This window comes from Priestia sp. MDV22-iso46 (assembly GCF_058629175.1).
On the sequence record NZ_JBZVWT010000002.1, the window covers coordinates 692,057 to 805,719 of the forward strand.

Below are 113,663 nucleotides of genomic sequence, written 5' to 3' on the forward strand. Positions count from 1 at the left end.
TCTTTTTTTTTATGTGTTAAATAACGAGAGCGAATAAGTAAAAAGTAAAGAACTTGTACCGCTCCAACTCCGATAGTTTTATATGATAATTACCCGCTCCTTTTTTAAAAGATATTACGGAATCCATACTTCTATCGTGAGCAGAATTAAATAGAATAAGGTGAATTGATAATGTCCATTTATTTCCATCAATAAATTCAGTGAAATTTTAAGAGGGTTATATCAAGCAGTACAATAAGGATAAAATCAACAGCTGGAAAGAGTTATTTTTTGATGAGTAAAATATTTATGAAAGCAGTAAAGTACGCGGTTATTAGAATAATTATTCATATTTATGAATGGTGGTTTATGAAACCACGATATTCTCATGGTTTTTTATATAGCTGAAAAATATTAATCTGAAAATTTTTAATATATTGTATATTTTGAGTGTTACCGTTCTCAATGCATGGTAAAATAAGTATGGTAGTTAGAATCATTCTAATATAATTTATTTACGGCAGGTAAATCTATGAAGCTATCGACAAAGATCATTATCGCGCTAATTGCTGGTGCTGTTGTAGGAGTGTTGATTAATGCTTTTGCTCCAAGTGCTTTTGCTCCGCTGGACAAGTACTTGTTTACACCGCTTGGCCAAATCTTCTTAAGCTTAATTAAAATGCTTGTTGTACCAATTGTGTTTTTCTCTATCACGTTAGGCGTAGCAGGTTTAGGAGATCCTAAAAAACTAGGAAGAATCGGGGCTAAAACAGTTTCCTACTTCCTAGTTACAACAACCATTGCTATTATTATTGGTTTAATTTTAGCGTATGCAATTAAACCGGGTACGTTTGGATCTTTTGATACAAAAAACGCTTCTTTTGAAGCCGAAAAAGCACCGCCGGTTGGAGAGACATTCTTAAATATGATTCCAGTCAACCCAATTCAAGCGATGGCTGAAGGGAATATGCTTCAACTTATCGTTTTCTCTATCTTTATCGGTTTTGGTATTACGATGCTTGGAAGTAAAACAAAAGGGCTTTACAATTTACTCGAGCAAGGCAATGAATTGATGATGTATCTTGTAAATCTAGTGATGAAGTTTGCTCCTTACGGAACATTTGGGCTTCTTGCAACCGCGGTTGGAAGTCAAGGCTGGGAGGCAATTAAAGCGATGGGGCTGTACATGATTGTAGTCGTGCTCGCGCTGTTTATCCATTCGATCGTAACATATGGGGGATCAGTCGCGCTTATGGCCAGACGTAACCCTATTGAATTTTTTAAAGGTTTTGCTCCTGCGATGACAGTTGGATTCAGTACATCAAGCAGTAATGCAACGCTTCCGATTTCAATGAATGTGGCTCAAAAAAATCTTCGTGTCCCGGAGTCCATCAGCAGTTTTGTTCAGCCGTTAGGTGCTACCATTAACATGGATGGAACGGCAATTATGCAAGGTGTAGCGACTATTTTTATTGCACAAGTATACGGCGTTGACCTGTCGCTAGGTGCTCTTGTGACGGTTGTATTGACAGCGGTGCTTGCTAGTATTGGTACAGCAGGTGTGCCGGGAGTTGGTCTCATTATGCTAGCAATGGTACTGAGTTCGGTTGGACTGCCTGTAGCAGGTATCGGATTAATTATTGGAATTGATCGCTTGCTTGATATGCTTCGTACATCTGTAAATATTACGGGAGACGCTGCGTGTGCCGTTATTGTGGCTGAGTCAGAAGCAAAGCGTATCGATAAATCTGTAACGCAATCAGCTTAATAAGCGCAAAAGCTCTAGCTATATGCTAGGGCTTTTTTTATTGGCAAGAAACTCTTCGTTTCAGCATACAGTTTAATAAGAGTGTATGTTTGAAAGGAGAGTGCGGAAATGAATAAAACTCATGTAATAAAGCCGCTGCTCGACGATGACTACCCAGTTATTTCATATGGAAAAGGAATTTATTTGTACGACCAAGATGGAAAAAGGTACATAGATGCTTCGTCGGGGGCAGTTACAGCAAGTATCGGACACGGCGTAAAAGAAATTATTGATGCGATGACCGATCAGGCACAGAAAGTTGCGTTTGTATATCGGTCGCAGTTTACAAGTGACTCAACAGAAGCCTTAGCTAAGAAACTATGTGAATTAAGCAGCAATCATTTCCAGTGGAGTTTTTTTGTTAACAGCGGGACAGAAGCGACTGAAACGGCTATGAAAACGGCAATTCAGCATTTTCAAGAGCAAGGAAAGCCAACCAAAACAAAGGTTTTGTCACGGTGGATGAGCTATCACGGTATTACAATAGGAGCTCTGTCTATGTCAGGGCACGTTGGAAGACGAAAACGCTTCTCATCTTTGCTTGAAGATTATCCTTCGGTTTCACCTCCTTATTGCTATCGATGTCCGTTTCATCAAACCTATCCATCCTGTAATCTTGCTTGTGCACACGAATTGGAAACAGTTATCAAACGAACTGGCCCTGAACATATTGCTGGTTTTATTACAGAGCCCATTGTAGGAGCAGCCGGAGCAGCGCTTACACCTCCTCCCGGTTATTATGAAGTGATAAGAGAAATTTGTGATAAATATGATGTGTTATGGATTGCGGATGAAGTCATGACTGGGGTTGGGCGTACAGGCGTGATGTTTGCGTATGAGCACTGGGGAGTTAAACCAGACATCATGACGCTTGGAAAAGGAGTGGGAGCAGGATATACACCAATAGCCGTTACGTTGGCTAGCAGCAAAACGATTGAACCTATTATGAACGGATCCAAATTAATTATGAGCGGACATACGCTAAGCGCTAATCCGCTGTCATCGGCTGTAGGGCTAGCTGTTTTAACCTATATTGAAAAGCATGATCTCGTTCAAGAAGCAGCGCTGAAAGGAGACTACTTAGTAGAAAAATTGAAGAAGCTTCAGCTTCTTTATCCTATCATTGGTGATATACGCGGCAAAGGCTTACTAATTGGTCTTGAGCTTGTGCAAAATCCAAAAACGAAGGAGCCTTTTTCATCCTCGGAAAATATGACGGCACGCCTAATAAGTAAAGCCCAAAAAAATGGTCTTCTTCTTTATCCTTCACAAGCAGGAACAGACGGAGTCGAAGGAGACGGCATTATTATTGCCCCACCATTTACAATTACTCATCGTCAGCTTGATGAAACGGTCGATCTGCTTTCAAAAACATTGCATGAAGTACAAAATGAAAAACAGAGAAATGAGGTGAAATAAGTGACAAAGGTCGAAAACTCATTTCAAAAGATTACAACTGTGGAACAAGCGATTGGATATGTCGATCATGCTGCTACGCTAATGATAGGAGGGTTTGGAGGAGTAGGCAGCCCGCCTTCTCTCATTGACGGTCTGATTGAAAGCGGAAAATCAAATTTTACATTGATATGTAATGATTCAGGCTTTCCTCATATTGGCGCGGGAAAATTGGTAAGCCAAGGAAAAATTCAAAAGCTGATCGCTTCTCATATTGGGTCGAACCCAGTGGCTGGGACGCTCATGACAGAAGAAAAGCTAAAAGTTGAGTTTTCTCCTCAAGGAACGCTTGCTGAACGTATTCGAGCGGGAGGAGTTGGACTTGGAGGAATACTGGTTGATGTAGGAATAGAAAATGACATTATTCAATTTGGAAAAGAAAAAGTAGAAGTAGACGGCAAGACATTTTTAGTGGAAAAGCCGCTCACAGCCGACGTTGCTTTTGTGTATGCAAAAAAAGCCGATCCATTCGGCAACTTGCTTTATGATAAAAGCGCTCGAAACACTAATCCGTTAATGGCAATGGCAGGTCGTATAACTATCGCTGAAGTGGATGAAATTGTTCCTCTTGGCGACATTGACCCAGAGAACGTGATGACGTCAGGTGTATTTGTGGATTATATTGTTCCTTCAAAAGGAGTGAATTGGAAATGGGTTTGGGAATAGATATGCGTCATCGTATTGCAAAACGTGCTGCGGCTGAAATCAAAAACAGCATGATTGTTAATTTAGGGATTGGCATTCCCTCTCTTATTCCTAATTATGTACCAAGTACTGTTCATGTGATGTTTCATGCTGAAAACGGAATTTTAGGGTTAGGATCTTCGCCTCCTTTAGGTGAAGAAGATGAGAATGTCTGCAATGCAGCAGGCTATCCAACAACTACCGTTCAAGGGGCTTCATACTGTGACAGTGCTACAGCCTTCGCGATGATTCGAAAAGGGTACGTCGATATGACCATTCTTGGTGCGTTAGAAGTGAGTGAAAAAGGGGATTTAGCTAATTGGATTGTGCCAGGTAAGCGAGTTCCTGGGATGGGAGGAGCGATGGAATTAGCTCAAAAAGCGAAAAAAGTCATTGTGCTAATGAATCATACGAGCAAGACAGGAGAACCGAAGCTGGTTAAGACGTGCTCTTTACCTCTGACTGCTTCGGGCTGCGTGGGATTAGTTATTACAGATCGGGCGGTTTTTAAAGTGGAAAAAGATGCGCTTCTTCTAACAGAGTTAATGTCTCCTTATACCGTAGAGGATATTTTGAGTTCAACAGAAGCGACAGTTCGCCTGAGTGATCAATTGATTACGATACCATAAGGAGGACCATTACATGAACATACAGCAATCTATTCATAACTGGATGACAGAGCATCGTCAAAGTGCAGTGCGTTTACTCAAGCGTTTCGTAGAAGAAGCAAGCGTACAAGGTTCTGAAAAGCATGCGCAGGCAATTGTCATTGAACGCCTTCGACAGTTGCAGTTAGATATTGATATATGGGAACCGGACGAAAAAATACTTCGTAGCCATGAAGCTTTTGCCTCCAACCGTTCTACTTTTCGAGACAGTCCGAATGTGGTAGGCGTGTTAAAAGGGAAAGGCGGAGGGAAATCCATCATTTTGAATGGGCACATTGATGTAGTGCCACCCGGAGATCTTTCACAGTGGACGGAAGACCCTTATACGGCTGTTGTAAAAGATGGAAACTTATATGGGCGCGGAGCAACGGATATGAAAGGAGGAAATGTGTCGTTACTTTTAGCTATTCAAGCGTTGAAAGAGCTAGATATTTCACTAAAAGGAGATGTTATTTTTCAAAGCGTAGTAGAAGAGGAAAGCGGAGGTGCAGGAACACTTTCCTGCGTACTTAGAGGGTATAAAGCAGATGGTGCCATTATTCCGGAACCAACCAACATGAAGATCTTTCCTAAGCAGCAAGGCTCCATGTGGTTTCGAGTGACCGTGCATGGAGTAGCAGCACATGGAGGGACTCGGTATGAAGGCGTGAGTGCGATTGAAAAAGCGGCTGTTGTGCTTAAACATATTGAGGGTCTTGAAAAAGAGAGAAACAGTCGAATTACAGATCCGCTCTATAATAAAATTCCCATTCCCGTGCCGATTAATATCGGAAATATACAAGGAGGAACGTGGCCTTCTTCAGTCGCTGATCAAGTAATATTAGAAGGCAGGATAGGAGTTGCTCCGCATGAAAAAATGAAAAATGTCAGAGCAGAAATGAAAGCCTGGCTTGAACTTTTGCCTCAGTGTGATGAGTGGTTTGCTGAGCATCCTGTCGACCTGGAATGGTTTGGGGCCCACTGGCTTCCCGGTGAAATTGAATTGGAGCATCCGCTTATGACCTCTCTTTCGTCCTCTTTTTATCAAGTGAAACAGAAACAGCCGATCATTGAAGCATCTCCTTGGGGAACGGACGGAGGGATACTGTCACAAGTAGGGGATATTCCAACAGTTGTTTTTGGACCGGGAGTAACAGAAGTGGCCCACTTTCCGAATGAGTATATTTGTATTCAAACGATGCTTGACGCAGCAGAAATTATTGCTCTCACGGTAGCAGACTGGTGCAGTATTGCGGACTAAGCTAAAAAGGGAGAGGATACAAACAAATGGCGAAACAAGAAAATATTTGTCAACCAACCTTTGCTATGACTCTTTTTTTAGATGAATGTAACAAGCGTCTGAGAATAGATGATTACCGGGGAAATATGAACGATATTTACAGCTATATATATAAAGAAGTTGATAAGGCAACGTACGAAAAGTGGATTATAAAAGCACGTGCTGAACATCTGTTGGACTGGATGAGCTTGGGATTTTCTTTAGAAGCAACTGTTCCCTACTATTTTAACGGAAGCGACGCGTATCTTTTATGCTACTATACGTCTCAATCCCGCCGAGACAGCGGGGAGACGTTAAAAGAAACAGAGCTGCTTCAAGATGTTTTGAATTTGCCGACATCTGATTATTCTCCTTTATCAAATCAACTGATCATGCGCCGAGCCATTTCATCTGACGCTAAACAACTTTCTCAGCTCTATCGTCAAATCTTCACAGTGTATCCTACTCCCCTTTACGAAGAAGAGTATCTCTCTAGTTTGCTTCAAGAAGATAGTTTGTTTTATATCATAGTTGACAAGAACGATATCGTTAGCGCTGCTTCTGCTGAAATTGACTATGTTTATCATAATGCTGAACTAACGGATTGTGCGACTCTCCCTGCTTACCGAAAGTATGGATTCATGAAGCATTTATTAAGCGCACTAGAGGCGGAGCTAAAACAGCGGCATATTTTTTGTGCATACACAATAGCGAGAGCGCTTTCATTTGGAATGAATGCCGCTTTTCATCAGCTTGGGTATATCTATACGGGACGATTAACAAATAATTGCTACATTTATAAATCGTTAGAAGATATGAACGTATGGGGGAAGGATCTGTCAAAAAGTAAAGGGTGAGAAATAATTAACCAATTTATGGGCTGTAACATATAACAATAGTAAATCTTCATAAAGGAGCGATTGTATGTTATATGATTTATATAAGCCGTCCCGACATTGGAAAGATATTGAGTTATGGAAAGATGTTCCTGAAGAAAAATGGAATGACTGGATTTGGCAATTAACAAACACAATTCGAACGTTAGATGATTTAAAAAAGGTTATTAACTTAACTCCTGAAGAAGAAGAAGGAGTACGCATTTCAACCAAAACAATTCCGCTCAATATTACGCCTTACTATGCATCTTTAATGAATCCAGATGATCCTCGCTGCCCCGTCCGTATGCAGTCTGTTCCGGTTGGCAAAGAACTTCATAAAACAAAATACGATCTAGAAGATCCCCTAGATGAAGACGAAGATTCTCCCGTGCCAGGGTTGACTCATCGCTATCCTGATCGCGTTTTGTTCTTAGTTACCAATCAATGCTCCATGTACTGCAGATACTGTACTCGAAGAAGGTTTTCAGGACAAATCGGAATGGGCGTTCCAAAAAAGCAGTTAGATGCTGCGATTGCTTATATCGCCAAAACACCCGAAGTACGAGATGTACTCATTTCAGGCGGTGATGGCTTGCTGATTAATGACAACATTTTAGAATATATTTTGAAGAATTTACGAGCTATTCCCCATGTGGAAATTATTCGAATTGGAACAAGAGCACCCGTTGTGTTTCCGCAGCGAATAACGGAAAATTTATGTGCCATTTTAAGAAAATATCATCCAGTATGGTTAAATACTCACTTTAATACATCCATTGAAATTACGGAAGAGACAAAAAAAGCATGTGAAATGCTTGTCGATGCAGGCGTTCCAGTTGGCAATCAAGCCGTTATTTTAGCTGGGATTAATGACAGCGTAGCTATCATGAAAAAGCTTATGCACGACTTAGTGAAAATACGCGTTCGTCCTTACTATATTTATCAATGTGATTTATCAGAAGGAATTGGGCATTTCCGTGCACCTGTTTCCAAAGGGCTTGAAATTATGGAAGGGCTGCGAGGTCATACGTCTGGCTATGCTGTTCCAACGTTTGTTATTGATGCGCCAGGAGGAGGAGGAAAGATTGCGGTTCAGCCAAACTATATTATTAGTCAAAGCGCAAGTAAAGTTGTTCTGCGAAACTTTGAAGGAGTGATTACGACGTATCCGGAGCCAGAAAGCTATGTGCCTGGGCGTGCAGATGATTATTTTCGAGCTGTTTATCCAGCATCGGATACTAAAGATTCTTCCATCGGCATCTCGGGTCTTATGAATGATGCTCAATTCAACCTTGTACCGGAAGGGTTAGGGAGAGTAAAAAGACGTAAAACATATGAAAGTGACAGTGCTCACGAAAGCCTAAAAGACAAACGTGAAAAAAGAGATGAATTAAAAGATAAAAAGTTTAAAGCACAATTGAAAAAAGACGGTAAAAGCGACGATGCTCCATCATCTTAAGGAGGTCCTGTAATATGACTGTTCAATGCGCATGGTGCGAAGAAGAAAAAGCGGTAGAAACAACCAATACCGCATACTGGGAATTGCCAGACGGAACGAGAAGTATTGAAATTACTCATATGCCATGTATCAGCTGTTCAGGTTGCGGGATGTCATATCAAGAAGAAGAGATCATAGAAGAAGTGGAAACACAGCTGCTTCTTGTCGATACAAAAAAACTTGATGAATCCATTCGGTATGATGAGCTATTGAAAGTGCCAAGATTATTAAAGCGCAACTACTTTAAATTCTAAAAAGCCGCCCCTTATTTTGTAAGGGGCGGCTTTGCTTATTGATAAGCCTTTGTTCCAGCAGTGCGCAGGCTGTAGGCGTGTTTTAAAGCCACTGTAACAGGACGGAAAGTTGGAAGTTCGACTTCGTCTATTTTTGAAACGGGCAAGAGACCAACAGATGTGCTCGTAATAAAAACTTCATCAGCGTCTTTTAAAAAGGAAGGAGTCATATTTTGTTCTCGAATTTGAATGGCTTGTTCCTGCGCACATTCGAGTACGTTAGCGCGCGTAATACCGGATAGAATTTTTCTTGTGGCAGGAGTCGTGAACAAGACGTTGTCTTTTATCGCAAATACATTGCTGCTCGACCCTTCGGTTATGTATCCGTCTTTTACTAAAATAGCTTCTTTACATCCTTTAGAAGCCGCAGCTTGTTTGGCCAGAAGGTTAGGAAGTAAGTTCAATGATTTGATATAGCAATTAGCCCATCGCTCGTCTTCCAAAAGAAGCGTAGAAATGCCTTTTTCATAGGCTTCTTCAGGTGTTTGGCGAGGGTGGCGTATTGTGAGTGCTAATTGTGCAGGTACATCGGGAAATAAATGATTTCGAGGAGCAATCCCGCGCGTAACTTGAATATAAATATCAGCGTCTTTTAACGTTGATTTTTCCATTGCTTGGTGAATGATGTCCTTTAGCTCTTGTCTTGAAACCGGCAGTTCGATAAAGATTGCCTTTGCACTTCTTTCTAAGCGGTCTAAGTGACGTTCAATCGAAAACGGAACTCCTTTGTATACGCGAATAAATTCATAAACACCGTCTCCGAACTGGTGACCGCGTTCATCAATTGGAATAACAGCCTCATTAATATCTCTAAACTCTCCAGCATAATATGCTAATTCCATCTTGAAAAACTCCCTTCCTTTAGATATTAAAACGTTAACATAAAATTCAGCAAAATGAAATTATTTACTTGGTTTCTTCGAAGAAAATGAAAAAAGTCATACTCCTTTAGGAGTATGACTTTTATGAAAACGTACGTTTGAATGCTAGTGAAAATTTCTGAATGGCTTTTTTAGGTGTAACAAACTGAACAATGAGCTTGGTACCGGTGATGAACCAATCGACAATACGGCTGCCGAGAAGCATCGTTACTAAAATGGACAGGGCGATTAAGACGATAATACCCCATGATGTTGGCTCTAGACTTTTTGAGAAGTCAGTTGTAAAGAACCATTTTAAAATGAAGCCGTGCAATAAATACACGTATAGGGATCGCTGTCCAATGCTTGTTAAAGCAAAACCGCGCGTTGGAATTAAAGCCATAAAGGCAAAAGATACAAGAAAAGCAATTCCATAGTGAGAAACGCGCATTAAAAATTCGGCCACATTGTCGTACGTGTTCGTTCCATACAGCATATCTGTGTAAGCCGTGTCGTCTAAGAAAGAATAGCTTCCGATTAATGTCACTAGTAATACGATGGATGCAATGATTCGATTTCGCGCTGTCAAAAGATTTGTAAAAGGCTCTTGTCGCTGTGACAAATAGTAGCCTAAAAGGAAAAACGGGAAGAAGACAAACATTCGGCTAATGCTTAGAATTTTATCAAATCCGTCAATATCAATGAAGCCCATTGCAAGTCCAAGCGAAATAGAGACAGTTAAGCTAATCCACATCGGGAATTTCGCAAAGAAAGGAAGCATTAATTTCCAAAAAATTAAGCTCAGTAGAAACCACATTGCCCATCTAGGAACCAAATATTGAAGCGTGTACGTTTCATCTGTATAAAGCACACTATAATAAAGGGTATAGATAGTTTGGAAAGCTAAGTAAGGAAGAGCCACCTTTGTAAATATTTTTTTGTAATAGCCTTTTTTATGAAAATTTTTTGAGAAATAACCTGCTAGTAAAATAAAGACAGGCATATGGAAAATAAAGATAAAGTGATAAATGGACAGCATTCCGCTGCTATCTGTTCGGTACGGAGAAATCATGTGTCCAAATACAACTAAAAAAATTAATACAAATTTAGCATTATCAAAGTAAGCATTTCGAGTATTCATAGTATTATTTTTCCTCAACATATGCTGATGTAAACCTCCCACCAACAAGATTTATTTAAATGGCGATTATTGTTAGAATAACCTTTCACTACGGAATTAAAACATGAATTCTTCTTTTTTGCAATTACATAAAGGCTTGAGAAACCTGTCGAATCAACGCTTTTGTTATAAAAACGATGTGTTTTTGTTACAAATGTCTTTTTGAAAAAAGAAAAATATTGATATAACAATATTTATTCGTTACGCTAATAGTGAAATTTGTTTTGCAACTGTAACATGAATTTAATATTTTTTGTCCGGTAAACCACTTATATTGCAGTGTTCGACATCTACATATCACAGAAGAAAGTTGTAGATTTCTTGAAAAAATGATAGAAAAGATACACATACCGCTGGAGGGGGAGTACGATGAAATCCTTTTATCACTATATAATGAAATTCCGATCAAATAAAAAACATGATCGAATGGGAGAGTTTGCGCGAAGTGCTTATGATGATCACAGCTTCCCGAAATCTTCAACAGATTATGACGAACTGAGTTCTTATTTAGAGCTCAACGGACATTATTTATCAAGTATGACCGTATTTGATGAAGCATGGGAGCTTTATCAAAATAATGCGTGAGAAATAAAAAAGCAGGCTGATGGATATCCATCAGCCTGCTTTTTTATTTTCTTTAGCTCATGCAATAAGCAGGGGTAAAAATGATAGAGGGCAATAGATAATAAAGGCTTGGTTCTAAAGATGTTATACTTCCCCTTTTTTAGTTACTGCATATAATATTGTAACTTTTCAGTAGGTGTATGTTTACTAAGGAGGTGCGACGATGGCAGGGAAGAAAAAACCTAAATACGGAATTGGTGAAACAGTCGTTGTAACAATATACGGGACCGTTGGCACTATTACCGATATAAAAGTAATGGATGGGATTTTTGTATACGAAATCAACCATAGTGAAGGTCTTTTTTTAGAAGATACAATTGAGCTTCTAGAAGAATATGAAGGTCAAATATTAGTACAGGAAAGAGTAGAGCTTGAATATAAATTTTTCTTCGGCGATATCGTCCAGGTTTTTAATTATGGAAAAGAGTTATTTAAAATCATTGGTATTCGAACAGAAATATGGCGTTATAAAGAGGATTCATGGGAAGATATTGTCTATGAATTGTCACGTGTAACAGATGGAGAATGGCTTGAGGCTAGTGAAGAAGAACTCATTCTCGTAACTCCTCATGAGGAAACAGAAAATTATGCTCAAAGTGTTGATATGTTGTATTTAGGTAAAGAAATTAAAAAGACGGAGTTGCTACCAAAGATGAAAAAACAAAACGGTTCTGAAAAAGAAGAAGTGAGGTTAACTAAAGAAAAGCATGAGATTATAAACGGTCTTTTAGATGTGTACAATGATTATAAATTTTTGTATGAGCTTTTTGAAGATGAAGAATACGCTGAAGTCATGAACTTAGTGCTGAAACATTTAAAAAAGATAGCAAAATCCGAACAAGGAAAATAGCAGGTAGATGCCTAATAAATAAAAGATAGCCGAGATAGATCATCACATCTCTCTTAGCTATCTTTTATTGTGTATACGGCGATGGTAATGAAAAAAGAATGGGGATAATTACCTTTCTATTTAAACTGCTGAAATTTTAGACATACTATTGCTGAATTGTTCATAAATGTGTATAAGGTAAAACTTCAAGCAGAAGATGGAGTGAACCTATTTTTAAGAAAAATAAGGTACGCTAATCCGTTCAAACGGGATAAGGAGTGATATTGTGAAAGAAATCGAAGTGGTCATTGATACGGAAGAAATTGCGGAGTTCTTTTACAATGAACTAGTCAAGCGAGGCTATGTTCCCGCTGAAGAAGAGCTAGGCGAATTAGCGGATATAACTTTTGATTATCTCATTGATAAATGTATTATTGATGAGCAAGATGAAGAATAAAAAGATAGATACATCTGTAACGACGGGGAAACTCGTCGTTTTGTTTATGAGACAGCGGCTATGAAAAAGGGTTAGCAGCTTTAATAGCGGATTGCACTTTTATATGATGCTGAATGGGAATTTTTTTAACTGAAGAAGCGGGAATAGACTCAAGGAGAGAAAATATGCTTTCGTCTTCAAACCACTCTTCTTTTCTTAAAAAAAGGTGTACGCGGTCTCCCCAGCTCATATTTAAAGTCGGGCTATACAGCTTTTTGGAATGAGTTCGATTCTTTGTAAATATATCCGTATTATAATCGCTTCGAGACCCTGTGTGGGGGTGTTTAAGGCTAAATGTATAGATAGAATCATGCAAGTTTGAATAAAAAAGAAGAACGTATAAAGTTTTTCCCACTTCAATCCGTTTTAAGACAGACTCGAAATGATACACTTTTGTTCCACATAAATCAATGTTATTACCTGAATAATAGGGAAAGACGATTTGAGTCATACCGAGAAAGTTTTGAGTGTGAAACTGCCAAGAGTGAAGAACATCCCGCTGAAACTCTTTTTTAAAGAGAACATTTTTTTCGATATGATACTGTTCGTTCACAATCAGGGCTATTGATAAGAGCGTTTTGTTTCTATGCTGCCAAAAGTCATTCCAAACAGTTTTCATAAAAAAAGATATGTGAAAAGCGGGTAGTAAATGAAACAGATTGCTGTTTTGCTCTTTGCTTTTTTCATAGAGTAACAGCTGAGCGTAAGCATCATGAAAAATGGCGGAATTGGAATGTTCTAAAAACAAGAAGTACGCGTGCTGTTTTTCTGGAGAAAGCAGGGATTTTATTAAGGTAGTGGAGAGATCTGTCATGTAATAGCCGCCGTTCCGTGAAACCAAGTGTGCTAAAAAAGCCCAGTGAATTTCGGGGTGTTTTTGATAATAGTCTAAATAAGCTTGGGTACGTGTAACATTGTTTTGATTAGCTTTTTTTACTCTTTTTCGAATCTCTTGAATCAATTTTACGTCTTCTCCGATAAAAGACAGCGGGAGGGTAGCAGGAGGTTTGAGCTGCATCATCTGCTGCAGGCGAAGAACATCCTCCAATTTAATGAGAGAATTTGTGTTAGTAGAAGTCATGTTAAGCCTCCTTTGAAACGTTTAACTATATAAAAAAAGGGTAAGGGATTTTTTGAAACCTTTATAACATTTCGTACGTATAAAGGGTAACAAATGTTAAGAAAAGAGGTTTTCTTTATGTTCAGAAAAATTTTTGAATCATTAACTGGATCTAAACATCGACGCTACAGCAGCAGCGATCGACACTATCGACGTCCTCGTCACTACAGCAGCAGTGATCAGCATTACAGACGTCCTCGTCACCATAGCAGCAGTAGCGATTATAAACGAAGCAAATATTATGACAGCCACAGTCATTCAAAATATGGCCACCACCACTACAAGCGCAAACGTAAAAGTGGAAGCTTCTTCTCAAGCTTTTTCTCAAGTTGATTTATGATGAAAAATCGAATGTTCAAACACCTTCATCGCTGGTTAGTTGACCGCCCTTTTAAAAAAGGAAAAGTCATTTGCGGGCGCTATGAAATCATAAATGTACTGGGAATGGGAAGCTATGGTATAACATATGTTGCTAACGATATTGTGCAACAAAAAGAGGTAGTAGTAAAACAGCTCCGTAAAACAAAGCAGCGCACGTCTCAGGGGCTGAAGTCTTATCATTATGAAGCGAAACTGCTGTCTCAATTAAATCATCCTCAAATTCCTTCACTGTATGAAGCTATCGAAACAGATGAAGGCTGTTTCTTAGTGATGGAATTGATTCAAGGGAAAACGTTTGAAGGTTTAATTTTTGAAGAGAAGTGCGTGTATACGGAAGAACAAGCGCTTGACATTTTACTTAATATTCTAGACGTAGTTTCTGCTATTCATGAGCAAGGAATCATTCACCGTGATCTTCGTATTCCAAATATTATTGATGTTAACGGAACCATCTATGTTATTGACTTTGGTCTTGCTAGATTTTTAGGGGACCATGAAGAAACAAGCACCCTTATAGAAGAACAGCAGTTTATGAGACAAACATCCGCTGCAAGCGATATCTATGCACTTGGTCATTTTCTTTTATTTTTATTATACTCTGGTTATGAGCCGACGGAAAAACAAGAAAGAAGCTGGGAACAAGAGCTAAGTTTGTCGACACCTATTAAGATCATCATTCAAAAAATGCTGAGAGCAGATGAATCGTATGAAAGCATTAAAAGTTTACAAAAAGATATTTATGACTATATAAATAGTAAGAACTCAGGGAGGGGAAAGTATGGCGCTATTTAATAAAGCGTTAGCCCGCATTGGAATTGGTGCAGCGCGAGTGGACGCTAAGCTTGTCAATGATGAATTTCGTGCTGGTGAAAAGATTGAAGGGATTGTTGAAGTGTACGGAGGCAATGTTGAGCAGAAAATTGACAGCATCTATCTGCGTCTATTCACAACTTATGTAAAAGAAAGAGACGATAAAAAATACAAGCAGGATATTGAGCTCAATACGTTTAAGATTAACGACCCGTTCACGATTCAACCAGCTGAAACGAAATCTATTCCTTTTACCTTTCAGCTGCCTGATGATACGCCTGTTACATTAGGGAGAACCCGGGTTTGGGTGGCGACGAGCCTCGATATTAAAGATGCCGTTGATCCGTCAGATATTGATCATGTAAAAGTGCTTCCTAACCTTATGGTAACAAGCGCAATTGAAGCTATGGAACAGCTTGGCTTTCGCTTGCGCCAAGTCGAGTGCGAAGAAGCCCCTCGCCGGATGAGAAAAAGACTTCCTTTTGTTCAAGAATTTGAATTTGTTCCAAGCGGTGGATTGTACGCTGGGAAAGTAGATGAAATTGAAATCATCGTACAGCCGAGCGGCTTACATGACTACGATTTATTTATAGAAGTAGATCGACGTGCCAGAGGGTTTGGCGGCTTTCTATCTGAAATGCTGGATGCAGATGAGTCGCTCGTTCATGTTCATGTTTCTGAAAAAGAAATTCCTCAGTTAAAAAATATATTAACCAATATTATTTCACGCTATAGCTAACGTGCATAGCTCTCCTTTATTTTTCGTATATTAAAGACAGTAAAAAGAAAGGAGAGAGGTATATGCCGCAATCAAAGCAAACGAAAAAAATAAATGCAAAAGAGGAATTTTCGGCTGAATTTGTCGTTCATCAAGCTCCTAAGCCGGAAGACTATATTCAGCTAAAACGTGTGAATAAGTAAAGCATGTAGAACGCTACATGCTTTTTCTTTTAATAGGTTGGAGGAAATAAAAAATGGTAAATCGCACTACAAAATATTCTCTATTTATTGTATCGCTTTTAGCTTTCTTTTTACTCATTTTATTTACGTTTAATACACCTTGGGTGAAACAGCTTGACTTTAATGTACTTCATACCATTGAAGGATGGAGGACGGACACGTTAACACCCATCATCATATTTATAACAACCGTAGGATCTTGGTATGTCACTGCGCCAATATGGTTTGCAATTATAGTATTTCTTCTTTATAAACGAAAAGGGTTGCTCGCTTTATATATCACGCTCGTTTTTTGGGGAGTTCGCGCTTTAAATTGGGGATTGAAGGAGATTTTTGCAAGACCAAGACCTGATTGGAGTCAAGTCGTTCCCGCCTCTCACTATAGTTTTCCGAGCGGACATGCCATGAACTCAATGGCGTTTTACAGCGGAGTACTTTTGTTAATATGGATGTATACAAGAAGCAGGGCTGTTAAAACGGCAGCTGCATGCGTAATAGCTATTGTTATTTTATTAATTGGATTTAGCCGTTTGTATTTAGGCGTACACTTTTTAACGGATATACTAGCAGGATATTGTTTAGGACTTGCTTGGTCCTTAGGAGTCTATCTCCTTTCTAAACGCCTATATAACCAAAAATAGGAGCAATGGTTACATTTTTTTCGTTAATATTTCATTTTGTTTAAGTAGGCCTATTGATTCATCCATTCAAAAACAACTAATGATAAAATGGGAAACAAATATTTTATGTACATGTTTAATAAGAAAAAACTAGTAATTTCGACAAAAAACGTTTTAATTCGATAAAGGATTTTCGGATTTTATCACTAATTATATAAGAATACATGACGTAAAAGAGTAAATACTTGCTTTTGGGTGGAGGGAAGAATGTTGAGTGTGTGGACCACAATAAAAAAACAATTTAATATTAGCACAGAATATGATGTAACCATTATGCAAACAGAAGAAAAAGGCGAAAAGCGCGGATATAAGCCTGTCCATCGTCTAACGATTACAGCATTCGATCATCAAGACGCAGCAACACAAGTATTTCAAATGTTTAATATTGCTGATAATTTGCCAAAAGATTGTGATGCGAGGTTTATCAGCACAGGCGATATTTTGTTAATTGATGAAGGTACTCGAGGAAAGTATTACTACAAGCTATGGACAGACGGCTGGCAAAAAGTGAACCGCCTGCACGTACGCTAAACATAAGGTAAAAGCGACCTATCTGGCCGCTTTTTATTTATATGTTGACCCTTAGTAATCACGAGTATGATGGCCAGGGCCATTTTTTCGGTTTGTTGCTGAATATTCATCTCCATGGGCTTCATGTTCTGCTATAATTGCTTCTTTTGGAATATGATTATTCTTTTTAGGCGAATTAATTCGATTGCGATGTTTTTTCCCCATACATATCACCTCAGCTAACGTTAGTAAATCCCTTGCGCTATTAGCGTACCCTTATATAAAAAGACATACTACGCCATTTTTTGGGCTGTATGTCTTTTTATTTTTGACGCATAATGTTAGAAGTAAATAGACAAGCAAGGGATACAATATGGTATAGTGAAAGCGTAAGATTTTTTACATATAGGAGGTACGAAATGAGCGTACATATTGGGGCAAAACAAGGTGATATTGCAGAAACGATTTTACTTCCAGGTGATCCACTTCGTGCAAAATACATTGCAGAAACGTTTTTAGAAGATGTAACTTGCTATAACGAAGTGCGCGGTATGCTTGGATTCACAGGAACATATAAAGGAAAGCGCGTTTCTGTTCAAGGAACAGGAATGGGTGTACCATCAATTGCTATTTATGTAAATGAACTAATGAATGAATATGGTGTTCAAAACCTAATTCGCGTTGGTACATGCGGAGCAATTCAAAAAGATGTAAAAGTACGTGACGTTATTTTAGCCATGTCTTCGTCAAGTGATTCACAAATGAACCGCGTTAAATTTGGTCCTATTGACTATGCACCGACAGCTAACTTTGATTTATTAAAGCGCGCTTACGATGCAGGTGTTGAAAAAGGCCTTCAGTTAAAAGTAGGAAGTGTATTTACATCTGATCAATTTTACAATGAAGACGGCCAGCTAGAAAAATTGGCAGCTCACGGCGTATTGGCAGTTGAAATGGAAACAACGGCTTTGTATACCCTAGCCGCTAAATACGGCCGTAATGCTTTATCGGTTTTAACAGTAAGTGATCACATTTTTACTGGTGAAGAAACAACGTCAGAAGAGCGTCAAACGACGTTTAACGATATGATTGTTGTTGCGCTTGAAGCAGCAATTAATGAATGAACATAATTTCATTTCGTTTATTTGCTGAATGGCAGCGAAATGCTGCGGCGTAACAAATAAAAAGGCGAGAAGCAATCAAGCTTCTCGCCTTTTTATTTGTGAAAATTAATTGTTTCCAAACGGGAAATTGTATGGTACGATTTGATACGTTAAAAACGGCTTTGATTTTCGTGAAAGTCGAAAATCGTATAAAAAATTCATAAGAGGTGATCAACCATCATGATGGCAAGTATTAAACAGCAGTGGTTTTCAAACGTTCGAGCAGATATTTTGTCTGGGATGACAGTTGCTCTTGCGCTTATTCCAGAAGCCCTTGCTTTTTCCATTATCGCCGGTGTCGATCCCATGGTTGGCCTGTATGCATCTTTTTGTATGGCAATTGTGATTGCTTTTACAGGCGGAAGACCAGCTATGATTTCAGCTGCAACAGGAGCAATGTCTTTATTGATGATTGACTTAGTCAAAGATCACGGCATTGAGTATTTATTTGCAGCTACTGTTTTAACCGGAATTATTCAAATTTTACTTGGTGTTTTGAAAGTAGGAAGGTTTTTATCATTTCTTCCTCAAACAGTTATGATTGGATTTGTAAATGCGCTAGGTATTTTAATTTTTACAGCACAGCTTCCCCATTTTCAAGGAGCAAATTGGATGATGTACGCAATGGTAGCCGGAACGCTGCTCATCGTCTATTTGTTTCCGCTCATGACCAAAGCAATACCATCTCCGCTTGTTGCCATTGTCTTGATGACGATTGTAGCGATTGTCTTTCATTTAGATTTAAAAACGGTAGGAGATATGGGGAATATTACGCGTTCGCTTCCGGTTCTTCACTTTCCAAAGGTTGATTTATCAGTGGAGACACTGCTTATCATTTTACCTTATTCGCTTCCTTTAGCGATTGTAGGCCTACTTGAATCTATGCTAACGGCAACGGTGCTGGACGAAATTACAGATACGCCTTCGAATAAAAATAAAGAAGCGCGCGGTCAAGGCATCGCTAATATTGTAACAGGTTTCTTTGGAGGAATGGCTGGCTGTGCCATGATTGGACAATCTATGATTAATGTAAAATCAGGGGGACGTGGAAGGCTATCTACCTTAGTGGCCGGAGTCTTTTTATTGTTCTTAATTATGGTGCTTGGCGATGTTGTTAAACAGATTCCAATGGCTGCTCTTGTAGGCGTTATGTTTATGGTAGCTGCCGGTACATTTGATTGGCAGTCCCTTAAAGACTTAACGAAATATCCACTATCGGATGCCATTGTAATGGTTGTTACGGTGGTTATCGTATTGTTTGCACATAACTTAGCATTAGGAGTAATGGTAGGTATTGTTTTAAGTACGATTGTATTTGGCTGGAAGATGGCTAAAATCAAAACAACTTCACAAACAGAAGGCAATATGAAGCAATACAGGGTTTCAGGGCAATTATTTTTTGCTACTATCAGCTTCTTCATGGATGAATTTCAGTATGAAACAGACCCGGATACCATCATTATTGATTTTAGTTCTTCTCATATATGGGATCAATCGGCCGTGATCGGCATCTCAAAAATTATCGATAAATATGAGCGATTGAATAAAAAGGTTATTGTAAAAGGATTAAATGAAGACAGTAAAAAAATTGTAAGGCAAATTGGCATAACGTCGCTGTCGAACAAATAAAAGGTGTGCAGTAGCACACCTTTTTTACTTGTTTCGTTTTAGTAGCTGTATGAGCCAGGTGGAAAAAGAAGTTGTAGATGAGGGTACGGATGTCTGTTTTAACAAAATAGCATAGGCTTTGCGCCGATATTGGTAATCAAGCATGCATATCCACTCCTTTTAAAACAGGATTTGGAAACGTTTTCTTCGTTGTAGCATGCTTAATAGGGAGATAAAAGAAAAAAGAGAGACCATCGTCTCTCTTTAATCATTTCCAAACATATAGCGTTTATGATGCCATGAGATTCCAAACATCAGACCCATTGCAAACATGTTCCCCATCAGTGAACTACCTCCATATGAAATAAAAGGAAGTGGAATTCCGGTAATAGGCAAGACTTGAATGGTCATACCGATATTTTGAAATACGTGGAACGTAAGCATTGAAATAACGCCTACACATAAGTAAGAATTGAATTCATTTTTTGTTTCAAGGCCTAGCTTGATCAAGTAATAAACGAGTACGAAGAAAAGACTAATAACAATGCTGGCGCCTATAAAGCCAAACTCTTCTCCAATAACCGCAAAAATAAAGTCGGTCTGTCCCTCTGGCAAATAGACAACTCCATTTCCGATTCCTTTACCGTTTACCATTCCTGATCCAATTGCATCTAACGATTTCTTTAAATGATAGCCCTCTCCCGAACTATATGACTCAGGATCAAGCCAAGAATAAATACGTCCAAATTGGTATTGCTTAACCCCTAGATACTTTTCTAATAGGTTAGGTGCATAAACAACAAGTCCCAAAATGACAGAACCAACCGCCGTAATACCTAAAAATGCAGGCGCGATGATTTTCCAGCTTACGCCTGAAACAAATACAAGTCCGATCGTGATTGCTAAGAACACAAGAGCGGTACCTAAGTCAGGCTGCTGCATAATTAATAATAAAGGTAAAGCAAGTACAGCACCCAGTTTACCAAGCAGTAAAAAGTCTTCTCTTACTGTCCGGATACGATATTTTTCATTGTGTTTAACAATGACCGTACTCAGTGTGATAATCAAAAACACTTTCATAAACTCTGATGGCTGTAACGAAAAGCCGGGAAGTGTGAACCAACTTTTTGCCCCGTTAATTTCTCTGGCAATGCTTGACGGAGCCACTAGTAAAAGAAGTAATAAAAAGTTCCCAAATCCATAAAAAACCCACGTTAGCTTTTGAAGCTGATCGGAGTCAAAACGCATGATAAACCCTATAATCACCATTCCGATTATATAAAACACAACTTGTTGCGCTACGAAGTTCTTATCATACTGCCCAATTTTTTCAGCACTATGGATTGCCACAACGCTTACGCAAAACAATAGGAAGATTAGGAAAGCCAAGTTCCAGTCAAATCTACTAACATTTCTTTGATTTTCACCCATATTATTCACCTGTCACTATTAAATCTCATTCTTTCTTTATGATAAAAGAAAAATGCTGGTTTTTAATGCAAAGTCGATTAATGAAGAGTCGCACTAACCCCACTTTGCAGTTTTTGCTTTGAATATAGACTTGCTAAAAGTAAGAAAAGATATGTCGCAAGCTGCGTTACCATACAGCCTTTTATTATACATGAATTATTCTATAACATAAATAGGAGAAATGATAACAATTTCTTTTTTTCTAAAAACTCTATTTGCAGGGATTTATTCAATTCATCTTCTTTATCTCCTTAAAGGTTAATATGAAAACATATTATAGGAATTCATCTTTTTTTGCACGTGAAAAGATAAAGAAACGTGTATATATATAACGAAAGAAAGGGCAAATAGTTTCATATGAACGACTGAAAAATTCTAAACTGCGAGGACTAAATCTAGCAAGCTATACATATGAATAATAGTAAAGATAAGAGAAAGTGCTCTATACTATCTTTTTCTACATGCAGACATTCAACTTCTTAGCACTCCCACGAGTAAACAGTTGAGACAAGAATACAGTTATATTCTACTTTCTTGCTGATGAACGAATGTATAGAAGGTATACGGATAGATTAACGAATAAGAGACACAGGATATTAGGAAAATAATAGATAGAGATTAATAGAATCATAACGTAGAGAGGTGTGTTTATGATTATAGGGGCAAGTGTGATAGCATTTTTATTATTATGGTGGACAATTTTTTATAGCGGGCGCTACTATCATTATGTTTCAGAGCCTGTTGGCAAAAGAATTTCCCTTCACGTAGGAATACATGTCACCTTAGTGGTGGGAGTGAATGCATGTCTCTGGCTTGAGCAGCCGCTGCTTTTTTCTAGCATTTTAGCAGGGTGTGCAGGACTAGGAGCTGGATGGTTTGTAGGGATTCCTTTTTCGGTAAAAAGTATTTTAAGCGGAATAATGGGGGGCATAGGAACAGGTGTTAGTTTTTATATCTCTATGAGCATGTGGATGGATCAATTTAACTGGCTATCTTTTTTATTGATAGGAACGAGCGTTATTTTTAGCGGAAGCTCGTTATTTCAAGTGTTAAAATCGATTCCGTCATTTGAAAAGGTACTGGTAAAAATGTGGGTTCAACATCCTTTTCTAATAGCTCCTATTTTGATTACCGTATTTTGGCTGTATAATTTTATTGAAAAATATTTCCCGCAAGCAGATCCAACACGCAAGTAGTTTCCGTGTTGGATTTATTATTTCCTCCGGTAAGGCTCCCCTTTGAGCTCATCAAGTTTGACACGTACAATTAGTCTATAGAAGGTAAAAGTAGACATTCACCTATCTTCATTATGATGCATATTGTAACGTAGCAAGCATTATAAAGGGGGAGTGCGTATGTATCCATATCAATACGATCCACGTTTTCAAAATTTGTTTCCACCTGGAGGAGGTCAAGGGTTTCCATCGTTTCCACCTGGAGGAGGCCAAGGATTTCCGCCACCGCCACCTGGAGGAGGAGGTCAAGGGTTTCCACCGCCACCACCTGGAGGAGGGGGCCAAGGGTTTCCCCCGCAGGGAGGAGCGCAGCCGCCTTCAAGTCCACCGCCAGCTTTTACACCTACACCAAAGCTAGGTTCAGGAGGTCCATCGCTTTATGCTGTTGATCCAGGCGCTATTTCAGGATGCTTATACCGATATACCTATATATGGCCGAGAAATGGTCGACCTTACTGGTTTTACCCAACCTTTGTAGGCAGACGCTCAGTTGCAGGATATCGCTGGACAGGATCTTTCTGGGTGTATGCTGGGGTAGATGTAAATCAAATTCGAGAATTTCAATGTGTATAAAACTCCGCTTGCGGAGTTTTTTTGTGCGAAAAGGTTGACGCATAAAAAATGGCGTTATATAATAAATCTCGAATTAAAGATAATTTGTTTAGTAATATCTCGAACTAATGATAATAGACACTTTTTAGGAGATGACATTTATGGCAAATGTATTATATGTAAAAGTAAATCCGCAGGTTGATGAAGCATCATTTTCAACTCGTTTAGCACAGGTTTTCTTAGATGAGTATAAAACAGCAAACCCGACTGATACAGTGACAACGCTTGATCTGTATAAAGAAACAGTTCCATTCATTGATGGAGATGTTTTAGCGGCATGGGGAAAAGCTGGAGCTGGTGAAGAATTATCAACCGTTGAATTAGAAAAAGTAACGCGTATGGGTGAATTAGTAGAGCAGTTTTTACAAGCTGACAAAGTTATTTTCTCAGCTCCAATGTGGAACTTAAGCTTCCCTCCACTAATGAAAGCATATATTGATAACATTTTAATTGCAGGAAAAACGTTTAAATATACTGAAAATGGTCCAGTAGGATTAGCTTCAGATAAAAAAGTAGTATTACTAGAAGCTCGTGGAGGAGTGTATTCAGAAGGCCCTGCGGCAGAGCTAGAATTTACTCAAAGCTATTTACGTACAGTGATGAGCTTTATTGGTGTTCAAGATTTCCAACTGGTTGTTGCAGAAGGCATGGCTTACACACCAGCAGAAGCAGACAATATTCTAGCAAAAGCATCTGAAAAAGCAAAAGAAGTTGCATCAACGTTCTAATGTCAAAAGCCCTTTAAAAGGGCTTTTTTTAGGTTTAAAATTCAATATCCCGCCTTCGGAAAATATGTAAAGGGTTACATAAAATGCAGCGTAGAGAACGTACTTCTTATAAAAACGATTATACATTTTTATTTACAAGACAAAAAAAGCATGGTTAAATAATGACCATGTTAACGTAACATCGGGATAGGGGAAGTTTTTCTGCAGAATCATTGGGGTATGCTACAAGTACAATCTAAAAAAGGGTGATTGAGATGTTTAAAAAATTATTTGGTAATAAGACAAAATCAAAAGAAACAACCGTTCTAGCTCCGCTTTCAGGTAATATCCTGCCAATAAGCGAAGTGCCAGATCCAGTGTTCGCACAGAAGATGATGGGAGACGGTTTTGCAATCGAACCTTCAGAAGGACAAGTTGTTTCACCTGTTGCTGGGGAAGTCGTTCAGCTTTTCCATACAAAACACGCGGTAGGCTTAAAAACAGAAGCCGGTACGGAAGTATTAATACATATCGGCCTTGAAACAGTGGCGATGGAAGGCGAAGGATTCGAAGCTCACGTGGCACAAGGTGACAAAGTAAGTGTAGGAACACCTCTTATCACATTTGATTTAGCGCTTATTCAAGAAAAAGCGAAAAGCATTATCACACCAATCGTTATTACAAACAGTGATGCAAGTGAAAGTTTCGAAATTTTGGCTCAAGGGACGGTTCAAAAAGGCGAAACGGCTTGTGCAAAAGTAACGATGAAGTAATAAGCAAGGCCTTTTCCTTTAAGAAAGGAGAGCGCATTTGAAGATTTTAAAAGTGTTAAATAACAACGCCGTTGTCTTTAAGGAAGGCGGAGTTGAAAAAATTGCGATGGGTCCCGGTATTGCTTTTCAAAAAGGTAAAAATGATCTTATTAATGCTGCAAAAGTGGAGAAAGTCTTTGTCATGAAAGAAGAACAGGAAAAGTTTCAGGAACTATTAAAAAACCTTCCTGAAGAGCATATTCAAGTGGCGGAAGAAATCATTTCTTATGCTGAGCAGCAGCTTTCTGCTACGTTAAGTCATCATGTGCATATTGCTTTGAGCGATCATTTATCTTTTGCTGTTGAAAGGATAGCCCGCGGTATTTCCATCCAAAATAAATTGCTTAATGAAATTAAATCTCTCTATCAGCCTGAGTATGCAATAGGAGTATGGGCTCTTCAGCATATCAAAAAGAGATTAGATATCACGATGCCGGTTGACGAAGCGGGATATATTGCGCTTCATATTCATACGGCGAAACTGAATTCACCGGGAATGCAGCAGCTCATGATGAATACAACGATTATTAATGAAATGGTTACGATTATAAAAAAAGAGCTGAATACGGAGATTGATGAAAACAGCATGTCCTATCAGCGGCTGCTGACTCACTTGCGCTTTGCGTTAAACCGTTTAGCGCAAAATGAACCTTTTCATGAAATGGATGAAGAGATGCTCGACGTATTAAAAGTCAAATATAAAAAATCGTATCAGTGTGCTGAAACGATAAAGCAATTTGTCAAAGATGAGTACGAAATTAATTTTCCAGAAGCGGAGCTAGGATACATTACGCTTCACATTTGCCGAATAGAGCAAAGAATATAGAAAAAAACATTGACGAATATTGTTGCTTTGAGTACAATGAAAGCGTATTAATTGAATAATCGGGATTGTGACTGGTAAAGCAGGCAAGACCTAGAATGCGCATGAAGGACAAGTGTGTCTTTTATAAGCGTGTTTTAGGTCTTGCTTTTTTTATGACATACAAAAAGGAGGAAGTAAGATGGACGTAAAAGAAATTGCTAAAAAACTTGTTCCGCTTTTAGGAGGAAAAGAAAATATTGCTAGTGCGCAGCACTGTGCTACGCGTTTGCGCCTAGTTATTCGAGATGAAAGCAAAATCGATCAAAACGGTTTAGATGAAATAGAAGATGTAAAAGGGGCTTTTTCAAATTCAGGACAGTTTCAAATCATTTTTGGAACCGGTCTCGTTAATAAAATCCACGCTGCTTTTGTGAAAGAATTAGGTGCTGACGAGGCTGCTGCCCCAGTGGATCATCAAGAAGAAATGAAAAAGAAAATGAACCCATTTGCCCGTTTTGCCCGCATGCTTTCCAATATTTTTGTTCCGATTATTCCAGCCATTGTAGCCAGTGGTTTACTAATGGGACTGCTCGGGATGATGAAAGCGTTCCACTGGGTCTCAAAAGATAGCGCGTTGTTTGTGTTGTTGGATATGTTCTCAGGCGCAGCATTTATCATTTTACCGATTTTAATCGGGTTTTCAGCTGCAAAAGAATTTGGTTCAAATCCTTATCTGGGAGCGGTTATCGGCGGGATCTTAACGCATCCGATGTTATTAAATCCGTGGACATTAGCAGATGCTAAGCCAGAATATATGGATTTGTTTGGCTTAAGTATTCCGCTGATTGGCTATCAAGGTACGGTCGTTCCGATTTTATTGGCTATCTACGTCATGAGCAAAATTGAAAAGGGACTCCGGAAAATTGTGCCGAATTCGGTTGATTTACTTGTTACGCCTTTTTTAACTGTTATTATCACAGGCTTTGTGTCACTTGTGTTTATTGGTCCTTTCGGTCGCTATATTGGAGATTTAATTTCGATCAGCCTTCAGTCTCTATACGATGTAGCCGGAGTGTTTGCAGGAATTTTGTTTGGTGGCTTATATTCCACCATTGTATTGACAGGCTTGCAGCACAGTTTTCATGCTATTGAAGCAGGACTGCTTGCTAATCCGAAGATTGGCGTTAACTTCTTACTTCCTATTTGGGCCTGCGCGAATGTGGCGCAAGGAGGAGCAGGGCTGGCTGTTTACTTTAAGACGAAAAATGCCAAAACGAAAAAAATTGCGATTCCAGCGGCTATTTCTTCCTTCTTAGGAATTACAGAACCGATTATTTTCGGCGTCAACTTAAGACTTCGCAAGCCATTTATTGCGGCGGCTATAGGCGGAGCAGCCGGAGGAGGCTATGTTGTACTTATGCACGTAGTAGCCAATGCCTACGGACTCACAGGTATTCCAATGATGGCCATTGCTGCACCGCTTGGTATGAGCAATTTAATTCACTATATAATCGGCATGATTATTTCTGTAGGTGTAGCATTCGGCGTTACGTGGTTCATGAAACTAAAAGAAGACTGAGAAGCAGCGGTAAGCATACGAGAATAAAGAATGGTATTAGATTTGCTCATCATATTTTATGGTGAGCAAATTTTGTGTCGTAAATATGAAACTTTTTAAAAAGTAATACGTAGAACAGCCAAAGAGATAAGTTGATGTTGTGTAACAGGAACGTAAATGCTACACTACATATATTGGATTGTACTATTATAGTCAGAAAGAGAGCTGGCACATGGAATTTTATCACGATCTTTTTCTATATGCGCCGTATTTATCTGCTTTCGTTTTATACATCCTTTGTTATTATATGCTTCGTGAAGCTAGGTTTACGGCTTTTCATGCGGAACCTGTCACCGACCATGTGAATGCAGGGATTGACCCTTCAGTATTAACAATATGGAAAAGACGAAATGTATTTATACATGTGTATAGAAAAACACCAGTTAAAGAGAAGAATAATGATGAAGAAGATCCTTTCCTTCTGAAAAACACTTCATACATTTAGTCATTATTAGGAGGAAAGAATATGAAAAGAAATAAAAAATTATTATTGCTTGGTTTAATGGGAGCGCTTCTTTTAGCTCTAGCCGGCTGTAGCAGTACAAAAACACCGGTCACGGCTACAAGCGGCGGATTCTGGGATCATTATTTTGTTTACCCTTTATCTATGGCATTAACGAAAATTGCTGAGTGGGCAGGCGGAAGCTATGGTCTGTCTATTATTATTGCGACAGTTATCATTCGTTTAGTTCTATTGCCACTTATTTTAAAACAGCAAAAGAGCACGATGGCTATGCAAGCACTTCGTCCAGAGATGGAAAAGATTCAAAAGAAATATGCTGGTAAAAAAGATCCTGAAACACAGCAAAAGCAGCAAAAAGAAATGATGCAGCTTTACCAAACGCATAAAATTAATCCGGTTGGCGGATGTTTGCCAATCTTTATTCAAATGCCTATTATTATCGCATTTTATAATGCCATTGCACGAACGCATGAAATTGCGCAGCATTCATTCTTATGGGTAAGTTTAGGAAAGCCAGATCCTTACTTCATTTTACCGGTAGTTGCAGCGATTACGACATTCTTACAAATTCGTGTAAGTATGACGGATGAAATTCAACCTCCAATGAAAATGATGATGAACATTATGCCAATCTTCATCTTAGTAGCGGGAATTTCACTTCCATCTGCTCTTGCATTATATTGGGTAATTGGTAACTTATTCGGAATTGGACAAGGTTACTACTTGAAAAAACGTATGAGTTTATTAAAAGAAAAAGATGCGGCTAATAATACAGCACAAGCTAAAACAAAGCCATCACCAAAATCTAAGTCAAAATCATAATATACAAAAAGCGCAGCTATTCGCTGCGCTTTTTTATTTTTTTAAAAGAGGCTGGGACAAAAGTAGTTTAGCCGAAGTGAAAAACGAACCATTAATCAAAATATTTGATTAGTGGTTTGTTTTTTTTGTTATGGTGAACGGAGATTTCATCTATTTCGTTGCTTCTAGCAGTTGACTGGAGGGCTAGACGAAGTCTTGCACGGAAATCAACTGCGGTGTCACAAGAGGTTCAGCTCATGTATCCCATTTGTTCGTCTTTCGATTAAATTCATTTCGTTATGTCTCAACCTCTTTTATTTTTTCAAAAATGTGATGAGATGAGGAGATTTGTGTAACGCTATAAAAAAAGACAGGAGTGAACATGGTGAAAAAAATAGCGTTATGTCTGCTTTTTCTTATGTTGTTCCCTATGCAAATAAATGCTGCCAATACAGTGAAAGTCAGTTTTATACGGCAAGGAAACCTATGGGTATATGATAACGGTACCGAAAGGCAGTTATCCTATGCCCGTCATGCCTCTATGCCTCAATGGTCATCACATGGAGATATAGTTGCTTATGCAGAAAATGATTCTTTAATGATTGCACCGTTAAAAGGAAAGCCGTTACTTGTTGAACATGATGTGACTCATTATCAATGGTCACCGGTTGCTGAGGAACTTGCGTATATTTCGAATGGAATCTTAGTATATTACAACGTTAAAACGCATGAAAAGAAGCGTGTAGCCGTAGGAGTTGATCAGTTTTCATGGTTTCCAGAAGGAGATCGATTTTTAATTACGTCAGCTGCTGCGCTGGCGCCGACTGGATGGGGACCGGTAAAGCTATATACAGTGAGCAAATATGCAGGGTTAGACGTAAAAAAAGTGGAGGCTTTTACGACGCTGCCAGCAGAAAATGATTCATTTTTTGCCTATACAACAAGCAGCTTCAAATGGTCTCCTAACGGTCAATGGATTAGTTTTATTGCTATTCCAACGGCTTCGATGTCTGCAGATGCAAATAAGCTGTGCATCATTACAAAAGAAGGGAAAGCTTTTCAAGTAGTGGGAGATATGCTTAATGTACCCAATTGGTTTAAGTGGAGTAATGAAGAGTCAGTACTGGCATTTATTAATGGGGAAGGAAGGTTTGCCACTGAAAATAAAAAGTTCACTTTAAAAGAGATGCCGGTTTTTAAAGAACATGTGTTTACTCCAAAAGGCTTCGCAGATTGGGATTTTACTTGGACAGAAAAAGATAACATCATCATTTCACGTGTGCCCGAAGCAGGGTGGTCGAATGATGAAAAAAAGAGGCCACTGCCTTTTTTGTATAGCATGAACGTAAAGACCAATAAGCAAAGTCAGTTCACATTTCCACAAAAAGGCTTAGGAGATTATGCGCCTGTTTATCATAAAGCAACGAATCAAACGATGTGGATTCGCACAAATCGAAAACAAGCAAATCTTTTAACACGCGTAAAAGACACGAAAAATGATAAGGTACTTATTTCAGGCTTAGACCTGCCGGAAAATTATTATGAGCTGTATCGGTGGAATGAAGTATTTAGCGTGTACAACCCTTAATAGCTAATTAAAACATAAGAAACTAAGGTGAAAAAATGAATATACGATTGTTGGTAAAAGAAGACGCTGACGCGTACTTTGAACTCCGTCTTCGTGCTTTAAAAGATCATCCCGAAAGTTTTATTTTAAGTTATGAAGAAGAATATGAAAAAGAAATTGCTGACATCCGAAATTATTTTCCAAGCAGTCAATCAGAATTTGTAGTAGGAGCTTTTATAGAAAAACAGCTTGTGGGGATCGTAGGGTTTCAGCAGCAAAAGCCTTTAAAAGTTCAGCATAAAGGAGATATTTGGGGGATGTACGTAGCCCCTGAAGCAAGGGGGAAAGGTCTTGGAAAGAAGCTGTTAAAAACCGCTGTTGAACAAGCTTTTTCAAAAACAAATGTTTTGCAAATCTACCTGGTCGTCGCTGCTAAAAATGAAGGAGCAAAAGTCCTATACAAAAGCCTCGGTTTTACTTCTTATGCGTATGAAAAAAGAGCTCTTCAAGTAGATGGTGAATTTATCGATGAAGAGCATATGGTATTGTGTATGAAAAGCCTTTGATCATATCAAAGGCTTTTTTGTGCGGGAAAAATTTAGCTGAAACGTATAGAGATGGAAGCACATTTCCCATAAATATGCTATGATTTAACATATAGGATTATGGAGAGGCGAGGCAGCAGATGGAAAAACTGATTGAATTAAAAAATGTTGCAAAAGTATACAAAAAACATACCGTATTAGAAAACATTCACACGACCCTTTATAAAGGAGAGACTGTCGCGATTGTTGGAAAAAACGGTGCGGGAAAAAGTACGTTTTTAAAGCTAATTGGCGGATTATCTAAACCGACTAAAGGGACAATTCACCTTCATAAAGAAACCGGTACGCCTGGATTTGTGGTGGAACAATTTCCTCAGGAGCTGCGTTTTACGCTAGCAGGTTATCTGCAGCACATGGGGCGAATTCAAGGATTATCTAAGAAAAAGCGCAGCTCTAGAATTGAAGAACTGCTCGAAACTTTCGAAATGGTAGAGTTTAGACATGAAGAAATCATTTCTTTTTCAAAAGGAATGAAGCAAAAAGTCAACATGATGCAAGCACTGCTGAGTTCTTCTAAGCTGCTATTGCTTGATGAACCTCTATCAGGATTAGATGCTCGTGCTCAGCTAGAAGTAGAACGGATTTTTACAAAGCTCAAAGAACGAGGGATGACCATTGTATTTACGTGTCATGAAGAAAGGCTCATTCATGCTGTAGCCGATCGTGTTATCACCATTGGCTCACAGCGCATTTTAAAAAATGAGCGCGTTCAACTCATTGAGCATTTAACGGTTATTGAGGCAAATGTCATTCTCAATAAGCCGCTTCGTTTATTAAAAGAAAAGTGCACAAAAATTGAACAGCACGGAAACTACTGGATTTTTTATATAGATAAAAAATATGTAAATGAGTTTCTTGCAGAATTGCTTGCTGTTCAAGCTGAAGTTGTAAAGCTATATCATATGGAAAGGGAAGAAATTTAAGATGGGTGCATTGATTCGCTATCATTTTATTACATACATTAAATCGTATCGATATATTCCGCCGCTTGCACTTTATATTATTTCGCTGTGTATGAACTATACATATAGACCGAACCCGGTGCTTGATAGCTTTTTTAATACGGCACTTTTCCTCTTTTTTCTAACCACTTGGTTTACGATGTCGCTGTTTCACGCAGAAGATTCCAGTCAAGAAGTTATTACAAAACTTCATGTAGGGAAAAAGAACAAGTACTTTATGAGCAAGCTTATTACCTGTATGCTGCTGTTTACGTTTTTATCAGCGGTTTCTATTGCTTATCCCGTGCTGCTTGATATGTTTGAAGTGGATATATCCACTAAGCAAATGGTGTTTGGGTTTATTATTCACTGGACGTTTAGTTTGCTTGGTATGAGCATAGGTCTTGTTTTTACAAGAGATGTTGTAAGAGAAGGCAGCTTATCATGGTTTGGACCTCTATTTATTTTAATCGTTACGCTTGCCGCGGCAGGCGTCTCATTTCCGTATCAAGGAGGCGGACTGCTGCTGTATGTATTGCCCCCCGTATCTGCAATCATTCAATTTATTAACGAAGGATTAAACAAATTTTTGGTGTTTGGCTGGGCTTTGCTTTATGCCATAGCATTAATTAGCCTGTACTTGTGGAGAGCGAATAGAAGAGATGTATAAAGAATAAACACTTGCCGCGGCAAGTGTTTATTTATTATGAAGCACGTTATAAAGACGATCCGGGTAATTAGTAAACATACCGGTTACGCCCCACTCGATAAGCGTTCTCATTTGTTTTTCGTCATTTACTGTATAAGGATGAACGTCTAAATCGTACGAGCGAGCTTTTTGTACATATGGTTTTGTCAGCGTGTTTGCGTTCGGACCGATGCCGTTCGCGTACGTTTTGATTTGTCTGAACTGCTGATCTGTTAACATATTGGTTTGCTTAGAACGAATCAGTTGAATTAGTTTCATAGTAGGTCGGTATCGATGGACGGTTTTTAAGCTTTCAGGACTAAATGATTGTACAATGACGTGATTGGTATGAATGTTGTACTTAGCCATCAACGTCAACAATTCCTTTTCCATACCTGGATATTCATGAGGAGATTTTGTTTCAATATAATAGTTTGTTCGATTGCCAAACGTACGGAATATTTCTTCTAAAGTTGGAATGACGGCTTTTTTATTACCTTTTCCTGCGTTCAAACGCTGAAGCTGCTTCACTGTATATTGTTTTACATATCCTGTTCCATTTGTTGTTCGGTCAACTTTGTAGTCATGAATTGCTACAAGCTGCTGATCTTTAGACATGTGAAGATCAAGTTCAATGTAATCCGCTTTTTGCTGGACGGCCGCGAGATAAGATTGCATCGTATGCTCTGGCTCATACCCTGATGCGCCTCGATGAGCAATAATGGCTACTTTTTCTGCTTGAATAGAAGCTGCCTGCGTATGTATAAACATAAAAATGCCGCATAAACAAAGAGTGAGTGAGCTTACAAACCACCATTTTCGTCTCATATCAAAACTCCTTTTTATTGAGGGGTCATGCATTAGTTTACTAGTGAGATGTTGTGTTCATATTAAGGCTGTGTAAATATTTAAATAAAACGAACCAGTATATAATTAAAAGTAATAAACGCCGATGTTTAGTGAGAAACATCGGCTGTTTTTTCCGGGCGAAGGCTTGTATAAATAACGAGCCTTCGCTCATGAGTTTTCTGTTTATGATCAAACGTTCCCGTACAGGTGATTAAATTAAGCTGGTGTTGAAAAGTTGGACCGAAAATCTCTCTGATAGGAGCAGAATCTCGGGGATAAGAAGCTTTATTGGTAACAACAAAGGTCAGCTGATCCCCTTGCTGATCGGTTACAAAAATTTCATCTCCTTTTGTGAGCTTGTCGAGATGATAGAAGATAGCGGGTCCTTTTTGATCATCAACATGTCCTGCAATGACCGCATTTCCTTCTTCTCCGGGTCTTGCTCCAAGCTTAAACCAAGCTACATCATGACCATTATCAGGAACGCTCATTTCACCTTGGTTAGTAAGGCCCATTCCTTTTATGAAAGCCTTAATATGAAGCTTCGGAATAATAAGCTGAGATGGAAGAGGCGTAGAAGCATTTCCTGAAGATGTCAAGGATTGAGCCGATTTTGTTTCAGCCATCTTCACAACAAAATCCGTCGAGCCGTTTGCAATTGCTGGTTGGGCAAACCAGCTGCTCATGAATAGTATAAAAGAAAAGGTGAAAACCCCTCCTATCCATTTCATTCGCTTTCGTATCCTCTGTGACGACGAACAACAAATATAGCGACCGCTCCAATTCCTAATAAAGTAAGAACTGGCACAATTGAATTATAATTATCCTGTGAAGCACCGCCCATACCTGTTTTTGGCATTTCGGAAGGCATAGCCGTATTATCTTTTAATAAAAGCGTTTCAAGACTGTCGGCTTTGTTAATAGCGAGCACTGTGTAGACCGTGTTAGCTTCTAAATTAAGGTTTGGAATGTCCAGTACTTTTTTATTGTCTTGACTAGTTGCGATGGTTAAATCATAGGTTCCGGCATCTACTTCAGAATAATTTGTCATTTGTTTAAAGGTAGTGTCTTTAAACAAAGTAGGGCCGTGATTAATACCTACATTAACAGCGGGAGCATCTGGAGAAAAGTGAGCAATTCGAATTTTACTCTTTCCTTTAGCTACGTTCATATCATCTTGAGCTACTTTTAATTCTAAGTGTGCAACTTGGTTAATAGCAGCAAGAGTATAGGCCTTGTTTGCTTCGACGGTTACATTAGTGGAAATGACAGGTTTTTCTTTTCCTTTTGTACCTATGGCGTATACCTCTATTTTATGAGACCCCGCAGGTACTTTAAGGTAATCTGTCACATCTTTAAACGATGCGCCGACTACGATGCTTTGATTGTCCACATATATATCTACTTCAGGTGCATCAGGTGACGCATGCACAACTCGTATCATCGCCTCCTGCACAGCTGCAGAAGTGAAATTATCTGAAAAAGCTAGCAATAAAACTGCGAGTAAAGAAGCAGCAATAATCTTTACACGGTTCATAACGTTTTACTCTCCTTTTAATCTAAGTTTGTCCTGTTAGTCCCGTATGAAAAGTGGTGGGCATGCATTCACTTTTGAACATGATCGGGCATTTATTCACTTGTTATCATCTACAATTTTATCCAATATATGCATAATTTATTTCATTAGATGAAATTTTGTAAAAGAGCAGGTAAATAGTTTGAATTTTGTGATAATATTAAAAGAGAGGGTTTGGTTAGTAGTTGATGTCTCTATCATAAAAGGAGGGGAAGTTATGTGCTGCAAACGGATCATGAAATAAAAAAGGTTGTTCATCGTTCGCTATCAGCTAAAATGATTGTAAAGCGCATGCTGTTTATTTTAGTGGGAGCCCTTTTAATGGCCGTCGGGCTAGAATTTTTTCTTGTCCCTAATGAGGTTATTGACGGTGGAATTGTAGGTATATCTATTATTTTATCCCACTTAACCGATGTTCAAATCGGCTTTTATATCTTCGTATTAAATCTTCCATTCTTTTTTATTGGCTACAAGCAAATTGGAAAAACATTTGCGCTATCTACGCTTTTAGGTGTTATCATTCTATCCATTGCTACCTCTATTTTTCACGACTTACCGGTCTTAACAGGTGATCCTCTTTTAGCCACTGTGTTTGGCGGAATTGTTCTCGGTGTGGGAGTAGGAATTGTTATTCGGTACGGAGGTTCGCTAGACGGCACCGAGATATTAGCTATTTTATTTAATAAGCGTACGCCTTTCTCTGTAGGTGAGACGATTATGTTTTTTAATTTATTTATTTTGGGAAGTGCCGGTTTTGTATTTGGCTGGGATCGCGCTATGTATTCTTTAATGGCTTACTTCATTGCTTTTAAAACGATTGATATTGTGATTCAAGGGTTAGATGAGTCTAAGTCAGCTTGGATTATCAGTGAACAATATGAACAAATTGGCGAAGCAATTCTTGCTCGTTTAGGGAGAGGCGTCACGTATTTAAATGGGGAAGGGGCGTATACGGGAGATGATAAAAAAGTAATTTTTTGTGTTATTACCAGGCTTGAAGAAGCAAAGCTAAAAGCGATTATCGATGAGATAGATCCATCTGCTTTTTTTGCTGTAGCAGCTATTGCTGAAGTTAGAGGAGGGAGGTTTAAGAAACGAGATATTCATTAGTGAAGGTTGTCTGCTAATGAGGCTGTCCCGTTATTACATGCAGCAGCCTTTTAAATTTTCTCTCTTTGTTTCTTCGAGTATATGGAATGGTTTATGCCACTTCTGCTGCGTCCTGCTTTGGGCATATCGAACCTCTCTTTTTTCTTGTATATCTTTAAAACAAACATGTAAAATGTCTAAAAGATATAAAAAGAGTACATAGTAAAAAAACAGAAAGAGGGAGTGACATGAAAAAAACGTTAAAAACATTAGGAGTCGGTCTTGCTGTTCTTGTTGCAGTAACCGTGGCTTTTTTTGTCATATGGTCAGGTTTTGATTATGAACCTTCAAAGCAGCTTCACTCACTAGTAGATGAGAAAAAAGTAGTGAAGAAAGACGATTATTACGTATTCAAGCCTCAAACGAACAAAGAGATAAAAGCCGGCTATATTATTTATCAAGGTGCTAAAGTAGAGCCGTTAGCATATGGCTATTATGCTCAGCAAATTGCAAATGAAGGATATCTTGTTGCTGTTGTAGATTCTCCGTTTAATATGAGTTTTTTTAGTCAAAACAAAGCAACGGATATTGTGAAGAGCTACCCGAAGATTTCCGCATGGTTTATCGGAGGGCATTCCCTTGGAGGAGTGAGTGCAGCCTCTTATGCGTATGATCATCAAGATTCAATAAAAGGCTTAGTTCTTTTAGCATCGTATCCGATGAATAAAAATAATTTTTCAACTTCCACTTATCCTATTTTGTCTTTAACCGGTGAGAAAGATGGTTTGTCGACGCCTGGAAAAATTAAAGAAACCAAGCATTTACTTTCAAAAAATACGGAGCTGGTCCAAGTAAAAGGAGCTAATCACGCACAGTTTGGAATGTACGGGAAACAAAAAGGCGACAACAAAGCCAGTATTTCCACTAAAGAGCAGCAGGATGAGCTAGTAAAAAGAACGGTCAAGTGGTTAAACAGTCAAATGAAAAAGTCCGTCAGTAACTAACTGACGGACTTTTTTTCTTTTTTTTGGAAATAACGCTTGAAAAAATAACCAGTCAGTTATATAGTTAGTTACATGAGTAATGAACCACTTAAGTGAGGTAGTCAAAATGAAACAATCACTAGATCATCAGCGACCAATTTTCCAACAAATCAAAGAAACCATCGAAGAGAATATTTTGAATGATGCTTTTCCAGAAGAAGAAAGAGTACCGTCTACGAATGAATTTGCCAAAATGTATCGCATTAACCCTGCAACGGCAGCTAAAGGAATTAATCAGCTAGTTGACCACGGAATATTGTATAAAAAGAGAGGGATAGGGATGTTTGTATGTGCGGGCGCCAAAGAAGTATTGCTTACACAAAGAAAAGAAGAATTTTATAACCGTTTTATCGTTCCCCTGAAAAAAGAAGCACAGCATTTGGGGATTACGGTAAACGAGCTAAAAGAGCTGTTAGACAAGGGGGAAATAAAATGAATATAGAAGCGCAGCTGTTAAATAAATGCTATGGGTCTAAACAAGTGTTAAAAGACATTTCACTTACGCTAGCACAAAATAAAATATACGGGTTGCTAGGTAGAAACGGAGCCGGCAAAACGACTCTGATGCAAATTGTAGCAGGACATATTCCAGTTACGACAGGAGAGGTAAAAGTGGGAAATCAATCTCCATTTGAAAACCGCTCTGTTTTGCAAAACATCTGCTTAATTAATGAAAGCGGAAATTTCAAAAAAACATTAAAAGTCAAAGACGTGCTAAAAATTGCGTCACTTTTTTATCCTTACTGGAGTGAAGAAGCTGCTGAGAGGCTTATGGAAGAGTTCGATTTAGATTGTAATATGAAAGTGAAAGCATTATCTAAAGGTATGGAATCAGCATTAGGAATTATTGTTGGGCTATCTTCTCGAACGAGCATCACAATCTTTGATGAACCTTATATTGGACTTGATGCTGCGATGCGAGCGCGTTTTTATGAGCTTTTATTGGATGAATATGAAGAATATCCACGCACGTTCATTATTTCAACGCATTTAATTGATGAGGTAAGTAATTTATTTGAAGAAGTACTCATTATGCAAAAAGGAAAGCTGATTCTTCAGGATACGGCAGAAAATTTGCAGCAGCGCTGCGTAAGTGTGAAAGGACCTAAAAGTCAAATTGAAGAATATGAAAAAGGAAAGCAAGTAATCCATGAACAAGTATTCGGAGGAGAGAAAAAAATAGTGCTCTTTAATGAAGATATTTATGCTGAAGAGCTTGTCGACAGTTCATTTCATGTAGAAGCTGTTCACGTACAGGATATTATGATTTATCTTACAGCAAATCGTGGAGGTGTAGCATAATGAAAGGACAGTTTGCCGCCATTAGTTATTCGCTCTACGTTGAACTAAAGTATTTAATGATTCGCTTTTGGACGATTCTGTTAGCTTTTGTTGTAGTAGATATTTTAGTGTTCAGTCAGGTGAATGAGCATCTTCTATTAGTAACAAGTATGCCGCAGTACATCTTTTCAGGTATTGTAAGTTTTATTATCATTCGAAAAAGTTTCTCCTTTTGCTTAAAGTTAGGAGCTACTCGTAAAGCATATCTTTTAACGATGACCTGTGTTTTTGCTTTATTTGCAATTGTAATGTCCCTTATCAATGTTGTCATCATGAGCATTTCAATAAAGGTGATTAATAGTTTCAATTTAATGAATGTTCAGCTTTATTATGCGAGCGATTTTATCTTTCATGACCCTACTGTCGCTGTTCACTTTTTAACGGACGCTGTATTTATTTTTTTTATTACAGCAGCATCGTGTTTGCTCGGCAGTATCGTTTACAAATTCGGGCAAACAGGAGGGATGATCACCGGTGCTGTTTTAATTTTACTGTTTACGATTCCAGTGACAAAAGAACCGGTTATTCATTTTATAAAAAGCCTTTCGAACGGGTCGCTGTTACTTACATTCGGAACAATGGTTATCGTAAGCTTCTTATTCTTTCTTATCAACTGGCTGTTTTTAAAAAAAGCGTCTCCTGTCCATCAAGCCTAATAAAAAAGCAATCATTCCTTTACTGAATGATTGCTTTTTTTATTGTACTTTTTTAGAGCAAGCTGCATCAATATCTAGAATCCAGTCGTGAAACTTTTGCTGAAGAAGTTGAAGAGAAGACTGATTGTTCGATACAATGTCCAGTCCGCGCTCGTCGTATAGGTGGAAGATGGTTTCTTTATTCAAATTCACAATATAACACTCTTCTTCAATAGCCGGATGAATATGAAGATCGCGGTTGGCAATTGATTGCAAAAGAAGCTTTTCTTTCACATCATTTGTTTTACAGGCAATAATATACTCAGCGTTATTTAATAATGCTACGGATTGAACTTCTTGTTTCTTCAGGCGAGAGCGAATGAATTTTTTAATAGCTGTTTCTTTTTTCTTTTTTAAAAGTAAATCATCCTGTGCAGCATTCGCTTTGAAAACAAGTAACAGCTCATCATTTTTTTCATGGAGTGTCTCAAAAATTTCATAAGCGCGTGCGTACACATTTTTCATGTATTCTCGTTCCCATACGCCTTTTTGATTGGTAAGGGTAAAGCGGATACCTGCGGGCGCGTTATAAAAAAGAGGTCTTTTCATTTGAACATTTGGAAACATTGTTGTTAAGTATGATTGAAGCCGCATTGTAGTCATACGCAACACCTCATTTAGTTTAGTCCTGACTTAATATGTTGAGTTTAGTCTATCACGTGATTAGCTAAATTTGTAAAGAAGTAATGTTATTTAATCAAAAGGTAACCAAACTGTTATATTTTGTTGATTTTGCATTATTTCTTTACACAACCTTTGCGGATGAACAGGTTTTTTCATACGCCTGTCGTATTACTTAACGTAGTAAAGACGTGAAGAAAGGATGATATACGGTGAAAAAACAGCTTGTTCTTATTTCAATTATTACAGCTGCTTTCTTTGTGCTCATTTTTCACAAAACGATCTTTCAAGAAGGTAATCCTCTCCCCATTGCATGGAGTATTGTAAAATTAAAATCTTCGGGTGAAGATGTTGTTCAAATATCCGATAAGCCTAAAAGGTATCTCATTCATTCAAATGACTACTTAACGTTTATTAAACAAATGAAAAAGAAGAAAGTGAATTTTCAATATCAAGATAATAAAAAATTTTATTTTAATAACGACAATGAACGCCAGCTGTTCGTCAGCAAAAACTATACCGATAAGTTCACGATTATGGAACTAAAGAAAAAAGAGCTCACTGAAGCTGGCGTTGAGTAATAAGAGCTAATCTCTGCCCTGTGTCCCAAAATCTTTAATTTGAACCTGAACATAATAGTCGATGGTCGACTGGCTAAAAATTTCATCCCATTCATGCTGATGTTTTTTCCAAAAATGAGGATGATGAATTCGCACGTAATCATGCAGGTCAATCACATCAGCTTTGTAGTTGTTTTGCAATAAGCGGAGTGTTTTTTCTGCGTCTTTTCGAATGATTTTTTCTATTTTTTTTTCGGTGTTCTTTACATTAGAGGCGGCAAGAGCCTGTTTTGAAGTCTCCCAATCTTCTGATAGCCTGCCGCTTGTTTGAACGTTGATGTCAAAATGAACGGAGTGATTTGAATCAATGCGGGTCTTCACATCTTGCTGAACATCTCCAATTTCATAGGAAAATGGGTATGATCTGTGTTTGCCATAAATAATTCCGCCTTTAATATTCCCCGTTAACCACGTTAAACCCTCCACTTGGTGCTGAGTTAAGGTGAATTTTGCTTTTTTATCTTTTATGATTGCCGCGCCGTCTATTTCAACGCTATTTTTTATTTTAGAAAGCCGCTGTATTAAAAAGCTTTGATCGGTTTTTAACTTAGCCGATAGCTCTCCCATTGTTAGGGGATTTAGAATTTTATTCGTTTTGAATTTATTGTAAACAAGTTCGTAAATTAAGTTTACAGGCGGTACAGACATTCCTTGAATCGTTAAAACGTTTTTAGCATCGCCTTTTGTAACAAACGCAAGGCTGCTGCGCCGTATTTCATTGTCACGGACAAACTGATTGATAAGCGCATCAAGAGGGATGGTCTTGCTCGCTTTTTCTCCTATTAAAAGTGCTCGCTGATGCTGGCTGTATATAGGATCAGATTTCAGCGAAATATTTCGCGTAATTTCATGAATTGTAGGACCAGCTGTTGTAATGTTTTTGTATGGAATGGAAGAAGACATATTTCCGGATTCCGTTTCGGTTAACGTTTGATGAGTCAGCACAAGCTGGTTTTTTCCTGTTTTTGGTTCGATTTTCGATGTAATATCCATTGCCACTCCTATAACAAGAGCAAGTTGTTCAATGTTTCGATGATTTGTGCAGCCGCACAATAAAAAAATGGCCATTATGACAGGAAGACATTTTTTCGTCATTTGAACACAACCTTTTTTATTTTCATTAACATGCTGAAAAAAAGAGGGATAACTAAAAATGTCACTAAAAATGCCCAGCCTAGAACAGTTGAATAATTCGACACGTCGCTTGCTGTTTTGGGCGCTAAAGAGCTCATAAATAGAACGGGCACAAGAAAGATAATATTAGTAGTTGATCGGTTTTTGAAAATCTTTTTAAATCCTGAAACAGCTAAAAAGAAATACATTACAAAGGTTAAAAAAAACTGAAGAAGCCAGACAATAAGTAAAAATAATTCAAGCCTCTCAAAGAAAATTCCTTTTACTTCATGCGTCTGAACAAATTCAATGGTAGGCCAAACGGTTGTTTTTACTTCCGGGACGGATAACGCGCCGACAACTAATACGTAAGTGATAATATATAAAAGTAAAGGAATGGAAAATCCGATGATAGAAACTTTTCGTAAATGATTTTTGTTTTTCATATGCTTTGGAAGAAATACAATCGTTTCAATCCCTAAAAAGGAGACAGAGACGGTTGTAAAAGCAGAAAGAAGCGGACTGAAGCCATCAGCTAACACAGGCTGCAAGTTTTTTAAATCGACCATTCCAATACTAAGAAGATATAAGATAAGAAGAATAATGACCGTTACAGGGAAACATAGCGTCATTATTTTTCCGATAGAATCAATGCCGCCAGTGATTAAATAGACGCCTGTCAAAATAAACGAAAGGATAATTAACTCAATGGGCATCGTTTCCAGTAAATAAAAATGAATCATTTCTGCCATAGCTCTTACTTCAAAACTTGCTACAGATGTGAAATAAACGACTATAGCAAAATTGAATATATTTCCAATCAACTTGCCGGTTACTTCTTGCGAGAAATCAAACATACAGCTAATCGTAAAATACTTAACCATCCAGACTAAAAAAAGAACAATTCCAATAAACAAAAGGCCGTCCATAATAAGTACAATCCATCCATCTGCATTATTTGTCTGGTTTGTAATGCTGCTTGGCAGTGTTAATAAACCGACGCCCAGCATGGTTGAAGAAATAATTGAAATGGCATAAAAGTCTGAAAGAAGCTTGCTTGATTGTGACTGTGATTGTTCCATATGGTCCTCCTTGTGTCAGTTTTATTCCGATTTATTTTTAGACTGTTTTAGACTTTTGTTTGGCAGACGAATATAAGAGTCTTTCCAGGCTTTTTTATTTAACGCAAAAAACGGTTTGAAGTAAGCCATACCAAAACTTTCGAGCTTGGTTAGATGAATGACGAGAACAAGAAAAAACATGGTAACGCCATATAACCCAAAGATTGCTGCAATCATCATAGATACGAAACGCAAAATTCGAAACGAAAGGCCAATTCCGTACTGAGGAACGGTAAAGGACGCAATTGCCGATACAGATACAACAATAATCATAACGGAGCTAACGATATGGGCTTCCACCGCTGCTTGACCAATCACAACCCCGCCTACAAGTCCAACTGTTTGTCCAACAGGAGTAGGGAGACGCAGCCCGGCTTCGCGCAATAATTCAAGCGTCACTTCCATGACCACTGCTTCGATAAAAGGAGAAAAAGGAACGTTTTCTCGTGTGGCCGCAATCGTAATAGCTAGCTCAGTCGGAAGCAGGCCTTGGTTAAACGAAACGAGTGAAATATAAATAGCTGAAAAGAATAGGGTAATAAAAATAGACAAGTACCTTAGTAATCTTAGCAATGAACCGGCTATCCATCTTTCGTAATAATCATCGGGTGATTTCATAATCATATCGAAAGTTGTAGGCACTAAAAGAGCAAAAGGAGAGCCATCTACTAAAATGGCTACTCGCCCTTCATTCACCGCAGCGAGAACACGATCCGGTCTTTCTGTATTTTGTACTTGAGGGAACGGTGAGTAAGGTGCTTCTTCTAAAAATTCTTCAATCATTCCTGAGTCTTGAATGTTATCTAAAGGAATGTCTAATAATTTCTCTCGGACTTGATTCACGATGTGAGTTTGACAGTGTTTATTATGAAAAACGATACTTGTTCGATGTTCCTTTGTATTTCCAATATAAATGTCTTCAATAACCATTTCTTCCTCGGTAGAACGCTGCCTTAAAAGACCAAGGTTTTCATCTAAGTTTTCGATAAGAGCAATTTTAGGGCCACGCACTACTTTTTCTGTTGTAGGTTCACTTAAAGAGCGCTGTTTGGTCATAGACATATTTAATGAGTATGCCGTGGTGCTTTCGCTAATAAACAGCAGGGGCTGACCTTTAAAAAAACACGAGATCGCTTGCTTGTATGTATAAACTTCTTTGTCTTTAATGACAGAAATAAACGAATCGATGTCATCGAGTGTTTGCGTTTCACTTTTTGCTTTTGTCTCAACAACATGCTGAGTAAGATTATCAAGTTTTTCTCCGTCGACTAATCCTTGGAGATAAATAATGCATATATATTTTGTGGGAGACAGCCATAATTTTTTGGAACCAACATCTGTATTTTGACCCACCAAATTTAGAAACGTTTGAACGGTGTAGTCTGCATTGGGCTGAAATTTTGAATCGAGCATAAATAAACTCACCGCCTGTTGTATTAATGAGCTTAGTGTTTACGATGTAAAAACGAGTTATGCGAAAAATGTGGAAGAATAGAAAAGATATGTTATGGTAAAGAAAAGAGGTGATGATATGCTACATTCATTTACGTTAAAAACGAATAAGCGTGACGAAATGATCGACGTTACGAGTCAGGTGCAGGCAGTACTAAGAACAGAAGGGTTAAAAGAAGGGGCTGTAGTTGTTTACTGTCCTCATACAACCGCTGGTATAACAATTAATGAAAATGCGGATCCGGATGTAAAAACCGATATGATCCGACGCTTCGATGAAGTATATCCTTGGGAACATAAGTTAGATCTTCATATGGAAGGAAATACGGCGGCGCACCTCAAAGCGAGCACGGTCGGCTCCTCTCAGCATATAATCGTTCACGATGGGCAGCTGCTGCTAGGAACGTGGCAAGGAATTTATTTTTGTGAGTTTGATGGACCGAGGACTCGTACATATTATGTGAAAATTTTATCGGCACAATAACTTTTTTTCATACGTCATTGTCCAACTTTTTTCTGAAAATTGTTATAAAACAAAGTTAATTTAATATAAATGTTATATAACAGTTAAAGGGAGAGATTGAACAATGGAAAAGATAGGTGCAGAACAAGAAACAGTAAAAAAAGAAAATGAAAAAACAAATTTTACATGGGTGGAAGAATACCCAACCATTTTAGACATTGTCAATGAGTATTACAGTACGTGTCGATAAAATGGGGAAGGCCGGAACAAAAGTATTTCAGTTGAAAGAGGATCCGAACGATGAATCGTTCGGATTTTTTTCATTGTGATGGTGAACGCAGGTTTACTGCATGTAGCTATGTCTCAATATTTTTTTATAAAAAAAGATATAATAGTAGCAATTTTCTTAAAAGGTTTAATATAATAAATATTAGGGTACTGAATTGTATGAAATAAAGATAAAACGCATCGTTTCATACTATTTCCTTTTTTACCGCTAGTACAGCCTTGAAGAAAAAGTTTCATTTGATATACTAACTATACGCTTAGTCTTTAAGATAAAGATGAAGATTCATTGTTATTGTTACACGCAGTGAATGAGCTGCCTTTGCTTGGCGAAAACGTCGTACAAACAAAGACAGATAGCGAATTGTTTTGGGTGCGTTCATTTAGTTCAAAACAGGGAGGCGATTAGTCTATGTTACTTGTACGTATGGCCATGATTGGTTTCTTTTCATTAACAGCCATATCATTGTTCTCTTTTCAGTCCGTTGAAATTATCCATGCCATTATGGACTTTTTCTCATCAGCTGATAAGTACTAAAAAACTATATCTTTTTTAAATAAAAAGAGGATAGCCCTTAGGGGGCTATCCGTCAAAAACCGCCTTTTGGGCGGTTTTTTTATGCTTATAGCTGTGCTAACAAACGCACTGCATTCATTCTCTGATGACAAAGTCCACGTGTTTTTTTAAGCTCAACATTCGTTGAAATAAGTATTTACGTACTGTTCAAACTGAAGCCAATCGTCCACGCGAGGGACCTTTACTTCTTCGTTATACGGGTAGCTCATGGCAACAGCATGGCGACCTGTAGCTTGAAAAGCCTTCAAATTATGCGGTGCATCATCAAATAGCAAGTCTCCGTATATTTTATCTTTTTGGTGTGTAAACACGATATTGTATTTTCCGATAAACGGAAGGTGTTTTTCAACCCACTGCTCTTTTTCTGTATAAGCATAGGTACGGCTGCTTGTGACAATTAAAATGGCAAACCTTTCATAAAGTCGTTTAAGAACCTCAACAGCATGAGGCAGAGGTTTTAAATGTAAAAAAAGCCCCGGCTGATCGAGGTAGTCATAAATTTTTGTGCCGCATTCCGGCTTTACATACTTTTCTGATTCCCAGCATTTTAACTTTTCAACCGATAAGCTGTCGCAATAATCTTTGTTATATTGGTTATGCCAATCCGTCATAAGATCACAAATGACAGAATCCATGTCAATTAAAAGGGTGTGCATTTATTCAACTTCCTTTACAGTATTCATCTACACGCTTGGTTTTGCAATGTAATGTGCTGCTTCTACTATACCAAATCTTTTACATGCAGAAAAAGAGCAAGCCGCATCAAAATCGCACAGCTTGCCCTTTTTATAGAAACTACATTCTTTTAGCACCTAAATAGCGTTTGCTCCAATAGCTCTCTTTCAGAGAAGAGATGCTCACACCTTTAGATGAAGAGCAGTGAAGAAACTGGTTATTTCCTAAATAAATTCCTGCATGAGAAGGCCCTTTTGTATAGGTTTGAAAGAACACAATATCTCCAGCTTTTGGACTTGAGACGCGCGTTCCTTTTTGATAAATTTGAGCTACTGTTCGAGGAAGTTGAACCCCGCCGCCATGTTTGAACGCATAGCCAATAAAACCGCTGCAGTCAAAGCCGCTTGGCGTTGTTCCACCCCAGCGATATCGAACGCCCATATACTGTTTTCCTTTGTTAATCACTGCGTTAGGGTTATAGCGCGCTGAGCTAGAAGAAGATTTACCCTTTGCTGAAACGCCTAGTTTAGCATACGTTCCTTTTCCAACAATACCATCTGCTGCTAGTCCATTTTTGCGCTGAAATGATTTTACAGCAGAAGTTGTAACAGTCCCAAAGTATGTAGTCGTATTCCCTTTAAAATAACCTTTATTTTTCAACGTTTGTTGTAGTTGTTTAACATCTTGATGATTCATGCCTTGGCGAAGCGTTTGGTCGCCTAGAGCCGCTTGGCTGACAATCGGGCTAGTAGAAACAATAACGCCAGCAAGCGTAAGAGCTGCTATTACTTTTTTCATAAAACTAGTACCCCCTGAAAATTTTCCCTGATTTGAGTAAATTCATCATATCATCTTTCGACAGTGTTCTACGTTACAATTTCATTACATATATGAAAAAAATGAAATATAAAGGTGAATATAGTCTTATAAAAGCTGTAACTAAAAGGGTTCTTTAGATGTGCAATATTGCTAGAAAAACTTTGAATATTTGACGGTAAATAACTAAAAGATATGAAAAAGTATGTACATTTAAAATTTAACAAAGAAATATGTTGTGAATTACTACACAAAAAGTTCGAACTCAGGTAAAATGTAGAACTATAATATAGTAGTCATGTATGTGACTTTGATGAGGTGAAAGTAATGAAAAGAATAGGTGTATTAACAAGCGGCGGAGATTCTCCAGGTATGAATCCTGCGGTTCGTGCTGTTGTGCGTAAAGCAATTCATGAAGGTATGGAAGTTTACGGTATCTATCAAGGATATCAAGGGTTAATAGAAGGAAATATTAAAAAGCTAGAAGTTGGAGATGTTGGTGACATCATTCAACGCGGTGGAACTATGCTTTATTCTGCAAGATGTCCAGAATTCAAAACAGAAGAAGGGCGTTTAAAAGGTATTGAAAACCTTAAGAAGCACGGTATTGAAGGCTTAGTAGTTATTGGTGGAGACGGATCATATATGGGAGCTGTAAAACTAACAGAGCTTGGTTTCCCTTGTATCGGTATCCCAGGAACAATTGATAACGACATTCCAGGAACAGATTTTACATTAGGATTTGATACGGCTCTTCATACGGTTATCGATGCAATTGATAAAATCCGTGACACGGCGACTTCTCATGAACGTACGTTTATTATTGAAGTTATGGGTCGTAATGCAGGAGACATTGCTCTTTGGTCAGGTCTTGCTGGCGGTGCGGAAACAATCCTTATCCCAGAAGCAAAAGATGAGTTCCAAGAAATGGTTGATCGTTTGAGAAAAGGCCAAGAGCGCGGTAAAAAGCACAGCATTATTGTAGTAGCTGAAGGTGTAGCCAATGGTAATGAAGTGGCGAAGCAGCTTCATGAAGCTGCAGGTATTGAAACGCGTGTAACAGTATTAGGACACATTCAGCGCGGTGGTTCCCCAACTGCTCAAGATCGTGTGCTAGGAAGCCGTTTCGGCGGTCGTGCAGTCGAGCTTCTGCTAGAAGGTAAAGGCGGCCGTGCAATCGGTATCCGTAAAAATGAAATTGTAGATTATGATATTATGGAAATTTTAGGTGAACCTCACCATATCAATGCTGATATGTACCGTTTATCTAAAGAGCTTTCAATCTAATCACAGTGTTGCTGAGGCGAAACTTCTTATATTGAAGGAGTTTCGTCTTTTTTTGATTGCATCCCTGTCCCTTCGCAGTGTTTACATGTTTTCATGTAACCGATACCAGGAATAACGGCTAGCTTTCCGAGCCCTTTGCAAAAAGTGCAAATTAATTCAAAACCAAACATCGTTCCATCCCCTCTGTACACGTTTTCTTTCAGTTTATCATAAAAGTAGACAAATAATTTTAAAAATTATAGAAATAATTAAAAAAATGATTACATTTGAACAGCGAGTGATATAGTAAAGAGAGAAGACCATTTTACAAAAGAGGAGAGGAAGCGTGATGTTTAAACGAATTTTACTTGCCTCAGATGGCTCAGAGCATGCAGCTAAAGCAACAGAAAAAGCCGTTCAGCTGGCTCAGCTGACGGAAAACAGTTTTATTCAAGTTATTTATGCAGTAGAGGGTGATTCAAGATTAAAATCACTTAGCCGCGACGAGGAACGGGAAAGTCGGATACATACAACAGATGAAATTTTAAAGCAAGGAAACGTGGAGTATGAGATTACGTTTATGCATGGAGACGCTGCTAAAACAGTGATTCAATTTGCTAATCAAAATTCATTTGACCTTGTAGTAATAGGAAGCAGAGGGTTAAATCCTGTAAAAGGCATGCTGCTTGGAAGCGTGAGTTCTAAAATTGCACAGCAAGTAACGATTCCTGTGCTAATTGTTAAATAGGAGAGAAATGCAATGTCAAAACAGTACAAAGAATTAAAACAGCTCATTGATGATGCTAAACACATTTGTTTTTTTACGGGAGCAGGAATGAGCACAGAGTCAGGCATACCGGACTTTCGCTCTCAAAATGGCTTATATCGCCAAAACAAAAGCTTTGTGGACATAGTAGCTGCTGACTTCTATGAACAGTATCCTCATGAGTTTTGGCCGCTGTTTAAAGAGATTTTTCATATTAAAATGCTGCATCAGTATAAAGCAAATACGGGCCATCGCTTTATTGCTGAACTAGAAGAAGCCAAAACCGTGCATGTGATTACGCAAAATATTGATGGCTTGCACCAAGATGCAGGAAGCACGAACGTTTTTGAGATTCATGGATCCATTAAGAGAGCTCATTGTCCAAGCTGTAAAGAAGAGTATGGCTTAGCGTATTTAAATCAGTCGGCTCTCCCACAATGTACAGCGTGTGAGCGCCTTTTAAAGCCAAATGTTGTTCTCTTTGGAGATGCCATTCATCAGTTCGATGAAGCAGTTACAGCAGCGCTGTCATCTGATTTATTCATCGTGCTTGGTTCATCGCTTGAAGTAGCACCGATTAATCAGATTCCGCTGCTTGTGAGCCGGTACAATCGTACAAACATGGTGATGATTAATAAAGAACCTACCCATTACGATTATTTGTTTGATTTGGTTATCTATGATTCCATTGGACAAGTGGTCGCAAATTTATAAGCGTCTATGCATGGACATAGCGCTTTTTTAGCATTTAGTGATAAAGTGTAGGGATGTATCATATGGTGTAGTACATCATCCATTCGCTAATGGATAGAAGGGATGTTTTCGCATATGAGTGTAGGCTTGAGAGTTTGTCTCTTCATTGTTGGTATTGCACTCAAAGTGACAGCTGTTTTGACTTTGATTTTTGAAATGAATCTTGTCCCTATTCACGGAAGGAGTCTCACTTATTATGCTGAAGCGATAGGTGTGAAACTCCCCATTATCTGTTTTGTCCTTGGTTTTTTTTGTGTAGCAGCAAGCTTTTATTTACCTGCTAAAAATCGCCGCACCAGTAAATAGCAAGGGCAGGAGACTAACTAAAACGTTTGACTGCAAAGTTTTTAACATTTAAAATAAAGTCAATAAGTTTAAAAAGAAATAGGATAATTATTCCTTATTCTTTTTAGATATACGGAAATAGAGGTGATTGGATGGGGCAGTGTACCACGTTGGCGAAGTAGCATTATATGCACCAGTGTCAAAGCGTACAATACAGTATTATATAAACCTACATTTGCTTCACGCATATCGCTCTTTATCACATAATCGCTCTTTTAAGACGTTAACAGACTTTAACTTTATAAAGGTTGTAAACTACTAAATTTTTTATAAATGAATGGAAGAGAGAATCAGCGCTGAAGCAACATCATGAAATGAAGCGATGTGAGCCATTGCTTCACATCTAGAACAGCTGAATAAAGAATGACCTGCTACACTAACGAGTGAAACGTGAGATAAGGAAGAAAGACTGGCAGTTTTGCTCCATATAAAAATGTTTATACATTTATCATGTGATTCCTCCTTATATGCACTTTTCCAAGTGATCAGTACAGGGATAGAGTTCTTTATCCAAATTTTTTATTTTTTAGGAGGTGAGTCCTTACTCGTTTTTAAACGAGCTAAGGAACTTGATTGGACATATTTAACTTGATTTTACTAGCGGTACTGATTGCATTAACTGCTTTTTTCGTTGCTACCGAGTTTGCGATTATTCGCGTGAGGAGTTCCAAAGTGGATCAGCTTATAGCAGAAGGGAGCAGCAATGCAAAAGCTGCGAAGCAAGTTATTTCAAATTTAGATGAATACTTATCTGCGTGTCAGCTTGGTATTACAATTACTGCGCTGGGAATTGGTTGGTTAGGAGAGCCTACACTTTCGCATCTCCTCTCACCATTACTTGATCAACTAGGGATAAGCGGAGCTTTAACAAAAGTACTATCTGTTGCGATTTCTTTTGCGGTTGTTACATTTATAAACGTTGTGGTCGGAGAGCTTGCTCCGAAAACATTTGCAATTCAAAAAGCAGAGAAAGTCACTTTATTATTTGTTCGTCCGCTTATACTCTTTTATAAAGTAACCTATCCTTTCATTTGGCTATTAAACAGTTCTTCTCGTTTAATAACAGGGTTATTTGGTCTAAAGCCTGCTTCAGAAAATGAGCTTGCACACAGTGAAGAAGAGCTTCGCATCTTGTTATCAGAAAGCTATAAAAGCGGTGAAATCAATCAATCGGAGTTTAAATATGTAAGTAAAATTTTTGACTTTGATGATCGCGTTGCCAAGGAGATTATGGTGCCGCGTACGGAAGTCGTTTCGATTGACCAGGAAGATACAGTCGAATACATCCTTGAGATGGTCCAAGAAGAGCGGTTTACCCGCTATCCGGTCATCGATGGAGATAAAGATCATATTATTGGAATGGTCAATATGAAAGAGATTTTAACCGAGATTGTCATGAACAACAGTAAGGAAAAAATAGATTTAAAACAGTATATCCGTCCTGTTATTGAAGTAATTGAATCGATTCCTATTCATGATTTATTGCTTAAGATGCAGCGTGAACGCATCCATATGGCTATTTTAATTGATGAATACGGTGGAACAGCAGGGATTGTAACAGTAGAGGATATTTTAGAGGAAATTGTCGGTGAAATTCGTGATGAATTTGATGCGGATGAACTTCCATTAATTCAGAAAGTCAAACCCGATCATTATATTGTAGATGGAAAGTTATTAGTAAGTGAGCTTAACGAGCTGCTTGGCACAACAATTGATGATACGGATGTTGATACAATTGGAGGCTGGGTCTTGACGGAAAAATATGACGTCAAGCAAGGAGAAAGCCTTAGCTTTGATCAGTATGACTTTACCGTTACGAAAATGGAAGGCCATCACATTCAATATATTGATGTGATCAAAAAACGTCAGGTGCATCAAAGCACGGATGAAGCGGTTAATGTGTCGGACATGAACCAGTCACAGGCTTTATCTTCGTAACAAAAAGGCGCATTGCAAAAGAGCAGTGCGCCTTTCTTATGAAAAAAGCGTGCTGAGAAGATGATAAAGTCATATGATGGAACTAAGGGATAATATTACCGCTATGAATCTTGAAATCAATTTGCTTTAATAAAAGTATGAAAACTCTATCAAAACTTTTATTAGTAACACTGTTGTCTGTCACTCTAGCTTTTGGTCTTAATAACACTGCGCAAGCAGCAACCGTACATACCGTTCAATCGGGAGATACGATGTGGAAAATAGCAGTAAAATATCAGGTTGGCGTTTCCGAGCTGATTGAAGCGAATTCTGCTATTAAAAATCCTAATTCGATCTATCCGGGACAGAAAATTACTATTCCAACCGATAAAGCAGGAAGTTCATACGAAGAGCAAGTGGTTCAGCTAGTGAATCAAGAACGTGCTAAAGTAGGACTTAAGCCTTTAAAGTCTAATTGGGAAGTAGCTCGCGTTGCTCGCTATAAATCGCAGGATATGATTGATAAAAATTATTTTAGTCATACATCGCCTACATATGGAAGTCCGTTCGACATGATGAAAAACTTTGGTATTACATACAGTACAGCAGGTGAAAATATCGCTGCTGGACAAGCAACTCCAAAAGAAGTGGTTAACGCATGGATGAATAGCGAAGGTCACCGTAAAAACATACTATCGAGTCAATTTACCGAAATCGGAGTAGGTTACGCTAAAGGTGGAAGCTACGGCCATTACTGGACTCAAATGTTCATTTCAAACTAAAAAAGAAAGGAAAAAAAGCTGACTTAGTAGTCAGCTTTTTTTAGCTTCGAGCACTTTCTAGAAATTCTTTTGGATTGCCAGAAAGCTTTCCGTCCTGCTCAACGATGAGTGTGCGCGTAGGGAAAGCAAATTCTACGCCTTCTTCTTCAAGAATGTCCATAATTTCGAAGTTTATATTTTCTTTTACATCTAAATAATCAGCAAAAACGGTTGTATTTGTAAAGAAATACAGATAGATATTTAGACTAGATTCATAGAAGCCGTCAAAATTTACAAGAATCGTTTCATTGTGAATTTCTTCGTGCTCCGTCAGCATCTTTTTAATTCTTGTCACTACGGTTTCTAACTTTTCTTTTGGTGTATTATAATTCAAGTTTAAATGAAAGGCAATTTGACGTTTTCCCATCTTAGCCCAGTTGATAATAGGCTCATTAGAAAGAGTAGCATTTGGAACCGTTACGACTGCTTGAGCGAACGTTCGAACTTTGGTGCTTCGAAACGTAATATCTTCTACAACGCCTTCAACACTCGGTGTTTTAATCCAATCTCCAATAGTAAAAGGCTTTTCGGTAATAATCACAATTCCGCCGAATAAATTACTAACGGTGTCTTTTGCGGCTAGGGCAAAAGCAAGACCACCTAACCCAAGACCCGCTACAAAGCCGTTTACGTTAAAACCCCATTCTTCTGCGATGATGGATATAGAAAGCATAACAACAACGATGCGGATGAACTTTTCAATAAAAGGAATAATGATTCGATCCACTTGGATATCAAAGCTTTTGGCAAACGTTGCAAAAAATAAATTGGTAGAAGCAGCTAAATTATACAAGCCCCATCCTGCAAGGCCAACAGAAGCTGAACGAACTAAATGTCTTTCCGTGTCGGCTGTTAAAACATCAAAGGGAAGATAGGGAAGAGCAAGCTTGAAACCAATAATCACAAAAATCCAGCGCAGCGGCTTTTCAAAAGCTTCTAAAACGCTCGTAATTAAATTGATTTTTTTATTTTTGACAAAACCAATAATAAACTTAAACAAATAAGTCGTGAACAGCTTGCGAAGAATTAAAAAGATCAGAAAGATCCCAATCGCAATCACGATTTTTTTCCAATCATCTAAAGATGACAGAGACTTCAAAAAATCCATACAATCCTCCTAGTTACCAAAACTGTGCTACAGTTCATTTATATCCGTCAATTAAAGCATTTCTATGTAGAGTGTACGGTACCCTAAATTCATGCTTTTTAAAAGCTTCTTCCCTATTAAAATAGCATAAAAATACCCGTAAATCTATTTAAGTGATAATTATGAATATATCTCTTTTTAGTAAAAGAGACAGACAATAGTCTGAAAATAAGTTGTATAATAAATAGGTGATATTATAAACATTAATTTATCTTATTATTTATTTAAAACGTTCGTTGGAGGGAGAAGCTTTGTTAAGTCAATTAAATAGAATGCTAGAAAAATTGATGCCCTTTATTACGCCGGTCAGCTTACTCATAGGAGTGCTTATCGGTTCGTCACTGAGTCAGTATACCTTTTTAATTCCATGGCTTTTTGCATTAATGACGTTTGCTGGAAGTTTAAACTCAAATTTTCAGCAGTTAAACGCCACCATACACCGTCCATTTCCAATCGTTATGGCCCTGTTTGTTTTACATATTTTTATGCCAGCGTGGGCTTGGAGCGTTGGCCAGGTGATTTTTCCGCATGATGTATTTACAAGCACGGGCCTTTTACTAGCAGCGATTATTCCAACCGGAGTGACTAGTTTTATATGGGTCTCTATTTACAAAGGAAGCATTCCTCTTGCGCTGTCCATTATTTTAATTGATACTCTTTTAGCGCCGCTTATCGTTCCTTATACGCTTTTATTGGTGGTTGGAGACACCGTGCATTTGGAAGCGCTAAAGCTAGTCAAAGATTTATGTTTTATGATTGTCTTTCCATCTCTGTTAGGCATGTGCTTAAATCAATATACAAAAGGAACAATTAAGCAGACATTAGGACCAAAGCTGGCACCTGTTTCAAAAATAGGGTTAAGTGTGATGGTCATGGTAAACGGGGGAGTGATTGCCCCTTATTTAAAACATATCGATAAAAAACTGCTGTTTATCATCGTGATCGTCTTTTTAATGAGTTCAGCTGGTTATTTCTTTAGCTGGATGATTGGTAAATGGCTAAGGTGGGACCGAGCAAAAGTTGTGACGCTTACGTTTTGCGGGGGCATGAGAAATATTAGTGCCGGAGCCGTATTAGCGGTATCTTATTTTCCAGCTCCCGTTGCTGTACCCGTCGTACTAGGGATGTTATTCCAGCAGGTATTAGCCGCTTTATCAGGGCGTTTAGTTCAAAACTATTACCAGAAAAAAGACGCTGAATTTGTTTCATTAAAATAAATGGAAGAAGCAAGGGACGAACCACAGTAATCATAAAGTAAGCACTCTGTTTTAATGATGAAAGATAAGGTGCTTTTACGCTTGCTGCGTTCAAGATAAAGAGATGATTAGAAAAAGAAACGGTGTGGCATACTAGAAAGAAAAAGGTCGGATATTCTTGCTTATCAATATAGCGCTGGCGTTTGTTTTACCTTGGATTTTTGGCACACTTTATTTACATCCTAAAAATCGTCGTTTAATGCCTTTAGTAGGAACTGCTTTTTGCATTTTAGCAATCATTGTCAATGAATTAGGGAGTTATTATGGCTTTTGGAAACTCCGCACTTCTTTAGAAAATGAAGCATTAGAGGCGCTGCCTTTTAATTTAGGCGTCTATCCTGTATTGGCCAGCTATATGATTTTTTTAATCCAGCGAATCGGAAAACCTTATTTTTTTATTTTTCTTATTGCGCTGTTTACAACATTTTTAGAAGGAACGTATGTGCATATGGAAAGAGTTATATACGGAAACGGGTGGAATCTCGGCTGGACATTTTTTTCCTACTGGATTCCGTACAGCGTGATTTATTTATACTATAGGTATTTGGTTAGTCTTAGACTGCTTCACTAGAAGAAAGAAAAAGAAGTAAATATGCACAATAAAAAAAGCCGTGAATATTCACGGCTTTTTTTGTTAGATCGCTTTTTTCGAGCTGGATTTATCTTTTGAATGATCCCACGCATCAATATTATCAAGTCCAGAAATGCTGTCTTGATAGAAGACAGGGTCTTTTCCAGCTTTCTTTTGGGCAAGATAATCTTTGAGTGCGGCAAAGGCAACTTTTGACAGCAGGAGAATTGCGATTAAGTTGACTACTACCATAAAGCCCATAAACAGATCTGCTAAATCCCATACAAGCTGAATTTGAGAAATAGAACCGAACACAATCATTGCAAGTACAGCAACACGATAAGTCATCAGCCAAGCTTTATTTGTGTTCAAGAACTCAATATTTGTTTCTCCATAGTAGTAGTTACCAATTAATGTACTAAAAGCAAATAGGAAAATCATAATCGCAAGAGCGCCTGCTGCCCAAGAACCAATGTGAGTGCTTAAAGCAGCCTGTGTTAACTCAATACCGCTTAAATTTTTATTTGTGTAAGCACCTGAAAGTAAAATGATAAAGGCAGTACTGCTACAAATAATAAGCGTATCCGTTAATACACCAAAGGCTTGAATCAATCCCTGTTTTACCGGGTGGCTTGTTGTTGCAGCAGCTGCAGCGTTTGGCGCGCTACCCATACCCGCTTCGTTTGAGAATAATCCGCGTTTAATTCCTTGCATAAGAGCTGCTCCAAGAGAACCTCCGGCAATTTGCTCAAAACCAAATGCATTTTTTACGATTAACGCAATAAGAGAAGGCATCTCTTGAATGTTCATAATAATAATAAAGAGTGCTACGCCAATGTAGGCAACAGCCAGTACCACCACAATATATTCTGACATTTTTGCAATACGCTTAACTCCGCCAAAAATAATGGCAGCGAAAGCCACTGTCATAATAATTCCTAACACTAAACGATTTGTTCCGAACGCATTTTCAAAAGCAAGAGTAATCGTGTTCGATTGTACAGCATTAAAAATTAAGCCGAATGATAAAGTGATTAAGACAGCAAACAGTCCGCCCATCCAGCGCTTTTTTAAACCTTTTTCCATATAGTAAGCCGGTCCGCCTCGGAAGCCGCCGTCTTTGTCTTTTACTTTGTATATTTGTGCTAATGTACTTTCGATAAATGCTGAAGCTGAACCAATAACGGCAAGCACCCACATCCAAAAGACAGCACCAGGTCCCCCTAAAGCGATCGCAATCGCAATACCTGTAATGTTCCCCGTACCAACGCGGGCTGCCATACTGATGCAAAACGCTTGGAATGGCGAAATTCCGTCTTTAGAAGAGCTATCCGCACCTTCTTTTAATACACGAATCATTTCTTTTAATAATCGAATTTGTAAAAACTTTGACCTAAAAGTAAAAAACAAACCAAATGCAATCAGCATCGCAATCAGTAAGTAGGACCAAAGAAATTCGTTGATTGAACTAACAAAACCTTGAACTACTTCTTGCATAGTTTCACCTCTTCATAAATTATAGTAGAATAATAATAAAAAACGTGAATTTATAGAATTTTCCCTCTATTTAGATAGATCTCCCTATTTCCCCGCTGTTTTTCTTCATTATCCTTGTCGAATCTTGTGGCTAAATCTGAACCTTATATATATATAAAATAATAATTTTGGTCTTTTGTCAACTAACCTCACATGGAAAAATAGGGTGATATGACAAATGAAGCAGGTATGAAAAGGCAATAACAGCAGGGATGAAAGAAATTTCATTTTGTTTCACTTAATTGTTGCTAGAAAATAAAAGTTTTAGGCCAAGTACGCCAAAAACCGTTCCTTTTACATATTTTAATGTGTGCTGAAAGATGCGGCTTTTTTTGACTTTTTTCCCAAGGCCAGAAGCAAATAGCGCAATAAGTGAAAAGATGATGAGCGTTTCGGCGATAAAGATGATACCGAACAAAATCATCTGCAAACTTATATGTCCAAGAGACGAATTAACAAACTGCGGTAAGAACGTGATGAAGAAAATAGCTACTTTTGGATTGGTTAAGTTGCTAACAAATCCTTTTCTAAAGTGATGGTGCTGCTGAACGTTTTCTGTTAATTCCAATGGACCGCTTTTTTCGCGAAACGATTGGTATGCTAAAAACAGCAGGTACAGAACGCCTACAACCTTTAGAATCGTAAAGGCTATAATTGATTTTTGAAAGATAATAGATAGCCCCACTGCGGCTAAAAGAGTATGTACAAAGGTTCCCGTAATAGATCCCAATACGGTTTTGATGCCTGCTTTGACGCCTGAAGCAATACTTTGTGTCATTACAAAAATCATGTCTTGTCCTGGTATTAAGACAATGATAAGTGACACGGCTATGTAAGGTATAAGCCAAGAAAATGTCATGATGATTCCCTCCCAACAGAATTTTAACCATTTCGACAAAAAGTTCTCAAGAGTGTGTGCTAATGAATTAATAGATTAATGGAGTAAAGTTTAGAAGGCACAAAAGCATAAAAAGAGGTTATTTCTCCTAATAAAAATCAATAAAAGATGTAGGAAAAAAATAGGTGATGTTGTATAATAATTCGATATACTTAATTTTTATAGAAAGAGGGTAAAATTTATGAAGTACTGTTTAGCACAGCCAGAGGATGCCGCTATAGTTCACGATCTTATGCTGCAAGCCTTCTCCGTCTATCGCGATTCTGTCCCACCGTCCAGTGCTCTTGATGAAACGATAGAATCTATTATGCAATCGTTAAAGCACGGAAAAGAAGCTGTCATTTTATACGTCGAAAATAAGCCGGTAGCGATGGCGCGTTTTACGCTAGAAGAAACGAGCTTATATTTTTACCGCCTGTCTGTTATTCCTACTTTTCAAGGAAAAGGAATGGCTAAACAGCTTATTCAATGGTTAGAAACATACGCCAAAGAGTGTGGCAAGGAAAGTTTATCATGCAAGGTGCGAATGAGTGTTTCTCGTAATATAGCTTTGTATGAATCAATCGGCTTTTACATAGAGGAAAAAGAAATTGTACATAGAGACGGAGTGGATATTCCCGTAGTAAATATGAAAAAAGAGATTCTAAAAGGAGTAATGGCATGAATAAATCAACTCTTCCTTTACCGCCTCCTGTCTTTCTTTTAATCGGTGTAGTAGCCGTTTCTTTTTCTTCTATTTTAATTAAATGGTCGGAGGCGCCTGCTTCTATTTTAGGAATGTATAGACTGCTGTTTACGGTCCTTTTATTTTTACCGTTTTTACCATGGAGGGAAATGAAAATTCTTTTTAAAAACAGCACGTTAAAAGAATGGCTAATGCTAGCTGTATCAGGCGTGTTTTTAGGGCTTCACTTTCTGTTTTGGATGGAGTCTTTTTCACATACAACAGTTGCTAGCGCTATGATTTTGACTGCGCTTGAGCCGGTTTTCGTAGTGATAGGAGCTTATTTTTTATTTAAAGAAAAAACAAGCAAAGTAGGAATCATCAGCATTTTAATTGCTGTTAGCGGCTCAGTGATTATCGCATCGGGAGATATCGGAGTATCCAAAACGGCTCTTTACGGAGACTTACTTTCTGTCTTAGGTACAGTAGCTGTTTCTGTTCATATGCTGGCGGGGCAAGAATTATGCAGGAAAATGCCTTCAATCATCTATAGCTTCGCCGTTTTTTTAATCGGTGGCCTGGTTCTATTTGTCTACAATATTTGTACAAACGTATCGCTGATTCAATATGACATAAAAGATTGGTGGATCTTTTTGCTTTTAGCACTTATTCCTAATATTTTTGGTCATGCCTTATTTAACTGGCTGTTAAAGTACGTAGATGCTACAACGATTTCAATGGCTATTTTGGGCGAGCCAATTGGTGCCATCATTCTCGCTTATTTCTTGCTTGGAGAAATGACAACTGTTTCTCAGTTAGTGGGAGGAATGATTGTGATGATTAGTGTGATGATCTTCTTAAAGTACAAAGCAGCAGAGCTAGAAAAAGTCATGGCTCTTCAAGAAAAGTCCAATATCAGCTAATTGGATAGGCAAGCAGCACCGAGTATGATACAGTTTATTTATCATTATTTACCATTTGGCGAAAAGGCTTTTATTAAACTATATAAAGCGGGTGTAAATATGCTGAAAAAACTAACGGATTACGTTTATTACTTTCCTCATTCTGAAGAAACGGATCGGCCGGTGCTCGGGCTTATCTGCGGGGAGAAGTATAGTTTCATCGTAGATGCCGGGAATTCTCCTGCGCATGCATCATCATTTTTAGAAGAAGTGGAAAAAATGGGCGTCCCTCCAATCAAAGGAGTAGCTATTACGCATTGGCACTGGGATCATACATTTGGCATTCATGCAATGAATAAGTATACAATCAGCCATCATTTAACAAAGAAAAAGCTGGCCTATTTAAAGACACTGCGCTGGGACGATGATTCCTTGGATAAACGCGTCCAGGAGGGGGAGGAAATTGAATTTTGCCGGGATATGATCAAGAAAGAAATGCCGAGTCGAGAGGCGTTAATTTTACAGGAGCCAGACGTAACGTTTCATCATCATATGAAAGTTGACCTAGGTGGAATCACTTGTTGTATTCAGCATATTGGAGGAGTACACGCGCAGGACTCGTCTATTGTCTACATACCCCAAGAAAAAGTCCTGTTTTTAGGTGATTGTCTATGTCCAGATTTTTATAGCGGTGACTGGAGTTATGATAAAGAAGACTTTGAGCGGATTCAGAGAGAGCTTAAAAAATATGATGCGCAGTATTATCTCTCATCTCATTTTGACCCTGAAACTCCTGAGGAACTTTGGCGAGATTTAAACCAATTGAGTGCGATTGGAGAAATTGTAGGAAATGAAGTCGATTTAGAAAAAGCATGTTTTCAGTTTGAATGTGAAACGTATAAAAAGCCGACAAATGAGCAAAAAGAGAGAATACAGTATTTTGTTAATGGAAATATTAAACGCAAAAGCAGAGAACTGTTTTGATAGTTTATACATAATGATAAATAAGCCCGACTGTTCATACTATGTTATGAGCAGCCGGGCTTATTCAATTGGTTGCGCAGTGATATAAGCTTTAAGTTATGATAGTAAAATAAATAACTTGACGAAATAAAGTTATAAAAATATAATAAGTTACATAAAGTAAGTTGATTAAAAAATGATATATTCAAAAGGAGAAATAATCATGAATTTTCACCGTGCACCTCATGTATTTGTTGGGAAAGTAAATTTAAAAGTAGAAAATTTAGAGCGCTCACTTGCTTTTTATCAGCAAATAATCGGGTTTAAACTTTTAGGGAGAAAAGAGAACAAAGCTCTGTTAACAGCTGATGGACGCACCGCGCTGTTATCGATTGAACAGCCGGAAAACGTTACAGCAAAACAGCCTCGTACAACAGGCTTATATCATTTTGCTCTATTGTTGCCGACTCGTTCTGATTTAGGAAGTATACTGCAGCATTTGTTAAATAGCGGTTATCCGCTTCAAGGGGCGTCTGATCATCTAGTGAGCGAAGCGCTGTACTTGGCAGATCCAGATGGAAACGGCATAGAGATTTATCGAGATCGTCCGTCAAGTACATGGGAATGGAATGACAGTGAAGTAGTAATGGCTACAAAACCTTTAGATGCAGAAGCGATATTAGCTGAAGGAAACGGTAAACCATGGACAGGATTACCTTCAGCTACCTTAATGGGACATATTCATCTTCACGTTTCTGAATTAGGACAAACGGAAAACTTTTATCGAAATGGATTAGGTTTTGAGGTTGTGAGCAATTACCATAATCAAGCATTGTTTATTTCAACTGGGCGCTATCATCATCACATCGGACTAAACGTTTGGAATGGAATTGGAGCGCCTAGTCCTCTTGAAAGCAGCGTTGGTTTAGAGTCATTTACACTTGTTTTTCCAGTTGAAGAAGCAAGGGAGCAGGCAATAAATCAGCTTCGTGAAATTGGAGCAGCTGTGTCTAAAGAAAACCAAGATTTCATCACAAAAGATCCATCAGGCAATATAATTAGATTAGTCCTTTAAAATAAAAGCTGCCGTAATTGGCAGCTTTTATTTATCGCAATGTTCGTCAAAATAGGAAAGAAATGTACACGTTTTTCTCAAATAGTAAGATGATAATGGCGAAAACGGTGTTATTTTCAGGGAAATAAACGAAGAGTCTTATGTTTAAAAAAGTTTGTAAATAAGCGGGCGTGGGAATAAAATACATATCAAGCATCATTTCTTATCGTTATTGAACCTTTATATAAAGTCTTTTCATATAAAACCTTGAAGGAAGGGAGCGGAAACCTGTGAGATATAAAGTGAAACATTGGCTTAGATTAACTTCAGACGAGCGCTATCTTGTATTGTTTGCTACTGCTGCTTTGCAAAAAGAAAAGCGATAAAAGAGTTGTTAATAGTAAGGAAAGTAGCTTTATATGCTAACGAAAAGGTAATAAAAGGCCTGAAAATAATATATTATTTTCAGGCCTTTTATTGTTTTTAAACCTTTTTTAAGTCAACTGTTGAGAGATAGCTTCAGCCGTTTGTTTACCGTTTGTTATACACGCTGCAATGCCTACTCCATAGTAAGAACAGCCGGCTAATGTAATAGCGGGGTGCTTGTCATGCAATTTTTGAGTCAAGCTGCGTACGAGTTCACCGTGTTTAAGGTGATAGGTAGGCATCAATTTATCCCAATTGGTTACGTCGCTTTCAATGGGCTTCTCTTTGATCCCTAAGCTGTTTTCAATGTCCTTTTGTGCCACTGCTAGCAGCTCTGCTTTTGACATCGGCCGCAGGCTGTCAAAGTAGTGACTCGTGCTTTTATAAAATAAGCGAACTAACAAATTCCCTCGCTTAGAGGTGTGAGCCCATTTTTTGCTCGTCCATGTGCAGGCATTGGCGATTAAGTTGCTTGATTGAGAGGCAATAAACCCGGTGCCTTCAGCGGGAAGGTATTCGTCTGGAACGTCATAGCCGATGTACACGCTAATCAGAGAAGAATCTTTTAACTGCTCAAAGTCTTCGTTTAATTCGGGATCGTTCAACAGGTGCTGAGCAGCCGTGTGCGGTGTAGCTAACACCACGTAATCCGCTGAATGGGCTTGCCCCGGCGTACTGATTTGGTAACGTTCACCCTTCCGTTTTATGCTGGTGGTTGGCGTATCTTTTAAGATCGTTACATCAGAAAGCTCTTCTTCTAAGCGGTGAATAATCGTTGATAAACCTTGTTTAAACGAAATGAATTTTTTATTTCCTGCCGTTTTAAATTTTTTTTCATTGGCTCCCATTCCTTTGATGATGCTGCCGTACGTGTTTTTATAGTCGAGCAGATACGGGAGAGTCGAAGAAATCGTGAGTTTGTCTAAATCGCCAGAGTAGACGCCCGATAAAATAGGTGCAATTTGCTTTTCTACTAGCTCTTCTCCTAAAAAATGTTTTAAAAAGAGTCCAATTGAGCTGTCTTTCGTAAACGTTGTATTTTTAGTAATTAAGTCTTTTAAAGCTGTAATTTTAGCTTTTGAAGAAATCAGCTCGCTTTTAAAAAGAGATTCTACGCTTGTTGGAATACCGAACATGGTATCTTCAGGAATTGGAAGCAGCTCATTAGCAGAGTAAATAAACGATTTGCCCGTTTCGTTATAGACTAAATCTTTTGTTAAGTACAGCTCTTCTAGCAGGGGCATAACATTTTCTTTTCGAGCTACAATAGAATCCGCCCCTGTTTCCATGATAAATTCCCCAGCTTCACGCGTATTGATTTTCCCTCCTAAATGGGAATGTTTCTCTAGTAATAATAATTTAAGCGGGAGATTACGTTCTCGTTTTAGTTTCTGCAAATAGTACAGAGTGGTTAAGCCCGTAATTCCTCCTCCAATAACAGCGACCGTTTTCAAAATATTCACTCCTACATTTTCAGCAATTAGTCTGTAATATACGAAAATCATACCACTATGACTAGGAAAAGTGTAATGAATTGATTGTGAACATAGTGTGTGCAAACACGAAAAGAAATATTGAAACTATACGATTAGATATTTTGAAATTACATAAAATAAAAGCTCATACACGTAGAGAAAATGACTGAGACGCAGCAGTGAAGAAAGGAGGAAGCATCATGCTCGGCGGTTTTATGGAAACGCTGAAAAAAGACTGGCTCGCTTTAGTATTAATAAGTGTTCTTATATGCGGTATTACCTTAAACGTACGAGCCGAAGAGAAGAGCGGACGAAGCGGATACATCGAACCAAAGCTAGTTTTTCCTGTGATCAGTGATGTTCATATTAAGGAAACAGGAACGCTTGATTTGCGTACTTTTCAACATGCATTAACGCAATTAAATGAGCAGGCACCGAAACAAGATGCATTTGTAGTAGTAGGAGATTTGGCTGATACCGGCGCGTTAAAAGAATACGACCGCTTTTTTTCTATTTATAATCAAAATAAACAGCCGCAGGCCGTATCTCTTTTTACAATTGGTAATCATGAATACCGGGACAGCGTAACTAATCAGCAAGCGCAGCAGCGTTTTTTATCTAAAACCAAAATGAAAGCTCTTTATTTTCATCAAGTGATAAAAGGGTATCATTTTATCATGCTTGGAACAGAAAGCCGTCTGACCGCCGGTGATTATTCAATCAAACAAATTAATTGGCTTGGAGAACAGCTGAAGATAGCAAAGCGAGACGATCCTAAAAAACCGATTTTTGTCTTTATTCATCAGCCTATTAACAATACACTGTACGGGAAAAACAGATGGGGGATAGAAGTGAATGAACAGCTTCTTTACAATACGTTAAAACCTTATCCGCAAGTCATTACATTTTCTGGTCATACCCACCATCCGTTGGACGATCCTCGTACTATTTTTCAAAGAGATTTTACATCTCTTGCAACGTCTTCTGTTCGGTATATATGGCCTGGTGCTGGATATTTACAAGGTGAACTTCCTCCTGGCTACCGAGATGTGAGTCAAGGTCTTCTTGTAGAGGTTTATAATCGAAAAGTAGTAGTTAAAAGGCGAGATTTTCACGCAAATAAGTGGACAGGAGAAGCGTGGAAAATTGACATACCTGCAGATTCAAAAAAATTTCACTACACGAATGAACGAGATTTAGTAAAACCGATTTTTCTTCCAAGCTCTACTATTTCTGTTATACAAGAAAAAGCTTCATCGAATCAGCTTTATATCCAGTTTACGCAAGCGGTGGATAATCTGATGGTTCATTCTTATCGCATTACCGTCAAAAATAAAAAAACTGGAGAAGTGGTCAAAACATATAATGCATTTTCTCAATATTACAGCGATCCTGTTCCGGATGTTCTAAGTCTCCCGTTATCAGGTTTGCAGCCTCATACTGCGTATCAAATAGAAGTAGCGGCAGTGGATGCGTTTGACAATCAAAGCGACCAAAAATTAATCATTGAAGGCTCTACTAAATAGCTAAAAGAATCCTGATTTTTATTGATTCTTTTAACTTTTTTTCATCTGTTTTTAATGTTATTTTCATTAGATTTTTAAGTGGAGTTGCTACACTGAAACTGTATTTAAAGTAATAATATGTAATTTTCATGAAAGTATCAAAATCAAAAGGAGTTTGTATGAAAGGATCTTTTGTACGTTTTTTAGTAGTAGGGCTGGTCAATACAGGAGTAGGTCTCTCCATTATGTATGTGCTGCTTCATATCTTTCATCATTACTGGGCAGCAACGTTTGTGGGCAACGCAGCGGGGGCAGTCGTTAGCTACGTATTAAATCGAATATTTACGTTTAAAAGCGGAGTTCATTTATCTAAAAGCATACTGCGTTTTATTTTGGTTATTGGCGTTTGCTACGGTTTATCTTACTATATTGGACTGCAGTTCTCCAGCTGGTTATTGCACCAACTTCCTGCTGCTGTGCGTCCGTTCAAAAAAGACGTCGGTATATTGATTGGAACAGGTCTGTATACGCTTTTAAATTATACGGGTCAAAAATACTTTGTATTTAATGCAAAAAAAGAAGCAGCCGTCATACACGAGTAGCTTCTAGTAATTATGAAATGGAAATAGGTGTTAACAGATGAAGAAAGAAACAGCTATGAATAAAGAAAAAACATTGCTTATTATCGCTTTCCTTTTGCTGCTTGCGTATGTATCCCCTATGTTTTTGCTTGGGGAAAATTCACATATACGCGTGCACGATAATTTAGACTCAAATATTACGTGGTATAAAGTTCTGCATCGAAGCGGAGAGCTGTTTGGCTCCAGTCATGCCGTATTACCTCAAATTATTAACGGATTGCCGAGGAATACGTTTGGAACAGAATTTAGCGGTATTCAGTGGCTGTATGGTTTATTCCCGACCATGCTTGCATACAGCCTGAGTCAAACGATCACGCGCGTATTTGCTTTAATTGGAATGTACTTATTATTAAAAAAGCATTTTATCAAAAGCAAGGATGCTTATGCGATTCGAGTGCTTGTATCACTTGCTTTTGCACTTACTCCTTTTTGGCCTTCGGGGATGCTGAGTACATTAGGACAGCCGCTGGCGCTGTGGGCGTTTTTAACCATTCGAAACCGCGAAGGAACGTGGAAGGAATGGCTTACTCTTTTATTGCTTCCGTTTTACGCGAGCTTTGTGCTAGGGTTTTTCTTCTTTTTAGCAGCGATGGGGCTGCTATGGCTAAGAGATGCAGTAAAAAAACGAGCGTGGAATATGCCTTTTTTAAGCAGTATTGCAGCGATGACCGCTGTCTTTCTGCTCATTGAATACCGGCTTGTTGATTCTCTTTTGTTTCCGGAGGCCCCGACGAGTCGAAATGAATTTTTAAGCTCTACTCTAAGTTTCGGACATTCCATTCGCCTTACTTTGAAGAACTATACGCTTGGGCATACACATGTAATGACGCTTCATACCTTTGTCATTTTACCGCTTTCTTTTATTGTACTGTGGATTGTCGCTCGCAATCAGAAAGGAAAGCTTGAAAAAACGTTTTTGCAGTTATTTGTTCTTAATCTACTACTGTCGATTTGGTATGCGTTTTGGTTTTATAAAGGATGGGAGCCGCTAAAAGAAAAATTTCAGCTTTTAAATACGTTTAACTTTGCTAGATTTCATTTTTTACGCCCGCTCATTATTTATTTGATGTTTGCCGTTGGCGGCTATGTTTTATGGAAGCGGGGCAAAGCGTGGAAAAAGTTTGTGTGGGTGTGTTTGGTTTTACAGTTGCTTGTGTTATTTATAGCGAACCCTGAGCTTTATTATCGCTACAATCACGAGCCGTCAGTCAAAGAATTTTATGCTGTCCATCAATTCGATGAAATCAGCAGATATATAGGGAAACCTAAATCATCTTATCGGGTAGCAAGCATTGGGCTTCATCCATCAATTGCTCAGTATAACGGCTTTTATACGCTAGATACGTATAACAACTTCTATCCGTTAACTTATAAACATGAGTTTCGCAAAATCATTGCCAAAGAGCTTGATAAAAATAAAAAGTTAGAAAGCTACTATGATCACTGGGGCAACCGCTGCTATGTGTTTGTTAGCGAGCTAGGGAAAAAATATGATTACCGAAAAGACTCAACGAAAAAAATCCGTCATTTGCAGCTTAATATCAGCCAATTTAAGAAAATGGGCGGTCGCTATATCTTTTCAGCTGTTCCAATCGAAAATGCTGAAAGTGACGGTTTGCACTTTTTAAAAGCATTTAACGATAAACAGTCCGCTTGGAAAGTGTATGTATATGAAGCAAAGTAAGGGGGCAATAACATGAACAGACCTATTTTAACGATTGTTGTTCCATGTTACAACGAAGAAGAAGTATTCACAGAGACATCTTTTCAATTAACTACTGTAATAAAAGAACTGATAAATGAACGTCTTGTATCGAGTGAAAGCACCATTTTATTTGTCGACGATGGAAGCAAAGACAGCACGTGGTCGCTTATTGAAAAAGAAAGCTGCAGCAATTTATTTGTAAAAGGGTTAAAGCTAGCGCGAAATGTAGGACATCAAAATGCTTTGCTCGCAGGACTAGAAGCAGCCCATAAGCAATCTGATTGCGTCATTTCCATTGACGCAGATTTGCAAGATGATATTAGCGTCATTCGTACCTTTGTGGAGAAATATTGGCTCGGGTATGAAGTCGTATATGGCGTTCGAGACAGCAGAGAAACCGATACATTTTTTAAACGAACCACGGCAGTAGGGTTTTACCATTTTATGAATAAGCTAGGAATTCAGCTCGTTCAAAATCACGCTGATTTTCGTCTCATGAGCAAACGTGCTCTTGGCGAACTCATGAAATATAAAGAAGGAAACGTCTTTTTACGAGGCCTTGTACCATTAGTAGGATTTCGCTCCACGGAAGTCACATATGACCGAAAAGAACGGACGGCGGGCGAATCAAAATATCCGTTAAAGAAAATGCTTGCTTTTGCATTCGATGGGATTACATCTTTTAGCGTAGCGCCGATACGCTTATTGACGCTGCTTGGAGGAGCTTCTTTTCTCTTTAGTATTGCGTTTGGTATTTATGCGCTGATTCAAAAATATTTAGATCATACGCAAATCGGCTGGACGTCTCTTATTTTATCCATTTGGCTTGTAGGCGGCCTGCAGCTAATGGGAATGGGTCTTGTCGGAGAATACATTGGCAAGATTTTTAACGAAGTGAAACAGCGTCCTAAATATGCGATTGAAAGAGATTTATATACAAAACACTCATTAGACAAACAAAAAGATTTGCTTATGCATTAATTTAAGAAGCTTCTCCTAAATGGAGAGGCTTTTTTTTGTTAAAGCGTTTATCATAATTTTTAAGTGAACAGGAAATGCTACTACTAAAATTTCTAAGGAGATCAAAATCTATGAAAAGACTATTTTATACAGTCAGCACTTTTTGTTTTGTCTGGCTTGCTTTTGCAGCCATTCATGTCAGCGCTCTTTCGATTGAGAAGCTTCCAATGAAGAAATCATCTGAACAATGGTCGGTTGAACTGACAAAAGCGAGCATGACGGGAGATAATCAGCTAAAGTGGAAAAATAACGTCTATCATACATATGGATTAACCGTTGAAAACATTGGGAAAGACGTAGAGCGCGTGCAGGTCCAAGCTTTTCGGCACGAAGGAAAAAATAAGGCGAAATACAGCTTGTTTTCTCCTATTGAAAGGTCTAACTTAAGCAAAAGCGGTCAGCGTTTTCGCTATGCGAATTTTGCTGTTCCTGGAAAAGCGGCAAGCTTAGACATCATGATCAACTGGACGGACGAACAAGGTAATCATCAAGAGCATTTTGAATTTAAATAAAAGTCTTCGCCTAGGCGAAGACTTTTATTTTGCAGGAATTTATCCTCGCATGTAGAAAACGAACACGAAAGGAGAGATCGATAATGATTGCAAAAGCTACTGAAGAAGAATTACAGGAAATTCGGACGAAATCTGCTGATGCGCTGTTTGAAGGAACAATGAAGCAGTTTCATCCGTCAGCTGAACGCGTAAATGAACTAGTTGGTAGCGCCTTTGAAAAAGGCTGTTATTATTTAGTTTCAAGACAAGAAAATAAACTCGCAGGCTGGGTTCTTATCGGCCCATCTACCGACTTCTTTTCAAAAGAAGAAATTGGCTTTATCTACGAATTATATGTTGTACCGGAATACCGCGGGCAAGGTTTAGCCAAGCCGTTAATACAAAAAGCAATTGATGAATTGTCTATCAAAGGATACCCTGAAATCAGACTCAGCGTTCATGCTGGGAATTTTGCACAGCATGTGTATCGTGACCTTGGATTTGTAGATAAACAAATATCAATGACCTTACAGGTGGTAAAACGTCCGTAACGTTGGTGAATATCAGCGAGTCCATAAAACATAAGATGTTATACACGCGATGAGGTTTGGCAGTGAAAGTAAAAGTAAATAAGTAGCCCAAACGGCTCCTTTATCTAGTACTTCAACGGCTCCTCCACCTGTATTATCTGAGGAAGGGGGATCTTCAAGCGCGTTCATAACTAAAGCTGCCGCAGCTAAAATAATTCCTCCGATGCTTCCCGTTGTTTTGACAATTGCAATATGGAAAGTAGATGAAAAAGCAATAGTAAGAAGCAGCAGCAAGCTTCCCAAAAAAGCAGATAACATATATCGTTTCATGTGCTCACCATCCTTTATGAAATCATACCATATTTTACTTCTTTTTTCTTTTTATTGAAAAGCTATTGACGTAACCTATAAAACATATTAGAATAGCCAGAAATAATTTAAAAACGAAATATTCTTATCTAGAGAGGTGGAGGGACTGGCCCTTTGAAGCCTCAGCAACCACAATTATTGAATGGTGCTAATTCCAGCATAGCCTAGCTCTGACAGATAAGAAGAGGAATCTTTTTCTATGATGAAATCCTCTTCTTAGGAAGAAACATTTCGTATAGAAAAGGTGAGGACATTGAACAGTAGACAAACAGCGTTAAGCACTGATGATTATTTAGATCTATACTTATTAGCCAAAGAAATAAAAGACGAAACGTGGCAGCAGGAAACTTTAGCTGCGCTAAAAACGCAGCAAAATCGTTCATTTGAAGAAAAACAATCCGCCCTAGTTCAAGAGATATGGGAAGATTTTAAACAGTTAAATGAAGATATTTCTTTTACGTATCGCTTGATTCAAAAAGAGCCAACTAACGAACAATTTCAGACTAAATTAAGGCACTTGAGAGAACGGCGGATCACGCTGAGCCGTGAGTTATATTTAGCTAAAAAACAGTATGTTGAACACACGCAATAAAAAGATCCGCTTGATAAACAAGCGGTTTTTTTGCGTGAAAATGTTAGAATCGTTATATTTCGGGTAGTAAATAGATAAGACAAGCAAAGGAGGGATAACAGTGGCCCAAGGTGTATTATGTGAAGTGAATGAGTGCATGTATTGGAAATCCGGAAATAAATGCAGTGCAGAGTCCATTTACGTTGTGAGTCCTGAAAGTAGTCACCATGTTTCTGAAACGGAAGAACCTGGCTGTAAAACTTTTGAACCCGCGAGATAAATGCTAGTTTTTATAAAAAAGCATAAAATGAACGATGCGCTGACGGAGTTGAGTCGGCGTTTTTCTATTTTTTTAAAATACTATTGCTTAAGTGCAATAATAAATACATATTAAAATAGCAGGGCCTATGTCTAATTGTGCGTTTAAACAAAATGATAAGATAATTTTTTTGTTTTTCGACAAAAGAAAAGTGAGAGAAAGGTGATAGAATACAAATATACAGCCTAGCTGTCTTTTAGCACAAACTTATATGAAAGCGCTAACAAAAAAGGCTGTGTTCATCTCGTTTTGACAGATTGGAAAAAGGGGAGACGTTTATGCAGGGGAAAACTCAGGGGAAAGAATTGAAACGCGGGTTAGAAGAAAGACATGTGACGCTGATGTCCTTAGGAGCAGCCATAGGGGTAGGACTGTTTCTTGGATCTGCATCTGCTATTAAATTAGCAGGACCGGGAATATTATTGGCGTACGGATTTAGCGGAATGATTATGTTTTTTATTATGAGAGCACTTGGAGAAATGGCGATTCAAAAACCTGTTGCAGGTTCATTCAGTAAGTACGCACGCGACTACTTAGGGCCGCTTGCCGGTTATTTAACAGGTTGGAACTACTGGTTTTTATGGGTTGTAACATGTATGGCTGAAATTACAGCCGTTGGTATTTATATGGGGTATTGGTATCCGGATGTACCAAACTGGATTTGGGCGTTATCGGCGCTTGTTATCATGACAACGGTTAACTTCTTAGCTGTTAAGGCATATGGTGAACTGGAATTTTGGTTTGCACTTATTAAAATTTTAGCGATTGTATTAATGATTGCCGTTGGATTATTAATGATTGTGTTTGGAATCGGCAACGGCGGCGTTGCGACTGGTATCAAAAACTTGTGGGACAACGGCGGACTGTTCCCGAACGGATTTAAAGGCATTTTGCTGTCGCTGCAAATGGTCATGTTTGCATATTTAGGAATTGAAATGATCGGCGTTACCGCGGGAGAAGTGAAAAATCCGGAAAAATCTCTAGCAAGAGCGATTGATTCTGTCTTTTGGCGTATTCTTATTTTCTACGTTGGTGCATTATTTGTCATTATGTCGATTTATCCGTGGCAAGAAATCGGTTCACAGGGAAGCCCTTTTGTATTAACATTTGAAAAAATCGGCATTCCAGCGGCGGCTGGTATTATTAACTTTGTCGTGCTAACAGCAGCTCTTTCTTCTTGTAACAGCGGTATTTTTAGTACAGGCCGTATGCTGTTTAACTTAGCAGAGCACGGAGAAGCACCAAAAGGATACGGCCAGCTTACAAAAGGCGGCGTACCGGGAAAAGCTGTTTTAGCATCAGCGGGTGCTTTATTAGTGGGAGTAGCGTTAAACTACATTGTGCCTGCCAAAGTATTTACGTGGGTAACAAGCATTGCAACATTCGGTGCGATTTGGACATGGGGAATTATTTTGCTTTCTCAAATTAAGTATCGCAAAACGTTAAAAACAGGTGAAGAGGCAAAGCTGAAATATAAAATGCCTTTATTTCCGTTAACATCTTATGTGTCACTTGCGTTCCTAGCGCTGGTGGTGGTTCTCATGGCATATAATCCAGATACTAGAATTGCAGTTGTCATCGGACCATTATGGTTTATCGGTCTTATTATCGCGTACTATGCAAAAGGATTCCACAAACGAAGTCAAGGTTCAGCTGCAGCTGAGCAAAAGCTAGTGAAATAAAAGAAAAGACCTCTTTCTTGGAAAGAGGTCTTTTTTCATTAATTTATGTGCGAATGATTAGTTTGTTTTAAGGGATCATTGGTACGTATGAATAATGTAGAAAATATTCTATTTATTCTGTACTATTTAGTTAGAGAATTCGTTAATGATTAAGTGGTAATTGAAAGTGGATAAGTATGTTAGTTTTACGCTTTTTAACGCCGTACAGTGCATCGAAAAGTTGGGAGGAAATAGGCAGAAATGATAGAAAGATTTAGTGAAAAAGACATAAAGGATTTGCTAGTGCTATCTAAGTTGGAAAAATGGGATTATAGCGAAGCGGATTTACATACGATTTTTTCATCTGGAGACGTATTTGGTCATAGAAATGAGAAAGGTAACATTGTATCAAGCGTAGCAGTAATTTTGTATAAAAATCAGTCAGCTTTTATAGGAATGGTAATTGTGAGAAAAGATTACCGAAAACAAGGGTTAGCCGGGCAGCTCATGAAGCACTGTTTGCAAACTCTTTCCCCTGAGGTGAATGCCTACTTAATTGCGACAAAAGAAGGTGAGCACTTATATAAAAAAGCAGGGTTTAAAACCGTGGACTATGTAAGTAAATATATAAGCAGTGAATACATACCAAGAGCATTTAAAGCTTCAGGGGTTTATACACGATCCTTAACGAGAAGGGACTTCAAAGAGGTTGTAAAGCTTGATGAAGCAGCATTTGGAGATAATAGAAAGCTATTTTTAAAAAGTAGAATTCAGCAAGCTGAAAAAGCAGTTGTCTTACAAAACGAACAAAATAAAATGACGGGTTATGGTTTAGCGGTTCGTACCCCAAGCAATATCGTGATTGGTCCTGTAGTTGCTCCAAACGCTGAAGCAGCAATGCTAGTCATTGATGAACTAGCGAAGAATTACAAAGAAAAGCTGAGAATTGACCTGTCTTCTCATGAGGAAACGTTAAAGAAACTTATGGAAAATCACGGATTTCAGCTTCAAAATGAGCCTCCTGTTATGGCGTATGGTGTCAATCCCCTACCTGCTAGACAGGGCAATCTTTTTGCTATAGCAGCTCAGGCGTTTGGATAAAAAGAAAGGAGAAGCTCCTTTCTTCGCGTCTACCGAATTCTATCAATTTTAAATCCGTTATCAATTTGATGAAAGCCGACTTTTGGATAGTAGTTCATAGCAGAAGGAGCGGAAAGTAAAATCAGCGCGATTTCTTCGCCGATTTCTGATTGAACGTGTTTGATTAGCTGTGTACCGATTCCTTGATTTTGATAATCTTTTACAACAGCTAAATCCGATAAATAGCAGCAATAGCTAAAATCTGTTAACGCTCTGGCTATGCCAATGAGTTCGCTGTCGTTCCAAGCGGTGATAGTAAGAGAAGCATGATCAAGCATTCTTTGAATTCGATCAAGGTCTTGTGCAGGACGTTTAATACCGGAATGTACAAATACTTCAGCAGCTTGTTCCGCACGGATTGAGACGTTGGTTTTATAAGTGATAGTCATTGCGTCATCTCCTTGATTTATAAGATATAGTCCAGTATATGAAGAACCTGAACTGAGAGTAAGTGTCAGAAACAGCGAATTTAATAGTATCAGTTAGAAAGGAAAGAACACTATGTTAGAGTTAATGCCTTTGCTTGATAAAAGAAAAGCAGATCCCTTATACATGCAGCTTTATATCTACATAAAGAAACAAATTCAAAAAGGTACCATTCCGCCTCTTGAAAAACTGCCTTCTAAACGAAAGCTAGCTCTTCATTTAAGCATTAGCCAAAATACGGTTGAAGCAGCTTATGTACAGTTAGAAGCAGAGGGCTATATAGAGATACTAGCCAGGAAAGGGGCATTTGTAAAAGAGATAAAAAATGAAGTTGTGCTTCAAGAACTGCCTCCCGCCTATGTCTCTTTACCGCAAGAAGAACGGAAATCAACTGTCATTGACTTTAGCCATGGAAAGGTAGACGTAGAAAAATTTCCGTATAACACGTGGAAAAAGCTAACGGTTCAAACTATTTATCATGATGAAAGCCAGCTTTTTTACAGCGGACATCCACAGGGCGAACTGCTTCTTCGCCAAGAAATTGCAGCGTATCTTTATCATTCAAGAGGAGTGCGCTGCACAGCGGAGCAAATTGTGATAGGTGCAGGTACGCAGTATCTTATGTGGCTGCTTTCTGTCACGTTGGGGAAAGAAAAAATAATTGGGTTTGAAAATCCGGGTTTTCACCGAACGAGGCACGTTTTTCAAGAACAAGGCATGTCAGTTATCCCTATTTCTCTCGATAATTCTGGCTTGAAAGTGAAGGAACTGAAAGAAAGCGGAGCGGATGCGGTGTACATTACGCCGTCTCATCAATTTCCTATTGGGATGGTCATGCCGATAGCAAGAAGACTTGAACTACTAGAGTGGGCGGCAGAAACGAACAGCTATATTATAGAAGATGACTATGATGGAGAATTTCGCTATAAAGGAAAACCGATTCCGGCCCTTCAAGGATTAGATCAAGACGATCGCGTTATTTATACGGGTACGTTTTCAAAATCGTTGATGCCTTCTCTTCGAATAAGTTATGCCGTGCTGCCACACCGGCTTCGTACAAGCTATGTGAAGCACTGTGGACTTTTTAAACAGCCTGTTTCAAGGCTTCATCAGCATACGCTCTTTCTGTTTATGAAAGAAGGGCACTGGGAACGCCACTTGAATAAAATGAGAACAACGTACCGTAAAAAACAAGCGCTGCTGCTAGATTGCTTGACTACTATTATGGGAGAACGTGTAGATGTTATTGGAGAACATTCAGGCTTGCATATTCTTCTTGAGGTAAAAAATGGAATGAGTGAGCAGAAACTAATAGAAGCAGCTGCCAAGCAAGGGGTAACGATTTATCCAACGTCTATTTATTATCATAGTGCCGGTGACAACAACACGCCCTATGTATTGCTTGGATTTGCGGGACTGTCTGACGAAGAGATAAAAACGGGCATAGATTCGCTGTTTAAAGCTTGGTTCGTCCAATAAGAAGTGAAATTAAAGAGTTCTTTAAACAAAAAGACTTTAAACGGTCTATTTTAGCGAGAGAAATAGATAAGAACCAGCGCGTTTGATTACACAGACTGCGCCGGTTTTTTGTCTGAAAATCGAGAGTTTGTGAAAATTAGTGAATCTGTAGGTAAAGGAAAGTTTGATAGGAAGAAGATGCTTCTTGTAAGGAAGATACAAATGTATGAAAAAGCGGCGTTACATTCATACGGTTATTTCTCGACCAGTCGTGGTTTACGAAAAATGATTTTCTTAGTTCGGCTGTGAGTTCAAGCTGTACTCCGGCTTTTAGCAGATTATCGTTTACAATATTTTGCTCGCTTGTTCCGGCTATATCAGAAGGGGCGTCACGGACTGTAAAGCCGTGTTTGCGCAGCGATTGCTTTACCAGCTCTTTATAAAGCTGATTTTTTCCGCCTACATATACGATAGGCTGACTGCCGCTGTAGCCGTGAATCGTCAAAACGGACATGCTTTGCTGAGTCATTCCTCTAGCAGTGGGTTCGTCAAAGTTTTCTGAGGTTATGTGCAGAACTCCGTTGTTAGTTGATTTGATGCCTTCGAATAAATAGTAAGAAGCGGAAAAATGATCGGCGAGTTCTTTGGCGACTTCTGATGTACCCGGTTCAATTCCTCCGCCGTGAATGGCCATAATGGATAGGTAGCTAAAGCGCTGCTCGTAGCGAATATCGTAGTCTTGGTGAAGAATTTCGTGCTGCTGCAGTTCGGCATAAGAGGAGTAATAGTCACCGCTTGCATAAGAGGGAGGGAGAATCAAAAAGCAGCACATGAAAGGCAACAAAATGCTTGTACTCCATTTGAATAAACGATTCATCAATAATCACCTCTATTTATCCTATGATAAATAGAGGTGATTATTAGTATTTCCGTCCGATATAGAGTAAATGAGAAGAAAGTCCAAGGTGATAAGAACTTGATGCTTGTTGAATAAGCAGTTGAACGATGCTGTCCATTTCTTCAGGGGACTTTTCTTTCCAATAAGTCCATTCCTCAGAATTAACGGACGAAGCAACGTTAGAGGCAATCAGCTCGATGTATTGAAATCCATGCTTCTTTAAAAAAGGAATAATATCCTCAATATTAGCGTAATAAGCATGAGTAAACCGGCCTTCTTCGGCATGATCAAAGCAGCCTGATTCATAAAAATCATGCAGCGCTTTTGCCGTGTTGTTTGGTTTTAAACGCTCCGGGGATGTTAAAGAAGAAATGACGTGCTGGACGCGCGGCATAAACGAAATAAAGACAGTTCCGCCTGGTTTCGTGACTCGATACAGCTCTCGAACTGCTTGAATACGATCTTGTTTCTTCTGCAAATGATACATTGGTCCAAGCATTAATGCCGCATGAAATTGTTCATCGAAACAACATTGAAGATTCCTGGCATCCGCCACGTGAAAATCATGAAATGCATCATATACCTGCCGTTCTAAAGTTTTTTCTTTGGCTTTCTCAACTAATTGCGGCGTCAAGTCAGTTAAAGTTAATTCGTAGCCGCTTTCCGCTAGTTTCAAAGCATATCTTCCCGGTCCGGCACCGTTATCTAAAATATGTCCGCTGGGAGGAAGGTGCTTTTTGATAAAATGCCAGTTTACTTGAAACTCAATAGGCTCGCGTTCTAATCTTCCCCACTCATCGAATCTGCTGTAATAATTGATGATTTTATCCAATTTGATTAGCCTCCACTTCAAAAATTAGTTATAGTAAATTATAACAAAAATAGAAATAGTTAATAGGTGCGTTTGTGAAAAAATGAAGATGAAGAGAAAGGAGGGGGAAAAATGACCGCAGCTTTTATTAGTCGTCTAGCTCTATCGGGTCTGTTAGGAGCTTTGGTTGGATTAGAAAGAGAATTTAGAGCAAAAGAAGCGGGCTTTCGCACTCATTTTTTAGTTGCTGTCGGTAGCACGCTAATTATGCTAATTTCGAAATACGGCTTTTCGGATGTGCTTCATCAAGATCATATGGCCCTTGATCCGAGCCGGGTTGCCGCACAAGTAGTAAGCGGTATTGGTTTTTTAGGAGCAGGTATGATTATTATTCAAAAGCAGCATATTAGAGGGCTCACAACAGCCGCAGGCGTATGGGCAACGTCAGGAATTGGTTTAACCATTGGGGCGGGTATGTATACAGTCGGCATTAGTGCAACTATACTGGTGCTGATTGGCTTAGAAATATTGAACGTAATGTTTACATCTCTTTCTACGCATTCCATTTTAATTAAGTTTCGTGCAGCGAATCAAGAGGATATTTATGAGCTTCTTGATAAGATTGAAAGGGAAAATATTATGATTTCATCCTATGAAATTCACCGAGATCATCATCAAGGTGAACTGCTCTATTTTGTTGAAATAAAAGGAAAAGCAAAAAAGAAAGGGAATAAAGTAGAATTGATTAAATCGATTCATTCTATGGCTCATGTGTTATTTATTGAAATTGAATAAGTACTTATTTATTTTTTGTCAAAGAGATTAAGACATAACTAAATTAATCTAAAGTCGAACAAATGGATAAAGGGGCCAGTATGGATCGTTTAGTACACCGCAGTTGATTTCCATGCAAGGCTTAGCTTTCCGCGGGCGGCCGGTGAGCCTCCTCGCCGCTTGCGCTCCTACGGGGTCTCACCTGTTCCGCTTTTCCCGCAGGAGTCTTTGCCTTGCCCTCCAATCAACCGCTAGAAGTACCTACATATATAAAACCTACGTTCGGATCTTCCTTCAACTAGAATACTTTTGCTCCAGTCTCTTTATTTGTTCTCTATCTTGCTTAAACTGTTTCGCCGTGTTTTAGCAAAGCAAAAAAAGGCTATTACCTAAATATAGAGAATTTTACTGGAGGTTATAAAATGAAAATTGGAGTGGTAGGCGCTACAGGAAAAGCAGGAAGTTTTATCGTGAAAGAGGCTTTAAATCGCGGGCATGACGTAACAGCAATTGTACGTGATGCGGGCAAAGTAGAAGAAAAGGATGTTCGTACATTGGAAAAAGATATCTTTGATATTACGGCAAACGATATTGAAAGTTTCGACGCAGTAGTGAATGCGTTTGGAGCTCCTGAAGGAAAAGAACATCTGCATGTAGAAGCGGGGCAGTCGTTAATTCATGTATTTAAACAAGCTCCGGACGTTCGTCTTCTTGTTGTAGGAGGAGCAGGCAGTTTGTTTGTCGATGAAGAGAAGACGACGCGTTTAGCAGATACGCCTGATTTTCCAAAAGAGTATAAAGCGACAGCTGACAACCAAGCTCAAAATTTAAAAGACTTAGAAAGTACAAGCGATATTAATTGGACGTTTATTAGCCCAGCAGCATTTTTTAATCCTTCAGGAAAACGAACGGATGCTTATAAAACAGGAAAAGATCATGTTATTTTAAACTCAGAAGGAAACAGCCATGTCAGCTATGCTGATTATGCTATTGCTGTCATTGATGAAATTGAGCGAGGAGAGCATGTAAACGAACGCTTTACCGTTGTATCCGACGCTAGATAAAGGAAAAGCCGCTTTATGCGGCTTTTTTTTGTGAGTGATATACTATGAAAAAAGAAAAGGAGTACAGCAGAAAATGAAGAATACAAAAAACGTAACGCTAGCGTGTTATAGTGAAGCGTACGACTCGTCTATACATAGCTATACGCTGCCTGAAGAGCAGCTTATTTATACGGCACTTCCCGCTGAAGCCTTAGCTAATTGTGAGCAGGAAAAGGACAGAACGCCCGTTTTGATTTTGGCAGAAAACAAAGTAGCCGGCTTTTTCGTGCTCGACGCAGGGGAAGCCGTTAAAGAATATACCGAGAGCTCCGGCGCGCTTTTAATACGGTCGTATTCCATTCATCCTGATTATCAAGGAAAGGGAGTTGGCAAAAAGTCATTGAAACTTCTTCCTTCTTTTATCAACCATCACTTTCCGACTAAAAATGAAGTGGTGCTAGGCGTGAACTATAAAAACACGGCCGCGCAGCATCTGTACAAAAGAAGCGGCTTTGTCGATACAGGCCGGCATATTTTTGGAAGCCAAGGAAAGCAGTTTGTTTATCAGATGGACATAAAAAAAGCTTGAACAAGAGTTCAAGCTTTTTTCTTATATAACAAGGAGGAAGCTAGAGAAAATAGGCAGCGCTACAAGGGAAGTTTTTAATACGGGAGCAGGTACGCGATTTGTAAACTTTGCTCCAATATATGAACCGACCATTGTGCCGACTACTACTTGGATCAACAGCGGAATATCTAAAAAGCCCTGCTGATAATAGCCCATTCCTCCGCCGATGGCAATCGGAATAATAACGAGCATAGTCGTTCCGGCCGACTGACGAATAGACAAGCCTAACACCATCATAAGGCCAAGCTGGATAAATGGAGTTGATCCAATTCCAAACATTCCTGACAGAGCGCCTGTGATTAAGCCGATCAGTAAAGAGTAGACGACAAATTTAGCTCCTGTTGGAATCGTACGTTCTTTTTGCTGGCGGGAAAATAAAAACATTCGCAGCCAAAGTAAAACGCCAGATAATAAAAGCATACCGGCTGTTAGCCATTTTAGCTCGCCTTCTGGGATAAAGGATGAAAGGTTAGACCCAATCCAAGCGCCTAATGCACCGAGGATACCAACAGAGATACCGGATTTTAAAGATACGTTACCTTCGCGGTAATGACTGACTGCGCCAGATAAAGAAGAGAAAATCATTGCGGTAAGAGCCGTTGCAAGTGCAACGTGAACAGATACGCCGTACAGCAGCGTTAAAATTGAAATAATAAAACCTGATCCGCCTGCTCCGACAAATCCTAAGATCAGTCCGACGGCTAACATTGTTAAAACAATTGAAACATCCATAAACTAATTCCTTCTTTCAACACTTATTCTATGCAGACACATAACATTTTTAGCAAGTGCTACGTTCTTCATTTAAACATGAATTTTTTATGACGTCCAATGTATAATTTATATGAAATTGATAGTATTATGTAATAAGTAAAGGATGTGAAAAAATGGAATGGCAGCAGCTCGAATATTTTAATGTTGTAGCTCAAACGGAACATTTCACAAAGGCCGCAGAAAAATTATCAATCGCGCAGCCTACGCTCAGCCGCTCAATTTCTAAATTAGAATCAGAGCTTGGCGTGCCGCTATTTGAACGAAAAGGAAGACAAGTCATTTTAAATCGATATGGCCGGCTTTTTTATGAACGAACGGCTAAAGTATTAAACGAAATGGAAGAAGCTAAACGTGAGCTTTCAGATTTAATCCACCCTCACCGCGGCAGTATTTCGTTTGCTTTTTTAAAATCATTAGGCGCTTCGTCGGTCCCAAAACTAGTTCATGCTTTTTTACAAGAGTATCCGAACGTTCAATTTCAAATTTTTGAGAACGCCACGAACATCATGCTCGATCAGCTTCAAACGGGGGAAATTGATTTTTGTATGTCTTCCGTAACGGAATCTAGGGCAGGAATTCAGTGGGAATATTTATGGAAAGACGAGCTGTACGCGTATGTCCCTGATACGCATTCTTTTGCCTCAAAACAAGTGCTTTCGATTTCAGAGTTGGCTCATGAATCGTTTATCGCGTTAAAAAAAGGATACGGAAGCCGAACAATTTTTGATCAGCTGTTTGACGAAGCCGAGATTGTCCCAAATATTACGTTTGAAGGAGAAGAATTTTTGACGGTAATTGGTTTTGTAGCGGCTCATTTAGGGATTGCCTTGCTTCCTGAAATAAAGGGAGTGGACTTGCGAGGCATTAAAAAAATAAAGCTCAAAGAAGACACAGCTTCAAGGGTAATTGGGATTGCGTGGAACAAGGATAAATATTTAACTCCTGTTGCGAAAAAGTTCCAGGAATTTTTAATTCAGTATTTCAAAGACCATCATACAGGAGGAAAACGATGAAGAAAATTGCTTGCCTGCACGCTCATCATTCGAACATCTCTTATATAGAAAAAGCGCTGCCGTTTGCGAACTGTATGCATTTCGTAGACCCTGGACTTGTACATCGGGTAACAACCGACCCTAAGTTTGCAGCGGAGTCAGCAGCTGCAAAAGTAGAAAAGCAGTTAAAGTGGATGGAAGAATGTTCAGCGAATGCTATTTTACTTACGTGTACGAATTACATTGCTCTTTTACCAGAAGCATTTACAAGCGATATTCCAATTATTAAAATTGATGAGCCTTATTTTCACCGAATATGTGAAATAGAAGAACCGCAGCTTATCGTGTTTACAAATCCGGAGACCGTAGAAGGAACAATGAAGCGTCTAGACGAATTTGCATTTTATCAAAATGTAAAGATAAAGGTTCGCCCTGTTGTGATAGAAGGTGCTTTTGAACTAGTAATGACTGGAAACCTAAAGAAGTATAAACAGAAGGTAAAACATGTCTTACATGAGCTAATAAAAGAGCATAACACTGTTGTTTCAGTGGCACAGCTCTCAATGGTAGAAGCAGCGGAGGAGGTAAGCGACCGTATTATTACGCCTCTTCAACCGTTAGCGGAAGAAGTAAGAAAAACAATTATTAGGTCATAAGAAATGAAAGGAAGAAAAAATAAATGGTAAAATATTCACTTTATTTTGACAAAAATTTCATTTCCTTATATGATAAGTAGTGTTATAGAAACCACTTATTATAATAGGGGAGGCATCGTTTTGTGAAGAAAGCAAATGCACGCGATAAGATTTTAGAAACAGCATCGCGGCTTTTTCAGCTGCAAGGCTATCATGCAACAGGATTAAATCAAATTATTAAAGAGAGTGGGTCGCCAAAAGGGTCTCTTTATTATTATTTTCCAAAAGGGAAAGAAGAACTGGCGATTCACGCTGTTCAATATACGAATAAATACGTACAAGTTCAAATTAAAGAAAGTCTAAATAAATCTTCTGACGCAGCGCAGGCTATTCAGTATTTTATTGAAGAATTGTCCAAGCAGTTTGAACACGAAGAAAGTATTGCTGGTATGCCTGTTGGACTGCTGGCTGGAGAAACGGCTCTTATTAATGAACCGCTGCGCGAAGTCTGCTACGCAGCGTTTCAAGATTGGGAAAAACTTTTTAGAGAAAAAATGATAGAGAGCGGATTTCAAGAGAAGCAGGCAGGAGAGCTTGCAGTTGTGATTAACTGTATGATCGAAGGAGGAATCTTGCGTTCGTTAACAGAGAAAACAAGCGCTCCTTTGCAGCAGATTCAGCAGCAGATTCCAGTGCTTGTTCGTAAATAAAAAGTGAGGCTGGGACATCACAAAATGAATCTAATCTAAAGACTAACAATCGGGATACATGAGCTGAACTGCTTGTGACATCGCTGTTGATTTCCGTGCAAGGCTTCGCTTTCCCCGCAGGAGTCTTCGCCTTGTCCTATAATCAACAGCTAGAAGTAGTTACCTACATGAAACCTACGTTCACTATAATCATAAAAAAACACGAACTATTCATCCTTTTTGATAGATAGTTCGTGTTTCACTTTAACTAAACTATTATGTCCTCGATTCTTTTTTATAGATTGACGGAATTTGGCATATATTGATAAAATTTAAAGATATATTTTCTGAAAATTCTATTTCTTACAAAGAGAAAGAAAGGAGTAGCTTGTGATTTTTACTATTATTCAAGCTGATGATACGTGGGCACTATGGGGAATTTTAGCAATTTGGGCTTCTGTTAGTATTTTTCTCGAACAAAAGTATAAGTGGGCTTCTTTTCTGTCAGGAGCTATTATTGCGCTAGCAGGAGCGCTTATCCTATCAAATTTAAAAATCATTCCAACAGAGTCGCCGGTTTATGATGCGGTTTGGGCGTATCTAGTACCGCTTGCCATTCCATTATTGTTATTTCAAGTCAATATGAAAGAATTATTTCAAGAAAGCCGGAAACTGCTTTTTATTTTCTTAATCTGTGCAGTAGGAACGGTCATAGGGAGCACGGTAGGCTTCTTGTTATTAAAAGATTATATTCCTGAACTAGCAAAAATTGCAGCTGCTATCGGCGCTTCTTATGTAGGTGGAGGGGTTAACTTTGCTACCGTTACGGCCAAATTTGAACCATCAAGTCAAATGGTTTCGGCGACGGTGGTTGCTGATAATATGGTCATGGCTTTGCTGTTTGCCGTGTATATGTTTGTTCCTTCTATGAAGTTTTTTAGGAAACATTTTAAGACACCTCATATTCAAGAAGTAGAGGCTGGGCAATATGGAGAAAATGATCGTCATACGCTTGCAGAAAAATATTGGGCGAAAAAAGAAATTTCGTTAAAAGACGTGGCGGCTTCAATTGGTACATCATTTTTTCTAGTGGTTGCATCGTTTAAATTAGCCGAATGGTTTGGAACAATCATTCCAACTGGTCCAAATGTTTCGGTAGTTCAAACGTTATTACATACTATTTTGAGCGAAAAATATTTATTGCTTTCCACACTTACGTTTCTTGTCATTTATCTGTTTCCTTCTTATTTTAAAAACATTAGCGGAAGCCAAGAAATCGGCACGTACTTCATTTATATTTTCTTTGTTGTCATTGGAGTGCCGGCGTCCATTCCATTAATTGTTGAAAAAGCACCGCTTTTGATTCTATTTGTGCTCATTGTGGGAATGAGTAATTTAATTGTGGGGCTGCTTTTAGGAAAAGTATTTAAAATTGATTTAGAACATATTTTACTGGCGAGCAATGCAACGGTAGGGGGACCTACGACAGCAAGTGCAATGGCGATTGCTAAAGGATGGGGAAGTTTGGTTGGTCCTATCTTGGTAGTAGGAACGCTTGGCTATATTATTGGTAACTATATCGGCTTTGCACTTGGCTATTGGTACTTAACATTTTAAATAAAAAAACGCCGCCTCTGATGACTCAAAGGAGGCGTTTTTTTATTTAGCGTGCTTGACTGCTGATGATCGATAAAAGCGGCCTTTAAAGATATACGTAGCTGTAATAAATAAATAGATAGCCAGTGTAATAGTCGTAATAACAACGGAGGTTGTGCAGATAACACCAATTAAAATAGCGCTTAGTGCAATTAGGGCAGCCCACGTCGTATAAGGAAACCATTTAACAGAGTAGCTGCTCGATGCTTCTGGCTGAACTTTGCGGGACTTTAAGTGTGCGATCGCAATAATCAACCAAATAAACAACACGGTATATCCTAAGGATCCCATCAAATAATCAAATGTTTTACTTCCTGCAAATAAGGAAATCAACACGCCCACATAAAGGGATGATGTACACATTAAGATTGCATAGACAGGAACTTTGTTAACAGAAAGTTTCGAAAATATCTTCGGCACTCGACCGTCTACTGCTTGCGTATATAAAATACGTGATGAACCGTAAAGTCCTGAGTTCATTGAAGAAATAACGGCTAACAAGATCACGGCATTCATAATATGATCTGCTCCGGGAATTCCAATCATGTTAAATACCATCACAAAAGGACTTTGAGAAACGCCGTTCACTTCATTCCAAGGAATCAAGCTCACGATGATAAAAAATGGGAACAGATAAAAAGCAATGATGCGCGTTAATGTGCTGCGCACAGCTTTTGGTACTACTTTTTCAGGGTTTTTTGTTTCAGCTAGCGTCACCCCGATGATTTCAGTTCCACCGTAAGAGTAGATGACAACTAGCATCGCTGTAATTAACCCAGTTGGTCCTTTAGGGAAGAAACCGCCGTGATCACTTAAATTCGAAAAACCCGCTGCGGTATGGTGACCAAATGATACAAATAGTAATAGAAGTCCAGCGATGATAAAGATCACAATGACCGTAATTTTAATTAAGGCTAACCAGTATTCCGTTTCAGCAAATGCTTTAACCGAAAGCAAGTTAATAACTGTGACAATAACGGATACGCCTAAAGCAAGCATCCAAATTGGATAATCAGGAAGCCAGTACTGAATAAAAATAGCTGCTACAACGGCTTCAGCTGCAATGTTTAACACCCACATTTTCCAGTAAATCCAGTCTAAAAAATAAGCGGGGTAGCTTCCTAAAATCGACTGAACTAAATCACGAAACGTTCGTGCGTCACTGTTTCGAACCGCCATTTCAGCAAGACCTTGCATAATGAATAGTAAAATAATTCCGCCAATTAAATAAGCAATGATAACTGATGGTCCTGCCATATCAATAGCTGAGCTGCTTCCTTTAAATAAACCAGCGCCAATTGCTCCACCTAGCGCCATCATCATAATGTGACGTGAAGTCATTGTTCGCTGTAAACCTTGGTTGTCCTTCTTCATGACTTTTCCCTCCACTTTTTTATAAAATAAAAAAAGCTTATCGTCTCCTACCTCATTATCAAATGAGAGAAGAGACGATAAGCTTTAGCTAACCGCGGTACCACTCTTGTTGGCTCTTAAAGAACCCTGCTTAAAACCTGATAACGAAGGTTAGACGTTAAAACTTAGAGAATACTTCTGCATTCTTTCTGAATTACCACTCCTGGGCGAGTTCAAAGTATTATTGGACTACGTTGCACCAACCCGTAGCTCTCTTGACCGAATAATAAGCTTCTACTACTCCCAATCGCTGTGTTTTTGATTAAAATCTGAAAGTTCTTGATGAATAACCATTACTATACGTGCTTCTTTTTTCTTTGTCAACAGCTATTTTTTAAAAAATAAAATGATGGAACTTTGGTTTTTTTAGAACTCAGGACTGGTTATTTTGGTAAAAAAATCAGTCGTTTCACCTAATTTTCACCAACTCTGCTTACATTAAGAAATATGAAAAAGAGGTTGTTTTGACAAATACATAGGTGAGGAGAATGAATAGAGTGAAAAAGATGATGTATGTCCGGTTTGGACTGGATCTTTTAATGGCCGTTACGTTTGTTTTATTTTTTAACAAACAAGTATTGGGAGGGTTAACGTTTCATGAAATTGCGGGGCTAGCGATTGCCGTCGCGTTTTTTACCCACGTGCTGCTAAACTGGCAGTGGGTAAAGAGAGTTACGGTTAAATTATTTGACCGCAAGCTTCCGCGCAGAACAAAGTTCGGTTATTTTTTTAATATCATGCTGTTGATTACGATGTCATTTATTATGATTAGCGGTATTTTTATTTCAAGAGTAGTATTTCCGAATATTAATATTGGTAATGAACAGTGGTTTAAGGTTTCGCATATTTCAGTATCATTTTTAGTGTTAATTTTAGTAGCCGCTCACATAGGCCTTCATTGGCAATGGGTTATAAATGTATGTAAAAATATGACGAAATTCCAAAAGTCAAAGAAAAGCTTGAACATAGCAGCTAAGCTCGCAACCGTTGCACTGTTAGTCGTTGGCATATACGAAATAAATGAGACGGGTTTTCTTGGAAAGCTTGGAGGAGTAACGAGAGTGCTGAATTTAAGTTCCTCAGATATGCCGCAAAAAGGCGGTGGGAAGCCGGATTTTGATCGCCATTCATTTAGCGAGAACAAATCTTCTGCGATGGCATCTGCTGGTCACGAACGTCCGAACTTTGATCACGATGGCGGAGGTTTGGAAAGAGGGATGAAAGGAAAAGAAGGCGGTTTTGAAAGTCCGAATCCTTTTGTTGTAATCGGTACTTATTTTGCTATTATGTCGGTTTTTATTATTGTTATTTATTATATTGAAAAAATATTAGCAGGAGTAAAAAGACGCAAAAAAATGGCGGGTCCGGCTGCGGAAATTTAAAATAAAAAAGCTTTCTATTTCACTGTTTTTTCATCGTACAGAAGTAAAATTATTTATGTAAAAGCGAATGCTTTGCAAAATTAATATGAGATAAACTTAGGTGGTGGAAATGGTGAAACAACACACACAGCCTGAAACGGAACATAAGAAAAATTGGTTTATTAATGCGCTATTGAATTTTGGTATTTATAAAAAAGGAAATCGGCATCTATACGAACTGACACTTCAAGAGTTAGAAGCTCAATATGTAAAAGTAAAAGCATTTATGTATAATCAAGAACCTCTTTCGCAATGATAAAAAGGCACTCAGTGTATGAGTGCTTTTTTATATGAGAAAGTCTTATTCTTTGACAGGCAAAACTGTACAGCTTAAAATAACAGTATATTTTAAAGTTACAGTTTTAAATGACACATATTAGTAGGAAAGAAAACAGTTTCTACCTATAATATGCCAATATTTTTGACCGTATCATTTTTGGAGGGAAATAAAATGACAAATAAAAAGTATGAGCCGCTTTTACAGCCATTTACTTTTTCAAATGGCATCAAATTAGATAACCGCGTTATTCTTGCACCTATGACAAATTTTTCATCAAATGAAGATGGAACAGTATCAAATGCAGAAGTAGACTATTATGTACGACGTTCAAACGGTGTTAGTATGGTCATTACAGCATGTACATACGGAACGCCGAACGGCAAAGGATTTCACGGAGAGTTTGCTGCAGACAGCGATGAAATGATTCCTAGCCTGCGCCGTTTAGCAACAGCAATTAAAGATCAAGGAGCAAAAGCAGTTCTTCAAATTTTCCACGGAGGCCGCATGTGTCCGCCTGAGCTTGTTCCAAATGGAGAGGTTGTTAGCGCAAGTGCTGTTGCTGCAGAACAAGAAGGAGCACCGGTGCCTCGAGAGTTAACAAATGCAGAAATTGAAGGCATTATTCATGATTTTGGTGAGATGACGCGCCGTGCTATTGAAGCAGGATTTGACGGAGTTGAAATCCACGGAGCAAATAACTATTTAATTCAGCAGTTCTTTTCTCCGCATTCTAATCGCCGCGAAGATAAATGGGGTGGCAGCGTGGAAAAACGCTTAACATTCCCGCTAGCAATCGTAGACGAAGTAAAGCAAGCCGTTTCTAAACATGCAAAAGAGCCATTTTTAGTAGGCTATCGCTTCTCGCCAGAAGAGCCTGAAACGCCCGGAATCACAATGGCTGATACGTTGAAGTTAGTTGATGCACTAGCAGAAAAAGACCTTAATTACCTTCACGTATCCCTAATGGAATTCTGGTCAAAACCGCGCCGAGGCGTGGAAGATACTCGTTCACGTATTGAAATTATTCAAGAGCGAGTAGGAAGTCGCGTGCCTGTGATGGGCGTAGGTTCTATTCATACAGCAGACGAAGCAGCAGCAGCTCTTGAAACGGGTATTCCACTGCTTGCGATTGGCCGTGAATTAATTATAGATCCAGACTGGGTTCAAAAAGTCAAAGAAGGCCGCGAAAATGAAATTGTGACAACATTAAGTAAAAAAGATCAGGAAAAGCTTGTCATTCCTGATCCACTGTGGCAAGCCGTTATCAACACGCCAGGCTGGTTCCCGGTTGAAGATTAAAAGAAAGACAGAAAAGCGCAAAGACGATGGGACTGCCCCCGTGTCTTTGCGCTTTTTGCTTCTTCATGGAATAGCGCTTTTGAACCATTAATTTACAAATGGGCTTCTTTATGTTTGAATAATAATAGTTTTCTGAAAGTGAGGTAGAAAAATGAAAGCAGGCCCAATGGTAAAAATGATGGTTTCAATGAGTATTTTTGGTTCAATTGGCTTTTTCTCCACACAAACTGGACTGCCTTCTTTTGATTTAGTATTTGTTCGCTGTATTTGTGCAACGCTTTTTCTCGGAATGTGCTGGTTTGTAACTGGTGAATATAAAAGGGAGAAATGGAATGCCAAAGAAATAAAGCAGATTTTACTGTGCGGAATATTTCTTGTGTTTAACTGGGTATTTCTATTTAAAGCATTTGAAATGATGTCCGTTACGGTAGCTATTTCTGTTTATCAACTTGCGCCCATCTTAGTATTGCTTCTGGGAAGCTGTATCTTTAAGGAGAAATTAACGGTTCTTGGCGTTATGTCTATTTTTATTTGTTTTGTGGGAACAATTCTGATTATTGGGGTGAAGGAACTTACGATTGATGGCTTCATGTCGTCAGGAATACTGTGGGCGCTTTTAGCCGCTTTGTTTTATGCATGCACGACGCTGCTTGGCAAAGGAATTATTCATACGAGTGCTTACGCTGTTACATTTCTTCAGACTTTTTTAGGAATTTTTTTATTATTGCCGTTTGTTCACTTTAATGATTTTCATCTCCTCACAACGGCCAATTGGACAGCGATTTTAGTAACAGGCTTTGTACATACTGGTTTAGTGTATTATTTGTTTTTCGACAGCCTGCGCTACTTAAAAACTCAGGTAATTTCAGTTCTGGTATTTTTAGATCCAGCCGTTGCTATTTTATTAGATACAGCATTCACGGGATTTCGCCCGACGCTTTTTCAGCTTGCAGGCATTGTTTTGATCTTTTTAGGAATGCTTTTTACTTTGAAGCCAAAACCTTCATCTCAAAAAAGTATTTCCAATAGCAAGATTAAAAAGATCACATAGAATTTCTATTTAATCTGCAGGTGCTCATTTATTAGAAAAAGGGGAGCTAGTCATGAAAGTCAGTAAGCAAAACGCAGAACACTATGTGTGGGGAGGAAAATGCGATGGGTGGCACCTAGTGAAAAATAAAGACGTAAGTATTATTCATGAGCGCATGCCCCCTCATACGAAAGAGGTAAGGCATTATCACACGAGAGCACAGCAATTTTTCTTTGTATTAAAAGGAACAGCTGCTCTAGAAGTAGACGGAATTATTTATGATGTAAAAGCACATGAAGGAGTAGAAGTACTTCCATTCATTCTTCATCAAATGATGAATCGTTCGAGCGAGGAGATTGAGTTTCTTGTTATTTCACAGCCTTTTGCACAAGGAGACCGCGTAGCTGTTTATGAAGAGGAAGACTAAGCATAGATAAGTCTATTTTTACTAGTCCTAACAGTAAGCGAAGAATACCGTCCAGTACAATAGTACCTTTTCATTAAGTAAGTGAAATATTATGCCTAATAAATATAAAAATACTTTTATTGCAGAGTAGAAATGTGGTAAATTAATATGTATGCAATATAGGGAGAACAAAATTTACAAATTAACAATTGTGTAATATTAACATCACGATAAAAAATAAGAGATTACAAGTTAATTTGTAAATTTTGTAGATGACTAAAAAAAGAGATGAAGATGATATTGTTTGACAAATTGAATCATTTTCGGGTAATCTTTTGCAGGACGTAACCGTTACGATTTGATGTAGGGGACTTTCCTGAGATTAGCTGAACATGAAATCTCTACTTTTTAGTGAAAGGAATTTGAAAATGAAAAAACTATTTTCAAAGCCGTTGTTTTACTTTTTTATAGCGGTTTTATTCATGTGGATCAAGTCTTACATGTCTTACAAAGTGGAGTTCAACTTAGATATAAGTGACTCAATGCAAAAAACGTTATTGTTTATTAATCCAATTAGTTCAACCCTGATCTTCTTAGGATTAGCATTGTTTGCAAAAGGAAAAAGATCCATCGTTTGGACGCTTATTCTTAGTACAATCATGACGGTCATTTTGTACAGCAATATTTTATATTATCGATTCTTCAATGACTTTGTGACATTGCCTACTTTAACGCAAACAAGCAATGTGGGTCATATGGGAGGCAGTATCGCTGATTTAGTAAAAGCTCACGATATTTTTTACTTTGTAGATATCATTTTACTGATTGTGCTATTGTTTGTTAGAAAAATCGAATGGCCAAAAGCACGTCTTAAATTCCGCTATACGTTCATGGTACTAGCGGCAGGAGCTATCGCTTTTGCAATTAACTTGCACTATGCTGAAAAAGATCGCCCTGAATTATTAACAAGAACATTTGATCGCAACTACCTAGTGAAATATTTAGGAGCATACAACTACACGGTGTATGATGCAGTTCAAACGTTTAAAAACTCAAAGCAGCGAGCATTCGCAAGCAGTGATGACTTAACAACAGTGAAAAACTTCAGTACAAGTCACTATGCAGCTCCAAATATTGAGTATGCCGGTAAAGCAAAAGGGAAAAACATTATTAAAATTCATCTAGAATCATTTCAGTCATTCCTGATTAACTACAAGTTAAACGGGCAAGAAGTAACGCCGTTTTTAAATTCATTAGCAAATGGAAATGAATTTATGTATTTTGATAACTTCTTCCATCAAACAGGACAAGGTAAAACAGCTGATGCAGAGCTTATGATGGATACGTCATTATATGGCTTGCCTCAAGGATCAGCATTTAGCTTAAAAGGCCGCAACACGTACCAAGCAGCACCAGCGATCTTAGATCAAGAGGGTGGCTATACGAGTGCCGTTTTACACGGAGACTATAAAACGTTCTGGAACCGTAATGAAATTTATAAGCAGTTCGGTGTGGATAAATTCTTTGACGCAAGTTATTACAATATGACTGGTGATAACAAAGTAAACTATGGATTAAAAGATAAGCCATTCTTCAAAGAATCTATGCCAATGCTACAGTCATTGAAGCAGCCGTTCTATGCGCATATGATTACATTAACAAACCATTTCCCATTTGTCCTTGATAAAGGCGATGCTAGCATTGAGCCGGCAAACACAGGAGATGGAACGGTAGACCGTTATTTCCAAACGGCTCGTTATTTGGATGAATCACTGCAAGAATTCTTTACAGAGCTAAAAGCTTCAGGCTTATATGACAACTCAGTTATTATGATTTACGGTGACCACTACGGTATTTCTGAAAATCATAACAAAGCAATGGAAAAAGTTCTTGGTGAGAAAATTACGCCATATAAAAACGCTCAGCTTCAACGCGTACCGTTCTTCCTTCACGTACCAGGTGTAAAAGGTGGAGTGAACCATACGTACGGCGGTGAAATTGACGTAGTACCTACGCTTCTTCACTTAGTGGGAATTGATAGTAAAGAGTATGTTCAATTCGGTACAGATTTATTATCAAAAGACCATGATCAGGTAGTAGCATTTAGAAACGGTGATTATGTTTCTCCGAAATACACGTCAATTGACGGCAAGTATTACGATACAAACACAGGAGAAAGAATCACAGCAACAGACGAAGCGAAAGCTTATAAAAAGAAAGTTGGAAGAGAGCTAGAACTTTCTGATAAAGTGTTATACGGTGATTTATTACGATTTAATAAATTAGATGACTTTAAACCGGTCGATCCATCAAAATATATGTATGGAAAAGACCAAGAAACAGAAAAGTAATGTAAGCTTTCACACCATACAATCCAAACAAGCAAGTAGAGGAGCTTTTTAAAAGCTTAGCTACTTGCTTGTTTTATGAGAACTTCATTGAAAAAGAAAGCTGGTGACAGAAACGTGGAGCGAACAAGACGCAAAAGAAGAAGAAGAGTTCGATGGGGCAGAGTGTTCTTTGCTTTGTTGTTTCTTTTTATTATCGTTGGAGGCATATACAGCTATTTCCAATATAAGCAAGGGCTATCGATGGCAAGCGATGGTAAATTTGCGGATGACGGCACGACATTTGAACAGTTTCAAGGCAGTCTCCCAAATAACGGAGAAGTAAATATGCTGCTGTTAGGAAGTGACTCGCGCGGGGAAAAGCATTCTCGTACAGACTCTATTTTAATTGCTCACTACGATTCTAAAAGCAAACACCCGAAAATTGTTTCCCTTATGAGGGATATGTATGTGGATATTCCAGGACACGGCAAGCAAAAGCTGAATGCTGCTTACGCGTTCGGAGGTCCTGAGCTGCTGCGTCAAACGATCAAACAAAATTTTGATATCGATATTAACTATTATGCAGTTGTGGACTTCGAAGGGTTTTCAAAAATTGTAGATACGATTGCACCTGATGGCATTGAAGTAACCGTGCCTCACGATATGTCTTCGGGAATTGGTATGACACTTCACAAAGGTACCCAAGTTTTACACGGTGAACAACTGCTTGGCTACGTACGTTTTCGCCATGATAACATGAGTGATTTTGGACGCGTTCAGCGCCAGCAAGAAGTCGTTTTAAAGCTTAAAGATGAAGCAGCAAGCCTAAACAGCGTGTTTAAAATACCGAAGCTTCTCGGCGTAATGGATCCTTACATCGATACAAATTTAGATACAAAAAGCATGATGCTTCTAGCTAAAGATGTGGTAACAGGAAACATGAAAGATGTTCAAAGCCTGCGACTGCCGTTAGACGGATCATTTGAAAACAAAACGTATAGCGGTGTTGGTATGGTGCTTGATATTGATTTAGATAAAAATAAAGAAGCGCTGCAAGAATTCTTAAATGACAAATAAAGAAAAGCCTCGAGACGCATGTCTCGAGGCTTTTTCCTTATACATAGACGATGATGCGTTTGAATGACGTAATTAAACTGGTCACTATACCAGAGCATACAACAATGAATAATGAATAAATAGCTGTATCGTTTTGAAGCAGTAAAATACCTGAAATAATAATAGATGCGTCAATCACTAAAATGATGATGCCGGGGTTTAAAGATAACCATTTCGCAAGTATCAGAGAAAATAAGTCGACCCCGCCTTGACTTGCGTGCTGCCGGAGCATGATGCCGGTTCCGATTCCGTTAAAAACACCTCCAAGGCAAGCGCTTAAGATAATGGGAAGGTGAAAAATCCCGTGAAGCGGAAACAGCAAATCAATCATAACGGCTGAGAGAACCATGCCATAGATAGCATTTAAAAAATAAGAGCGGTTAAAACCCAGGGCGAGAAGGTAAATCGGCAAGTTTAAGCAAAAAATCATCACACCTACTTTATAGCCAAGTAAATAATTAATGATTAAGCTAATTCCGGTAATGCCTCCTGTTACAAGCTGAAGCGGAAGAATAAAAACGTTAATTCCGATACTAACAAACACACTGCCAATTCCAATTGCAATCAATTTTTTATACATGCTGTCTCATCCTTGTCTATGAATCTCTTTATATGTATATGAAGACAAGCAGAGTTTCAGCACAAAGACCGCTTTAGAAACCATAATGAACGGATTAAATATATGCAAAGGAAGCTGTTTTAAGATGCAAATGTGTTGCATAAACATGGTTCACCATAGACAATAAGAATTAACGAAGAAGGTAAATGGAGGAGAAAAAATTGATCGTTCGAAAAGCTAGAGAAGAAGAAACATCATCTATTGAAACAGTGACGCTTGCTGCTTATGAGCAATATGCAGCTGTAAAATTAGAAGCACACTGGAAAAGATATCGAAAGGGAATTTTACATACCCTGAGTGAAGAAAAGAAATTTGAGTGCATTGTAGCTGAAATCGATGGAGAAATGGCAGGAAGCGTTTTGTTTTATCCCCCAAATACGGATGTATATGGAGGATTGTTAAAACCATTTCCATGGGCTGAAATTCGTCTGCTGGCAGTTGCTCCGTCTCATCGCCGAAAAGGAGTCGCCAATGCGCTTCTTGAAGCGTGTGAAAAAAAATCTCGGGAGCTAGGGTGTTCTTATTTAGGTTTACATACAGATCATTCAATGGAACATGCCATTAAGCTGTACACTAAAAGAGGTTACGTTCGCTTTCCTGATAACGACTTTTATCCGGTAAAAGATTTGCACGTTATGGCATTTAGAAAATCAGTTTAATAAAAAAAGCCTTTGAAATCAATGATTTCAAAGGCTTTTTTGAGATTCTGAATTTAAAATGACAAAAGCGAGAAAAAGAATAGCAGAAGCTAGCCAAACTGCTTTTGTCCCTAGGGTGAAAGTAGAAATAGAACCTAACAATGCGCCGCTCAAAAAAGAGAGGATAATGGCGTTAAAACGAAGGCACTGATAAGCAGCGTTTTCATCGCGTTTGAATATAGCATAGTATGCTGCTTGAGAAGCAGTACGAAGGTTTCCGGTTGTCATGGTTGTATTATATGACCATTTTATCAAAGTTCTAAATGAAGAAACTTGAAGAGCAGCAACAAATGAAATTGTTACTGTAACCAACATATTAGGAACACTAGACGGTAAAAAACCAACGATAATGAGTACGACAATTTCTAAAAGCAATACGATACGAGAAGTATCAGGGAGTACAGATACAAATCGCGGTTGCTTAAATGTTTCGGTTACAGCAACGCCTAGGATAAAGGCTACAATAGGGGGAATATGAAGAAAAGCTTCTGTCCATTGACCTTGCGCTGCCTTTACACCTAATAAGACGATATTTCCACTTTGTGCATTTGCGAATACTCCGTTTCTGCTTATATACGTATAAGCATCAAGAAAACCTCCCACAATAGCTAACAAAATTCCAAGAATAACTGAATTTGCCGTTGCAGCTTTTTTGAATCGTTTCGTTAATTGTAAAAAGTAAGATGATTTGTTTGTGAGCATGTCTTCCTTCTGCCTCCTGAAAATCTAAGATGCATTATCTAGTATAAGCAAAAGAGAAGCTTTTCTTCAATTACTGCGATTTCATATAAAAAAGATAGGGTAGGTCCCTATCTTTTTTGTAATTTATATAACGTGACGATTCCAGTGGCGGTGAGCTGAAATAGCTTCAATAAATTCATCTGTAAAGCGTGTAGTTTCTCCAGTTACGACGCCGGGACTACTATCTAATCCAGCAGCTTGCAGCCACTTAACACCTTCATCCGTCGCGCCAATTGGTTTAAAATGCTTGAATGCTTCTTGAGCAAACGTCAGTGCTTCTTTACGAAACTTCTCATCAACTGACGAACTTCCGACAACATAAACCGCATCGAATAAGACAGAGTCACTTGTTAAGAAGGTGTGCTGTACTTCAAGCTCTGACCCGTCTGTTCCTTTTACGTTTTGGAGGGTTGTGCTTACAATTTCAGGCTGAATGCCCTGTTGTTTTAAACTGTTTAACACCTGTGATAGGTCACTGCTAAAGTCATTAGCTACAATGACAGCTACTTTACGCGTATTCGGCTTTTTAATCGTTTGCTCCTGACTAAGAGCCGGAGATGACTTGGTCACTGGCGCGTCTTCTCCAGATGGAGGCGTTGCACCAATCGCTTGTGCTACTTGTTTAGCTAGCACTGTACTGACGTTGGCAAACATATCAACGACCTGCTGCTGAACAGACTTGCTTTTTACTTTTCCAAGTTCAAAGCTAAAAGCACTGATAATATGCTCTTTTTCAGGGGCGCTCATGCTATTCCAAAATAGCGTTGCCTGTGAAAAGTGGTCTTTAAAACTTTCGCTGCGGCTTCGAACTTTTCTTCCTTCCACTTTTTCTTGATAGTGAGCATAACCGCCTTCTGATTCAGGTACAGGAGCCGGCGTGTTGGTTGCAAGAGAGTTTCTGTGATAGCTGACAGGTCCTTTGTTAATCGTTTGACGTCCGTAACCGTCTCGTTGGTTGTTATGAAACGGGCATACTGGACGGTTGATTGGAAGTTCGTGAAAATTCGGACCGCCAAGACGAATAAGCTGGGTATCTGTGTATGAAAACAATCTTCCTTGTAAGAGAGGATCGTTAGAAAAATCAATTCCCGGTACTACATGCCCCGGATGGAATGCGACTTGTTCCGTTTCGGCAAATACGTTGTCCACATTTCGATTTAAGGTCATTTTTCCAACTAGTTTGACGGGAATGTCTTCTTCAGGCCAAAGCTTAGTTGGATCGAGAATGTCAAAGTCGAATTTAAATTCATCTTCCTCATCTATGATTTGAATGCCTAGCTCATATTCAGGATAGTCTCCGTTTTCAATCGATTCCCATAAATCGCGACGATGAAAATCCGGGTCTTTCCCAGAAATGGTTTGAGCCTCGTCCCAAACGAGGGAATGCGTTCCGAGCACAGGCTTCCAGTGGAATTTGACAAAATGAGCTTTTCCTTCTGCATTAACTAAGCGAAAAGTATGTACGCCGAAGCCCTCCATCATACGCAAACTGCGTGGAATTGCACGGTCTGACATTGACCACATGACCATGTGAGCAGACTCTTGGTTATTGGCGACAAAATCCCAAAACGTATCATGTGCTGAAGCCGCCTGCGGCATTTCGTTGTGTGGCTCAGGCTTAACAGCGTGAATTAAATCCGGAAATTTAATCGCATCTTGGATAAAGAACACGGGAATGTTATTTCCAACTAAGTCATAGTTTCCTTCTTCTGTATAAAATTTTGTTGCAAAACCACGGGCGTCGCGCACCGTTTCAGCTGAACCTTTAGAACCTGCTACAGTAGAAAAACGGACAAATACAGGTGTTTTTACAGACGGATTCTGTAAAAATTTAGCTTTTGTATATTCACTGAGAGAGTCATACAGTTCAAATTCTCCGTGAGCAGCGAAGCCTCGTGCATGAACGATGCGTTCAGGAATGCGCTCGTGGTCAAAATGCGTCATTTTTTCACGGAAATGAAAGTCTTCCATAAGGGTTGGACCACGTTCACCCGCTTTTAAAGAAAATTCATCTTCGGAAAGCTTTAACCCTTGATTGGTTGTGAGCGCTTGGTTTCGATCATCTGTTTTAAACTGCTCGAGCTGTTCTTGCTTGCTTTTTTCATTTACAGGGTGCTTTTTTGTCATACCTGTCTTCCTCCTTGATCTTCAGTTAATAATCATTACAAAATGTGTACCCTATCAAAAGTTGAAGCAAACAGAAATGTTGGAATTTTTTCGTAGGAAATCCGTTATTTTCTTGTTATGATTATGAATAAGTATTCATAAATACAAAAATAAAAGGAGAGGGGATACATAGATGAAAACACGGGTAACAGATTTATTAGGGATTCAATATCCAATTGTACAAGGAGGTCTTGCGTATTTAGCGTACGCAGAACTTGCCGCTGCTGTCTCAAATGCAGGCGGGCTTGGACAAATCACAGCTATGACGCTCCGAAAACCTGAGAAACTACGAGCTGAAATTAAGAAAGTACGTTCTTTAACTGAGCGTCCTTTTGGCGTTAATTTTGCTGTGGGAGGTCAAACAGAAGGTTCTTATAAAGAACTTCTCGACGTAGCAGTAGAAGAAGGCGTGCCGGTTGTTTCCATAACAGGAGCAAATCCCGCACCTATTTTTGAGAGATTAAAAGGAACGGGAATTAAAACGCTCGTACTGGTAGCCAACGTGCGTCAAGCTCAAAAAGCCGAGAAGCTAGGAGCAGATGCTGTCATGGCAGTGGGGCAAGAAGCAGGAGGACATATCGGACGTGAGGATCTGGGTACAATGGTATTAATTCCTCGAGTAGCTGCGGCTGTGTCAATTCCGGTTTTGGCAAGCGGAGGGATTGGAAACGGACAAGGATTATTAGCAGCGTTATCATTAGGCGCTGAAGGGATAGAAATGGGAACACGTTTTATCGCGACAAAAGAATGTGTAGATGCCCATGATGCATATAAACAAGCTATTGTAGAAGCCAAAGAAACCGATACTGTGGTTATTAAACGTTCGTTCGGGGCACCTGGACGCGTATTGAAGTCCCACTACACTCTTGACATTATCGAGCGTGAGCAGCAAGGAGAGAGGTACGAAGAGTTAAAAGACGTCATTAGCGGAGGGGCAAACTGCCGGTATATTTATGAAAATAAAATCGATGAAGGCTATGGATGGGCAGGCCAAGTCGTTGGACTGATTGATAATATTCCAACGGTGCAAGAGCTTTTTGCCAGTATGATAGAAGAAGTAGAAGCTGGTTCTAAACGACTGCTGAGTATATTGGAAAAGAAGTAGAGATACAAGCCGTCATACCGCAGCAATTATTCGCATATTTATAATCTATATCTCTAAATGAGGTGAGAGAATGAAAAGGATGCGAGCATTTGCTATTATGACGTTTTTAGTAGTAGGTTCAGGGTATGCAGTTTTTACTAAAAAAGAAGAAGTTTTCAAGACTCAGCAAGCACAAGTGTACGAAGAAGCAAAGCCTGTTATTAAACAAATGGACAAACTGGATATTTGGCATAAAATCAGCAGCGGTTTAACTGAAGCGGGCTATGAATCAAGGGGCGTGAATTCTTCCCTTTACTCAAAAGACAGAGTAGAGCTGGATGTGTATATGGAGCCTTCCGTTTCAGCTGATGCCAAAACGCAAGAAACGATTAAACAAATGGTATATAAAATACTCGAAGAAAATAAGTTTCAGCAAAAGGCCTTTCATGTAACAATTAAATTCCTGCCCGAAAAACAAGCAAAATAGACTTGTCTCGGCCAGGAAATTTTTTTGTTAAAATGCTTTTTCATTGGCTGCTGGAATACTCTCTGGGAGAGAAATTTCAGCATTTTTGGGCTGATACGCAATTTTTCCGTCCAGCACATCATTTGCTTTTTGTAGATCTAATAAATTTTCCCATCGTGCGATAATAAAAGCAGCTACCGCATAACCAATAATATTAACTGTAGTCCGGTAATTACCCATAAAGCGATCAGGAGCGAGCATCAGAGAAACGGCTGCTACCGGAATGGATCCGGTTGCTGCTGCGGTAGCAGAGAGAGCAACAAAAGCTGATCCTGGAATACCAGCCATTCCTTTAGACGTAAGAAGAAGAACACCAAGCATTAAAAGCTGATCAGTGAGGCTCAAATCCACGCCCGTTGCTTGTGCTAAAAAGACGAGGGCAAGAGACAAGTAAATGGAAGCACCGTCTAGATTAAACGAATAGCCCGTAGGTACAACAAGGCCGACGACTGCTTTGTTGCATCCTGCTTGTTCGAATTTATCCATGAGCTGCGGCATAACGGCTTCAGTGGAACCCGTAGCAAATGCCAGCATAATTTCTTCTCGTATATATAGAATGACTTTCCACAAACTTAATTTTAAATAGATTCGTAAAATAACAGCTAAAACAAGAACAAATGCTAGACAAGCAATTGTCATAGCGATAAACAGCTTTCCGAATGCAGCAAGTGTTCCAAGACCGTACTGACTAACTGCAAATGCCATGGCACTAAACGTGGCAAGAGCCGTTAATTTCATAATGTATCCCATAATTTTAAACAATACATCATTTACTTTCTCCAATACATTTAAAAGTGTCTCTGCTGTTTTTCCACTTATATGGACAAGCGCGATGCCAAACAAACAAGAAATTAAAAGCACTTGAAGCATGGAGTTGCTTGAAAAAGCACCAACTGCACTGTCTGGAATCATATTAAGAAAAAAATCACCTTCACTCGGAAGTTCGGAGCCGTTAGTTTTCGCGTCCACTTCGCTTGTGCTTAAGCTTGAAGGATCAACATTCATACCGGTGCCGGGATTCATTACGTTTGCTACTAATAGACCGATTAATAGAGCGAATGTTGTGACAATTTCGAAGTAAAGAATGGTTTTTCCGCCGATACGCCCAACTGTTTTAATGTTTCCAACCTTGGCAATTCCAACAACGACTACTCCAAAAATAAGAGGAGCAATCAGCATTTTGATAAGCTTAATAAAACCGTCTCCAATCGGTTTCACAGCATTCCCGAAGCTTGGCCACAGATATCCTACGGCTATGCCAAGTACAATCGCCATCATAATTTGAAAGAAAAGACCTTTATAAAAAGGTTTTTGCTTACTTTTTGCCGCTGTTTGTGTCATGTGTTCTCCCTTCGTCGTACAATTTTTTAGATATCACAATAGATGTTATGTTTTTTTACATTTTAACGTAAGGTTGTTTGAGGTGTCATTGGTCTCTTTGACTAAAATTCAATAAAAATATTAGTTGAAGTGTATAAGAAGGGAAGGGAGTGGTTTAAAACATTATTATTTTTAATATAGATCTTTAAAAAAACTAATAAAAAGCACATGCAAAGGCATGTGCTTTTATTTGTTAAATTAATTTAATTCCGCTAATTAGAATGATGGTTGCCATAATGGCTTGAAGCGGTCTTGAAGGCACTTTCGTTGATAAACGGCTTCCGATTAACACACCTGGAATAGATCCAGTTAATAGGTTAGCAGTCAACATGTAATCCACGCTTCCGAAGCTTGCATTTAAAATACCAGCCACCGTAACGAGAAGAAACGCATGTGCAATATCAGTTCCAACTAGCTCAGATGTTTTTAGCTTAAATAAGTACAGCATCGCAATCGCAAATAATGAGCCCGAACCAATCGATGTTAGTCCGACAATGAATCCAAAGACTACACCAATTCCGATTGTTAATCCTTTTTTCTGATTTAAGTCCATTTCTTGAAAACGATTTGGGCGAATGAATTTATCAAAAAAGACGCGAAAGATAATTGAAATGGCAACCAGTGTCATGACATATCCAAGAGCGTGCTTAATAATCGTTTCTTGATGCTCGTGAAAAGATGGAAATGCATGAAGTGTGACAATGGCAAGAACAGCGCTCGGAATACTTCCGAAGGCTAAATATTTTGCTAATTTAAAGTTAATGGTTCGCTGTTTATAGTGCTGAGCGACTCCAAATAATTTTGTGATAGAATTGTAGACAAGATCTGTTCCTACGGCAATGGAAGGGTTAATGCCGAGTACAATCAGTAAAGGTGTTAATAAAGCGGCGCCTCCAACTCCCGTTAAGCCTACTAGGGTTCCGACGAATAATCCCATTAAGGTAATTGATAGTTCCATGTTTCTTCCTCCTACTCTCAAAACCAAGTACATTGATCTGATTATAGAGCATTGTAGCTCATATGTAAATAAAATTCTGAATATTTTTAGTGGAGTTGAAAAGGTTTTCTTTGCCTTCACTATTTTGGGGAACGGACGATAAAGTCATAGGAAGTTATAAAAAAGTAAATAGAATACGTTTATTTGTCTATGATTACGCTCTAATTTGTGTTACAAATGTAAATGCAATAAAAGAGTTTATTTTTATCTCATTTGAAAGACCGGTGAATACATGAGTTTTGTCACGAAAGATTTGTTAATTAATTTTTTATTTATTTTATTGGCGCTGTTTTTAGTGCAGATGTTTTATTTAATCAAGTATGCTAAAAAAATTCATTGGTGGAAAGATCGTTATATCGCGGTATTTCCGATTTTAGCTATTATCTTTTGCCTTTTGTTTCCGGTTAACGGAGCTTATGTCCCCGATGATTATCGAATGGATTTACGAAGAATTCCTTATATTTTAGGAACGCTATATGGAGGCTGGCCGCTAGGAAGCTTGCTTTTTGTCTTTATTTTACTGCTGCGCTTGCTAATTGGCGGGTACGATGTAGGGTTTTTATCAACACTAATTGCTCTTCCGATTTTATCCATTCCTTTATTTTTCATAACAAAATACTTTTTACATTTCTCATTAAAAAATAGAATTATCGTGAGCACCTGTCTTAGTGTAATCGGTTCTTTATTAGCTATGCTTGTATCTATTTTTGTCTTGCACGTAACAAGCATTCCTATTAGCGTGTGGGTTCAATTCGCGATTTTAGATGTAGCAGGCATGTTTGTCATTACCATACTGTGGGAAGCGATACGGGCAAATTTACTAGTGCTGCAGCGCCTGATGAAAGCAGAGAAACTAGAAATTGTCAGTCATTTAGCTGCCAGCATCTCTCATGAGGTGCGAAATCCTCTAACGGCAAGCAGAGGATTTATGCAAATGCTGCAAGAAGATGAAAAAGAACCTGCTAAAAAACGCTACATTTCCATTGCGATTAATGAACTAGATCGTGCAAAAGAAATCATTGATGATTACTTGCTGTTTGCCAATTCTGCTCCGGAACGAAATGAAAAAATGAATATTTCAGAAGAGATTCATCATGTCACCCATATTATGACGCCTCTTGCCAATATGAATGGAGTCGCTATTGATTTTACATTTGATGAAGAAGTGAAGTTCTTCGTAATGGGAGAAAGAAGAAAGCTTCAGCAGTGCCTAATCAATTTATTTAAAAATAGTATTGAAGCCATGCAAAATGGAGGCACGTTAACCGTTAAAGTAACAAAAGAAGGCGGAGCTGTTATTGTGGATATTATCGATACAGGCTGCGGCATGACGCAAGAACAAATCAACCGGCTAGGCGAACCGTATTTTACAACAAAAGAAAAAGGTACGGGGCTTGGAACGATGGTATCTTTCAGCATTATTCATTATATGAAGGGAAAAGTGAGTGTGTCTAGCATAAAAGGAAAAGAAACGTGCTTTTCACTTCAATTTCCACTTTGTGAATAAAGAGACTGGAACAAAAGTTATTTAGTTGAAGGAAGATCCGAATGAGTTTGATTCTTGAGCGAGAATCAAACTCATTCGGATTTTTTCATTGGTAGGGTAAATGTAGGTTTCATCTATTTAGTTGCTTCTAGCGGTTGATGAAAGGGCAAAGCGAAGACTCCTGCGGGAAAAGCGGCACAGGTGAGAGCCCGCAGGAGCGTACGCGATGAGGAGGCCCACCGGCCGCCCGCGGAAAGCGAAGTCTTGCACGGAAATCAACAGCGATGTCTCAAGCGGTTCAGCTCATGTATCCCATTTATTCGACTTTAAATTGGAATGATTTAGTTATGTCTTAATCTTTTTTAATGAAGTTCACTCACATACTGATCAATCATCGTTTGCAGTTCCTCTAGGGGCGTTTTACTGTTGTTAACAGACAGCTGCTTTAACGATTGAAGGGCACTATCCACAACAAACTTGCGGGGATTTGATTGTTTAAACAGCTCTTCTTCAATAAAACTAATAAGCTCTGTGCATTTTTGACGCTCAAATTCATCAGTAAATTGTTTGTGAACCTGTTTTTTTAAATCGATAAGTGCTGCAGAAATGTCCTGTTCTATTTGATTTTTAGTATTCGGGCAAGATGGAAGCCATTCTTTAATCGTTTGCGGATCGAGCAAAATGTCTCCTGCATTTGCTACTTCGTCTACAAGAGGAAGCAGGCGCTTGACACTGTAGCTTATGATCTCATGCGGGTCAGTATTTGTGCCGTTAACCATAAAATTATAGTGAAAGTTGCGATGAAGCATGCCAAGAAACATAATTGCACAATCTAGCAGGTACGGTTTCTTTTCTTGTCCAAATAAATCAATGAACCGCTTGTAAACCCAGTTTACTTCAATAAACTGGGTTTTTTTTATGTATGCTTTTAAATCAGGATCATTGGAAACAAATACTTCTTCAAGTAATGTAAAAAATTTATGTTTATGATGGTTTTTCATCTGTGCATCAATCTGTTTAACAAATACATCTACATCGGTCAGGCTTTTACCAACCAGCAGCTGGTTTCGCTCTTGATCAATTGTTGTATGAAGCCAGGTGAAAACAGCGATTAATAATTCATTTTTTGAAGAAAAATAGTTGTAGAATGTTCCTTTTGAAATGCCGCTATAATCAATGATGTCTTGAATAGACGTAGCTTGAAATCCTTTTTCAACGAAGAGATGGTGTGCATTTTTTACAACTTGCTGTTTTCGGTTATTCATTATTATCACCTAAATATAAAATTAGACTCATGGTCCAACTTTATGATACATGATTTAAAGCGTTTACACAAATGTTCTTTTTTAAAGAAATGGACGATATCACGACAACATATTGATATAAAAGGGTTATAGGAGTAAAAAAGTCGATAAAATAAAGGACATGAACGCAAGATTTTTCGCTTGCATAAATTGAACTCACAGTATAATATACTCTATGTAGAACATGTGTCTAAAAAAATGAACTTGAAGTATAAGGAGGTACAATAATGAGTCAATCGATAAATCAAATGGAAAAGCCGCCTTATGGCATAATTGCTATTTTGTTAATAGGCGCTTTTATCTCATTGTTGAATGAAACGTTATTAAACGTGGCGCTGCCATCTATTATGAAAGACTTAGATGTGACAACGTCAACTGTCCAGTGGCTTTCTACTGGTTATATGTTAGTGAATGGTATTATGATTCCAACTACCGCTTTTTTAATTCAGCGCTATTCTGTCAGAGGCTTATTTTTAACGGCTATGACTTTATTTACAGCAGGAACCATACTTGCCGGCGCTTCGCCCGTATTTTCGGTCTTGTTAACCGCTCGTATTATTCAAGCATCAGGCGCAGCCATTATGATGCCGCTTTTAATGAACGTATTGCTCACAAGTTTTCCATTAGAAAAACGAGGAGCTGCTATGGGGATTTTCGGTTTAGTTATGATTTTTGCTCCGGCAATTGGTCCTACATTATCAGGGTGGCTAATTGAACACTATGAGTGGAGAATGCTGTTCCACCTTGTTACGCCAATCGCGGCAATTGTATTAATAGGCTCTTTCTTCCTATTAAAAGACAAAAAAGAAAAAGTGGAAATCAATTTGGATTTCCTATCACTTGTGTTATCTACGATTGGATTTGGAGGACTTCTATACGGATTTAGCTCAGCAGGGGATAAAGGCTGGGATTCTGTGGAAGTATACGGCACCATTATCGTAGGAGCTGTGGCGCTGATTTTATTTATTACGCGTCAGTTCAAGCTGAAAACACCTATGCTTGAATTCCGCATTTTTAAATATCCAATGTTTGCTTTATCATCAACGATTTCAATGGTGATCACAATGGCATTATTCTCAGCCATGCTGCTAATGCCAATTTATGTTCAAACGGTACGAGGCATTTCTCCGCTTCATTCAGGATTACTAATGCTTCCGGGTGCGCTGCTAATGGGTGTGATGTCACCGATTACCGGAAAATTATTTGATAAATTCGGAGCGCGTGCACTGGCTGTAACGGGTCTAACGATTACAGCCGTTACGACGTATTTCTTCAGTAACTTAGAGCTTGATACGACGTATACAACGCTCATTACGCTTTACACGCTTCGCATGTTCGGAATGTCTATGGTGATGATGCCGGTTATGACAAACGGGTTAAATCAGCTGCCGCAACGCTTTAATCCGCATGGTACTGCGATGAATAACACGCTTCAACAAGTATCGGGAGCTATTGGTTCGGCTCTTTTAGTAACGGTGATGTCAAACCGTACAGCTACGCATGCAAAAGAGCTCGCTCAAGATGCAATGAGCGGAGCAGGAGCAGCGAATGCAACGGCAGCCGGGGCAGCTCAAATGAAAGAACAGATTGGGATGCAGGCAATGGTACAAGGAATTAACGATGCGTTTGCCGTCTCAGTAGTACTAGTGGTGGTTGCCTTAATTCTTTCATTGTTTATGAAACGCGCCACGCCGGCAAGTGAAGATGAAGTGATAAAGGAAAAAGCAGGACGCGAGCAGTTTGCTAAATAAAAAAGAAATCCCCGCTGAGACAGCGGGGATTTCTTTTAGCTTGTATATCTAAAGCTTAAGCCCATTTTCTTTAATAATTTCCGGTAGCCGATGGACGTTTGATCAGCCATAATATGCGCTTCCATCTGCAGGTCTAAAGGCAAGTCTTCAGGTTTTTGGTTTTCAACCATTTCACGGTCTTCGTCAAAGACGCGAAGGTTAAAGTCATACACACCTTCAACGGGAGAATCTTTGTCAAAGTTTCGAGCGATTGGTGCGAATAAACGTGTTTCGCGGGCTGAAATAGGAGAGACTGCATTCATAATCCACAGCTCTGCGCCTTCTGGGAAGTATACTTTTAGCGTAGCTGTAAACGGCGGATAAACATCAAAGACGCGAAGCCATTTAAAATCAGGTGGATTTAAATGCTGCTGTTCTTTGGAATAATTGCTCACGGTGCTGGTATATTCTACATGAAGCCCATAGTCTGTATCGCTTACTTTATATTTAGGCACAAAGGCGTTGTTTCGATCACCAAATGTGTCCGTGTGCACCCAAGCAAAATGAGCTACGTCTAAAAAGCCTTCCATTTGACGACCGGCCGAACCCATGATATCAAAGCTCGGACAAACAATTTGCTGAAAATCAGGGTCCTCCCAAGCATCGAAGTAAGGCAGGTTATCTTGTTCTCCTGTCAGGGAAGTCCATACTAATCCAAATCGTTCAATAACTGGATAGACGGCCATACACAGGCGGGGAGAAATGTTGGCATCAGGGTGAGCTGGAATCGACGTGCATGCGCCGTCCGTTGCATAGCGGAAGCCGTGGTAAGGACAGACAATTTCATCATCTTCCACCCAGCCCATGCTAAGCGGGGTGCCTCGGTGAACGCATAAATCACGAGCCGCTACTACTTTGTTTGTCGTGCGGTATAGAACTAGATTTACATCTAGTAGTTTTACGGACGTTGGTTTCTCTGTTACATCACTGCAGCGTGCGACCGGGTACCAATACTTGGCGAGCGTCGTCCAATCTTCCAGGCTGAACGTGCAGTCTCTTGGGTAGGGAGTTGCCGTTTTTGATTTGGTCATGGTTGGTTGTTGTTCCATCTATTTTCTTCCCTTCTTTTGTAAGCTCTTTTACTAAGGGTAATATAAAAAAAGAAAATTCACACAATTTATGTAAGGAGTTCTAACATAAAATATGGAACTTTGTAGAAAGTGCGAATTTCAGAAGACGCAAATTAGAGAATATACCAATAAAAAAATTTAAAAAAGCGCTTCCTAAATAAATTTAAACGTGATATAATTTTCCAAGACGCTGGTGTAGCTCAGTAGGTAGAGCACTTGCATGGTAAGCAAGAGGTCGCAGGTTCGATCCCTGTCGCTAGCATACTAAAAAAACCTTCTTTCTTGTTGAAAGAAGGTTTTTTTATTTGTGTTGACTTTAAAATTCTTCTCCGAATTATTCTTCCCCGCCTTGTGAAAACTTTAACAGTTTGATAGCCTTATTAGGAGGCTATGAGAAAACATGTGTATCTTTTCCACTATGTCTTATGAATCATATTTAGAAATATTCTTAAAAGAATGTTTATTGCCTCTAAGTATTGGGTACACGAAACTAGGGGTTAAATTTCAACAGGGAGTGTGAACGATAATTTGATTACGTTTAAGAATGTGTCAAAGCAATATCCAGACGGTACGACCGCCGTGAAAAATATTAATCTAGAAATTAAAGAAGGGGAGTTTTTCGTTTTAATTGGTCCGAGTGGGTGTGGGAAGACAACCACCTTAAAAATGATTAACCGTCTTCATGATATTACCGAAGGAGAACTATACATAAAAGATAAGCTCGTATCGGCCCACAACATACATAAGTTACGCTGGAACATTGGCTATGTCCTGCAGCAGATTGCTCTTTTTCCTCATATGACCATTGCTGAAAATATAGCCATTGTACCCGAGATGAAGCATTGGAAGAAAAACAAAATCAAAACGCGCATTGATGAACTGCTTACCTTGGTAGGACTAGACCCAAAGCAATATAGAAACCGAAAGCCGTCTGAGCTCTCAGGTGGCCAGCAGCAACGTGTAGGTGTAGCACGTGCCCTCGCAGCCGATCCCCCCGTTATTTTAATGGACGAACCCTTTAGTGCCCTCGATCCGTTAAGCCGCGAACAGCTTCAGCAAGATATTATTAGCTTAAAAGAAAAAATCAAAAAAACATTTGTGTTTGTTACGCATGATATGAGCGAAGCGATGACGCTTGGAGATCGTATCTGCCTGATGAAAGATGGGGAAATTGTTCAAGTTGGAACCCCGGAGGAATTCATTCAAAAGCCTAAAAATGAATTTGTAAAAACATTTATTGGAAATCAAGGCAATGCTTTATTTGAGACATTGGATATGTTTGTCAAAGAAAGTGAACAGCCAGACGTAGAGCCTACTGAAGAGCTAGCTTCAACCGCCACTGTTCAGCAGGCAATGGACGCCCTTTACGACCATGAAGCAATAGCCGTGAAAAAAGGGAGCAAACGCATTGGCGTTGTAACGCGCAAAAACCTATTAGCGTTTCTTTCTGATAAAACGAAAGAAGGAGGAACGCTGTAATGAATGCACTAAGCACATTATTAGATCAACGAGGAGATGCACTGTTTCAAGCTCTTCTTGAACACATTCAAATTTCCGTACTGGCTCTTGTTATCGCCGTATTAATTTCAGTGCCGCTCGGACTGTACTTAACGAGGCATGACCGCATTGCTGAACCGATCATTGGCGTAACAGCCGTACTGCAAACCATTCCTTCACTCGCTTTATTAGGATTACTGATTCCTCTTGTCGGAATTGGAACCTTTCCCGCGGTTATTGCACTGTTTTTATATTCGCTTCTTCCTATTGTACGAAATACATATACCGGAATTAAAGAAGTGGACCCATCTTTAATTGAAGCATCCAAAGCCATGGGGATGAACTCGTGGAGACGATTAATCAAAGTAGAACTTCCTCTAGCACTTCCTGTCATTATGGCCGGAATTCGCACAGCGATGGTACTCATTATTGGTACAGCGACAATCGTGGCTCTTATCGGAGCGGGCGGACTCGGAAGCTTAATTTTGCTTGGTATTGACCGAAGCGATAATAGTTTGATTTTATTAGGAGCCATTCCAGCCGCATTATTAGCGCTTATTTTTGATGGAATTCTGCGAACGATTGAACACTCAGCTAAAAAAGGGTCCAAAAAACGCTCGTTTATTATGATCATCGTATTAATACTCATTCTTGTTTCTCCGTTTGCAGCGATGAGCGCAACAAAACCAGACCTTGTTATCGGAGGGAAGATTGGTGCAGAACAAGATATTTTAATTAATATGTACAAAGAATTAATTGAAGATCAAACCGATATGAAAGTAAATCTACGTTCGTCGCTTGGGAAAACGGTATTTGTATTTGAGGCTCTGCGTAACAAGGAAATTGATTTGTACCCTGAATATACGGGTACAGCCATTGTGACGCATCTAAAGGAACAGCCGGACAGCAAAGATGAAACAGAGGTGTACAAGCAGGCAAAAGAAGGATTTCAAAAGAAATTCGGCCTTGTCTATTTAGATCCAATGAAGTTTAATAATACGTACACATTGACCGTAACAAAAGAATTCGCTAAAGAAAATAATCTAACAACTATTTCAGATTTGGCAAATGCAACAGATAAAGTAAAAGCAGGGTTTACGCTTGAGTTTAAAGATCGCGAAGACGGCTATGTAGGCATTCAAAAAGAATATGGCCTTACCTTCCCGAATATTAAAACGGTGGAGCCGAAGCTTCGCTATCGCGCTGTAGAAAAAGGCGATATTAACGTGCTTGATGCTTACGCAACGGACCCTGAAATCAAACAGTTTGGTTTGAAAGTCTTAAAAGACGATCAGCAGTTCTTCCCTCCGTATCAAGGAGCGCCTGTGCTTCGTGAAGATACGCTAAAAGAGCACCCTGAACTGAAAAAAATCTTAAATCAACTGGGCGGTAAAATCAGTGATGATGAAATGCGTGAAATGAACTATCAAGTAAATGCGAAAGGAAAAACGGCTGAAGAAGTTGCTCATCAATTCTTAGTGAAAAAAGGATTAATTAAGGAGTAAAAACGAAGAAAAAAGCTAGGACAACAGTATGTTAGTTGAAAGAAGATCCGAACGATGAATCGTTCGGATCTTTTTATTTTAGTTGTTTCTAGCAGTTGATTGGAGGGCAACGCGAAGACTCCCGCGGAAAGCGAAGCCTTGCATGGAAATCAACTGCGGTGCAAGAAGTGATCCATACTTGATTATTTACTCCATTCGTCCGTCTTTAGATTGGCGTGATTTCGTTATGTCTCAATCTCTTTTTAATGCGGGAGAAGCATTAATGAAAATGAGGCCTTATGAACAAGCTAAAGGTACCGAATTTGTTTTCTGATGGAAGGGAGGCGCTTTTATGAATTCATTTTTTACGTGTCATCCTGTACAACATTCCTTTCAGCTTTTTTCAGTTGAACATCTTGTAACTTTAGCTATTATCGTGATCATAGGAGCATTTATTTTTTTGTGTCGAAAGCAGCTGCGAAAAAAGATGTTTGTGTTCATTTTGCTTTCACTGATTCTAATTGCTTCAGAAACAGCCTACCAGGCTTGGGAAATCAGCTGCCATCAGTGGTCCGCTGAAACTTCCTTGCCTCTTCAGCTCAGCGATATAGTCGTGCTGCTGGCTGCTGTTATGCTGATAACCAAAAGCAGGCTTCTTTTTTATTTTGTGTACTTCGCAGGAATCAGCAGCTCTGTTCAAGCGATGATTACCCCGGACCTTGGCGGCTATGCGTATGCCCAGTTTCGCTATGTGCAGTTTTATGTATCGCATGGCGGTGTGGTACTTGCTTGCTGTATGCTAATTGCTGTCTGCAGATATGAGCCGACGTTTCGTTCTTTATGGGTAAGCGTAGTATCTGTTAATCTGTACGGAGGTTTTATCTATGCTATGAATCGTTTACTCGGGGCGAATTATTTATATATGATGAAAAAGCCAGAGCACGCTTCCTTACTGGATGTTCTTGGACCTCATCCTTGGTATTTAGTATGGATTGAAGGAATCATGATTCTTAGCTTTCTTGTCCTTTATCTGCCGTTTTGGGTACATAAAAAAATTAAAGGTGATAAAAACAAAGTCAATTTTATTGAAGCAGAATGATAATACTGGTAGTTTATAAGTGTAAACTAACTCAGATTTTCTGAAGGAAAAGGAAAGAATGACTGAACAAGCCGTTAGAGGCAAGCATAAAAATAGAAAAGAATAAAGCAAGCACAAATATCAGAAGGAGAGTATCAAAATGAAAACACTGGTTATTTTAGCGCATCCAAGCTTAGCATCTTCTCGTATTAATAAAGCGTGGGCAGAGCGAGTAAAAAAAGAAGAGAATGTGTACGTTCATGATTTATACGCAAACTATCCTGATTTCAAAATTGATGTAGAAAAAGAGCAGGAGTTAGCTGTTCAATTCGATCGTATTGTTTTTCAATTTCCATTTTACTGGTACAGCTCACCAGCACTCTTAAAAGAGTGGCAAGATGTTGTCTTAACATACGGCTGGGCTTATGGAAGCAAAGGTACTAAACTTCAGGGAAAAGAGTTTGTCGTAGCTACTTCGACAGGGGGCCCTGCAGAAGCTTATCAAGAAGGGGGATACAACCGTTACCCAATGAATCATCTGCTTCTTCCTTTTCAAGCTATGGCAAATTTAACAGGTATGAAGTTTCAAACGCCATTTTTATTTCAAGGAGCAGGCGGTGATCTGAGTGACAAAGTTATTCAAGATAGTGCAGAAAGCTACGCTCGATTACTAAGATAATAAAAAAAGCCGCGTCACAGCGGCTTTTTAATTTGCGTTTGTTCGTGAGAAAGAAGTAAGCAGCTTTTGAGGAGCGATATCTAATCCTTCAATTAGTAGTCCTGTCATAGCCGTTAGACTCCCGACTTCAAAAGATTCCCCGGCTCTCCAAAATGCTGATTCACCTTGTTTGATATAAATTTTCAGTCCGTTATCGCCAGCTACCCAGCCTTCCCCGTGAACGACTAAAAGAAGCTGTGGAATCGTAGCTTCTTGACGAGGGGTATAATCATTTTCTTGAAAAGATAAAAAGCTGATTTTGACATCTCCAGTATGAGAAAGTAATGGGTTTACTTTATAGGTAGAATGAAGAAAGGAACGCTCTTCTTCAGCTTGAAAACCATATAATTTCATCATTTCATCTCCTTGGCTAAAAAATATAAAAAGAAGTCCTTCTCCTTTCATATACGCATGTAACAGCAAAAATAGAACTCCAAAGAAACGGCTGTTTCTAGGAAAATGGCTTCATTTTTTGTCGAAGCTGAAAATTTTTTGAAGGATAGGGAGGAAAAACAGAAGTTTTTTTGAATAGTATAAAAAAGGTGTCCGCTAATGGACACCTTTTCCTAATTTAAAAATGATTGTAACGCTTGTTTGTTTTCTTCAAGGTCGATGCTTAAAACAGCACCAATACCGGATATTCGTTCGTTTGAATAGGAACCTTCAACCGGTAAACGAAGAGATTTTAAATCTGGCTGATTTCCAACTAAAAAATCTTTTCCTATCACAATAAATGTTTTTGGCGGAATATTTGTATCCACATATGGATCAATGACTCCCCATAGCTTAGGAGCTTTCGCCAGCGTCTTTACTTGAAGAGCTTCATCCATTAATTTACCGATCACTTCTTGTTGACGCTTCACGCGCCCGAAATCACTTTGGCTATCATGTCGGAATCGCACGTATCCTAGTAATTTATCTCCGTGAAGAGTTTGTTTTCCAGGTTTTAGCGTCATGCCAATTCCTGATGACATTTCGTGCGGCACGGTAACCGTAATTCCCTCAGGGGCAATCGTATCGGCAACTTTAGAAAAACCTTTAAAATCAACAACGGCATAATAGTTTACATCTATGCCGAAATTTTCTTTAATTGTCTTACGCATTAATTCGGGACCGCCAAATGCATAGGCTGAATTTAATTTGTTTTTGCCATGTCCGGGAATATCCACATATGAATCACGCATCAAAGAAACAATTTTAGGCTGATTGCTGTCTTTGTCATAATGAGCAATCATGATTGTATCGGCACGCGAATGTTCTTCACCTCGAGAGTCAATTCCAAGAAGCAGCACATTCATGCTATCTAAATTGGCACTTGCACCATTAAAATCAAATTGTCCATCTTTCCCAAAAGCTCCGTCTGCTTCTGCTAACCCTTGTTGGTATTGATAATACACATACGCACCAGCGGCGATTACAAAAATGAGAAAGAAAAGAAGTAGCTTTCTAAAGCGTTTCTTTTTTCTTTGCTTTTTTCTTTTATGTTGTTTACGTTCTGTACGTTCTTCCAAATGTCTCACCATCGCATTCAAAAATATTAATACTTTTTTGTTTGAAACCAATTATGCAAAAAATTATAAAACGACATAATAAAATTAACACTAAGGAATTAGATTAGCAAGTACGTTCACTAGTAAATCTGTGAAGACAGCTAAAATAAGAGAAGTGTACAAATAGAAGAAAGAGGAAATAAAGGTTATTTTTTTCGAGGATATTTGTTATAATCTATCATAGTTAGGGAAAAAGTTCTGTCTTTTAAGAATGGAATAAGAGGAAAGTCTCTGTTTGTGGAGAATCAAATATAGGTCTAAATGTAGAAAAAAGGAGTGAAGC

Annotated in this window: 120 protein-coding genes, 1 tRNA gene, 1 riboswitch and 1 other annotated feature; of the genes, 87 read left to right on the forward strand and 34 right to left on the reverse strand. The window is 38.7% G+C overall.

Features of this window, described 5'->3' with window-relative positions; genetic code table 11:
* Window positions 1-511: 511 nt before the first annotated feature.
* From AC4NPH_RS15440 to AC4NPH_RS15475, 8 genes are all read left to right on the forward strand, one after another.
* The gene (locus AC4NPH_RS15440; protein ID WP_013058732.1) at window positions 512-1,747 is read left to right on the forward strand and encodes a dicarboxylate/amino acid:cation symporter; all 1,236 of its coding nucleotides are present in this window, start codon (window positions 512-514) and stop codon (window positions 1,745-1,747) included.
* 108 nt (window positions 1,748-1,855) lie between these two features.
* Window positions 1,856-3,205, forward strand: coding sequence for an aspartate aminotransferase family protein (locus AC4NPH_RS15445; RefSeq protein ID WP_029323944.1), 1,350 nt, complete (start codon window positions 1,856-1,858; stop codon window positions 3,203-3,205).
* Window positions 3,206-3,907 carry a CoA transferase subunit A gene (locus AC4NPH_RS15450; RefSeq protein ID WP_013058730.1) on the forward strand — a complete coding sequence of 234 codons (702 nt, stop codon included), beginning with the start codon at window positions 3,206-3,208 and terminating at the stop codon, window positions 3,905-3,907. It begins immediately after the preceding gene.
* The gene (locus tag AC4NPH_RS15455) at window positions 3,892-4,554 is read left to right on the forward strand and encodes a 3-oxoacid CoA-transferase subunit B (protein ID WP_098598634.1); all 663 of its coding nucleotides are present in this window, start codon (window positions 3,892-3,894) and stop codon (window positions 4,552-4,554) included. Before AC4NPH_RS15450 ends, AC4NPH_RS15455 begins: the two co-directional genes overlap by 16 nt.
* A gap of 13 nt (window positions 4,555-4,567) precedes the next feature.
* Window positions 4,568-5,833 (forward strand): peptidase, encoded by a 1,266-nt coding sequence (locus AC4NPH_RS15460; protein WP_013058728.1) that lies wholly within the window; start codon window positions 4,568-4,570, stop codon window positions 5,831-5,833.
* A 26-nt stretch (window positions 5,834-5,859) separates the two neighbouring features.
* On the forward strand, window positions 5,860-6,708 hold the full coding sequence (ablB, locus tag AC4NPH_RS15465; protein WP_098314791.1) for a putative beta-lysine N-acetyltransferase: 849 nt from the start codon (window positions 5,860-5,862) through the stop codon (window positions 6,706-6,708).
* Window positions 6,709-6,775: 67 nt separating this feature from the next.
* Entirely contained in the window at window positions 6,776-8,188 is a 1,413-nt protein-coding gene (kamA, locus tag AC4NPH_RS15470) for a lysine 2,3-aminomutase (protein WP_057273905.1), read from the forward strand.
* Between the two features lie 14 nt (window positions 8,189-8,202).
* Window positions 8,203-8,481 carry a YokU family protein gene (locus AC4NPH_RS15475; RefSeq protein ID WP_013058725.1) on the forward strand — a complete coding sequence of 93 codons (279 nt, stop codon included), beginning with the start codon at window positions 8,203-8,205 and terminating at the stop codon, window positions 8,479-8,481.
* 35 nt (window positions 8,482-8,516) lie between these two features.
* Here the strand turns inward: AC4NPH_RS15475 and dat are convergent, their stop codons facing one another.
* Window positions 8,517-9,362 (reverse strand): D-amino-acid transaminase, encoded by an 846-nt coding sequence (gene dat / locus AC4NPH_RS15480; protein WP_013084681.1) that lies wholly within the window; start codon window positions 9,360-9,362, stop codon window positions 8,517-8,519.
* Between the two features lie 121 nt (window positions 9,363-9,483).
* On the reverse strand, window positions 9,484-10,521 hold the full coding sequence (locus AC4NPH_RS15485) for an acyltransferase family protein (protein WP_013058723.1): 1,038 nt from the start codon (window positions 10,519-10,521) through the stop codon (window positions 9,484-9,486).
* 408 nt (window positions 10,522-10,929) lie between these two features.
* Between AC4NPH_RS15485 and AC4NPH_RS15490 the strand changes: the two genes are divergently transcribed.
* The 3 genes from AC4NPH_RS15490 to AC4NPH_RS15500 all read left to right on the forward strand — a co-directional run bounded on the left by AC4NPH_RS15490 (window position 10,930) and on the right by AC4NPH_RS15500 (window position 12,470).
* The gene (locus tag AC4NPH_RS15490) at window positions 10,930-11,145 is read left to right on the forward strand and encodes a YozE family protein (protein ID WP_013058722.1); all 216 of its coding nucleotides are present in this window, start codon (window positions 10,930-10,932) and stop codon (window positions 11,143-11,145) included.
* Window positions 11,146-11,347: 202 nt separating this feature from the next.
* On the forward strand, window positions 11,348-12,034 hold the full coding sequence (yodN, locus tag AC4NPH_RS15495; protein ID WP_013058721.1) for a germination protein YodN: 687 nt from the start codon (window positions 11,348-11,350) through the stop codon (window positions 12,032-12,034).
* Between the two features lie 265 nt (window positions 12,035-12,299).
* Window positions 12,300-12,470, forward strand: coding sequence for a YozD family protein (locus AC4NPH_RS15500; RefSeq protein WP_013058720.1), 171 nt, complete (start codon window positions 12,300-12,302; stop codon window positions 12,468-12,470).
* Window positions 12,471-12,528: 58 nt separating this feature from the next.
* Here AC4NPH_RS15500 and AC4NPH_RS15505 read toward each other — a convergent pair whose 3' ends face one another.
* Entirely contained in the window at window positions 12,529-13,590 is a 1,062-nt protein-coding gene (locus tag AC4NPH_RS15505; RefSeq protein ID WP_491938802.1) for a DUF2515 family protein, read from the reverse strand.
* A gap of 117 nt (window positions 13,591-13,707) precedes the next feature.
* Here AC4NPH_RS15505 and AC4NPH_RS15510 point away from each other — a divergent pair, with 117 nt between their 5' ends.
* From AC4NPH_RS15510 to AC4NPH_RS15530, 5 genes are all read left to right on the forward strand, one after another.
* A complete protein-coding gene (locus tag AC4NPH_RS15510; protein ID WP_078082119.1) occupies window positions 13,708-13,962 on the forward strand; it encodes a hypothetical protein in 255 nt (84 codons plus the stop codon).
* A 3-nt stretch (window positions 13,963-13,965) separates the two neighbouring features.
* Window positions 13,966-14,802, forward strand: coding sequence for a serine/threonine protein kinase (locus AC4NPH_RS15515; protein WP_491938803.1), 837 nt, complete (start codon window positions 13,966-13,968; stop codon window positions 14,800-14,802).
* Window positions 14,789-15,559 (forward strand): sporulation protein, encoded by a 771-nt coding sequence (locus AC4NPH_RS15520; RefSeq protein ID WP_029323933.1) that lies wholly within the window; start codon window positions 14,789-14,791, stop codon window positions 15,557-15,559. Before AC4NPH_RS15515 ends, AC4NPH_RS15520 begins: the two co-directional genes overlap by 14 nt.
* A gap of 235 nt (window positions 15,560-15,794) precedes the next feature.
* Window positions 15,795-16,421, forward strand: a complete 627-nt coding sequence (locus tag AC4NPH_RS15525) for a phosphatase PAP2 family protein (RefSeq protein WP_013058714.1) — start codon at window positions 15,795-15,797, stop codon at window positions 16,419-16,421.
* 246 nt (window positions 16,422-16,667) lie between these two features.
* Window positions 16,668-16,991, forward strand: coding sequence for a hypothetical protein (locus AC4NPH_RS15530; RefSeq protein WP_013058713.1), 324 nt, complete (start codon window positions 16,668-16,670; stop codon window positions 16,989-16,991).
* Between the two features lie 51 nt (window positions 16,992-17,042).
* On the opposite strand, the gene AC4NPH_RS15535 is transcribed toward AC4NPH_RS15530, so the two are convergent.
* Window positions 17,043-17,195 carry a hypothetical protein gene (locus AC4NPH_RS15535; RefSeq protein ID WP_013058712.1) on the reverse strand — a complete coding sequence of 51 codons (153 nt, stop codon included), beginning with the start codon at window positions 17,193-17,195 and terminating at the stop codon, window positions 17,043-17,045.
* A 194-nt stretch (window positions 17,196-17,389) separates the two neighbouring features.
* Here AC4NPH_RS15535 and deoD point away from each other — a divergent pair, with 194 nt between their 5' ends.
* Complete coding sequence (deoD, locus tag AC4NPH_RS15540; RefSeq protein ID WP_013058711.1) at window positions 17,390-18,094, forward strand: purine-nucleoside phosphorylase; 705 nt, start codon at window positions 17,390-17,392, stop codon at window positions 18,092-18,094.
* A 219-nt stretch (window positions 18,095-18,313) separates the two neighbouring features.
* Entirely contained in the window at window positions 18,314-19,762 is a 1,449-nt protein-coding gene (locus AC4NPH_RS15545; RefSeq protein WP_491938804.1) for a SulP family inorganic anion transporter, read from the forward strand.
* A gap of 243 nt (window positions 19,763-20,005) precedes the next feature.
* Here AC4NPH_RS15545 and AC4NPH_RS15550 read toward each other — a convergent pair whose 3' ends face one another.
* The gene (locus AC4NPH_RS15550; protein ID WP_029323930.1) at window positions 20,006-21,172 is read right to left on the reverse strand and encodes an FtsW/RodA/SpoVE family cell cycle protein; all 1,167 of its coding nucleotides are present in this window, start codon (window positions 21,170-21,172) and stop codon (window positions 20,006-20,008) included.
* A 689-nt stretch (window positions 21,173-21,861) separates the two neighbouring features.
* On the opposite strand from AC4NPH_RS15550, the gene AC4NPH_RS15555 reads away from it, so the two are divergent.
* From AC4NPH_RS15555 to AC4NPH_RS15610, 12 genes are all read left to right on the forward strand, one after another.
* On the forward strand, window positions 21,862-22,407 hold the full coding sequence (locus AC4NPH_RS15555; protein ID WP_013058708.1) for a hypothetical protein: 546 nt from the start codon (window positions 21,862-21,864) through the stop codon (window positions 22,405-22,407).
* Window positions 22,408-22,566: 159 nt separating this feature from the next.
* The gene (locus tag AC4NPH_RS15560; RefSeq protein WP_029323927.1) at window positions 22,567-23,019 is read left to right on the forward strand and encodes a hypothetical protein; all 453 of its coding nucleotides are present in this window, start codon (window positions 22,567-22,569) and stop codon (window positions 23,017-23,019) included.
* A gap of 140 nt (window positions 23,020-23,159) precedes the next feature.
* Window positions 23,160-23,786 carry an FMN-dependent NADH-azoreductase gene (locus AC4NPH_RS15565; RefSeq protein ID WP_013058706.1) on the forward strand — a complete coding sequence of 209 codons (627 nt, stop codon included), beginning with the start codon at window positions 23,160-23,162 and terminating at the stop codon, window positions 23,784-23,786.
* A gap of 254 nt (window positions 23,787-24,040) precedes the next feature.
* On the forward strand, window positions 24,041-24,538 hold the full coding sequence (locus tag AC4NPH_RS15570) for a PTS sugar transporter subunit IIA (protein WP_013084668.1): 498 nt from the start codon (window positions 24,041-24,043) through the stop codon (window positions 24,536-24,538).
* 37 nt (window positions 24,539-24,575) lie between these two features.
* Window positions 24,576-25,403 (forward strand): PRD domain-containing protein, encoded by an 828-nt coding sequence (locus AC4NPH_RS15575; RefSeq protein WP_013058704.1) that lies wholly within the window; start codon window positions 24,576-24,578, stop codon window positions 25,401-25,403.
* 178 nt (window positions 25,404-25,581) lie between these two features.
* The gene (locus tag AC4NPH_RS15580; RefSeq protein ID WP_107918093.1) at window positions 25,582-26,961 is read left to right on the forward strand and encodes a sucrose-specific PTS transporter subunit IIBC; all 1,380 of its coding nucleotides are present in this window, start codon (window positions 25,582-25,584) and stop codon (window positions 26,959-26,961) included.
* A 211-nt stretch (window positions 26,962-27,172) separates the two neighbouring features.
* The gene (locus AC4NPH_RS15585; protein ID WP_013058702.1) at window positions 27,173-27,445 is read left to right on the forward strand and encodes a hypothetical protein; all 273 of its coding nucleotides are present in this window, start codon (window positions 27,173-27,175) and stop codon (window positions 27,443-27,445) included.
* 21 nt (window positions 27,446-27,466) lie between these two features.
* On the forward strand, window positions 27,467-28,285 hold the full coding sequence (gene yidC / locus AC4NPH_RS15590) for a membrane protein insertase YidC (protein ID WP_013058701.1): 819 nt from the start codon (window positions 27,467-27,469) through the stop codon (window positions 28,283-28,285).
* 361 nt (window positions 28,286-28,646) lie between these two features.
* The gene (locus tag AC4NPH_RS15595; RefSeq protein WP_013058700.1) at window positions 28,647-29,852 is read left to right on the forward strand and encodes a TolB family protein; all 1,206 of its coding nucleotides are present in this window, start codon (window positions 28,647-28,649) and stop codon (window positions 29,850-29,852) included.
* Window positions 29,853-29,887: 35 nt separating this feature from the next.
* A complete protein-coding gene (locus AC4NPH_RS15600; protein ID WP_491938805.1) occupies window positions 29,888-30,397 on the forward strand; it encodes a GNAT family N-acetyltransferase in 510 nt (169 codons plus the stop codon).
* Between the two features lie 119 nt (window positions 30,398-30,516).
* Window positions 30,517-31,359 carry an ATP-binding cassette domain-containing protein gene (locus tag AC4NPH_RS15605; protein ID WP_013058698.1) on the forward strand — a complete coding sequence of 281 codons (843 nt, stop codon included), beginning with the start codon at window positions 30,517-30,519 and terminating at the stop codon, window positions 31,357-31,359.
* A 1-nt stretch (window position 31,360) separates the two neighbouring features.
* Window positions 31,361-32,047 (forward strand): hypothetical protein, encoded by a 687-nt coding sequence (locus AC4NPH_RS15610; RefSeq protein WP_057273894.1) that lies wholly within the window; start codon window positions 31,361-31,363, stop codon window positions 32,045-32,047.
* 27 nt (window positions 32,048-32,074) lie between these two features.
* Here the strand turns inward: AC4NPH_RS15610 and AC4NPH_RS15615 are convergent, their stop codons facing one another.
* The 3 genes from AC4NPH_RS15615 to AC4NPH_RS15625 form a co-directional block, all read right to left on the reverse strand.
* Window positions 32,075-32,893, reverse strand: a complete 819-nt coding sequence (locus AC4NPH_RS15615) for a glycerophosphodiester phosphodiesterase family protein (protein WP_013058696.1) — start codon at window positions 32,891-32,893, stop codon at window positions 32,075-32,077.
* A 128-nt stretch (window positions 32,894-33,021) separates the two neighbouring features.
* A complete protein-coding gene (locus AC4NPH_RS15620; protein WP_013058695.1) occupies window positions 33,022-33,645 on the reverse strand; it encodes a class F sortase in 624 nt (207 codons plus the stop codon).
* Window positions 33,642-34,451 carry a DUF4397 domain-containing protein gene (locus AC4NPH_RS15625; protein WP_279823547.1) on the reverse strand — a complete coding sequence of 270 codons (810 nt, stop codon included), beginning with the start codon at window positions 34,449-34,451 and terminating at the stop codon, window positions 33,642-33,644. The genes AC4NPH_RS15620 and AC4NPH_RS15625 overlap by 4 nt, the downstream gene beginning before the upstream one ends.
* 258 nt (window positions 34,452-34,709) lie before the next feature.
* Here AC4NPH_RS15625 and AC4NPH_RS15630 point away from each other — a divergent pair, with 258 nt between their 5' ends.
* The 5 genes from AC4NPH_RS15630 to AC4NPH_RS15650 all read left to right on the forward strand — a co-directional run bounded on the left by AC4NPH_RS15630 (window position 34,710) and on the right by AC4NPH_RS15650 (window position 38,619).
* Entirely contained in the window at window positions 34,710-35,600 is an 891-nt protein-coding gene (locus AC4NPH_RS15630) for a YitT family protein (RefSeq protein WP_029323915.1), read from the forward strand.
* 227 nt (window positions 35,601-35,827) lie between these two features.
* Window positions 35,828-36,583, forward strand: a complete 756-nt coding sequence (locus AC4NPH_RS15635; protein ID WP_053487675.1) for an alpha/beta family hydrolase — start codon at window positions 35,828-35,830, stop codon at window positions 36,581-36,583.
* 106 nt (window positions 36,584-36,689) lie between these two features.
* Entirely contained in the window at window positions 36,690-37,058 is a 369-nt protein-coding gene (locus AC4NPH_RS15640) for a GntR family transcriptional regulator (protein WP_013058691.1), read from the forward strand.
* On the forward strand, window positions 37,055-37,924 hold the full coding sequence (locus AC4NPH_RS15645) for an ABC transporter ATP-binding protein (protein WP_013058690.1): 870 nt from the start codon (window positions 37,055-37,057) through the stop codon (window positions 37,922-37,924). Before AC4NPH_RS15640 ends, AC4NPH_RS15645 begins: the two co-directional genes overlap by 4 nt.
* On the forward strand, window positions 37,924-38,619 hold the full coding sequence (locus AC4NPH_RS15650; RefSeq protein ID WP_029323910.1) for a hypothetical protein: 696 nt from the start codon (window positions 37,924-37,926) through the stop codon (window positions 38,617-38,619). The genes AC4NPH_RS15645 and AC4NPH_RS15650 overlap by 1 nt, the downstream gene beginning before the upstream one ends.
* Before the next feature lie 39 nt (window positions 38,620-38,658).
* Here the strand turns inward: AC4NPH_RS15650 and AC4NPH_RS15655 are convergent, their stop codons facing one another.
* A complete protein-coding gene (locus AC4NPH_RS15655) occupies window positions 38,659-39,261 on the reverse strand; it encodes a DUF3885 domain-containing protein (protein ID WP_013058688.1) in 603 nt (200 codons plus the stop codon).
* A 230-nt stretch (window positions 39,262-39,491) separates the two neighbouring features.
* Here AC4NPH_RS15655 and AC4NPH_RS15660 point away from each other — a divergent pair, with 230 nt between their 5' ends.
* Window positions 39,492-39,860: a hypothetical protein gene (locus AC4NPH_RS15660; protein WP_013058687.1), complete on the forward strand. Its 369-nt coding sequence runs from the start codon at window positions 39,492-39,494 to the stop codon at window positions 39,858-39,860.
* A 6-nt stretch (window positions 39,861-39,866) separates the two neighbouring features.
* On the opposite strand, the gene AC4NPH_RS15665 is transcribed toward AC4NPH_RS15660, so the two are convergent.
* From AC4NPH_RS15665 to AC4NPH_RS15675, 3 genes are read right to left on the reverse strand one after another with little or no spacing between them, the layout of a single operon-like run.
* Window positions 39,867-40,994 (reverse strand): Ger(x)C family spore germination protein, encoded by a 1,128-nt coding sequence (locus AC4NPH_RS15665; protein ID WP_491938806.1) that lies wholly within the window; start codon window positions 40,992-40,994, stop codon window positions 39,867-39,869.
* The gene (locus tag AC4NPH_RS15670) at window positions 40,991-42,094 is read right to left on the reverse strand and encodes a GerAB/ArcD/ProY family transporter (protein WP_491938807.1); all 1,104 of its coding nucleotides are present in this window, start codon (window positions 42,092-42,094) and stop codon (window positions 40,991-40,993) included. Before AC4NPH_RS15670 ends, AC4NPH_RS15665 begins: the two co-directional genes overlap by 4 nt.
* Window positions 42,095-42,115: 21 nt before the next feature.
* Complete coding sequence (locus tag AC4NPH_RS15675; protein ID WP_013058684.1) at window positions 42,116-43,546, reverse strand: spore germination protein; 1,431 nt, start codon at window positions 43,544-43,546, stop codon at window positions 42,116-42,118.
* A gap of 118 nt (window positions 43,547-43,664) precedes the next feature.
* On the opposite strand from AC4NPH_RS15675, the gene AC4NPH_RS15680 reads away from it, so the two are divergent.
* The 3 genes from AC4NPH_RS15680 to AC4NPH_RS15690 all read left to right on the forward strand — a co-directional run bounded on the left by AC4NPH_RS15680 (window position 43,665) and on the right by AC4NPH_RS15690 (window position 44,871).
* Complete coding sequence (locus AC4NPH_RS15680) at window positions 43,665-44,069, forward strand: secondary thiamine-phosphate synthase enzyme YjbQ (protein WP_013058683.1); 405 nt, start codon at window positions 43,665-43,667, stop codon at window positions 44,067-44,069.
* A 103-nt stretch (window positions 44,070-44,172) separates the two neighbouring features.
* Window positions 44,173-44,298, forward strand: a complete 126-nt coding sequence (locus AC4NPH_RS15685; protein WP_016765283.1) for a hypothetical protein — start codon at window positions 44,173-44,175, stop codon at window positions 44,296-44,298.
* 447 nt (window positions 44,299-44,745) lie between these two features.
* Entirely contained in the window at window positions 44,746-44,871 is a 126-nt protein-coding gene (locus tag AC4NPH_RS15690) for a hypothetical protein (RefSeq protein ID WP_013058681.1), read from the forward strand.
* Window positions 44,872-45,023: 152 nt separating this feature from the next.
* Here AC4NPH_RS15690 and AC4NPH_RS15695 read toward each other — a convergent pair whose 3' ends face one another.
* Both AC4NPH_RS15695 and AC4NPH_RS15700 read right to left on the reverse strand, forming a co-directional pair.
* Entirely contained in the window at window positions 45,024-45,566 is a 543-nt protein-coding gene (locus AC4NPH_RS15695; protein WP_013058680.1) for a 5' nucleotidase, NT5C type, read from the reverse strand.
* Window positions 45,567-45,705: 139 nt separating this feature from the next.
* Window positions 45,706-46,383 carry a C40 family peptidase gene (locus tag AC4NPH_RS15700; protein WP_013058679.1) on the reverse strand — a complete coding sequence of 226 codons (678 nt, stop codon included), beginning with the start codon at window positions 46,381-46,383 and terminating at the stop codon, window positions 45,706-45,708.
* 345 nt (window positions 46,384-46,728) lie between these two features.
* Between AC4NPH_RS15700 and pfkA the strand changes: the two genes are divergently transcribed.
* Window positions 46,729-47,688 (forward strand): 6-phosphofructokinase, encoded by a 960-nt coding sequence (pfkA, locus tag AC4NPH_RS15705; RefSeq protein WP_013058678.1) that lies wholly within the window; start codon window positions 46,729-46,731, stop codon window positions 47,686-47,688.
* Between the two features lie 26 nt (window positions 47,689-47,714).
* On the opposite strand, the gene AC4NPH_RS15710 is transcribed toward pfkA, so the two are convergent.
* A complete protein-coding gene (locus AC4NPH_RS15710; protein ID WP_013058677.1) occupies window positions 47,715-47,858 on the reverse strand; it encodes a hypothetical protein in 144 nt (47 codons plus the stop codon).
* 158 nt (window positions 47,859-48,016) lie between these two features.
* On the opposite strand from AC4NPH_RS15710, the gene AC4NPH_RS15715 reads away from it, so the two are divergent.
* The 5 genes from AC4NPH_RS15715 (at window position 48,017) to safA (ending at window position 52,230) form a co-directional block, all read left to right on the forward strand.
* Entirely contained in the window at window positions 48,017-48,415 is a 399-nt protein-coding gene (locus tag AC4NPH_RS15715; protein WP_013058676.1) for a universal stress protein, read from the forward strand.
* A gap of 12 nt (window positions 48,416-48,427) precedes the next feature.
* A complete protein-coding gene (locus AC4NPH_RS15720; RefSeq protein ID WP_013058675.1) occupies window positions 48,428-49,147 on the forward strand; it encodes an NAD-dependent protein deacylase in 720 nt (239 codons plus the stop codon).
* Window positions 49,148-49,261: 114 nt separating this feature from the next.
* Window positions 49,262-49,492 carry a YuzI family membrane protein gene (locus AC4NPH_RS15725; RefSeq protein WP_035439113.1) on the forward strand — a complete coding sequence of 77 codons (231 nt, stop codon included), beginning with the start codon at window positions 49,262-49,264 and terminating at the stop codon, window positions 49,490-49,492.
* A 612-nt stretch (window positions 49,493-50,104) separates the two neighbouring features.
* Window positions 50,105-51,469 (forward strand): hemolysin family protein, encoded by a 1,365-nt coding sequence (locus AC4NPH_RS15730; protein WP_028415084.1) that lies wholly within the window; start codon window positions 50,105-50,107, stop codon window positions 51,467-51,469.
* A 137-nt stretch (window positions 51,470-51,606) separates the two neighbouring features.
* Window positions 51,607-52,230 (forward strand): SafA/ExsA family spore coat assembly protein, encoded by a 624-nt coding sequence (gene safA / locus AC4NPH_RS15735; RefSeq protein WP_078082276.1) that lies wholly within the window; start codon window positions 51,607-51,609, stop codon window positions 52,228-52,230.
* 40 nt (window positions 52,231-52,270) lie between these two features.
* Here the strand turns inward: safA and AC4NPH_RS15740 are convergent, their stop codons facing one another.
* Window positions 52,271-53,377 (reverse strand): mechanosensitive ion channel family protein, encoded by a 1,107-nt coding sequence (locus tag AC4NPH_RS15740; protein WP_013058671.1) that lies wholly within the window; start codon window positions 53,375-53,377, stop codon window positions 52,271-52,273.
* Between the two features lie 290 nt (window positions 53,378-53,667).
* Between AC4NPH_RS15740 and AC4NPH_RS15745 the strand changes: the two genes are divergently transcribed.
* Together AC4NPH_RS15745 and AC4NPH_RS15750 are read left to right on the forward strand one after the other, a co-directional pair.
* Complete coding sequence (locus tag AC4NPH_RS15745; RefSeq protein ID WP_063672548.1) at window positions 53,668-54,633, forward strand: bile acid:sodium symporter family protein; 966 nt, start codon at window positions 53,668-53,670, stop codon at window positions 54,631-54,633.
* A gap of 157 nt (window positions 54,634-54,790) precedes the next feature.
* Window positions 54,791-55,243 (forward strand): CBO0543 family protein, encoded by a 453-nt coding sequence (locus AC4NPH_RS15750; RefSeq protein ID WP_013058669.1) that lies wholly within the window; start codon window positions 54,791-54,793, stop codon window positions 55,241-55,243.
* Between the two features lie 63 nt (window positions 55,244-55,306).
* On the opposite strand, the gene AC4NPH_RS15755 is transcribed toward AC4NPH_RS15750, so the two are convergent.
* Window positions 55,307-56,740, reverse strand: coding sequence for an alanine/glycine:cation symporter family protein (locus AC4NPH_RS15755; protein WP_013058668.1), 1,434 nt, complete (start codon window positions 56,738-56,740; stop codon window positions 55,307-55,309).
* Between the two features lie 277 nt (window positions 56,741-57,017).
* A complete protein-coding gene (locus tag AC4NPH_RS15760; protein WP_063672542.1) occupies window positions 57,018-57,638 on the reverse strand; it encodes a LysE family translocator in 621 nt (206 codons plus the stop codon).
* Window positions 57,639-57,858: 220 nt separating this feature from the next.
* On the opposite strand from AC4NPH_RS15760, the gene AC4NPH_RS15765 reads away from it, so the two are divergent.
* From AC4NPH_RS15765 to AC4NPH_RS15780, 4 genes are all read left to right on the forward strand, one after another.
* On the forward strand, window positions 57,859-58,341 hold the full coding sequence (locus AC4NPH_RS15765; protein WP_029323892.1) for a GNAT family N-acetyltransferase: 483 nt from the start codon (window positions 57,859-57,861) through the stop codon (window positions 58,339-58,341).
* Complete coding sequence (locus tag AC4NPH_RS15770; RefSeq protein WP_013058665.1) at window positions 58,338-59,264, forward strand: DMT family transporter; 927 nt, start codon at window positions 58,338-58,340, stop codon at window positions 59,262-59,264. The genes AC4NPH_RS15765 and AC4NPH_RS15770 overlap by 4 nt, the downstream gene beginning before the upstream one ends.
* A 24-nt stretch (window positions 59,265-59,288) precedes the next feature.
* Window positions 59,289-60,227, forward strand: a complete 939-nt coding sequence (locus tag AC4NPH_RS15775; protein WP_013058664.1) for an MBL fold metallo-hydrolase — start codon at window positions 59,289-59,291, stop codon at window positions 60,225-60,227.
* 202 nt (window positions 60,228-60,429) lie between these two features.
* Entirely contained in the window at window positions 60,430-61,281 is an 852-nt protein-coding gene (locus AC4NPH_RS15780; protein ID WP_063672540.1) for a VOC family protein, read from the forward strand.
* A gap of 473 nt (window positions 61,282-61,754) precedes the next feature.
* On the opposite strand, the gene AC4NPH_RS15785 is transcribed toward AC4NPH_RS15780, so the two are convergent.
* A complete protein-coding gene (locus tag AC4NPH_RS15785) occupies window positions 61,755-63,140 on the reverse strand; it encodes a protoporphyrinogen oxidase (protein WP_055990659.1) in 1,386 nt (461 codons plus the stop codon).
* A gap of 221 nt (window positions 63,141-63,361) precedes the next feature.
* Here AC4NPH_RS15785 and AC4NPH_RS15790 point away from each other — a divergent pair, with 221 nt between their 5' ends.
* The 6 genes from AC4NPH_RS15790 to AC4NPH_RS15815 all read left to right on the forward strand — a co-directional run bounded on the left by AC4NPH_RS15790 (window position 63,362) and on the right by AC4NPH_RS15815 (window position 69,074).
* The gene (locus AC4NPH_RS15790) at window positions 63,362-64,687 is read left to right on the forward strand and encodes a metallophosphoesterase (protein WP_097812666.1); all 1,326 of its coding nucleotides are present in this window, start codon (window positions 63,362-63,364) and stop codon (window positions 64,685-64,687) included.
* 158 nt (window positions 64,688-64,845) lie between these two features.
* On the forward strand, window positions 64,846-65,268 hold the full coding sequence (locus tag AC4NPH_RS15795; RefSeq protein ID WP_029323880.1) for a GtrA family protein: 423 nt from the start codon (window positions 64,846-64,848) through the stop codon (window positions 65,266-65,268).
* A 37-nt stretch (window positions 65,269-65,305) separates the two neighbouring features.
* Window positions 65,306-66,991 carry a DUF6044 family protein gene (locus AC4NPH_RS15800; protein WP_053487671.1) on the forward strand — a complete coding sequence of 562 codons (1,686 nt, stop codon included), beginning with the start codon at window positions 65,306-65,308 and terminating at the stop codon, window positions 66,989-66,991.
* A gap of 12 nt (window positions 66,992-67,003) precedes the next feature.
* Complete coding sequence (locus tag AC4NPH_RS15805; RefSeq protein ID WP_063672536.1) at window positions 67,004-67,993, forward strand: glycosyltransferase family 2 protein; 990 nt, start codon at window positions 67,004-67,006, stop codon at window positions 67,991-67,993.
* A 110-nt stretch (window positions 67,994-68,103) separates the two neighbouring features.
* A complete protein-coding gene (locus tag AC4NPH_RS15810) occupies window positions 68,104-68,544 on the forward strand; it encodes a YozF family protein (RefSeq protein WP_013058656.1) in 441 nt (146 codons plus the stop codon).
* A gap of 83 nt (window positions 68,545-68,627) precedes the next feature.
* Window positions 68,628-69,074 (forward strand): GNAT family N-acetyltransferase, encoded by a 447-nt coding sequence (locus tag AC4NPH_RS15815; protein ID WP_013058655.1) that lies wholly within the window; start codon window positions 68,628-68,630, stop codon window positions 69,072-69,074.
* A gap of 12 nt (window positions 69,075-69,086) precedes the next feature.
* Here AC4NPH_RS15815 and AC4NPH_RS15820 read toward each other — a convergent pair whose 3' ends face one another.
* Window positions 69,087-69,383: a hypothetical protein gene (locus AC4NPH_RS15820; protein WP_013058654.1), complete on the reverse strand. Its 297-nt coding sequence runs from the start codon at window positions 69,381-69,383 to the stop codon at window positions 69,087-69,089.
* 121 nt (window positions 69,384-69,504) lie between these two features.
* Window positions 69,505-69,606, forward strand: a riboswitch (SAM riboswitch).
* 60 nt (window positions 69,607-69,666) lie between these two features.
* On the opposite strand from AC4NPH_RS15820, the gene AC4NPH_RS15825 reads away from it, so the two are divergent.
* The 4 genes from AC4NPH_RS15825 (at window position 69,667) to AC4NPH_RS15840 (ending at window position 73,074) form a co-directional block, all read left to right on the forward strand.
* Window positions 69,667-70,014, forward strand: coding sequence for a hypothetical protein (locus tag AC4NPH_RS15825; RefSeq protein ID WP_223268975.1), 348 nt, complete (start codon window positions 69,667-69,669; stop codon window positions 70,012-70,014).
* A 100-nt stretch (window positions 70,015-70,114) separates the two neighbouring features.
* Window positions 70,115-70,273 carry a DUF1540 domain-containing protein gene (locus tag AC4NPH_RS15830; protein WP_016765258.1) on the forward strand — a complete coding sequence of 53 codons (159 nt, stop codon included), beginning with the start codon at window positions 70,115-70,117 and terminating at the stop codon, window positions 70,271-70,273.
* Between the two features lie 317 nt (window positions 70,274-70,590).
* The gene (gene alaP, locus AC4NPH_RS15835; RefSeq protein ID WP_013058652.1) at window positions 70,591-71,994 is read left to right on the forward strand and encodes an alanine permease AlaP; all 1,404 of its coding nucleotides are present in this window, start codon (window positions 70,591-70,593) and stop codon (window positions 71,992-71,994) included.
* A 240-nt stretch (window positions 71,995-72,234) separates the two neighbouring features.
* A complete protein-coding gene (locus AC4NPH_RS15840) occupies window positions 72,235-73,074 on the forward strand; it encodes a GNAT family N-acetyltransferase (protein ID WP_029323869.1) in 840 nt (279 codons plus the stop codon).
* A 29-nt stretch (window positions 73,075-73,103) separates the two neighbouring features.
* On the opposite strand, the gene AC4NPH_RS15845 is transcribed toward AC4NPH_RS15840, so the two are convergent.
* Window positions 73,104-73,502, reverse strand: coding sequence for a GNAT family N-acetyltransferase (locus AC4NPH_RS15845; RefSeq protein WP_013058650.1), 399 nt, complete (start codon window positions 73,500-73,502; stop codon window positions 73,104-73,106).
* A 112-nt stretch (window positions 73,503-73,614) separates the two neighbouring features.
* Here AC4NPH_RS15845 and pdxR point away from each other — a divergent pair, with 112 nt between their 5' ends.
* Window positions 73,615-75,018, forward strand: a complete 1,404-nt coding sequence (gene pdxR / locus AC4NPH_RS15850) for a MocR-like pyridoxine biosynthesis transcription factor PdxR (protein ID WP_057273877.1) — start codon at window positions 73,615-73,617, stop codon at window positions 75,016-75,018.
* A 136-nt stretch (window positions 75,019-75,154) separates the two neighbouring features.
* On the opposite strand, the gene AC4NPH_RS15855 is transcribed toward pdxR, so the two are convergent.
* Window positions 75,155-75,874: a poly-gamma-glutamate hydrolase family protein gene (locus AC4NPH_RS15855; protein WP_098901252.1), complete on the reverse strand. Its 720-nt coding sequence runs from the start codon at window positions 75,872-75,874 to the stop codon at window positions 75,155-75,157.
* Window positions 75,875-75,917: 43 nt separating this feature from the next.
* Window positions 75,918-76,727: a class I SAM-dependent methyltransferase gene (locus AC4NPH_RS15860; RefSeq protein ID WP_491938808.1), complete on the reverse strand. Its 810-nt coding sequence runs from the start codon at window positions 76,725-76,727 to the stop codon at window positions 75,918-75,920.
* Window positions 76,728-76,838: 111 nt separating this feature from the next.
* Here AC4NPH_RS15860 and AC4NPH_RS15865 point away from each other — a divergent pair, with 111 nt between their 5' ends.
* The 3 genes from AC4NPH_RS15865 (at window position 76,839) to AC4NPH_RS15875 (ending at window position 79,112) form a co-directional block, all read left to right on the forward strand.
* Window positions 76,839-77,501 (forward strand): MgtC/SapB family protein, encoded by a 663-nt coding sequence (locus AC4NPH_RS15865; RefSeq protein ID WP_013058646.1) that lies wholly within the window; start codon window positions 76,839-76,841, stop codon window positions 77,499-77,501.
* A gap of 401 nt (window positions 77,502-77,902) precedes the next feature.
* The gene (locus tag AC4NPH_RS15870; protein WP_098196885.1) at window positions 77,903-78,544 is read left to right on the forward strand and encodes an NAD(P)-dependent oxidoreductase; all 642 of its coding nucleotides are present in this window, start codon (window positions 77,903-77,905) and stop codon (window positions 78,542-78,544) included.
* Between the two features lie 73 nt (window positions 78,545-78,617).
* Complete coding sequence (locus tag AC4NPH_RS15875; RefSeq protein WP_013058644.1) at window positions 78,618-79,112, forward strand: GNAT family N-acetyltransferase; 495 nt, start codon at window positions 78,618-78,620, stop codon at window positions 79,110-79,112.
* Between the two features lie 21 nt (window positions 79,113-79,133).
* Here AC4NPH_RS15875 and AC4NPH_RS15880 read toward each other — a convergent pair whose 3' ends face one another.
* Window positions 79,134-79,883, reverse strand: coding sequence for a sulfite exporter TauE/SafE family protein (locus AC4NPH_RS15880; RefSeq protein ID WP_013058643.1), 750 nt, complete (start codon window positions 79,881-79,883; stop codon window positions 79,134-79,136).
* Between the two features lie 155 nt (window positions 79,884-80,038).
* On the opposite strand from AC4NPH_RS15880, the gene AC4NPH_RS15885 reads away from it, so the two are divergent.
* From AC4NPH_RS15885 to AC4NPH_RS15900, 4 genes are all read left to right on the forward strand, one after another.
* Window positions 80,039-80,938 (forward strand): LysR family transcriptional regulator, encoded by a 900-nt coding sequence (locus AC4NPH_RS15885; RefSeq protein ID WP_013058642.1) that lies wholly within the window; start codon window positions 80,039-80,041, stop codon window positions 80,936-80,938.
* Window positions 80,935-81,573, forward strand: a complete 639-nt coding sequence (locus AC4NPH_RS15890; RefSeq protein ID WP_098314785.1) for a hypothetical protein — start codon at window positions 80,935-80,937, stop codon at window positions 81,571-81,573. The genes AC4NPH_RS15885 and AC4NPH_RS15890 overlap by 4 nt, the downstream gene beginning before the upstream one ends.
* Window positions 81,574-81,695: 122 nt before the next feature.
* Complete coding sequence (locus tag AC4NPH_RS15895) at window positions 81,696-82,262, forward strand: TetR/AcrR family transcriptional regulator (protein WP_075419365.1); 567 nt, start codon at window positions 81,696-81,698, stop codon at window positions 82,260-82,262.
* Between the two features lie 369 nt (window positions 82,263-82,631).
* On the forward strand, window positions 82,632-83,858 hold the full coding sequence (locus AC4NPH_RS15900) for a DUF819 family protein (RefSeq protein WP_013058639.1): 1,227 nt from the start codon (window positions 82,632-82,634) through the stop codon (window positions 83,856-83,858).
* 42 nt (window positions 83,859-83,900) lie between these two features.
* Here AC4NPH_RS15900 and AC4NPH_RS15905 read toward each other — a convergent pair whose 3' ends face one another.
* On the reverse strand, window positions 83,901-85,271 hold the full coding sequence (locus AC4NPH_RS15905; RefSeq protein WP_029323851.1) for an amino acid permease: 1,371 nt from the start codon (window positions 85,269-85,271) through the stop codon (window positions 83,901-83,903).
* Window positions 85,272-85,338: 67 nt separating this feature from the next.
* Window positions 85,339-85,570: a binding site (T-box leader), on the reverse strand.
* Window positions 85,571-85,807: 237 nt separating this feature from the next.
* Here AC4NPH_RS15905 and AC4NPH_RS15910 point away from each other — a divergent pair.
* The 7 genes from AC4NPH_RS15910 (at window position 85,808) to AC4NPH_RS15940 (ending at window position 93,153) form a co-directional block, all read left to right on the forward strand.
* Window positions 85,808-86,692: a DUF4405 domain-containing protein gene (locus tag AC4NPH_RS15910; RefSeq protein WP_418055127.1), complete on the forward strand. Its 885-nt coding sequence runs from the start codon at window positions 85,808-85,810 to the stop codon at window positions 86,690-86,692.
* Between the two features lie 109 nt (window positions 86,693-86,801).
* Window positions 86,802-86,987 carry a Fur-regulated basic protein FbpA gene (locus tag AC4NPH_RS15915; RefSeq protein ID WP_013058636.1) on the forward strand — a complete coding sequence of 62 codons (186 nt, stop codon included), beginning with the start codon at window positions 86,802-86,804 and terminating at the stop codon, window positions 86,985-86,987.
* Between the two features lie 195 nt (window positions 86,988-87,182).
* The gene (locus AC4NPH_RS15920) at window positions 87,183-88,310 is read left to right on the forward strand and encodes an NADH-dependent flavin oxidoreductase (RefSeq protein ID WP_013058635.1); all 1,128 of its coding nucleotides are present in this window, start codon (window positions 87,183-87,185) and stop codon (window positions 88,308-88,310) included.
* Window positions 88,311-88,461: 151 nt separating this feature from the next.
* A complete protein-coding gene (locus AC4NPH_RS15925; protein WP_491938809.1) occupies window positions 88,462-89,361 on the forward strand; it encodes a DMT family transporter in 900 nt (299 codons plus the stop codon).
* A gap of 52 nt (window positions 89,362-89,413) precedes the next feature.
* Complete coding sequence (locus tag AC4NPH_RS15930; protein WP_013058633.1) at window positions 89,414-89,767, forward strand: cupin domain-containing protein; 354 nt, start codon at window positions 89,414-89,416, stop codon at window positions 89,765-89,767.
* A 407-nt stretch (window positions 89,768-90,174) separates the two neighbouring features.
* Window positions 90,175-92,097, forward strand: a complete 1,923-nt coding sequence (ltaS, locus tag AC4NPH_RS15935) for a lipoteichoic acid synthase (protein WP_491938810.1) — start codon at window positions 90,175-90,177, stop codon at window positions 92,095-92,097.
* 87 nt (window positions 92,098-92,184) lie between these two features.
* Complete coding sequence (locus tag AC4NPH_RS15940; RefSeq protein ID WP_013058631.1) at window positions 92,185-93,153, forward strand: LCP family protein; 969 nt, start codon at window positions 92,185-92,187, stop codon at window positions 93,151-93,153.
* Window positions 93,154-93,190: 37 nt separating this feature from the next.
* Here AC4NPH_RS15940 and AC4NPH_RS15945 read toward each other — a convergent pair whose 3' ends face one another.
* Window positions 93,191-93,772 carry a YitT family protein gene (locus tag AC4NPH_RS15945; protein WP_013058630.1) on the reverse strand — a complete coding sequence of 194 codons (582 nt, stop codon included), beginning with the start codon at window positions 93,770-93,772 and terminating at the stop codon, window positions 93,191-93,193.
* Window positions 93,773-93,972: 200 nt separating this feature from the next.
* Here AC4NPH_RS15945 and AC4NPH_RS15950 point away from each other — a divergent pair, with 200 nt between their 5' ends.
* Entirely contained in the window at window positions 93,973-94,470 is a 498-nt protein-coding gene (locus AC4NPH_RS15950; RefSeq protein ID WP_491938811.1) for a GNAT family N-acetyltransferase, read from the forward strand.
* A 27-nt stretch (window positions 94,471-94,497) separates the two neighbouring features.
* Here the strand turns inward: AC4NPH_RS15950 and AC4NPH_RS15955 are convergent, their stop codons facing one another.
* A complete protein-coding gene (locus AC4NPH_RS15955; protein WP_491938812.1) occupies window positions 94,498-95,211 on the reverse strand; it encodes a YoaK family protein in 714 nt (237 codons plus the stop codon).
* 123 nt (window positions 95,212-95,334) lie between these two features.
* The gene (locus tag AC4NPH_RS15960) at window positions 95,335-97,377 is read right to left on the reverse strand and encodes a catalase (RefSeq protein WP_491938813.1); all 2,043 of its coding nucleotides are present in this window, start codon (window positions 97,375-97,377) and stop codon (window positions 95,335-95,337) included.
* 172 nt (window positions 97,378-97,549) lie between these two features.
* Between AC4NPH_RS15960 and AC4NPH_RS15965 the strand changes: the two genes are divergently transcribed.
* Window positions 97,550-98,521, forward strand: coding sequence for an NAD(P)H-dependent flavin oxidoreductase (locus AC4NPH_RS15965; RefSeq protein WP_013058626.1), 972 nt, complete (start codon window positions 97,550-97,552; stop codon window positions 98,519-98,521).
* A gap of 70 nt (window positions 98,522-98,591) precedes the next feature.
* Window positions 98,592-98,987: a hypothetical protein gene (locus tag AC4NPH_RS15970; protein ID WP_013058625.1), complete on the forward strand. Its 396-nt coding sequence runs from the start codon at window positions 98,592-98,594 to the stop codon at window positions 98,985-98,987.
* Between the two features lie 27 nt (window positions 98,988-99,014).
* On the opposite strand, the gene AC4NPH_RS15975 is transcribed toward AC4NPH_RS15970, so the two are convergent.
* Both AC4NPH_RS15975 and AC4NPH_RS15980 read right to left on the reverse strand, forming a co-directional pair.
* Window positions 99,015-100,367 (reverse strand): cation:dicarboxylate symporter family transporter, encoded by a 1,353-nt coding sequence (locus AC4NPH_RS15975; protein WP_098196880.1) that lies wholly within the window; start codon window positions 100,365-100,367, stop codon window positions 99,015-99,017.
* A 232-nt stretch (window positions 100,368-100,599) separates the two neighbouring features.
* Window positions 100,600-101,364, reverse strand: coding sequence for a sulfite exporter TauE/SafE family protein (locus AC4NPH_RS15980; protein ID WP_013058623.1), 765 nt, complete (start codon window positions 101,362-101,364; stop codon window positions 100,600-100,602).
* A 271-nt stretch (window positions 101,365-101,635) separates the two neighbouring features.
* Here AC4NPH_RS15980 and AC4NPH_RS15985 point away from each other — a divergent pair, with 271 nt between their 5' ends.
* Window positions 101,636-102,910, forward strand: a complete 1,275-nt coding sequence (locus AC4NPH_RS15985; protein ID WP_098196878.1) for an ATP-binding protein — start codon at window positions 101,636-101,638, stop codon at window positions 102,908-102,910.
* A 341-nt stretch (window positions 102,911-103,251) separates the two neighbouring features.
* Here AC4NPH_RS15985 and AC4NPH_RS15990 read toward each other — a convergent pair whose 3' ends face one another.
* Window positions 103,252-104,154 carry a TetR/AcrR family transcriptional regulator gene (locus AC4NPH_RS15990; protein ID WP_491938814.1) on the reverse strand — a complete coding sequence of 301 codons (903 nt, stop codon included), beginning with the start codon at window positions 104,152-104,154 and terminating at the stop codon, window positions 103,252-103,254.
* A gap of 266 nt (window positions 104,155-104,420) precedes the next feature.
* Here AC4NPH_RS15990 and AC4NPH_RS15995 point away from each other — a divergent pair, with 266 nt between their 5' ends.
* Entirely contained in the window at window positions 104,421-105,944 is a 1,524-nt protein-coding gene (locus tag AC4NPH_RS15995) for a DHA2 family efflux MFS transporter permease subunit (protein WP_013058615.1), read from the forward strand.
* Window positions 105,945-105,979: 35 nt separating this feature from the next.
* Here the strand turns inward: AC4NPH_RS15995 and AC4NPH_RS16000 are convergent, their stop codons facing one another.
* A complete protein-coding gene (locus AC4NPH_RS16000; protein ID WP_013058614.1) occupies window positions 105,980-107,032 on the reverse strand; it encodes a Rieske 2Fe-2S domain-containing protein in 1,053 nt (350 codons plus the stop codon).
* 210 nt (window positions 107,033-107,242) lie between these two features.
* Here AC4NPH_RS16000 and AC4NPH_RS16005 point away from each other — a divergent pair.
* The 6 genes from AC4NPH_RS16005 to AC4NPH_RS16030 all read left to right on the forward strand — a co-directional run bounded on the left by AC4NPH_RS16005 (window position 107,243) and on the right by AC4NPH_RS16030 (window position 111,791).
* Window positions 107,243-107,315 (forward strand) — tRNA-Thr (locus tag AC4NPH_RS16005).
* A gap of 266 nt (window positions 107,316-107,581) precedes the next feature.
* Complete coding sequence (locus tag AC4NPH_RS16010) at window positions 107,582-108,532, forward strand: ABC transporter ATP-binding protein (protein ID WP_013058613.1); 951 nt, start codon at window positions 107,582-107,584, stop codon at window positions 108,530-108,532.
* Window positions 108,532-110,055: an ABC transporter permease/substrate-binding protein gene (locus AC4NPH_RS16015; protein WP_055990624.1), complete on the forward strand. Its 1,524-nt coding sequence runs from the start codon at window positions 108,532-108,534 to the stop codon at window positions 110,053-110,055. Before AC4NPH_RS16010 ends, AC4NPH_RS16015 begins: the two co-directional genes overlap by 1 nt.
* Window positions 110,056-110,197: 142 nt before the next feature.
* Window positions 110,198-110,368: a hypothetical protein gene (locus AC4NPH_RS16020; protein WP_013058611.1), complete on the forward strand. Its 171-nt coding sequence runs from the start codon at window positions 110,198-110,200 to the stop codon at window positions 110,366-110,368.
* A gap of 18 nt (window positions 110,369-110,386) precedes the next feature.
* Entirely contained in the window at window positions 110,387-111,133 is a 747-nt protein-coding gene (locus AC4NPH_RS16025; RefSeq protein ID WP_013058610.1) for a YwaF family protein, read from the forward strand.
* A gap of 139 nt (window positions 111,134-111,272) precedes the next feature.
* Window positions 111,273-111,791, forward strand: a complete 519-nt coding sequence (locus AC4NPH_RS16030; protein ID WP_013058609.1) for an NAD(P)H-dependent oxidoreductase — start codon at window positions 111,273-111,275, stop codon at window positions 111,789-111,791.
* A gap of 27 nt (window positions 111,792-111,818) precedes the next feature.
* Here the strand turns inward: AC4NPH_RS16030 and AC4NPH_RS16035 are convergent, their stop codons facing one another.
* Window positions 111,819-112,187 carry a cupin gene (locus AC4NPH_RS16035; RefSeq protein WP_228540864.1) on the reverse strand — a complete coding sequence of 123 codons (369 nt, stop codon included), beginning with the start codon at window positions 112,185-112,187 and terminating at the stop codon, window positions 111,819-111,821.
* 209 nt (window positions 112,188-112,396) lie between these two features.
* Window positions 112,397-113,353 carry an LCP family protein gene (locus tag AC4NPH_RS16040; RefSeq protein WP_491938828.1) on the reverse strand — a complete coding sequence of 319 codons (957 nt, stop codon included), beginning with the start codon at window positions 113,351-113,353 and terminating at the stop codon, window positions 112,397-112,399.
* Window positions 113,354-113,663 lie beyond the last annotated feature (310 nt).

Bases quoted from the DNA above. Each gene is read 5' to 3' on its own strand.
- AC4NPH_RS15885 (WP_013058642.1), top strand. From the start codon at position 80,039: ATGGAATGGCAGCAGCTCGAATATTTTAATGTTGTAGCTCAAACGGAA.
- AC4NPH_RS15965 (WP_013058626.1), top strand. From the start codon at position 97,550: ATGAAAACACGGGTAACAGATTTATTAGGGATTCAATATCCAATTGTA.
- AC4NPH_RS15640 (WP_013058691.1), top strand. From the start codon at position 36,690: ATGAAACAATCACTAGATCATCAGCGACCAATTTTCCAACAAATCAAA.
- AC4NPH_RS15710 (WP_013058677.1), bottom strand. From the start codon at position 47,858: ATGTTTGGTTTTGAATTAATTTGCACTTTTTGCAAAGGGCTCGGAAAG.
- AC4NPH_RS15740 (WP_013058671.1), bottom strand. From the start codon at position 53,377: ATGGATTTTTTGAAGTCTCTGTCATCTTTAGATGATTGGAAAAAAATC.
- AC4NPH_RS15770 (WP_013058665.1), top strand. From the start codon at position 58,338: ATGAATAAATCAACTCTTCCTTTACCGCCTCCTGTCTTTCTTTTAATC.
- AC4NPH_RS15955 (WP_491938812.1), bottom strand. From the start codon at position 95,211: ATGCTCACAAACAAATCATCTTACTTTTTACAATTAACGAAACGATTC.
- AC4NPH_RS16035 (WP_228540864.1), bottom strand. From the start codon at position 112,187: ATGATGAAATTATATGGTTTTCAAGCTGAAGAAGAGCGTTCCTTTCTT.
- AC4NPH_RS15560 (WP_029323927.1), top strand. From the start codon at position 22,567: ATGTATCCATATCAATACGATCCACGTTTTCAAAATTTGTTTCCACCT.
- dat (WP_013084681.1), bottom strand. From the start codon at position 9,362: ATGGAATTAGCATATTATGCTGGAGAGTTTAGAGATATTAATGAGGCT.
- ltaS (WP_491938810.1), top strand. From the start codon at position 90,175: ATGAAAAAACTATTTTCAAAGCCGTTGTTTTACTTTTTTATAGCGGTT.
- AC4NPH_RS15655 (WP_013058688.1), bottom strand. From the start codon at position 39,261: ATGACTACAATGCGGCTTCAATCATACTTAACAACAATGTTTCCAAAT.
- AC4NPH_RS15505 (WP_491938802.1), bottom strand. From the start codon at position 13,590: ATGACTTCTACTAACACAAATTCTCTCATTAAATTGGAGGATGTTCTT.
- AC4NPH_RS15720 (WP_013058675.1), top strand. From the start codon at position 48,428: ATGTCAAAACAGTACAAAGAATTAAAACAGCTCATTGATGATGCTAAA.
- AC4NPH_RS15510 (WP_078082119.1), top strand. From the start codon at position 13,708: ATGTTCAGAAAAATTTTTGAATCATTAACTGGATCTAAACATCGACGC.
- yodN (WP_013058721.1), top strand. From the start codon at position 11,348: ATGGCAGGGAAGAAAAAACCTAAATACGGAATTGGTGAAACAGTCGTT.
- AC4NPH_RS15685 (WP_016765283.1), top strand. From the start codon at position 44,173: ATGGAAAAGATAGGTGCAGAACAAGAAACAGTAAAAAAAGAAAATGAA.
- AC4NPH_RS15945 (WP_013058630.1), bottom strand. From the start codon at position 93,772: ATGTATAAAAAATTGATTGCAATTGGAATTGGCAGTGTGTTTGTTAGT.
- AC4NPH_RS15600 (WP_491938805.1), top strand. From the start codon at position 29,888: ATGAATATACGATTGTTGGTAAAAGAAGACGCTGACGCGTACTTTGAA.
- AC4NPH_RS15970 (WP_013058625.1), top strand. From the start codon at position 98,592: ATGAAAAGGATGCGAGCATTTGCTATTATGACGTTTTTAGTAGTAGGT.
- AC4NPH_RS15440 (WP_013058732.1), top strand. From the start codon at position 512: ATGAAGCTATCGACAAAGATCATTATCGCGCTAATTGCTGGTGCTGTT.
- AC4NPH_RS15715 (WP_013058676.1), top strand. From the start codon at position 48,017: ATGTTTAAACGAATTTTACTTGCCTCAGATGGCTCAGAGCATGCAGCT.
- AC4NPH_RS15780 (WP_063672540.1), top strand. From the start codon at position 60,430: ATGAATTTTCACCGTGCACCTCATGTATTTGTTGGGAAAGTAAATTTA.
- AC4NPH_RS15580 (WP_107918093.1), top strand. From the start codon at position 25,582: ATGGACGTAAAAGAAATTGCTAAAAAACTTGTTCCGCTTTTAGGAGGA.
- AC4NPH_RS15880 (WP_013058643.1), bottom strand. From the start codon at position 79,883: ATGGATGTTTCAATTGTTTTAACAATGTTAGCCGTCGGACTGATCTTA.
- pdxR (WP_057273877.1), top strand. From the start codon at position 73,615: ATGTTAGAGTTAATGCCTTTGCTTGATAAAAGAAAAGCAGATCCCTTA.
- AC4NPH_RS15690 (WP_013058681.1), top strand. From the start codon at position 44,746: ATGTTACTTGTACGTATGGCCATGATTGGTTTCTTTTCATTAACAGCC.
- AC4NPH_RS15920 (WP_013058635.1), top strand. From the start codon at position 87,183: ATGACAAATAAAAAGTATGAGCCGCTTTTACAGCCATTTACTTTTTCA.
- AC4NPH_RS16015 (WP_055990624.1), top strand. From the start codon at position 108,532: ATGAATGCACTAAGCACATTATTAGATCAACGAGGAGATGCACTGTTT.
- AC4NPH_RS15765 (WP_029323892.1), top strand. From the start codon at position 57,859: ATGAAGTACTGTTTAGCACAGCCAGAGGATGCCGCTATAGTTCACGAT.
- AC4NPH_RS16020 (WP_013058611.1), top strand. From the start codon at position 110,198: ATGGAAATCAACTGCGGTGCAAGAAGTGATCCATACTTGATTATTTAC.
- AC4NPH_RS15840 (WP_029323869.1), top strand. From the start codon at position 72,235: ATGATAGAAAGATTTAGTGAAAAAGACATAAAGGATTTGCTAGTGCTA.
- AC4NPH_RS15800 (WP_053487671.1), top strand. From the start codon at position 65,306: ATGAAGAAAGAAACAGCTATGAATAAAGAAAAAACATTGCTTATTATC.
- AC4NPH_RS15810 (WP_013058656.1), top strand. From the start codon at position 68,104: ATGAAAAGACTATTTTATACAGTCAGCACTTTTTGTTTTGTCTGGCTT.
- ablB (WP_098314791.1), top strand. From the start codon at position 5,860: ATGGCGAAACAAGAAAATATTTGTCAACCAACCTTTGCTATGACTCTT.
- AC4NPH_RS15565 (WP_013058706.1), top strand. From the start codon at position 23,160: ATGGCAAATGTATTATATGTAAAAGTAAATCCGCAGGTTGATGAAGCA.
- AC4NPH_RS15960 (WP_491938813.1), bottom strand. From the start codon at position 97,377: ATGACAAAAAAGCACCCTGTAAATGAAAAAAGCAAGCAAGAACAGCTC.
- AC4NPH_RS15615 (WP_013058696.1), bottom strand. From the start codon at position 32,893: ATGAGACGAAAATGGTGGTTTGTAAGCTCACTCACTCTTTGTTTATGC.
- AC4NPH_RS15930 (WP_013058633.1), top strand. From the start codon at position 89,414: ATGAAAGTCAGTAAGCAAAACGCAGAACACTATGTGTGGGGAGGAAAA.
- AC4NPH_RS15865 (WP_013058646.1), top strand. From the start codon at position 76,839: ATGACCGCAGCTTTTATTAGTCGTCTAGCTCTATCGGGTCTGTTAGGA.
- AC4NPH_RS15775 (WP_013058664.1), top strand. From the start codon at position 59,289: ATGATACAGTTTATTTATCATTATTTACCATTTGGCGAAAAGGCTTTT.
- AC4NPH_RS15980 (WP_013058623.1), bottom strand. From the start codon at position 101,364: ATGGAACTATCAATTACCTTAATGGGATTATTCGTCGGAACCCTAGTA.
- AC4NPH_RS16030 (WP_013058609.1), top strand. From the start codon at position 111,273: ATGAAAACACTGGTTATTTTAGCGCATCCAAGCTTAGCATCTTCTCGT.
- pfkA (WP_013058678.1), top strand. From the start codon at position 46,729: ATGAAAAGAATAGGTGTATTAACAAGCGGCGGAGATTCTCCAGGTATG.
- AC4NPH_RS16040 (WP_491938828.1), bottom strand. From the start codon at position 113,353: ATGGTGAGACATTTGGAAGAACGTACAGAACGTAAACAACATAAAAGA.
- AC4NPH_RS15820 (WP_013058654.1), bottom strand. From the start codon at position 69,383: ATGAAACGATATATGTTATCTGCTTTTTTGGGAAGCTTGCTGCTGCTT.
- AC4NPH_RS15855 (WP_098901252.1), bottom strand. From the start codon at position 75,874: ATGAATCGTTTATTCAAATGGAGTACAAGCATTTTGTTGCCTTTCATG.
- kamA (WP_057273905.1), top strand. From the start codon at position 6,776: ATGTTATATGATTTATATAAGCCGTCCCGACATTGGAAAGATATTGAG.
- AC4NPH_RS15890 (WP_098314785.1), top strand. From the start codon at position 80,935: ATGAAGAAAATTGCTTGCCTGCACGCTCATCATTCGAACATCTCTTAT.
- AC4NPH_RS15525 (WP_013058714.1), top strand. From the start codon at position 15,795: ATGGTAAATCGCACTACAAAATATTCTCTATTTATTGTATCGCTTTTA.
- AC4NPH_RS15875 (WP_013058644.1), top strand. From the start codon at position 78,618: ATGAAGAATACAAAAAACGTAACGCTAGCGTGTTATAGTGAAGCGTAC.
- AC4NPH_RS15990 (WP_491938814.1), bottom strand. From the start codon at position 104,154: ATGAATAACCGAAAACAGCAAGTTGTAAAAAATGCACACCATCTCTTC.
- AC4NPH_RS15975 (WP_098196880.1), bottom strand. From the start codon at position 100,367: ATGACACAAACAGCGGCAAAAAGTAAGCAAAAACCTTTTTATAAAGGT.
- AC4NPH_RS15905 (WP_029323851.1), bottom strand. From the start codon at position 85,271: ATGAAGAAGGACAACCAAGGTTTACAGCGAACAATGACTTCACGTCAC.
- AC4NPH_RS15675 (WP_013058684.1), bottom strand. From the start codon at position 43,546: ATGCTCGATTCAAAATTTCAGCCCAATGCAGACTACACCGTTCAAACG.
- AC4NPH_RS15665 (WP_491938806.1), bottom strand. From the start codon at position 40,994: ATGACGAAAAAATGTCTTCCTGTCATAATGGCCATTTTTTTATTGTGC.
- AC4NPH_RS15680 (WP_013058683.1), top strand. From the start codon at position 43,665: ATGCTACATTCATTTACGTTAAAAACGAATAAGCGTGACGAAATGATC.
- AC4NPH_RS15760 (WP_063672542.1), bottom strand. From the start codon at position 57,638: ATGACATTTTCTTGGCTTATACCTTACATAGCCGTGTCACTTATCATT.
- AC4NPH_RS15645 (WP_013058690.1), top strand. From the start codon at position 37,055: ATGAATATAGAAGCGCAGCTGTTAAATAAATGCTATGGGTCTAAACAA.
- AC4NPH_RS16000 (WP_013058614.1), bottom strand. From the start codon at position 107,032: ATGGAACAACAACCAACCATGACCAAATCAAAAACGGCAACTCCCTAC.
- AC4NPH_RS15635 (WP_053487675.1), top strand. From the start codon at position 35,828: ATGAAAAAAACGTTAAAAACATTAGGAGTCGGTCTTGCTGTTCTTGTT.
- AC4NPH_RS15460 (WP_013058728.1), top strand. From the start codon at position 4,568: ATGAACATACAGCAATCTATTCATAACTGGATGACAGAGCATCGTCAA.
- AC4NPH_RS15490 (WP_013058722.1), top strand. From the start codon at position 10,930: ATGAAATCCTTTTATCACTATATAATGAAATTCCGATCAAATAAAAAA.
- AC4NPH_RS15620 (WP_013058695.1), bottom strand. From the start codon at position 33,645: ATGAAATGGATAGGAGGGGTTTTCACCTTTTCTTTTATACTATTCATG.
- AC4NPH_RS15915 (WP_013058636.1), top strand. From the start codon at position 86,802: ATGGTGAAACAACACACACAGCCTGAAACGGAACATAAGAAAAATTGG.
- AC4NPH_RS15755 (WP_013058668.1), bottom strand. From the start codon at position 56,740: ATGCAAGAAGTAGTTCAAGGTTTTGTTAGTTCAATCAACGAATTTCTT.
- AC4NPH_RS16025 (WP_013058610.1), top strand. From the start codon at position 110,387: ATGAATTCATTTTTTACGTGTCATCCTGTACAACATTCCTTTCAGCTT.
- alaP (WP_013058652.1), top strand. From the start codon at position 70,591: ATGCAGGGGAAAACTCAGGGGAAAGAATTGAAACGCGGGTTAGAAGAA.
- AC4NPH_RS15605 (WP_013058698.1), top strand. From the start codon at position 30,517: ATGGAAAAACTGATTGAATTAAAAAATGTTGCAAAAGTATACAAAAAA.
- AC4NPH_RS15795 (WP_029323880.1), top strand. From the start codon at position 64,846: ATGAAAGGATCTTTTGTACGTTTTTTAGTAGTAGGGCTGGTCAATACA.
- AC4NPH_RS15570 (WP_013084668.1), top strand. From the start codon at position 24,041: ATGTTTAAAAAATTATTTGGTAATAAGACAAAATCAAAAGAAACAACC.
- AC4NPH_RS15670 (WP_491938807.1), bottom strand. From the start codon at position 42,094: ATGGAACAATCACAGTCACAATCAAGCAAGCTTCTTTCAGACTTTTAT.
- AC4NPH_RS15475 (WP_013058725.1), top strand. From the start codon at position 8,203: ATGACTGTTCAATGCGCATGGTGCGAAGAAGAAAAAGCGGTAGAAACA.
- AC4NPH_RS15985 (WP_098196878.1), top strand. From the start codon at position 101,636: ATGAGTTTTGTCACGAAAGATTTGTTAATTAATTTTTTATTTATTTTA.
- AC4NPH_RS15550 (WP_029323930.1), bottom strand. From the start codon at position 21,172: ATGGGTGAAAATCAAAGAAATGTTAGTAGATTTGACTGGAACTTGGCT.
- AC4NPH_RS15625 (WP_279823547.1), bottom strand. From the start codon at position 34,451: ATGAACCGTGTAAAGATTATTGCTGCTTCTTTACTCGCAGTTTTATTG.
- AC4NPH_RS15455 (WP_098598634.1), top strand. From the start codon at position 3,892: ATGGGTTTGGGAATAGATATGCGTCATCGTATTGCAAAACGTGCTGCG.
- AC4NPH_RS15815 (WP_013058655.1), top strand. From the start codon at position 68,628: ATGATTGCAAAAGCTACTGAAGAAGAATTACAGGAAATTCGGACGAAA.
- AC4NPH_RS15610 (WP_057273894.1), top strand. From the start codon at position 31,361: ATGGGTGCATTGATTCGCTATCATTTTATTACATACATTAAATCGTAT.
- AC4NPH_RS15515 (WP_491938803.1), top strand. From the start codon at position 13,966: ATGATGAAAAATCGAATGTTCAAACACCTTCATCGCTGGTTAGTTGAC.
- AC4NPH_RS15790 (WP_097812666.1), top strand. From the start codon at position 63,362: ATGCTCGGCGGTTTTATGGAAACGCTGAAAAAAGACTGGCTCGCTTTA.
- AC4NPH_RS15545 (WP_491938804.1), top strand. From the start codon at position 18,314: ATGATGGCAAGTATTAAACAGCAGTGGTTTTCAAACGTTCGAGCAGAT.
- AC4NPH_RS15530 (WP_013058713.1), top strand. From the start codon at position 16,668: ATGTTGAGTGTGTGGACCACAATAAAAAAACAATTTAATATTAGCACA.
- AC4NPH_RS15995 (WP_013058615.1), top strand. From the start codon at position 104,421: ATGAGTCAATCGATAAATCAAATGGAAAAGCCGCCTTATGGCATAATT.
- AC4NPH_RS15595 (WP_013058700.1), top strand. From the start codon at position 28,647: ATGGTGAAAAAAATAGCGTTATGTCTGCTTTTTCTTATGTTGTTCCCT.
- AC4NPH_RS15535 (WP_013058712.1), bottom strand. From the start codon at position 17,195: ATGGGGAAAAAACATCGCAATCGAATTAATTCGCCTAAAAAGAATAAT.
- AC4NPH_RS15650 (WP_029323910.1), top strand. From the start codon at position 37,924: ATGAAAGGACAGTTTGCCGCCATTAGTTATTCGCTCTACGTTGAACTA.
- AC4NPH_RS15520 (WP_029323933.1), top strand. From the start codon at position 14,789: ATGGCGCTATTTAATAAAGCGTTAGCCCGCATTGGAATTGGTGCAGCG.
- deoD (WP_013058711.1), top strand. From the start codon at position 17,390: ATGAGCGTACATATTGGGGCAAAACAAGGTGATATTGCAGAAACGATT.
- AC4NPH_RS15845 (WP_013058650.1), bottom strand. From the start codon at position 73,502: ATGACTATCACTTATAAAACCAACGTCTCAATCCGTGCGGAACAAGCT.
- AC4NPH_RS15925 (WP_491938809.1), top strand. From the start codon at position 88,462: ATGAAAGCAGGCCCAATGGTAAAAATGATGGTTTCAATGAGTATTTTT.
- AC4NPH_RS15805 (WP_063672536.1), top strand. From the start codon at position 67,004: ATGAACAGACCTATTTTAACGATTGTTGTTCCATGTTACAACGAAGAA.
- AC4NPH_RS15445 (WP_029323944.1), top strand. From the start codon at position 1,856: ATGAATAAAACTCATGTAATAAAGCCGCTGCTCGACGATGACTACCCA.
- safA (WP_078082276.1), top strand. From the start codon at position 51,607: ATGAAAACTCTATCAAAACTTTTATTAGTAACACTGTTGTCTGTCACT.
- AC4NPH_RS15725 (WP_035439113.1), top strand. From the start codon at position 49,262: ATGAGTGTAGGCTTGAGAGTTTGTCTCTTCATTGTTGGTATTGCACTC.
- AC4NPH_RS15485 (WP_013058723.1), bottom strand. From the start codon at position 10,521: ATGAATACTCGAAATGCTTACTTTGATAATGCTAAATTTGTATTAATT.
- AC4NPH_RS15700 (WP_013058679.1), bottom strand. From the start codon at position 46,383: ATGAAAAAAGTAATAGCAGCTCTTACGCTTGCTGGCGTTATTGTTTCT.
- yidC (WP_013058701.1), top strand. From the start codon at position 27,467: ATGAAAAGAAATAAAAAATTATTATTGCTTGGTTTAATGGGAGCGCTT.
- AC4NPH_RS15695 (WP_013058680.1), bottom strand. From the start codon at position 45,566: ATGCACACCCTTTTAATTGACATGGATTCTGTCATTTGTGATCTTATG.
- AC4NPH_RS15555 (WP_013058708.1), top strand. From the start codon at position 21,862: ATGATTATAGGGGCAAGTGTGATAGCATTTTTATTATTATGGTGGACA.
- AC4NPH_RS15870 (WP_098196885.1), top strand. From the start codon at position 77,903: ATGAAAATTGGAGTGGTAGGCGCTACAGGAAAAGCAGGAAGTTTTATC.
- AC4NPH_RS15585 (WP_013058702.1), top strand. From the start codon at position 27,173: ATGGAATTTTATCACGATCTTTTTCTATATGCGCCGTATTTATCTGCT.